Annotated in this window: 102 protein-coding genes, 1 tRNA gene and 3 pseudogenes (2 of these 106 cut by a window edge); 66 read left to right on the plus strand and 40 right to left on the minus strand. The window is 66.0% G+C overall.

Going from position 1 to position 115,343, the window contains the following annotated elements; all coding sequences use genetic code 11:
* Both FHU38_RS03950 and FHU38_RS03955 read left to right on the plus strand, forming a co-directional pair.
* Nucleotides 1-360: pseudogene (locus FHU38_RS03950) on the plus strand (response regulator transcription factor); it begins 347 nt to the left of the window's first position.
* Nucleotides 357-1,406, plus strand: coding sequence for a sensor histidine kinase (locus tag FHU38_RS03955; RefSeq protein ID WP_167166586.1), 1,050 nt, complete (start codon nucleotides 357-359; stop codon nucleotides 1,404-1,406). The pseudogene FHU38_RS03950 and the gene FHU38_RS03955 overlap by 4 nt, the downstream one beginning before the upstream one ends.
* A gap of 39 nt (nucleotides 1,407-1,445) precedes the next feature.
* Here the strand turns inward: FHU38_RS03955 and FHU38_RS03960 are convergent, their stop codons facing one another.
* Nucleotides 1,446-2,501 carry an NAD-dependent epimerase/dehydratase family protein gene (locus FHU38_RS03960; RefSeq protein ID WP_167166588.1) on the minus strand — a complete coding sequence of 352 codons (1,056 nt, stop codon included), beginning with the start codon at nucleotides 2,499-2,501 and terminating at the stop codon, nucleotides 1,446-1,448.
* A gap of 100 nt (nucleotides 2,502-2,601) precedes the next feature.
* Here FHU38_RS03960 and FHU38_RS03965 point away from each other — a divergent pair, with 100 nt between their 5' ends.
* Together FHU38_RS03965 and FHU38_RS03970 are read left to right on the plus strand one after the other, a co-directional pair.
* Complete coding sequence (locus FHU38_RS03965) at nucleotides 2,602-3,102, plus strand: MogA/MoaB family molybdenum cofactor biosynthesis protein (RefSeq protein WP_009156180.1); 501 nt, start codon at nucleotides 2,602-2,604, stop codon at nucleotides 3,100-3,102.
* 4 nt (nucleotides 3,103-3,106) lie between these two features.
* Nucleotides 3,107-3,289: a hypothetical protein gene (locus tag FHU38_RS03970; RefSeq protein WP_167166590.1), complete on the plus strand. Its 183-nt coding sequence runs from the start codon at nucleotides 3,107-3,109 to the stop codon at nucleotides 3,287-3,289.
* A gap of 145 nt (nucleotides 3,290-3,434) precedes the next feature.
* Here FHU38_RS03970 and FHU38_RS03975 read toward each other — a convergent pair whose 3' ends face one another.
* From FHU38_RS03975 to FHU38_RS03985, 3 genes are all read right to left on the minus strand, one after another.
* Nucleotides 3,435-4,115, minus strand: coding sequence for an RcpC/CpaB family pilus assembly protein (locus FHU38_RS03975; RefSeq protein ID WP_167166592.1), 681 nt, complete (start codon nucleotides 4,113-4,115; stop codon nucleotides 3,435-3,437).
* A gap of 137 nt (nucleotides 4,116-4,252) precedes the next feature.
* A complete protein-coding gene (locus FHU38_RS03980; protein WP_167166594.1) occupies nucleotides 4,253-4,603 on the minus strand; it encodes an FmdB family zinc ribbon protein in 351 nt (116 codons plus the stop codon).
* Nucleotides 4,604-4,693: 90 nt separating this feature from the next.
* Nucleotides 4,694-5,308: a 5-formyltetrahydrofolate cyclo-ligase gene (locus tag FHU38_RS03985; RefSeq protein WP_167166596.1), complete on the minus strand. Its 615-nt coding sequence runs from the start codon at nucleotides 5,306-5,308 to the stop codon at nucleotides 4,694-4,696.
* Nucleotides 5,309-5,332: 24 nt separating this feature from the next.
* Here FHU38_RS03985 and FHU38_RS03990 point away from each other — a divergent pair, with 24 nt between their 5' ends.
* From FHU38_RS03990 to FHU38_RS27145, 6 genes are all read left to right on the plus strand, one after another.
* Nucleotides 5,333-6,238 (plus strand): UTP--glucose-1-phosphate uridylyltransferase, encoded by a 906-nt coding sequence (locus FHU38_RS03990; protein WP_167166598.1) that lies wholly within the window; start codon nucleotides 5,333-5,335, stop codon nucleotides 6,236-6,238.
* Complete coding sequence (gene glp, locus FHU38_RS03995; protein WP_167166600.1) at nucleotides 6,235-7,506, plus strand: molybdotransferase-like divisome protein Glp; 1,272 nt, start codon at nucleotides 6,235-6,237, stop codon at nucleotides 7,504-7,506. The genes FHU38_RS03990 and glp overlap by 4 nt, the downstream gene beginning before the upstream one ends.
* A 6-nt stretch (nucleotides 7,507-7,512) precedes the next feature.
* A complete protein-coding gene (locus FHU38_RS04000) occupies nucleotides 7,513-8,193 on the plus strand; it encodes a GNAT family N-acetyltransferase (RefSeq protein WP_167166602.1) in 681 nt (226 codons plus the stop codon).
* A gap of 191 nt (nucleotides 8,194-8,384) precedes the next feature.
* On the plus strand, nucleotides 8,385-9,203 hold the full coding sequence (gene sepX, locus FHU38_RS04005; protein ID WP_167166604.1) for a divisome protein SepX/GlpR: 819 nt from the start codon (nucleotides 8,385-8,387) through the stop codon (nucleotides 9,201-9,203).
* Nucleotides 9,204-9,257: 54 nt separating this feature from the next.
* Nucleotides 9,258-9,333: transfer RNA gene (locus tag FHU38_RS04010), tRNA-Ala, on the plus strand.
* Nucleotides 9,334-9,406: 73 nt separating this feature from the next.
* On the plus strand, nucleotides 9,407-9,724 hold the full coding sequence (locus FHU38_RS27145) for a hypothetical protein (protein ID WP_243852191.1): 318 nt from the start codon (nucleotides 9,407-9,409) through the stop codon (nucleotides 9,722-9,724).
* A gap of 210 nt (nucleotides 9,725-9,934) precedes the next feature.
* Here the strand turns inward: FHU38_RS27145 and FHU38_RS27150 are convergent.
* The 6 genes and pseudogenes from FHU38_RS27150 to FHU38_RS04040 form a co-directional block, all read right to left on the minus strand.
* Nucleotides 9,935-10,903 (minus strand): annotated as a pseudogene (locus tag FHU38_RS27150) (recombinase family protein); the annotation flags it as partial.
* 194 nt (nucleotides 10,904-11,097) lie between these two features.
* Nucleotides 11,098-11,391, minus strand: coding sequence for a hypothetical protein (locus tag FHU38_RS04020; protein WP_208415546.1), 294 nt, complete (start codon nucleotides 11,389-11,391; stop codon nucleotides 11,098-11,100).
* Between the two features lie 27 nt (nucleotides 11,392-11,418).
* A complete protein-coding gene (locus FHU38_RS04025; RefSeq protein ID WP_167166608.1) occupies nucleotides 11,419-12,144 on the minus strand; it encodes a 5-formyltetrahydrofolate cyclo-ligase in 726 nt (241 codons plus the stop codon).
* Nucleotides 12,145-12,153: 9 nt separating this feature from the next.
* Entirely contained in the window at nucleotides 12,154-13,554 is a 1,401-nt protein-coding gene (locus FHU38_RS04030) for a helix-turn-helix transcriptional regulator (RefSeq protein ID WP_167166610.1), read from the minus strand.
* 250 nt (nucleotides 13,555-13,804) lie between these two features.
* Nucleotides 13,805-14,305, minus strand: a complete 501-nt coding sequence (locus FHU38_RS04035; RefSeq protein WP_208415547.1) for a GNAT family N-acetyltransferase — start codon at nucleotides 14,303-14,305, stop codon at nucleotides 13,805-13,807.
* Nucleotides 14,306-14,312: 7 nt separating this feature from the next.
* The gene (locus FHU38_RS04040) at nucleotides 14,313-15,956 is read right to left on the minus strand and encodes a helix-turn-helix domain-containing protein (RefSeq protein ID WP_167166612.1); all 1,644 of its coding nucleotides are present in this window, start codon (nucleotides 15,954-15,956) and stop codon (nucleotides 14,313-14,315) included.
* Between the two features lie 345 nt (nucleotides 15,957-16,301).
* Between FHU38_RS04040 and FHU38_RS04045 the strand changes: the two genes are divergently transcribed.
* From FHU38_RS04045 to FHU38_RS04085, 9 genes are all read left to right on the plus strand, one after another.
* Nucleotides 16,302-17,423 carry a hypothetical protein gene (locus tag FHU38_RS04045; RefSeq protein WP_167166614.1) on the plus strand — a complete coding sequence of 374 codons (1,122 nt, stop codon included), beginning with the start codon at nucleotides 16,302-16,304 and terminating at the stop codon, nucleotides 17,421-17,423.
* A gap of 8 nt (nucleotides 17,424-17,431) precedes the next feature.
* Nucleotides 17,432-17,995, plus strand: a complete 564-nt coding sequence (locus tag FHU38_RS04050; protein ID WP_167166616.1) for a hypothetical protein — start codon at nucleotides 17,432-17,434, stop codon at nucleotides 17,993-17,995.
* Complete coding sequence (locus FHU38_RS04055; protein WP_167166618.1) at nucleotides 17,992-18,795, plus strand: hypothetical protein; 804 nt, start codon at nucleotides 17,992-17,994, stop codon at nucleotides 18,793-18,795. Before FHU38_RS04050 ends, FHU38_RS04055 begins: the two co-directional genes overlap by 4 nt.
* Nucleotides 18,792-19,919 carry a hypothetical protein gene (locus tag FHU38_RS04060; protein WP_167166620.1) on the plus strand — a complete coding sequence of 376 codons (1,128 nt, stop codon included), beginning with the start codon at nucleotides 18,792-18,794 and terminating at the stop codon, nucleotides 19,917-19,919. The genes FHU38_RS04055 and FHU38_RS04060 overlap by 4 nt, the downstream gene beginning before the upstream one ends.
* Nucleotides 19,916-20,710 (plus strand): sugar phosphate nucleotidyltransferase, encoded by a 795-nt coding sequence (locus tag FHU38_RS04065; RefSeq protein WP_167166622.1) that lies wholly within the window; start codon nucleotides 19,916-19,918, stop codon nucleotides 20,708-20,710. Before FHU38_RS04060 ends, FHU38_RS04065 begins: the two co-directional genes overlap by 4 nt.
* Before the next feature lie 13 nt (nucleotides 20,711-20,723).
* Nucleotides 20,724-21,374 carry an NUDIX hydrolase gene (locus tag FHU38_RS04070; RefSeq protein ID WP_167166624.1) on the plus strand — a complete coding sequence of 217 codons (651 nt, stop codon included), beginning with the start codon at nucleotides 20,724-20,726 and terminating at the stop codon, nucleotides 21,372-21,374.
* A gap of 18 nt (nucleotides 21,375-21,392) precedes the next feature.
* Entirely contained in the window at nucleotides 21,393-22,487 is a 1,095-nt protein-coding gene (wecB, locus tag FHU38_RS04075) for a non-hydrolyzing UDP-N-acetylglucosamine 2-epimerase (protein WP_167166626.1), read from the plus strand.
* A 286-nt stretch (nucleotides 22,488-22,773) separates the two neighbouring features.
* A complete protein-coding gene (locus FHU38_RS04080; RefSeq protein WP_243852192.1) occupies nucleotides 22,774-23,415 on the plus strand; it encodes a bifunctional DNA primase/polymerase in 642 nt (213 codons plus the stop codon).
* Nucleotides 23,416-23,673: 258 nt separating this feature from the next.
* Entirely contained in the window at nucleotides 23,674-24,273 is a 600-nt protein-coding gene (locus FHU38_RS04085; protein ID WP_243852193.1) for a DUF4254 domain-containing protein, read from the plus strand.
* A 953-nt stretch (nucleotides 24,274-25,226) separates the two neighbouring features.
* Here the strand turns inward: FHU38_RS04085 and FHU38_RS04090 are convergent.
* Genes FHU38_RS04090 through FHU38_RS04100 form a run of 3 tightly spaced genes read right to left on the minus strand, consistent with a single transcriptional unit; the run spans nucleotide 25,227 to nucleotide 34,191 of the window.
* The gene (locus tag FHU38_RS04090; protein ID WP_167166628.1) at nucleotides 25,227-28,079 is read right to left on the minus strand and encodes an ATP-binding protein; all 2,853 of its coding nucleotides are present in this window, start codon (nucleotides 28,077-28,079) and stop codon (nucleotides 25,227-25,229) included.
* A 23-nt stretch (nucleotides 28,080-28,102) separates the two neighbouring features.
* Nucleotides 28,103-30,793, minus strand: a complete 2,691-nt coding sequence (locus FHU38_RS04095) for a DUF1156 domain-containing protein (protein ID WP_167166630.1) — start codon at nucleotides 30,791-30,793, stop codon at nucleotides 28,103-28,105.
* The gene (locus FHU38_RS04100) at nucleotides 30,790-34,191 is read right to left on the minus strand and encodes a helicase-related protein (RefSeq protein ID WP_167166632.1); all 3,402 of its coding nucleotides are present in this window, start codon (nucleotides 34,189-34,191) and stop codon (nucleotides 30,790-30,792) included. Before FHU38_RS04100 ends, FHU38_RS04095 begins: the two co-directional genes overlap by 4 nt.
* A gap of 971 nt (nucleotides 34,192-35,162) precedes the next feature.
* On the opposite strand from FHU38_RS04100, the gene FHU38_RS04105 reads away from it, so the two are divergent.
* The 5 genes from FHU38_RS04105 to FHU38_RS04125 are packed head-to-tail and all read left to right on the plus strand — an operon-like array spanning nucleotide 35,163 to nucleotide 41,181.
* Nucleotides 35,163-36,254, plus strand: a complete 1,092-nt coding sequence (locus FHU38_RS04105; protein ID WP_167166634.1) for an asparagine synthase-related protein — start codon at nucleotides 35,163-35,165, stop codon at nucleotides 36,252-36,254.
* A 32-nt stretch (nucleotides 36,255-36,286) separates the two neighbouring features.
* Nucleotides 36,287-37,780 carry a radical SAM protein gene (locus tag FHU38_RS04110; protein ID WP_167166636.1) on the plus strand — a complete coding sequence of 498 codons (1,494 nt, stop codon included), beginning with the start codon at nucleotides 36,287-36,289 and terminating at the stop codon, nucleotides 37,778-37,780.
* Nucleotides 37,781-37,817: 37 nt separating this feature from the next.
* Nucleotides 37,818-39,092, plus strand: coding sequence for a radical SAM protein (locus FHU38_RS04115; protein WP_167166638.1), 1,275 nt, complete (start codon nucleotides 37,818-37,820; stop codon nucleotides 39,090-39,092).
* A 53-nt stretch (nucleotides 39,093-39,145) separates the two neighbouring features.
* Nucleotides 39,146-40,315, plus strand: a complete 1,170-nt coding sequence (locus FHU38_RS04120) for a M20 metallopeptidase family protein (RefSeq protein ID WP_279590210.1) — start codon at nucleotides 39,146-39,148, stop codon at nucleotides 40,313-40,315.
* Nucleotides 40,312-41,181, plus strand: coding sequence for a TauD/TfdA family dioxygenase (locus FHU38_RS04125; RefSeq protein ID WP_167166642.1), 870 nt, complete (start codon nucleotides 40,312-40,314; stop codon nucleotides 41,179-41,181). Before FHU38_RS04120 ends, FHU38_RS04125 begins: the two co-directional genes overlap by 4 nt.
* Here FHU38_RS04125 and FHU38_RS04130 read toward each other — a convergent pair.
* The 3 genes from FHU38_RS04130 to FHU38_RS04140 all read right to left on the minus strand — a co-directional run bounded on the left by FHU38_RS04130 (nucleotide 41,151) and on the right by FHU38_RS04140 (nucleotide 44,515).
* Entirely contained in the window at nucleotides 41,151-42,158 is a 1,008-nt protein-coding gene (locus FHU38_RS04130) for an aldo/keto reductase (protein ID WP_167166644.1), read from the minus strand. The two genes, FHU38_RS04125 and FHU38_RS04130, sit on opposite strands and share 31 nt — an antisense overlap.
* Nucleotides 42,159-42,160: 2 nt before the next feature.
* Entirely contained in the window at nucleotides 42,161-43,450 is a 1,290-nt protein-coding gene (gene serS, locus FHU38_RS04135) for a serine--tRNA ligase (protein ID WP_167166646.1), read from the minus strand.
* 528 nt (nucleotides 43,451-43,978) lie between these two features.
* Nucleotides 43,979-44,515 carry a prepilin peptidase gene (locus FHU38_RS04140; protein WP_167166648.1) on the minus strand — a complete coding sequence of 179 codons (537 nt, stop codon included), beginning with the start codon at nucleotides 44,513-44,515 and terminating at the stop codon, nucleotides 43,979-43,981.
* Between the two features lie 357 nt (nucleotides 44,516-44,872).
* Here FHU38_RS04140 and FHU38_RS27155 point away from each other — a divergent pair, with 357 nt between their 5' ends.
* The gene (locus tag FHU38_RS27155; protein WP_243852194.1) at nucleotides 44,873-45,472 is read left to right on the plus strand and encodes a hypothetical protein; all 600 of its coding nucleotides are present in this window, start codon (nucleotides 44,873-44,875) and stop codon (nucleotides 45,470-45,472) included.
* A gap of 643 nt (nucleotides 45,473-46,115) precedes the next feature.
* Here FHU38_RS27155 and FHU38_RS04150 read toward each other — a convergent pair.
* On the minus strand, nucleotides 46,116-46,301 hold the full coding sequence (locus FHU38_RS04150) for a hypothetical protein (RefSeq protein ID WP_167166651.1): 186 nt from the start codon (nucleotides 46,299-46,301) through the stop codon (nucleotides 46,116-46,118).
* A gap of 401 nt (nucleotides 46,302-46,702) precedes the next feature.
* Between FHU38_RS04150 and FHU38_RS04155 the strand changes: the two genes are divergently transcribed.
* From FHU38_RS04155 to FHU38_RS04185, 7 genes are all read left to right on the plus strand, one after another.
* Complete coding sequence (locus tag FHU38_RS04155) at nucleotides 46,703-47,281, plus strand: hypothetical protein (protein ID WP_167166653.1); 579 nt, start codon at nucleotides 46,703-46,705, stop codon at nucleotides 47,279-47,281.
* The gene (locus FHU38_RS04160; RefSeq protein ID WP_167166655.1) at nucleotides 47,281-48,099 is read left to right on the plus strand and encodes a chromosome partitioning protein; all 819 of its coding nucleotides are present in this window, start codon (nucleotides 47,281-47,283) and stop codon (nucleotides 48,097-48,099) included. The genes FHU38_RS04155 and FHU38_RS04160 overlap by 1 nt, the downstream gene beginning before the upstream one ends.
* A 74-nt stretch (nucleotides 48,100-48,173) precedes the next feature.
* Entirely contained in the window at nucleotides 48,174-49,532 is a 1,359-nt protein-coding gene (locus FHU38_RS04165; RefSeq protein WP_167166657.1) for a CpaF family protein, read from the plus strand.
* Nucleotides 49,529-50,422, plus strand: a complete 894-nt coding sequence (locus FHU38_RS04170; RefSeq protein WP_167166659.1) for a type II secretion system F family protein — start codon at nucleotides 49,529-49,531, stop codon at nucleotides 50,420-50,422. Before FHU38_RS04165 ends, FHU38_RS04170 begins: the two co-directional genes overlap by 4 nt.
* Nucleotides 50,419-51,318, plus strand: coding sequence for a type II secretion system F family protein (locus FHU38_RS04175; RefSeq protein WP_208415549.1), 900 nt, complete (start codon nucleotides 50,419-50,421; stop codon nucleotides 51,316-51,318). Before FHU38_RS04170 ends, FHU38_RS04175 begins: the two co-directional genes overlap by 4 nt.
* A gap of 18 nt (nucleotides 51,319-51,336) precedes the next feature.
* Complete coding sequence (locus FHU38_RS04180) at nucleotides 51,337-51,528, plus strand: hypothetical protein (protein ID WP_167166661.1); 192 nt, start codon at nucleotides 51,337-51,339, stop codon at nucleotides 51,526-51,528.
* Between the two features lie 81 nt (nucleotides 51,529-51,609).
* Nucleotides 51,610-52,029 carry a TadE/TadG family type IV pilus assembly protein gene (locus tag FHU38_RS04185; protein ID WP_313886662.1) on the plus strand — a complete coding sequence of 140 codons (420 nt, stop codon included), beginning with the start codon at nucleotides 51,610-51,612 and terminating at the stop codon, nucleotides 52,027-52,029.
* A gap of 77 nt (nucleotides 52,030-52,106) precedes the next feature.
* On the opposite strand, the gene FHU38_RS04190 is transcribed toward FHU38_RS04185, so the two are convergent.
* On the minus strand, nucleotides 52,107-52,670 hold the full coding sequence (locus tag FHU38_RS04190) for a GNAT family N-acetyltransferase (RefSeq protein WP_167166665.1): 564 nt from the start codon (nucleotides 52,668-52,670) through the stop codon (nucleotides 52,107-52,109).
* 119 nt (nucleotides 52,671-52,789) lie between these two features.
* Between FHU38_RS04190 and FHU38_RS04195 the strand changes: the two genes are divergently transcribed.
* The 3 genes from FHU38_RS04195 to FHU38_RS04205 are packed head-to-tail and all read left to right on the plus strand — an operon-like array spanning nucleotide 52,790 to nucleotide 56,417.
* Complete coding sequence (locus FHU38_RS04195; protein WP_243852195.1) at nucleotides 52,790-53,212, plus strand: TadE/TadG family type IV pilus assembly protein; 423 nt, start codon at nucleotides 52,790-52,792, stop codon at nucleotides 53,210-53,212.
* On the plus strand, nucleotides 53,209-53,640 hold the full coding sequence (locus FHU38_RS04200) for a pilus assembly protein TadG-related protein (protein WP_167166669.1): 432 nt from the start codon (nucleotides 53,209-53,211) through the stop codon (nucleotides 53,638-53,640). The genes FHU38_RS04195 and FHU38_RS04200 overlap by 4 nt, the downstream gene beginning before the upstream one ends.
* Nucleotides 53,637-56,417, plus strand: a complete 2,781-nt coding sequence (locus tag FHU38_RS04205) for a hypothetical protein (protein WP_167166671.1) — start codon at nucleotides 53,637-53,639, stop codon at nucleotides 56,415-56,417. The genes FHU38_RS04200 and FHU38_RS04205 overlap by 4 nt, the downstream gene beginning before the upstream one ends.
* Before the next feature lie 8 nt (nucleotides 56,418-56,425).
* Here the strand turns inward: FHU38_RS04205 and FHU38_RS04210 are convergent, their stop codons facing one another.
* Entirely contained in the window at nucleotides 56,426-56,845 is a 420-nt protein-coding gene (locus FHU38_RS04210; protein ID WP_167166673.1) for a winged helix-turn-helix transcriptional regulator, read from the minus strand.
* A gap of 389 nt (nucleotides 56,846-57,234) precedes the next feature.
* Between FHU38_RS04210 and FHU38_RS26915 the strand changes: the two genes are divergently transcribed.
* From FHU38_RS26915 to FHU38_RS04230, 5 genes are read left to right on the plus strand one after another with little or no spacing between them, the layout of a single operon-like run.
* Nucleotides 57,235-57,759 carry a DUF2397 family protein gene (locus tag FHU38_RS26915; RefSeq protein WP_208415550.1) on the plus strand — a complete coding sequence of 175 codons (525 nt, stop codon included), beginning with the start codon at nucleotides 57,235-57,237 and terminating at the stop codon, nucleotides 57,757-57,759.
* On the plus strand, nucleotides 57,672-58,769 hold the full coding sequence (locus FHU38_RS04215) for a DUF2397 family protein (RefSeq protein WP_208415551.1): 1,098 nt from the start codon (nucleotides 57,672-57,674) through the stop codon (nucleotides 58,767-58,769). The genes FHU38_RS26915 and FHU38_RS04215 overlap by 88 nt, the downstream gene beginning before the upstream one ends.
* A complete protein-coding gene (locus tag FHU38_RS04220) occupies nucleotides 58,766-60,130 on the plus strand; it encodes a DUF2398 family protein (RefSeq protein ID WP_208415552.1) in 1,365 nt (454 codons plus the stop codon). Before FHU38_RS04215 ends, FHU38_RS04220 begins: the two co-directional genes overlap by 4 nt.
* Complete coding sequence (locus FHU38_RS04225) at nucleotides 60,127-65,157, plus strand: SbcC/MukB-like Walker B domain-containing protein (RefSeq protein ID WP_167166675.1); 5,031 nt, start codon at nucleotides 60,127-60,129, stop codon at nucleotides 65,155-65,157. The genes FHU38_RS04220 and FHU38_RS04225 overlap by 4 nt, the downstream gene beginning before the upstream one ends.
* Nucleotides 65,154-66,377, plus strand: a complete 1,224-nt coding sequence (locus FHU38_RS04230; RefSeq protein ID WP_167166677.1) for a TIGR02679 domain-containing protein — start codon at nucleotides 65,154-65,156, stop codon at nucleotides 66,375-66,377. The genes FHU38_RS04225 and FHU38_RS04230 overlap by 4 nt, the downstream gene beginning before the upstream one ends.
* On the opposite strand, the gene FHU38_RS04235 is transcribed toward FHU38_RS04230, so the two are convergent.
* Nucleotides 66,357-67,178, minus strand: a complete 822-nt coding sequence (locus FHU38_RS04235; protein ID WP_208415553.1) for a hypothetical protein — start codon at nucleotides 67,176-67,178, stop codon at nucleotides 66,357-66,359. The two genes, FHU38_RS04230 and FHU38_RS04235, sit on opposite strands and share 21 nt — an antisense overlap.
* Before the next feature lie 815 nt (nucleotides 67,179-67,993).
* On the opposite strand from FHU38_RS04235, the gene FHU38_RS04240 reads away from it, so the two are divergent.
* The 12 genes from FHU38_RS04240 to FHU38_RS04295 all read left to right on the plus strand — a co-directional run bounded on the left by FHU38_RS04240 (nucleotide 67,994) and on the right by FHU38_RS04295 (nucleotide 77,118).
* Entirely contained in the window at nucleotides 67,994-68,380 is a 387-nt protein-coding gene (locus FHU38_RS04240; RefSeq protein ID WP_167166681.1) for a hypothetical protein, read from the plus strand.
* 399 nt (nucleotides 68,381-68,779) lie between these two features.
* Nucleotides 68,780-69,790, plus strand: a complete 1,011-nt coding sequence (locus FHU38_RS04245; protein WP_167166683.1) for a hypothetical protein — start codon at nucleotides 68,780-68,782, stop codon at nucleotides 69,788-69,790.
* An 85-nt stretch (nucleotides 69,791-69,875) separates the two neighbouring features.
* Nucleotides 69,876-70,427, plus strand: coding sequence for a hypothetical protein (locus tag FHU38_RS04250; protein WP_167166685.1), 552 nt, complete (start codon nucleotides 69,876-69,878; stop codon nucleotides 70,425-70,427).
* 57 nt (nucleotides 70,428-70,484) lie between these two features.
* The gene (locus tag FHU38_RS04255; RefSeq protein ID WP_167166687.1) at nucleotides 70,485-71,003 is read left to right on the plus strand and encodes a hypothetical protein; all 519 of its coding nucleotides are present in this window, start codon (nucleotides 70,485-70,487) and stop codon (nucleotides 71,001-71,003) included.
* A gap of 36 nt (nucleotides 71,004-71,039) precedes the next feature.
* Nucleotides 71,040-72,023 carry a hypothetical protein gene (locus tag FHU38_RS04260; RefSeq protein ID WP_167166689.1) on the plus strand — a complete coding sequence of 328 codons (984 nt, stop codon included), beginning with the start codon at nucleotides 71,040-71,042 and terminating at the stop codon, nucleotides 72,021-72,023.
* Between the two features lie 228 nt (nucleotides 72,024-72,251).
* Nucleotides 72,252-72,485 (plus strand): hypothetical protein, encoded by a 234-nt coding sequence (locus FHU38_RS04265; protein ID WP_167166691.1) that lies wholly within the window; start codon nucleotides 72,252-72,254, stop codon nucleotides 72,483-72,485.
* Between the two features lie 50 nt (nucleotides 72,486-72,535).
* Nucleotides 72,536-73,270, plus strand: coding sequence for a hypothetical protein (locus FHU38_RS04270; protein ID WP_167166693.1), 735 nt, complete (start codon nucleotides 72,536-72,538; stop codon nucleotides 73,268-73,270).
* A complete protein-coding gene (locus FHU38_RS04275; RefSeq protein ID WP_167166696.1) occupies nucleotides 73,267-73,836 on the plus strand; it encodes a hypothetical protein in 570 nt (189 codons plus the stop codon). The genes FHU38_RS04270 and FHU38_RS04275 overlap by 4 nt, the downstream gene beginning before the upstream one ends.
* A gap of 15 nt (nucleotides 73,837-73,851) precedes the next feature.
* Nucleotides 73,852-74,304: a hypothetical protein gene (locus FHU38_RS04280; protein WP_167166698.1), complete on the plus strand. Its 453-nt coding sequence runs from the start codon at nucleotides 73,852-73,854 to the stop codon at nucleotides 74,302-74,304.
* A gap of 14 nt (nucleotides 74,305-74,318) precedes the next feature.
* Nucleotides 74,319-75,104, plus strand: coding sequence for a hypothetical protein (locus tag FHU38_RS04285; RefSeq protein WP_167166700.1), 786 nt, complete (start codon nucleotides 74,319-74,321; stop codon nucleotides 75,102-75,104).
* A gap of 121 nt (nucleotides 75,105-75,225) precedes the next feature.
* Entirely contained in the window at nucleotides 75,226-76,203 is a 978-nt protein-coding gene (locus FHU38_RS04290) for a DUF4192 domain-containing protein (RefSeq protein ID WP_167166702.1), read from the plus strand.
* 3 nt (nucleotides 76,204-76,206) lie between these two features.
* The gene (locus tag FHU38_RS04295) at nucleotides 76,207-77,118 is read left to right on the plus strand and encodes an N-6 DNA methylase (RefSeq protein ID WP_167166704.1); all 912 of its coding nucleotides are present in this window, start codon (nucleotides 76,207-76,209) and stop codon (nucleotides 77,116-77,118) included.
* Nucleotides 77,119-77,212: 94 nt separating this feature from the next.
* On the opposite strand, the gene FHU38_RS04300 is transcribed toward FHU38_RS04295, so the two are convergent.
* The 9 genes from FHU38_RS04300 to FHU38_RS04340 form a co-directional block, all read right to left on the minus strand.
* Complete coding sequence (locus FHU38_RS04300) at nucleotides 77,213-78,406, minus strand: 3'-5' exonuclease (RefSeq protein ID WP_167166706.1); 1,194 nt, start codon at nucleotides 78,404-78,406, stop codon at nucleotides 77,213-77,215.
* Between the two features lie 167 nt (nucleotides 78,407-78,573).
* The gene (locus FHU38_RS04305) at nucleotides 78,574-79,554 is read right to left on the minus strand and encodes a C40 family peptidase (protein WP_167166708.1); all 981 of its coding nucleotides are present in this window, start codon (nucleotides 79,552-79,554) and stop codon (nucleotides 78,574-78,576) included.
* 7 nt (nucleotides 79,555-79,561) lie between these two features.
* Complete coding sequence (locus FHU38_RS04310; protein WP_167166710.1) at nucleotides 79,562-80,596, minus strand: replication-relaxation family protein; 1,035 nt, start codon at nucleotides 80,594-80,596, stop codon at nucleotides 79,562-79,564.
* Nucleotides 80,597-80,675: 79 nt separating this feature from the next.
* Nucleotides 80,676-83,168, minus strand: coding sequence for a type IV secretory system conjugative DNA transfer family protein (locus tag FHU38_RS04315; protein WP_167166712.1), 2,493 nt, complete (start codon nucleotides 83,166-83,168; stop codon nucleotides 80,676-80,678).
* Between the two features lie 39 nt (nucleotides 83,169-83,207).
* On the minus strand, nucleotides 83,208-85,055 hold the full coding sequence (locus FHU38_RS04320; protein ID WP_167166714.1) for a VirB4 family type IV secretion system protein: 1,848 nt from the start codon (nucleotides 85,053-85,055) through the stop codon (nucleotides 83,208-83,210).
* 7 nt (nucleotides 85,056-85,062) lie between these two features.
* Nucleotides 85,063-86,109: a PrgI family protein gene (locus FHU38_RS04325; RefSeq protein WP_167166716.1), complete on the minus strand. Its 1,047-nt coding sequence runs from the start codon at nucleotides 86,107-86,109 to the stop codon at nucleotides 85,063-85,065.
* Nucleotides 86,110-86,115: 6 nt separating this feature from the next.
* Nucleotides 86,116-87,822 carry a hypothetical protein gene (locus FHU38_RS27160; protein WP_313886663.1) on the minus strand — a complete coding sequence of 569 codons (1,707 nt, stop codon included), beginning with the start codon at nucleotides 87,820-87,822 and terminating at the stop codon, nucleotides 86,116-86,118.
* A gap of 289 nt (nucleotides 87,823-88,111) precedes the next feature.
* Nucleotides 88,112-88,453, minus strand: a complete 342-nt coding sequence (locus FHU38_RS04335; protein WP_243852196.1) for a pilin — start codon at nucleotides 88,451-88,453, stop codon at nucleotides 88,112-88,114.
* A gap of 132 nt (nucleotides 88,454-88,585) precedes the next feature.
* Nucleotides 88,586-89,479 carry a hypothetical protein gene (locus FHU38_RS04340; protein WP_167166718.1) on the minus strand — a complete coding sequence of 298 codons (894 nt, stop codon included), beginning with the start codon at nucleotides 89,477-89,479 and terminating at the stop codon, nucleotides 88,586-88,588.
* Nucleotides 89,480-89,989: 510 nt separating this feature from the next.
* On the opposite strand from FHU38_RS04340, the gene FHU38_RS04345 reads away from it, so the two are divergent.
* The 4 genes from FHU38_RS04345 (at nucleotide 89,990) to FHU38_RS04360 (ending at nucleotide 93,413) form a co-directional block, all read left to right on the plus strand.
* Nucleotides 89,990-90,826 (plus strand): hypothetical protein, encoded by an 837-nt coding sequence (locus FHU38_RS04345; protein WP_167166720.1) that lies wholly within the window; start codon nucleotides 89,990-89,992, stop codon nucleotides 90,824-90,826.
* The gene (locus tag FHU38_RS04350; RefSeq protein WP_167166722.1) at nucleotides 90,823-91,617 is read left to right on the plus strand and encodes a DNA modification methylase; all 795 of its coding nucleotides are present in this window, start codon (nucleotides 90,823-90,825) and stop codon (nucleotides 91,615-91,617) included. The genes FHU38_RS04345 and FHU38_RS04350 overlap by 4 nt, the downstream gene beginning before the upstream one ends.
* Nucleotides 91,614-92,687: a DNA-methyltransferase gene (locus FHU38_RS04355; RefSeq protein WP_167166724.1), complete on the plus strand. Its 1,074-nt coding sequence runs from the start codon at nucleotides 91,614-91,616 to the stop codon at nucleotides 92,685-92,687. Before FHU38_RS04350 ends, FHU38_RS04355 begins: the two co-directional genes overlap by 4 nt.
* Before the next feature lie 72 nt (nucleotides 92,688-92,759).
* Complete coding sequence (locus FHU38_RS04360; RefSeq protein WP_167166726.1) at nucleotides 92,760-93,413, plus strand: recombinase family protein; 654 nt, start codon at nucleotides 92,760-92,762, stop codon at nucleotides 93,411-93,413.
* Between the two features lie 81 nt (nucleotides 93,414-93,494).
* Here the strand turns inward: FHU38_RS04360 and FHU38_RS04365 are convergent, their stop codons facing one another.
* Both FHU38_RS04365 and FHU38_RS04370 read right to left on the minus strand, forming a co-directional pair.
* Nucleotides 93,495-94,082: a hypothetical protein gene (locus tag FHU38_RS04365; protein ID WP_167166728.1), complete on the minus strand. Its 588-nt coding sequence runs from the start codon at nucleotides 94,080-94,082 to the stop codon at nucleotides 93,495-93,497.
* Between the two features lie 965 nt (nucleotides 94,083-95,047).
* Nucleotides 95,048-96,625 (minus strand): alkaline phosphatase D family protein, encoded by a 1,578-nt coding sequence (locus FHU38_RS04370; RefSeq protein ID WP_167166730.1) that lies wholly within the window; start codon nucleotides 96,623-96,625, stop codon nucleotides 95,048-95,050.
* A 477-nt stretch (nucleotides 96,626-97,102) separates the two neighbouring features.
* Between FHU38_RS04370 and FHU38_RS04375 the strand changes: the two genes are divergently transcribed.
* Complete coding sequence (locus tag FHU38_RS04375; protein WP_167166732.1) at nucleotides 97,103-98,254, plus strand: alkaline phosphatase PhoX; 1,152 nt, start codon at nucleotides 97,103-97,105, stop codon at nucleotides 98,252-98,254.
* Between the two features lie 127 nt (nucleotides 98,255-98,381).
* Here FHU38_RS04375 and FHU38_RS04380 read toward each other — a convergent pair whose 3' ends face one another.
* The 7 genes and pseudogenes from FHU38_RS04380 to FHU38_RS04400 form a co-directional block, all read right to left on the minus strand.
* Nucleotides 98,382-98,948: a HupE/UreJ family protein gene (locus tag FHU38_RS04380; RefSeq protein WP_167166734.1), complete on the minus strand. Its 567-nt coding sequence runs from the start codon at nucleotides 98,946-98,948 to the stop codon at nucleotides 98,382-98,384.
* Nucleotides 98,945-99,610, minus strand: a complete 666-nt coding sequence (locus FHU38_RS04385) for a hypothetical protein (RefSeq protein WP_167166736.1) — start codon at nucleotides 99,608-99,610, stop codon at nucleotides 98,945-98,947. The genes FHU38_RS04380 and FHU38_RS04385 overlap by 4 nt, the downstream gene beginning before the upstream one ends.
* 96 nt (nucleotides 99,611-99,706) lie before the next feature.
* On the minus strand, nucleotides 99,707-101,686 hold the full coding sequence (locus FHU38_RS04390) for a calcineurin-like phosphoesterase C-terminal domain-containing protein (protein WP_208415554.1): 1,980 nt from the start codon (nucleotides 101,684-101,686) through the stop codon (nucleotides 99,707-99,709).
* Nucleotides 101,687-102,024: 338 nt separating this feature from the next.
* Entirely contained in the window at nucleotides 102,025-102,159 is a 135-nt protein-coding gene (locus tag FHU38_RS27660; RefSeq protein ID WP_279590170.1) for a hypothetical protein, read from the minus strand.
* Nucleotides 102,156-102,440, minus strand: a complete 285-nt coding sequence (locus FHU38_RS28105) for an alkaline phosphatase D family protein (protein WP_390623228.1) — start codon at nucleotides 102,438-102,440, stop codon at nucleotides 102,156-102,158. The genes FHU38_RS27660 and FHU38_RS28105 overlap by 4 nt, the downstream gene beginning before the upstream one ends.
* A 34-nt stretch (nucleotides 102,441-102,474) precedes the next feature.
* Nucleotides 102,475-102,846 (minus strand): annotated as a pseudogene (locus FHU38_RS28110) (hypothetical protein); the annotation flags it as partial.
* Between the two features lie 179 nt (nucleotides 102,847-103,025).
* On the minus strand, nucleotides 103,026-104,288 hold the full coding sequence (locus tag FHU38_RS04400) for an MFS transporter (RefSeq protein ID WP_167166740.1): 1,263 nt from the start codon (nucleotides 104,286-104,288) through the stop codon (nucleotides 103,026-103,028).
* A 227-nt stretch (nucleotides 104,289-104,515) separates the two neighbouring features.
* Here FHU38_RS04400 and FHU38_RS04405 point away from each other — a divergent pair, with 227 nt between their 5' ends.
* From FHU38_RS04405 to FHU38_RS04420, 4 genes are all read left to right on the plus strand, one after another.
* Complete coding sequence (locus FHU38_RS04405) at nucleotides 104,516-105,538, plus strand: FecCD family ABC transporter permease (protein ID WP_167166742.1); 1,023 nt, start codon at nucleotides 104,516-104,518, stop codon at nucleotides 105,536-105,538.
* Nucleotides 105,535-106,656 carry a FecCD family ABC transporter permease gene (locus FHU38_RS04410; RefSeq protein ID WP_167166743.1) on the plus strand — a complete coding sequence of 374 codons (1,122 nt, stop codon included), beginning with the start codon at nucleotides 105,535-105,537 and terminating at the stop codon, nucleotides 106,654-106,656. The genes FHU38_RS04405 and FHU38_RS04410 overlap by 4 nt, the downstream gene beginning before the upstream one ends.
* Complete coding sequence (locus tag FHU38_RS04415; RefSeq protein WP_167166745.1) at nucleotides 106,653-107,489, plus strand: ABC transporter ATP-binding protein; 837 nt, start codon at nucleotides 106,653-106,655, stop codon at nucleotides 107,487-107,489. The genes FHU38_RS04410 and FHU38_RS04415 overlap by 4 nt, the downstream gene beginning before the upstream one ends.
* Before the next feature lie 82 nt (nucleotides 107,490-107,571).
* Nucleotides 107,572-108,558, plus strand: a complete 987-nt coding sequence (locus FHU38_RS04420; protein ID WP_167166747.1) for an ABC transporter substrate-binding protein — start codon at nucleotides 107,572-107,574, stop codon at nucleotides 108,556-108,558.
* A gap of 134 nt (nucleotides 108,559-108,692) precedes the next feature.
* On the opposite strand, the gene FHU38_RS04425 is transcribed toward FHU38_RS04420, so the two are convergent.
* Nucleotides 108,693-109,148, minus strand: coding sequence for an Hsp20/alpha crystallin family protein (locus FHU38_RS04425; RefSeq protein WP_167166749.1), 456 nt, complete (start codon nucleotides 109,146-109,148; stop codon nucleotides 108,693-108,695).
* A 304-nt stretch (nucleotides 109,149-109,452) separates the two neighbouring features.
* Here FHU38_RS04425 and FHU38_RS04430 point away from each other — a divergent pair, with 304 nt between their 5' ends.
* The 4 genes from FHU38_RS04430 (at nucleotide 109,453) to FHU38_RS04445 (ending at nucleotide 113,977) form a co-directional block, all read left to right on the plus strand.
* The gene (locus FHU38_RS04430) at nucleotides 109,453-110,739 is read left to right on the plus strand and encodes an MFS transporter (protein ID WP_167166751.1); all 1,287 of its coding nucleotides are present in this window, start codon (nucleotides 109,453-109,455) and stop codon (nucleotides 110,737-110,739) included.
* An 18-nt stretch (nucleotides 110,740-110,757) separates the two neighbouring features.
* Nucleotides 110,758-111,423 carry an ArsR/SmtB family transcription factor gene (locus FHU38_RS04435; protein WP_167166753.1) on the plus strand — a complete coding sequence of 222 codons (666 nt, stop codon included), beginning with the start codon at nucleotides 110,758-110,760 and terminating at the stop codon, nucleotides 111,421-111,423.
* Nucleotides 111,424-111,628: 205 nt separating this feature from the next.
* Nucleotides 111,629-113,089, plus strand: coding sequence for a cytochrome P450 (locus FHU38_RS04440; protein WP_167166755.1), 1,461 nt, complete (start codon nucleotides 111,629-111,631; stop codon nucleotides 113,087-113,089).
* Nucleotides 113,090-113,794: 705 nt separating this feature from the next.
* The gene (locus FHU38_RS04445; RefSeq protein ID WP_167166757.1) at nucleotides 113,795-113,977 is read left to right on the plus strand and encodes a hypothetical protein; all 183 of its coding nucleotides are present in this window, start codon (nucleotides 113,795-113,797) and stop codon (nucleotides 113,975-113,977) included.
* A gap of 120 nt (nucleotides 113,978-114,097) precedes the next feature.
* Here the strand turns inward: FHU38_RS04445 and FHU38_RS04450 are convergent, their stop codons facing one another.
* Entirely contained in the window at nucleotides 114,098-115,123 is a 1,026-nt protein-coding gene (locus FHU38_RS04450; RefSeq protein ID WP_167166759.1) for a tryptophan--tRNA ligase, read from the minus strand.
* 101 nt (nucleotides 115,124-115,224) lie between these two features.
* Between FHU38_RS04450 and FHU38_RS04455 the strand changes: the two genes are divergently transcribed.
* Nucleotides 115,225-115,343, plus strand: the start of a protein-coding gene (locus FHU38_RS04455) for an aminotransferase class I/II-fold pyridoxal phosphate-dependent enzyme (protein WP_167175520.1). Its footprint extends 1,309 nt past the window's final position; only the first 119 of its 1,428 coding nucleotides appear in the window; its start codon is at nucleotides 115,225-115,227; its stop codon lies off the right edge, out of view.

A 115,343-nucleotide genomic window follows, 5' to 3' on the forward strand; every position in this document is an offset into this window, starting at 1 on the left:
GCGGGTCTCGTCGGTGCTGCGCAGGTCGCGTGGACCGGCGCCAGGGGCGAGTGCGCCGGACCTCGTCGACGACGACCTGCGCCTGGTGCGCTCGGCGCGGCAGGCCACGCTCGCGGGTGTGCCGCTCGCGCTGACGGTCGGGAGTTCGACCTGCTGGCGTTTTTCCTCACCCATCCCGGCACCGCCTACTCCAGGACCGACTTACTGGACAAGGTGTGGGGCTGGCAGTTCGGCGACCAGTCCACGGTTACCGTCCACGTCCGGCGGCTGCGGGAGAAGATCGAAACCGATCCCGCCAACCCCAGCCGCGTGGTCACGGTTTGGGGCGTCGGCTACCGCTACGACCCGCGACGATCATGATCGAGCCCGGCGAGTCGCTCGCCGACCTGCTCGAGCACGCCTGGCATATCCTGCCTGTCGCGCTCGCGTTCGCGATGCCCGTCGTCGCCGTCGGTGCTCTGCTGCTGTACCTGCTGCGCAGGGGTTCCTTGGCCAGCACCCTCACGGTGCTCGTACTGATCCCCATCGTCGCGACGCTGACCGGGGTGCTCGGCGTCAGCGGGTTCATGTTCAGCACGGCGTTGACCACGATGTTGCTGGTCTGCCTGCTTGTGGCGGTGGTGACCGTACCGGCGGCCATCATGCTCGGCAGGGTCATCGCCAGGCGCAGCGTGTGGGAGCGGGAAGCCAGGGATAGGGAGCGAGCCGCGGAAGCCTCGCGCCGCGAGTTGGTCGCGTGGATCAGCCACGACCTGCGCAGCCCGCTGTCGGGTATCAGGGCGATGGCCGAGGCGCTCGCCGATGGTGTCGTCGGTGAGCCCGACGAGGTCGCCAAGTACGCCCAGCGCATCAACGTCGAGGCCACCCGCCTGACAGTGATGGTCGACGACCTTTTCGAACTGTCCCGGATCACGGCGGGGGCACTTCGGCTGGAACTGACCGCCGTGCCGCTCGGTGACGTGGTCAGCGACGCACTGTCCGCGCAGGCACCTGTCGCCCGGCGTAACCGGGTGAAAGTGCGGGCGAGCGCACAGGCCTGGCCGGTGGTGGCCGGTAGCGATCCGGAGCTCGCCCGTATCGTGCGCAACCTCGTCGCCAACGCCATTCGCCACACCCCGCCCGACGGCACGGTGGCCGTCGGCATCGGTATCGACGGCCAGGAGGCACTGCTCGCCGTCGACGATGCGTGCGGCGGCATCCCGGAGGACGAGCTCGGCCGGGTGTTCGACGTCGCATTCCGGGGCACGCAGGCGCGCACACCCGAGACCGGGAGGACCACGGGTGGTGGCGGGCTGGGACTGGCGATCGTGAAAGGTCTCGTGGAGGCCCACAAGGGTCGGGTCGAGGTGCACAACCACGGGCAAGGCTGCCGATTCGAGGTACGGCTGCCGCTGGCGGCGCGGTGAACAAGGGCGGCCGGCACCCGTCGTGTGCGCACTGTGCCGCTACCTGGCCCCGCGAAGCTCAGCCGTCGCGAAATCGTCGATACCTTCGGCGAACCCGATCGTCGCGGTGAAGCCCAGCAGCCGCCGCGCCCGCTCCGGGTCCGCGACGACGTGGCGAACATCGGCGGGACGGGCGCCCCCGACCACGCGTGGCAGCGGACCACCGTGTGCCCTCGCCAGTTCGGTGGCCAGCTCTCCTATCGTGTGCGGCTCGCCGGAACAGATGTTGACGGCGGTCAACTCACCTTCGTCCGCGGGCGTGCGTAGCGCGAGCACGTTGGCTCTGGCCACATCGTGGACATGAATGAAATCCCGGCGTTGCCTTCCGTCCTCCAGCACGGTCGGGCCCTCACCCCTTTCGAGGGCGGAGCGAAACAGCGACGCCACGCCGGCGTAAGGCGTATCGCGCGGCATCCGGGGGCCGTAGACGTTGTGGTAGCGCAACGCCCACACGGTGCCACCGGTCTGCCGCGCCCACGCACCTGCGAGCTGTTCCTGGGCGAGTTTGGTGGCCGCATAGGTGCTTCGCGGCCGAAGCGGAGCGTCTTCGCCAACCAGCAACGGTTCCAGCGTGGCACCGCATTGGGTGCACGTCGGATCGAACCGGTCGGCGTCCACATCGCATTGGCGGCGAGGTGCGGGTATCACCACTCCGTGCCGCGGGCAGGAGTACCTCCCCTCGCCGTACACGACCATCGAGGACGCGAGCACCAATCGGTGCACCCCCGTTTCGTACATCGCCGCGAGCAGCACCGCTGTGGCGTGGTCGTTGTGCAGCGTGTAGGACGGCGCGTCGGAGGGATCGACACCGTGCCCCACCACGGCCGCCTGATGGCAGACGGCGTCGACCTCGGTGAGCAGTTCCCGCACCAGCGTCGCGTCGCCCACGTCGCCGCGAACGAACCGGTGTCGTGTGGTGTGCCCGGGCGGGTTGCCACCGTGGTGCGCGGTGGGCAGCAGTCCGTCGAGCAGCACCGGTTCGAAGCCCGATTCGGCGAGCAGGTCGGCGATATGGGAGCCGATGAACCCGGCTCCGCCGGTGACGAGCACACGCACGCCGAGGACGCTATGCCGTTCACGACCAGCCCGCAGCCCCAACGGACCGTCCGTAAGCCTTCGGTCACATCTGTCGCGAGGCCCCACTACGGTAGGGCACATGGAACGCAGTGCACAGCGGCTGGGCCGCGCTCTCGTGGTGGTTGTGGACGACCGGACGGCTCAGGGAGAGATCGAGGACTCCATCGGGCCGCTCGTGACCGAGCTGCTGGAGGAAGCCGGGTTCATAGTGGACGGTTCCGTTGTGGTTCGCGCCGACACGGTGGAGATCCGCAACGCGCTCAATACCGCGGTGATCGGCGGCGTTGACCTTGTCATCACGGTTGGCGCTACCGGAGTCTCACCGCGAGACGTCACCCCGGATGCCACGGCCGGTGTGCTCGACAGGCCCATTCCGGGCATCGGGGAGGCGTTGCGTTCCTCCGGCCTGGCCGCCGGTGCCATCGATGCGGGCATCTCCAGGGGGCTTGTCGGAGTCTCGGGCAGCACGCTCGTGGTGAACCTGGCAGGCTCTCGCGCCGCCGTCCGTGACGGCATGGCGACATTGTCGTCGCTGGTTCCCCACGTCATCGACGAGCTGTCCGGCCTTGACGAAAGCTGACGCCATGGCCACGGACCGCGATCGGCCTGCCGACGAACCTGCCAAGGCTCCTCGGCGGCGGCGCATCGAGGAGATCTTCGGCGAGGTGGTTCCCGAGACCACTTCCGACGAGAAGGACCCCGGCGTAGAGCGCGGCCGATCCGACGAGTGGTACCTGGAGAACCGCCCGCCTCACCACGATGGCTGAGCCCCACCGCTGAGCCCCACCGCCCGTGGGTTCCGGCTACGTGTGGGCTCGGGCAGGCTCCCAACCCTTCCACGAGCACCTGGGGGCCGCGATAGCCTGGATCGCCACTCCCGGTCGGTTTCCTGCGACGGCATCCCGGCACCATCTAACGCAGCGTTACCGTGATCGGCTGCCCGAGTGAAACAGCGGCAAGGCGAGTCGCAGTGTCGGCAGGAGCCGAGAGCAACACCAGCGCCCCCTGGTTGTCCGCCGCCGGCCCGTCGCGAGCGGCTGCGCCTTCGTCAGGTACCGCGACCACGGTGACCCCGCTGGCCACGACCTGTTTCAGATCTCCGCTCTCGTCACTGTCGTCGCCATCCGCCCGGCCAGGCGAGACGACGTCCACCCGAGTGCCTGGACGGAGCAACTCCGCGATCCGGGCGTCAGCGAGTCGGATCGGAACTGTCGCCGTGCCAGGCGGGCTACGACGCCGCTCGGCGAGCCTGGTATCGGTCAGCGGCTCACCCGCGCGAGCGGCGCCGATGAGGTGGCGGCCGATAGCGTCCGATGTCTCGCCCAGCGCGCCGTCGGGCCCCATCCCGGCCGGAACGGCCGCGACCTTGACATCATCTGCTGTCAGTTCCGTTCCGGACGGAACTTCCCTGGCAGTGACGACAACGTTGACCAGCGCTTCACCACCGACGCCGGTGCCAGGGATGGCCGCCAGCGCCACCGCCAGCAGGAACAAGACCGTGGCGAGCGAACGCCGCACCAGCGCGGCGGGATGAGCGCGGACTCGGCTGCGTAACCACTGTCGCCAGCGTTGTTCACGGGTCTTGACCTGCATCGTTGCCCCTCGAATCGGATCGGGAGGGCGGTGTTTCGCCCTCGACCGGAACCGACGTTAGGGGCGCCGTGCGCAAAGCCGGGACCCTCGAAGCGGCAGCCTGTGGACAACTAGGTCGTTGTGGACAACTCCGGACCTCACGAGGCCTTCGGGGTCGCCGCCGTGGTACTCGTTGAACTCGTGGAGCCGCCGCCGTTGTTCGAGCCGGAGCCGGCGTCGGACTTGGCGGAACTCCCGGAACCGTTGGAAGAAACGTTGGAGGAGCTGTTGGACGAACTCGAAGCACCTGAGGTGCTGGACGACTTCGAGTCGGACCGAGAGTCGGTGCGGTAGAACCCACTGCCCTTGAAGATGACACCGACCGAACCGAACAACTTGCGCAGCGCACCCTGGCACTGCGGGCAGTCGGTCAGGCTCGCGTCATTGAACGACTGGACCACCTCGAACTGGTGGCCGCACTCCTTGCAGGCGTACTGGTAGGTCGGCACGGGGACTCCTTCTGGCGCTGGCACTCCCTTCCAGAGAGTGCTAACTCAATTTTGCTGCATGGCATTCCCCGAGCGCAATCGAGGGCCCTCTCACAGTGAGGGCTCTATCGAAGGTAACCGACGCAGCCCGCTGCTCGGAGTCAGAACCGCCGTCATGCGCACGTCATGGGGCTCGGCGGGCAACTGGTCGACGAATTCGGTGTCGCGAATCACAGCGACCAGCTCGGCGGTCGGTGAGGCGAGCGACAGCGACCGGTCGTAGTAGCCCGCACCCCTGCCGAGTCGGACACCTGAACGGTCCACTGCCAGGGCGGGAACGAGCACGACGTCGGCCTCGCCTATTGCCTTCGGTCCGAGTCGGGGCCCTTGCGGCTCAAGTACCGGACGGAGGTTGCCCTTTGCCAGCGCCGATGTGCCCGTGTACTCGGCCCAGTCGAGCGGGGCGGGCTCCGCAGGAACCACAGGAAGGAGGACACGTGTACCGCGTTCCCGAAGGATGTCCAGCAACGCGATCGAACCGGGTTCGGACCCGAACGGGACATAACAGCACATGGTGGTCGCCGCTGTCCCGGCTACCGCCTCCGTCAGTGCGGCGGCCTCGAGCACCCGCTGTTGTGCTGAGATCGCTGCTCGGCCCGCCTTCATACGCGCCCGCCACCGTGCCTTTACCCCCGCAGGGGGGTTGTCGTTGTCGGTCTCGTTCACGTGACCAGGCTAGGCTTTGCGCCCATGACGGGCGCCACGAGTCAAAACACCTTCCGGACCGCCATCGTGCCTGCCGCGGGACTCGGCACGAGATTTCTGCCGACGACCAAGGCCGTGCCCAAGGAACTGTTGCCGGTCGTAGACACGCCGGGCATCGAACTCGTCGCCGCCGAAGCGGCCGAAGCCGGGGCCACGCGCATGGTGATCGTCACATCCCCCGGCAAGGAGGCTGTTGTCCAGTACTTCCGGCCGATGGAGGAGCTGGAGGAAGCGCTCCGGCGCAAGGGCAAGACCGAGCAGCTGGCCAAGATTCGCAGGGCACACGGGCTGCTCGAGGTGGACGTCGCCATCCAGGAGGAGGCTCATGGGCTCGGTCATGCCGTAGCGCAGGCCGAGGCGAATCTCACCGAGGAGGACCGGGCGGTAGCCGTCCTGCTCCCCGACGACCTCGTGCTGCCCTCGGGAGTGCTGAACCGGATGGCGGAGGTGCGGGCGCAGTATGGCGGCAGCGTGCTGTGCGCCTTCGACATCCCGAAGGAACAGATCTCGCCCTATGGTGTGTTCGACGTGTCCGACACCGGCGACGAGGACGTCAAGCAGGTGCACGGCATGGTGGAAAAGCCCTCGCCGGAGGCTGCGCCGTCAACCTACGCGGCGGCGGGACGCTACCTGCTGGACCGGGCGATATTCGACGCGCTCCGCAGGATCGAGCCGGGCTCGGGCGGGGAGTTGCAGCTCACGGACGCTGTCGCGCTGCTGATCAAGGAAGGGCACCCGGTGCACATCGTCGTTCACCGTGGTGGCAGGCACGACCTCGGCAACCCAGCAGGGTTCTTGAAGGCGGCCGTGGACTTCGCCCTGAACCATCCCGAGCACGGTCCCGAGCTGCGGGAGTGGTTGACGAACCGGATCGGCAACGAGGGCTCATGACCACACGCGAGTCCGCCACCGCCGACCCGTCGTCGCCCACCGAATTCAGGTCGGTCGACGCGCAGCTCTCTGTGCTCTTGGGTGCCGCCGTGCGGCCGCGCCCGGTGCGGGTCGCGATCTCCGAGGCGCAGGGACTGCTCTGCGCGGAGGAGGTGGTCGCCGAGCACGCGTTGCCCGGCTTCGACCAGGCAGCGGTGGACGGCTACGCGGTGCGCAGTGTCGATGTGCGGACGGCCAGCGAAGAAGCAGTGCAGATGCCGGTGGTCGGGGAGATTCCGGCCGGGTCGCGGCAGCCCCGGCGGTTGCAGCCTGGCCAGGCGGTTCGGGTCGCGACCGGCGCTCCGCTGCCGACGCTGGCCGATGCCGTCGTACCCACGGCGTTCACCGACGGGCACGAGGCAAACGTCACGGTGCAGCGTTCCGTTCCTTCCCACGGCTATGTCCGTAGGACCGGCGAGGACGTGCAGATCGGGGACGTCGCCGTGCGGCGGGGTGACACGATCGGCGCCGCGCAGGTCGGGCTGCTCGCGGCCGTCGGGCGGTCGAAGGTCCTCGTCTACCCCCGACCACGGGTGTCGATCATCTCGGTGGGTGACGAGCTGGTCGACGTGGACCGCACTCCTTCCGTGGGCCAGGTCTACGACGTCAACTCCTACGCGTTGGCGGCCGCGGCGCGGGACGCGGGTGCGGAGGTCAGCAGGGTCGGCATCGTGCCGCTGGACCCCAAGCGGTTGCGCGAGACCGTCGAGGGCAGGTTGCTGATGTCCGAGGTCGTCGTGGTGGCGGGCGGGGCAGGAGGCAGCATCGGCGAGGAGGTGCACGCCGCGCTGTCCGACCTCGGCAAGATCGACACAACGAGGGTCGCGATGCATCCGGGCTCGACACAGGCGTTCGGCAGGCTGGGCCCCGACTCGGTGCCCACCTTTCTGCTTCCGGCGAATCCGATGAGTGCGCTGGTCGTTTTCGAGGTCATGATCCGGCCGCTGATCCGTGCCGCACGCGGCACCCGGAACCCGCAACGCAGGGTTATCGAGGCGCGACTGCTCTCTCCCATCGTGTCGAGCAGGGGTCGTAGGGGCTTCCTGCGAGGGCAGTTGTTGCGCGACGAGAGCAACGGCGAGTACCTCGTGCAGCCACTCGGCACGTCAGGCTCTCACCTGCTCGCGTCGCTGGCCGAGGCCAACTGCCTGATCAACGTGGACGAGGACCTCACCGAGGTCGCGGCCGGCGAGCAGGTCAAGGTGGCCTTCCTGGCCCAGCGCACGTGACCGCCCATGACATCGCAGGGGTATGGCGCGCCGTATGCCGCCGAACCTCGCCACCCGGGTTGGCCCGCGAGGCTGGGTCCACTCACCGTGCGGGCGGGGACTGTGGCTTTGCGGCCGGTCCGGCTGCTCGACGGCGGTGAATGGAGCAGGATCCGCCTTCGCGACCGCGAGTACCTGGAGGAATGGGAGCCGACTCAGGCCGGGCACTGGCACGAACGCAACGCCCACTGGGCGTGGCCGCCACAGTGGGCCTCACTCCGCGGCCTGGCTCGACGTGGGCAATGCCTGCCGTTCGCGATCACCGTCGACGGTGCCTTCGCAGGACAGATCACCATCGGCAACATCATCAGAGCGTCGCTGCGGTCCGCGTGGGTCGGCTACTGGGTTTCCTCGCGGCTGGCAGGCGGTGGCGTAGCGACGGCGGCCGTCGCTCTGGTGACCGACCACGCCCTCGCCGTCGCGGGCCTGCACCGCCTGGAAGCTACCGTGCGCCCGGAGAACAGCGCGAGCCTGCGTGTACTGGCCAAGGTCGGTTACCGGCAGGAGGGTCTGTTTCTTCGATATCTGGACGTCGCAGGGGCATGGCGCGACCACTTGTGCTTCGCGATCACCGACGAGGACAGAGGCGAAGGGCTGGCCTCACGACTCGTTGCCAAGGGCCTCGCCACCCCCCCTGAGCAGCGTTAAGCCGCGGCAAATCTACACCGAACGAGTGATCGGTTTACGCCGAACTACCGGCGAGCCTCCGCCGATTCTGTTACTCCTGTGACTACCGTGACGACTGTCGGTGTGGGACAGGGAGTGGGCGCTGCTCAGGACGCCCCGGCCGCGCGGTTCCACGGTGGCACAGCAGTACTGGTCGGGGGAGGTGACGGGACTTGCCGAGCTCGTTGATCATCGTCGCGCTCGCCGCGGCTTGGCTCGCCGTCCTTGTTCCCATGATCGCGCGGAAGCGCCAGGAGATCACGCAGACCAACGACTCCGCGTTGGCTGCCCGGGTCGTGAGGAGCGGGAGCACACGAAGCGACTGGCGGAAGGAGTTCGCCATGACCGCAAACGCCGAGCCTGACGAGGACATCCGCTCCGATGACGTGGATGCCCCCAGGCACGATTACGAGGCTGACGCCGACGACGCGGACTTCGACGAGTACGACAGCTACGAGCCGGAGCCCGAGCCCGAACCTCGGTTGAGCGCGACGGAACAGCCTCCGGTTCGCCGCTACCGGCCGGGCCGAGGTGGCTTCGACCCGGAAGCCGCGGAACTGGCTGCCAGGGCCAAGTACGCCTTCCGCCAGCGGGTCGTGCTCATGTTGCTGCTCACGGCGATCGTGACCGGCGTGCTCGCGGGCGTCCTGCTGTCGGTGTTGTGGTGGGCGCACGGTGCGGCCGACGCCGTGCTGGTGGGCTACCTGGTCTACCTGCGCAGGCAGGTACGGATCGAGGAGGAGATCCGCCAGCGCAGGCTCGCGCGGCTACACAGCACGGCCCAGCGGACCCCCAGGCGCCCGAACCCGCTCGCCGACATCGAGGTGTTGAAGTCGCAGGCTCCCGAGCCGCCTGGAGCCGAGCGCAACCCCGTGCCGACGTCGCGCGTTCGCAGGCAGGCCGTGGTGGTGGACCTCGAGGACGAGGACCCCGCCTTCCACGAACTCGACGACCCTGGTCAACTGCCGTATCGGCGCGCTGCCGGCGAGTAGGCACCCCCTGCTCGATGGGCATGGCGACTTGCTATGCTCATCGAGCAACTCCAAGGGGCTGTAGCGCAGTTGGTAGCGCGTCTCGTTCGCATCGAGAAGGTCAGGGGTTCGATTCCCCTCAGCTCCACCAAGTTACCCATTGTGCGAACTCCTTCCATGGGGGCTGTGACCTGCGGTTTTGCCGGGGTCGCAGCCTTTTCGCTGTGTTCTGGGTCACTTTCTGCGCGTGGTCGGGGGATGCGGAACACCGGGATAACCCGGTTGGCTCCGGTGATCTTGATTTCGGCGATGAGGGTCTCGACGAGTGCCTTGCGCATCGTGTCGGTGCCGAAGGTGATGATCTCCGTGATGTGGTCGGCGACCTCCGCAAGCGTCGCTGGGGGGAGCTCGGTAGGCACGTCGGTGAGTTGCTCGGTGAGCTCGTCTCGGCGTGTCCGGAGCTGCTTGGACTTGGCGTTGAGAGCGGACAGCCGGCCAGCAAGCATCTCCTCATCGAGCGTGCCGTTCTCGAACGCACTTAGGTAGCGGTCGATGGCCTGGTTGGTCTTGGTCAGCTCAGCCTCCACGACCGCCAGTTCCGAGCGCTGTCCGTCCTGGCCCGCGTCGTACTGCTTTCTCGCTTCGGCCACCGCGTCGGTGATCAGGCCGTGGTGGTGGCGGTAGAAGGCGGCCAACCCGTCCAGGATGGCCGGTTCGAGAGCATCGGCGTTGAGCCGGTCGGCGTCGCAGGCGTCGGTGCTGTACCGGGCCCGGGTGAAGCAGGTGTAGTACCGGTAGGTCTTGGTCTTGCCCGTGGCGCGGGTACCGATCATGGCCTTGCCGCACTTCGGGCAGCGCAGCAAGCCGGTGAGGGTGAAGTCCGAGCCGTTGGCGGCACGGCGGGAGTAGTCCTCTCCGCGCTCGGCGAGGATGCGCGCGGCCTCGGCGAACACGGTCGGATCGACCAGGGGCTCGTGGCAGTCGGTGACAGTGATGCCGCGGAAGGACAGCTCCCCGATGTAGATCCGGTTCGCCAGCACGCGCAGGACTTGGCGTCCGGACCACAGCCCACCGGTGGTGGTGCGGTGTCCTCGGTCGTTGAGGACCGAGGCGATGACCTTGCTGCCCAGCCGATCGCTGGTGTACAGGTCGAAGATCAGCCGCACGATGGGCTCCTCGCCCCGGTGCGGCCGGAGCCTGTGAGTGTCCTTGTCGACGGTGTAGCCGAAGGGACGGTGCCCGCCCTTCCACAGGCCCTTGGCGGCTTTGCGCTCCATGCCACCGATCACGCGGTCGATGATGGTGTCGCGTTCGAACTGCGCGAACATGCCCAGCATCTGCACCAGCATCCGCCCCATCGGAGTGGAGGTGTCGAACGGCTCGGTGGCCGAGCGGAACACCACCCCGGCTTGGTCCAGATCGTCGAGCAGCGTTACGAGATCGCGCAGGTTTCGCGAGAAGCGGTCCACGCGGTAGACCAACAGAACGTCGATCAGTCCCGCTCGGGCGGCCATGATTGCCTGCTTGAGCCCGGGCCGGTCCGCGGTGGCTCCCGAGGCGTCGTCCGGGAAACGCTTGACCAGCCGCCACCCCGGTTGGGATTCGATGTAGGCCGTCAGTCGGTTGTCTTGGGCCTCGATCGAGTAGGGCTGGTGCTCGTCGTCGGTGGAGCGCCGGACGTAGATGCCGACACGCACATCGTCGGACAGGGCGGGGGCCATCGCGGCTTTCTTCGCGGTCTTGGGTCGCCCCAATTGCCTGCCTCCTTCCAGGAGAGAGCTCGGGCGCGCCGGTCTGACGCGCCCAAGAAGTGACTAAGAGTTGACTAACGCCGCAGGTCAGCGACCTTGATCGCGCACGGCGCGCCGGCCAGTGTCACGCCGGCGGAGCGAGAAACAAAACGATCAAGGCACCTTTATGCTGCTGCGTCACCAGAATCTGACTGGCTGTAGCGGTCCTGCTGCCAGCGCTCGATCAGCCCGGCCAGCGTGGCGACCGCGCTGCTGTATTGCTCCGCGGTCATCTCGGTCGTCTCGACCCGCTCGATGAGCACGCCGTCAGTCGCCCGTCGATAGGGGCGGCGGCGGGGATGGCGCTGGCGTGGTGCCGACTCGTGGCGGGGCTGTGAAGTGTCGAGGTCGTCGTGGTCCTCGTCGTACTTGCTCGTCATGTCCCTGAAGTCCGGCGCAAGCCCCGCGATCAGACACACGTTTGCCGCTTTACATCCGCCGGTGAGTCACTTCGGTGCTCGGGCGGCGAGGACGGGGATGGCGGCGATCTTGTCCGGGCTCAGGTGCTCCCAGATAAGTCCAGTGGGGCGCTTCGGCGGGCCGCAAGGGATGACCTCGTCGGGAGTGACGATGAGATCGACGCGAAAGTCGTGCTCGGTCTCCGGCAACTCGTCATCCACGACCTGCAGGGAGTGAACCGTGGTGACGATCGGGGTCTCCGGGCCGATGAGCCCGGACTCGTGGAGCAGCGCGACTTCGATGTCGGAGTAGCCGGCGCCCTTGCCGAGTCGGGCGCCGTGACGGTTGACTGCCACGCTGCCGCAGACGATGAGATCGATGGGTTCCACCTCGTCGAGGCCGACGTTCCGGGCGACCGTTGCAGCCGTGCGGCTAGAGGCGGCTTCCTCAGGCGGGACAGCGAGGCCGGCAGGATCGAGCAGGTAGAACGGATGCTGCTGGGCGAGCTTCGGCACCGCCATGTAGACGGTTTTGCCCTCGCGCAACGCTCTCGCGCGAGCGGGAAGTTGAGCCTTGTCCGGTACGGCCTTGATTGCTCGTGCGGCCTTCCAAGCAGGGAGATCACTGAGCCGGACCGCGGCGGCATCCGCGCCGACGAAGTCTGGGATGTGCCCGTGCGCGCTACCGCCGACCACCAGACCCTCACGGTCGAGCAGGTCCCAGATGCGACGGCGAGCGGCGTTCTTGAGCTCGTCCACTTCGTGGTTCGGCACGGGCGCTCCTTATGCTGTGCTCATCAGGGAGAGCAGCCGGTCGTAGACATCGTGCACGACGGGTTCGGTACGCCAACGGCGTAGCTCCCGCCCGGCGTCGAAGACGATGTTCAACCCACCGCCGCCGCGGGTCGCTTCGACCACGTCGATGGCTTCGTGGAGCGCGGCAGACGCGAGGTCGAGTTGGCCTTGACGAAGGTGGGACAGGCTCAAGTTTCCGAGCACGATAGCCCCGGACTTGTTCTGCTGACGCAGTGCCCGCGCGGCCTCTTCCAACCTCTGCTGCGCGCGACGATGCTCGCCGAGGAACAGGTAGCAGGAGCCCGCCAGCCGATCGAACTGGTTCGGGGAAAACAGGTGACCAGCGGCATCGGCCGGATCGATCTTTCCGAACTCGGTGTCCGCGCGACCCAGGGCTGATTCGCACGCCCGTGAGTCGCCAAGCATCGCGTGTGCTTCAGCCGCATGCAGCAGCGCCAACCCGGTCAGAACATGGCTGGTTTTCCGCGTCGTCTCGGCGGCTTGCTCGGTGAGCGCCAGACCGGCGGTCGGATCTCGCTCACCGTACAAAGCGACGTAGCTCTTGCGCAGTAGCGCGTGACCTTCCGCGGATCGGTCGCCGATCTCCTGAGCTGCGTGGATGGCCTGGTCGAAGTACGCCCGCGCGGTGCGATGGTCCTGGCGCTGGGATGCGTCCCAGACCAGTTGCCCCATCAGTGTCGCCGAGGCCATCTCCACGGCCTGGAGTTCCCTGAGTGTCCGCCCCGTGGGTGCTCGGTCGGCCAGGAACGCGACCTGGCCGAGGGCTTGCCCGGTCTCGGCCATGAGCGAGGTGGACGGCACGTGATCGTAGAGCTCGTCCAGCGCTTGTACGCGGTCGCGAAGCTCCGCGACAGCGGCGAGATCGATGCCGCTCTGGCGCGACATCGCGTGGTCCAGCCGCGTCACGGAACCTGACGCCGTGGAGGAGTTGGCCTGGAGCAGAACGTCGGTCGCCACGGGCAGGGTGAGGTGTTGCCCGTTGATCTGGAGGGGCACCAGCACGGTGTCGGGAAGGCTGTCCGTCACCTCCGGCGCGAGGCCACTGGTGGCCGGCTGATCGTTGGCGTCAGCACGCGAGCTCGGATCGCCGCCGGTCTGCCGAGCGTGTGGCAGCTTGAACCACAACAACTCTTCGGGGATGCGGAGGGTGTAGGCCCACTGGGTCAGCTTGTCCAGATCCTTGAGCGGAGTGCCCTTTTCGATGCGGCTGAGCTGGGTCTGAGTGATCCCCATCCAGCCCGCTACGACGTCCTGTGGAAGCTGCCTGGCGTGGTAAGGGTGCGTTCGGTATGCGTGGATGACCCGGCCCATGTGCCAGCTGGCCAGAGCTTTCCGCATCACGTCGGTGCGCCAGAACGAGATGGGCACCGGTGGAGGTCCGGCGTACAGATCACGTGCTCGGCTGGCGCATGCTCCGCATAACCCAGTCGTGTTGTCGCGCGCCAGACGGGTGCCACATCGGCATTCCCGAGTTCCTTGATCAGCGTCCATACCTTCGCCTCGATGCGTACCTCACGGCAGGCACCAGCTCACCATACCGGGCCGTTGATCAGATCTGGTTGACTTCACGCTCAGGACATCGATCGAGGACGGAGACCGCGATTGACGTGATCGGCTTCTACTCTGCCGACTCGACCGAGCCTCCAGCGGCCCGGAGGAGATCCTCGCCTTCCAACCGGTAGAAGATCTTGGATGGGTCTCGGCGAAGCCCGATGACGTCATAGAACTCTTGCGCATTGGCGTTGTACGCGTCGGTTGTCCACTCGACACGGCTGCAATGGTTTTTGGTGGCAATGGCGAAGAGGCTATGCATGAGTAGCTTGCCGACGCCGCTACGGCGAGATGCTTGGGCGACGTAGAGCTCTTTGAGGAAGAGCGAGCGCGTGAGCCCGACGGCGGGCCAGAGGAACGAATAGGAGGCAAGACCAACAAGTTGGTCATTTTGCCAGGCGGTCAGAGCGTGAGCGGCTGGCGGACTGCTAAAGAGCGCCTCGTTGATCTGGCGTGTGCGGAGTTCGAGAGGTTCTACTTCCGTGGCACCGTAGAACCGGTCCAGCTCCTCGAAGAGCTCGGCCATCGCGCCGACATCGTCTGGCTTGGCGTCTCGTACCGAAACCACGTCCGCTCTACTCCTTCGTGTCGGTGTCGGAGGGTGTCATCAACAGTTCATGCAGTTCACGGGCGGGCGGCAGCGCTTGTTGACGTTTGGGGAGTGAGTCCACTATTTCCTGTGCTCGGACGGCAATAATCCCTTGTCGCTGCTGAGCATCGAGACTGACCAGTGTGTCCGTTGCGTAGGAGACCGCAGCGCTCGCGTCGCCGTCATGGAGGAGACAACTCGCGCGGTCGAGGCGAGTGAGCGTCTGGTCCATGTAGTCGCCAGGTGGGCAGATTTCGAGTGCTCGTTCCTGCGCTTTCCACGCCGACCGCGTGTCATGGAGATGTGTGAAGGCGTTGCCTTCGTGAAAGCGGAGCTGTGCCTCGTTGTAGCCGAATGCGGAGGTATTGATCGAGTCCGGGCGCAGCTTTTCCAGGATGGTTTCGGCGTGTTGGAGTGCAGTTCGGGTTTCGTCGGGACGTCCCAGACCGGCGTGCGCGCGTGCTTCCAGCGCGGCGGCGAGCACGGCCCCGACGGTCAACTCGGCGCCGGGGACGTCCTGCGCGTGACGCGCAACGTGCGTGGCCTCAGTGAGATCGCCGCTGTAATAGTGCCCGTATGCCTCTTGCGCCAGCACCCAGGAATGCGTCGTCGGATCTCCTGCCTCATCGGCCGCGATACGAGCGGTATGTGCCCAGCCGCGGAATGCGGCGCGTTCGTCGAGTTTGATCAGCGTCAGGCACATGAGTCCGGACATTTGCGCGGTCAGCCGGGTCAGACGGCGCAACGCGGACGCAGATCGACAGCGGGACAGTGTCCGCTTCAGCCTGGCGAGATCGATCGTCAGGTCTGCGAGAAGTAGGCCCGCTGGACGATCGCGCGTGGCCTGTCCGTAGCGCAGCACGGTCTGTTCCCAGTCATCGAGGCTGGCTTCGGTGACCGCGTGCTCGCTGAGGGTGTCGGTGAGCTCGCGGCGCAGCAGTTCCGCTTGCTCGAGGCCGGCGGTTGTTGGTGTGGCGATGGCTGTGTTGTCGGATGCTGGCGTCCACAGCCGTGGCTGGGTCTCATCCTCGTGCGGAGCGGTCAACAGGGCTGCGGAGTTGGCTTCGACCAGCGTGTGGGTCGCGATGGGAAGAGTGACCTGTTGGCCGTTGATCTGGAGCGGAACCAGCAGGGTGTCGGGCAGGTGCGCGCCGAGGTCGCCTACCAGTCCGCCTCCCGCAGGCCGACCACCACCCTTGGCCCGCTCAACGGCCGAGCTGCCGGTGTCGTTGGAGTCTCGCGCATGCGGAAGCCTGAACCACAGGAGGTCTTCGGGAATCCGAAGCGTATAGGCCCACCGGATGAGTTTGCCCAGGTCTTGCATGGGCTCACCGTTCTCAATGCGGCTGAGCTGGGTTTGGGTGATGCCCATCCAGTCCGCGACGATGTCCTGCGCGAGCGGCTTCGCGTGATACGGGTGGGTCCGATACGCATGGATCACCCGGCCCATGTGCCAACTGGCCAGCGCTTCGCGCATTTCCTCGGCGTGCCAGAACGACCGGGGAACTACGGGTGGGCCGACGTAGAGGTCCCGGGCCTGATTCGTGCAGGCTCCGCACAGGCCGGTCGTGTTGTCGCGGGCCAGGCGCGTGCCGCAGCGGCACGCGCCTGGTGCTTGGTCGGCCGTCATTCACTGTCCCCACGTGCGCTTACGTCCTGCGCTGCGTAGCCACGATACGCGATGTGCACTGTTCGTGATCATGCGTCGTGCGCATACATGATCATGCATCGCGTGTCATGAACGCGTCGCGTCCACGAAACCACACTTTCCGCAGGTTGCTGGTCGTCGCTTCCCGCCTACCCCTTCCCCCCAGGGGGTGAGGCGACGACCGGCAGCCGTGAAGAGATCACTGGCCGTGGCGGGGTGGGTACCCCCGAGCTCATCCCGCCACGGCCGCCCCGAGGAAGGAAGTAGGGAGCACGGATGTCTAACCCGCTGAATGCGGCAGCGCCGCCGTCCTCCCAGGTTGCAAGGATGCGCACGAGGGCGCCGATCGTGGATCAGCACGCCACGTGGATCGCGGTCAATCCGGTTCAGGGATGCCCCAAGGCGTGCGCCTACTGCTTCTTGAATGAGCGCGGTCAGGTTGCCGTCCGCCCGGAACACCTGGCTACCCCGGAGGACACGGTCAGCGCGCTGGTGGCCTCGCCGTTCTATGCGCCGGACCGGCCGGTAGCCCTCTACACCTGGACCGATGTCATGGCGCTTCCTGCCTCCCGAGCACACCTGGCACGACTGCTGGAGGTGATCGCTGACGAGGAACTCCCCAACCCGGTCGTGCTGATCACCAAGTGCCACGTGCCGGACGAGACCCTGGCCGCGATCAACGCCGCTCGCAGGCGTGGCGTCGCGATGATCGTGTACCTGAGCTATTCCGGGCTGGGGCGCGACATCGAGCGCGGGATTCGGCATACCGCGATCACCGACAACTTTCCCCGCTTGGCTGCTGATGGCGTACCGGTGGTGCACTACTGGCGGCCGGCGTTCCCGGAGTCGGCGACCACCTCGACCATGGAGCACGTCCTGGACTGGGCCGCCCAGTACGCGCGGTGCACGGTGGCCGCCGGCCTGAAGGTGGAGCCCGGCGCGCTGCCGCGCCTGGCGGGGATCTGGCCGGAGCTGGCGGCCACAGAGGGTGTGACCGAAGCCGAAGGCGTGTATCCGCGGGCCTTCTGGGAATTCATCCACCACACCAGCAAGCGGCATCCGGACTATCCGCTGTTTCACACCAATTCCTGCGCCTTGGCCTACATCCTCGGCCGCGCGGATGCCTTCGGGGTCTACCGCAGCACCGTGTGCCGCGTGCGCAACCACTGCCCAGCCGGGCAGCGCCAACTGTGTCGCGATGCCGACAACTCTCGGCAGCCCCTGACCAGGGCACTCGTACGATCGGCGCTCGCTCAGCGTGACCTGGCCGACGCTCCGTTCCGTCTCGACGTGCAGGAACGAGAACTGGTGATTTCCGCGCCGGTCGAGACCAGCCGGGTCGCGGCACTGACTCAAGATCTCGGCATTCGAGTCCGAGTGGACAGGGCGGACACGGATTCCTACTGGAACAGCGGAACGGCAGGCGCCCTGCCGCTCATCATTGGATAAGGCACCTCATGCTGCCCGATCATCTGCATGCGATGCTCGACGAGGCTCGCCGCTTGCGCCAGCGCTTCGCCCGCACCGCGCCCCAACAGTGGACCGTCACCACCGCAGCCACCGAGCTGTCCGTCCAGGTAGGGCACCTCGCTCTGTGCATGCTTCGGGGACGCGGGCACGACGTCTCCGACATGGAAGATCCGGAACGGCCGATCACCAACCTCGGTGACGAACTGGCGGACGTCGTGCTCGCCGCCCTCAGCATCGCCGTCCTCGCGAACACCGTCCCGACACCGCTGGCCACGCCCGCGGCGACACCGCACGATGCCGACGACGCATTCCTTCGTCTGCTGGTCGCCGCGGGCGAACTCTCGGAAGCGGCGCTGGTCGAGCACGGCTACCGCCATCGACCGACCGGAACCCCACGCCCGTTGGCCGACGCCGTCACCAACGTGATCGCCGCCTGCGACACCCTCGCCACCCGGCTCGGGATCGATCTCGATGACGAGTTCGACGCCATGGTCGTCAGCGCGGACGCGTTTCTGGATGATCGCCTGCCAGGCGGTGACGGGGTGTCATGAGCCGCCCGGGGGAGTTCAGCACGCACCAGCGCGCCGGTGATCACGTCGTCAAGATGCTCGACGTCGACCACCGCACGGGGATGGGCATCGCCGTCGCGGCACACCGCGCCGGAGCGCGGGGACTCCGCACCTACGTCGACACGCTCGTCGACGCTGGCGTCGCGTTGCCACCGGGGTTGGAGATCGTGAGTGAGAACCCCCTGGCGGTCCGGCACCAGTGGGTATCCGGCCCAACCCTGGCCGACGCGGCAGCCGACGACGTGGACAGCTTCGTTGCGGCGGTTGCACGCATCGGCCAGTGGCTGCGGGCACTGGAGTCGACCGATGCCCGGATCGACACCAACCTCGCGAACTTCTGCCTACGCCGGGACCGTGTGGTGCTCGTCGATGTCCTCCCGCCGCTGGTTCCCAGCACACGGCCCGAGCCGCACGACTCCTTTGACGCCCTGTTCGGCGCTCTATGCTTCGACACCCCGATCACCCTCGATGCCCTGGTCGGCTACGCCGTTCGCGCATTGCTGAAGGCGAGCACCATCGAGGGTGCGCGGCGGTTTCTCCCCGTGGCGCGCGACCTGCTGGAGTCTCCGCACAGGCGAGCAGCGCACGGATTCCCCGAGAGCTGGTTCCGCGCCCGCGCCAGCGTGGCCATTCGCACGCTCGAAGACGACGAGTGGATCAGCGAACTCCACGAGTTCTTCGCGCTGACCTCGGTCTTGGTCTTCCGCGAGTTGGACGAACCGGCACGCATCCGCCGCATCCAGCAGGTCCACCGGCGCATCGAGGAACGGAACTTGCTATGACCAACCTCAGCACACGGCGCCACACGTGGACCGCCCATGCCGGTGACCTCGCCTTCACCATGAGCGCCCCCGCCCACTGGGCGACCGATCAACAGAGCTACCTCGCCGGGTACCTGCCCGGCCCACCCGGAGAACTCGACCTCGGTGCCTTCCGGCTGACCGTGCACCTCGACGACGTCGGAGTCCACCAGATCGTCTGGAAGGCCGCCCACCCGCCGACAACCCACCGCGTGGAACCCATCGACGGTGTCGTATTGCTGGAAAACCGCGAACCCACCGGACGCCGCTGCTACGCGATCGCGGCGGACAGCCTGGAGCACCAGGCCCGAGCCTATGCCGTGGCCGTCCATGACCGCGACATCGAGTTGTTCCTCCACCACACGGCCGCCCGACCGCACGTCTACCCACTGCGCTTGATACGCGAGGCCATGCTGCGGACCTACGAGAACGCCGGCGGCATCGTCTTCCACGCCGCAGGAGTCGATCTGGGCGGCGCCGGGGTGATGATCTGCGGCCCCCGCTCCGCAGGCAAGACCACCACGCTGGCGTGCCTGCTCCGCGCGGCCCACGGACAACTGCTGTCCAATGATCGGCTCATCCTGCACAACCCTGGGCAGCTCATCCCCGTACCGCTCCCGGTTCCGGTCGCACGAGGAACCCTTGAGGCCATCGACGAGCTCCAAGCCGCTGTCCCCAGGCTGTCGCGGCCACAACCCCGACCGGACACAATCCCCCATGCCTTCGGCGCAACAACCAAGGTCGCCTTCAGCGCCCGCGAATTCGCCGCCGCGCTCGGCTCATCGCTCTCGCGGGCCTCCTCGCTGCGGAGCGTGGTCGTGCCCCGCTTCACCGATACCGACGCCCCGTTACGCACCCGCCGCCTCGACCCGGCCGAAGCGCGTCAGGTGCTCGCCGCCAGCTGCTTCACCCCACACGACGAGTTCTGGATCAATCCATGGCTCGTTCCCCGCGTTCGCGCGGACACCGACCTCGCCACGTTTGCAGCGAAGATCGTGACCCACATCGCCGGAGCCGTGCCGTGCGTCGAAGTCACCTTCGGCGTGCGCAACTCCATGGAAGAGCTCGACAAGGCATTGCTCGACATCGTCAGGAACATCCCATGAACCACACACCAGGGTTTACCGCTGTAGTCACCGCCGCGGGCCACGCCACCCGATTCCGGCCGTTCAGCACGATCGTGCCCAAGGAAATGCTGCCGGTAGGCACCACACCAGCAGTCCAGCACGTCGTGACCGAATGCCTCGATGCCGGAGCGACACAGGTCATCGTCGTGACCCGGCCTGACGACACCGTGATCCCCGCACACCTCGCCACACTCACCGCCCGCGGTCTGCCCGTGGAGACCGTGCCCGAAGATACGTCCCATGGCTACGGAAACGGCGCACCCCTGCTCACCCTCCGCGATCGCCTGGCCGAGGAGGACAGCTTCGCCGTCGCGTTCGGCGACGATGTCCTTCTGGACAGCCCCACACCGGGCGCGGATCTGGCCACCATGCACCGCCTCGCCCACGAGGGTGCAGACGCCGTGATCGCTACCCAGCACGTCGACCCCGCCGAAACCGGCTCCTTCGGGATCATCGACGTCCATGAGGGCCAAGCGGACCGCGTCGCGGCCATCCGGCAACGGCCGCATCCGACCACCGTGAACCAGCCACTCGCAGTGGTATCCCGCCTGATCCTGCGCCCCTCCATCTTCGACCACCTCACCGCCACCGACCTCGCCCGCGGTGAGGTCGACCTCGGCATCGCGGTCGGCCAACTCGCCAGCCACGCCGACGTACGCCTGCACCGCATCACGAGTTGCTGGGTCACCGTCGGCGATCCCCACCACTACCTGCACGCCCTGCGCCTCCACGCGCTACTCGACGAGACCGATGAGACCGCATCCGTATGACAAAGGAACCCCTATGCCGTTGATCGACATCTTCACCGACCGCTACGACCACGTCGGCACGGAAGACAAGAAAGAAGCCCACCGCCAGGGGTTGTGGCACCGCACCTTTTCCGCCCTCGCCCTCAACCCCACGACCCGACGAGTGGTGCTGCAGAAAAAGGCCCCCAGGCGCTACACCTTCGAACGCCCCGACTACGCCGACATCACCGTCGGCGGCCACTACCACGCCGGAGAGAGCATCGAAGACGGTGTACGGGAAGTCCGCGAAGAACTCGGCCTTCCCACGACCTATGCCGACCTACACCCGATCGGCCTGCGCCAGACCGCCGTCACCCTCGCCGAGGACTACATCGAACGCGAATTCCAGCACTGGCACCTACTGCCACTGGACGTCGACCTGGACGACATCCCCTTGGCCGACGCCGAGGTCGCGGGCCTTGTCGACATCGATCTCGACGACGCCATCACCCTCGCTGACGGGGCCAGCCCGACGATCCCCGCCCGCTACGCCACCCGCACCGCAGACGGCCTGACCTACTCCGAAGCCACCCTCTCCCGCACCGAGCTCGTCCCGAATTACCTCGCACTCGACCAGCTCTACCTCCGGCTGTTCATCGCCGCCCGCCGCTACTGCGTCGGCGAACGACAGCACCTCTTCTGGTAACCCCAAAGGACCGTTCTGATGACAGTCGCCGTGGTCGTCGGCACCCGGCCAGAAGCCATCAAGCTCGCCCCGATAGTCGAACTTCTGGGATCTCGCGCGCTGGTGATCCATACCGGACAGCACTACAGCGCCAGTATGTCGGGGACGCTCACACCGCATCTCGGCCTGCCAGCTCCATCGCCCTGGTCAGCCGCGCGACCGGCCACACGCAGCGCTCAGCTTGGACATCTCACCGCGGCGCTCGGCCACGTCTTCACCAGCCGGCGACCTGCGGTCGTTGTTGTTCACGGCGACACCACCTCAGCACTGGCGGGCGCCCTCGCAGCCAACACAGCCGGGCTCCCGCTGGTCCATGTGGAAGCGGGCCTGCGCAGCTTCGACCGGACCATGCCGGAAGAACACCACCGCGTCCTCATCGACCACCTGGCCGACTTGTGCTGCGCTCCCACCCCAACGGCTCACGAGAACCTCTTGGCCGAACGGATACCGCCAGACCGTATCCAACTGACCGGAAACACCATCGTCGAAGCGCTCGAGGCCGCATTACCCTCAGCCGAACATCAAGCACGAACCCTGGCGCACTTCGGCCTGGTAAACGACGGCTACGTCCTGGCGACCTTCCACCGACCCGAGAACGTCGATCAGCCCGACAACCTCAGCACGATCCTCGCGCAACTGGACTCTCTTCCTAGCCCAGTCCTCCTTCCTGCACACCCCCGCACTCGGTCCCGTATCGACAACTACGGCCTGCACGAGCCGACAGGAGCGTTGCGTCTCGTCGAACCGCTCGACTACCCAGACTTTCTCGCCTTGGCCTGCCACGCAGCACTGATCATTTCTGACTCCGGGGGAATACAAGAGGAAGCCACCGTCCTCAAACGCCCCATCCTCGTCGTCCGCCGCAGCACCGAACGACCCGAGATCGAGGGAACCTTCGGACAACGCACAACACCGGGACCTCACCTTGCCTCGCTCGCCACACACTGGCTTTCCAACCGGCCCCGAAAGCTCGCCGAGCTGGCATCCCCCTACGGAGATGGCCGCGCAAGCCGACGCATCGCGCATTCGCTGGACGCGATGGCCAACGAGATAACCACGGCGAAAACGGCCTGACCGCTCAAATACTCCCGCGTCCAGCAACCGGAGGGCGCTCGTCGTGCCAAACAGTGCCAACTGCGCCGAGTTTTCATCTCGTCAACGCCGGTGCGATCGTGATCAGGTCAGTACGGATGTTGTTTGATGCCGCGTCGACTTCGGGCCTAGCCCGATTTAGCTCTGGTTGCCGGCTAATACGCCTAGCGCATTGTTGATCATGCGTCTGATGTGCCTTGCCGGACGCGCCCGCTTCGTACGGTCGATTCATCGCAAACCGAACATGTACCCGAGGTGGCGATAAGCGATGACCAACAACGACAAGGCGATGCGGATGTTGCCCGCCATCCCAGGGTTGAGTTGGACGGAGGCTCGGTCCACGGCGGTAATGCTCGCCGAGCACGGCTGGCCGATTCTCCCCGGAACGTATCAGCTCGCCGAGCACGCCGGCTGGCTGGGTAAACCCCGTGCGATGGGCTTGGAGCCAGCCGCCGATCTCTGGTGTACGGCGTCCACCCGTGATCCGGCTGTCGCCATGGAGTGGTGGACGCGACGGCCGTACTCAGTACTGCTCCTATGCGGCGCGGAAGTGGACGCGTTGGAGGTCCCCATCGACCACGCCAACCGCGCACTGCCAATGCTTCGCAGCCGAGGACAACTCAGCCCGATTGCCGTTACGCCGTTCCGTACATCGTTGATCTTCGTGCCTGCAGGCCACACGTTGCGCGAGGAATTCGACAAGAGTTCGCAAGTCCGGCTGCACTCAAGCGGTGCTTGGGTTCCACTCCCACCGACGTGCAGGGATGGTGCCCAGTACCGATGGGAGGTTCTCCCCGCCGACGTCGGGTGGCAGGTCGCGGAGTCTTCGGCAGTGCAACAAGCGCTTCTGGAGACCCTCGACGTGCGGTCCGCCGAAGCAGCCGCCACCGCGCGGAGTGTGAAGTCATGATGTGGTTCGGGACAGCAAAGGCCGAGCGCTCCCCGATCCTCTTCAACCTCCTGAAAAGAGCCAGCGGTCGCGCCCTCCTCCCGCGCGTACCTAGCTGGCGGCCGGGCGGCCGTGTAGCAGACGCGCAGACGGTGTAGAGCGCGTGGGCTCTCCGTCCTTCCAAGCGGCTCCACGGTCTCCCGGCTTGTCTCGCAAGACCGCGGTGGAGGCGGCCTGCTTCGCGCTCGTCGCCTCCACCGCATTCCAGATCATTCTCAATTGAATCCAGAGGACGCCAAGGAGCTGAGCATTATGGACAAATCAACGGCGACACGAGTCGACGGGACAGAGCTAAATACCCCCACGGAAATGTTGTTGCCACGATCCGCGTTGATCATTAAAGCATTCCGTAGTGGAGTACCGGCCGCTGTGAGCAATCATCCACTGCTGACCGTCGCAGCCAAGCTCGCCGCTCATCACCAGCAGCAGTGGATAGTGGAAGAGATCAGCCTGGATACAGAGGCCGGAGACCACTTTCTAACCGCGGCGAAACGGTCCATCGATTCCATTGGGTTGCAACGTTTGCGTTTGATCGAGGGCATCAATGCGTGGGCCGCGCGGCGGGTGCCCAGCCGGCCCGGGACATCGTTGCACACCGAAACGCTCGGATCGATCTTCGATCGGCTGGCCATAGCTTGGGTCCGGTCTAACCGCATGATCGACATCGCTACACCGGACGATCGCAAGCTGGCACAGCTTGCCTTGCAGCAGCTCGCCGGCCTGGCTGATGCCTATGACGACTTGGTTCGCGATGTCGTGGGAGGCAGGCGCCGATTGCCGAACTGGCGCGAGGTCCAGAGCCATGCCCACTCCCTATAACCGCGGCTGTCTCTGGCCGAGATCCGTGCCACCGAAAAGGAGCTCGCTGTGTCTATGCCGGTTGAGGAAGTCAACGCCGACACGAAATGTCCAAGCGTCCTAGGCGGGCGGATGCGGCACTATCCGCGCACGGTCTCCGGAACGCCGGTGACCATGCCGTACCTGGACTCATATCCGCTCGGCTTGAAGAAAATCGTAATGCCTTCGCTGTGCGGAAATGCGCACCTCGTACCGCCTCATGACACCGATGGCCAATTCCCGAGCCTGCTCCTCTGCACGTCGTGCGAGTCAGCACACTGGACAAACCCGGGCGGCGCCTCGGAGCTGACAGCCGCAAGCGAACGAGACGCAAGCGCTGCCGTCACGGCGGTCTGAGCAATCCGTGAATGATAGCGAGCCCCCGCCGTGGGACGGCATGAGCTCCGTGACGCTGCCGGGAACCCAGTTGTGGGCGAGGCCGCTGCGTTCGCCGGTGGAGGCGGTCGCCACAGCAGAAAGATCATGGAAGCGCCGACCGAGCGAATCCTCGCGGCAGCACTTGAGTGGATCACAACACCTGCCGCAGAGTTGCACTCGCTTGTGGACACCTAGCCGATCCCAGTCGTGGACGTCGAGGCCGAGAAGAAACATGCGGCTGACATCGCCTTTTCGCGACCGAAGCCCGGCACCGCTCCGAGCGAAGGGTCTGCAACCTGGAAGCCACCGCTGACCTACGAGGAGCTGGCGCGGGTGCTTCAGGGATTGCGACAGAAGTGGAAGATGTAAGGAAGTTTCCCATCGCCTCGAAAACAGTCGACGAAGGCAATCTACTGTGGGCCACCCGCTCCGCTTAGCTCACTCGTGATGCTCCGGGTCGTTCGGCTGGTCTCCGGTTCGACAGAGAACTGCTCCTCCAACATGGTGATGGTTGAACGTCGGCTCAAAGGGGAGTCCACCGGTTAGCGGCGTTGCCGTCACGCGTCCTGCTCGTCGATATGGAAGTCGGTCAGCCCGAGTTGCCGCAATGCCTCCTTCACGACCAGGTCAAGGGTCTGGCGCGGTATTCCTTGTGGCCCACCTGCCGCTGTGATGTGAAGATCCACAGACACCTCAGCCGCGCTTACCAGCGGAAGCACAGCCGACTTGACGACTTCCCGCATGCTCTCACCTGGAACCCCACGCACGGAGACCGTCACGGCACGGACATGATCGCTACGGTCGCGATCGCGACCGCCGCCATCGTCAGTTCGTCCTCCGGAGCCGGTAGGACGTGCGTATGGCGGTGGCGTCGATCCGCCCCGCACGACTGGCCCTGGAGCGCCGCTTGGCTCGCTCCGAGTCTCGTCGTCGCGTCCGCTTTCGGGTTGACGCCCAGCGAGCAGAGCTTGAGCAGCACTGGCACGCACGAGCCAAGTCCCGGGCTGGAAGACGATCTCGTCGGATGTTACGGCCTCCCGGAACCGGATCAGTGCATCGTCAGCATCCCAGGATGTACCGCTTGACAGTGCGAACTGACCGGACTCTGCACCGGCAGCCAGAGCGCGACTGAGCACTTTCTCGGACGCTAGCTTCGGAAGGCGCGGATACTGCGAAAAGTAAGAAAGCAGTCGGTCGAGTTCCACGGCGTCCTGTTCAGTAGGGAGAACAGCGAACCGCTGTGACAGGAGTGCTGCTGGCGCGAGCTGGTCGGTGATGAGTCGATCAGCGTCCTTGAGGTGCGCCGCGACCCGTTCGGTGATCGTGCTTCCCATTCGAGCTGGACCGAGGTCACTGCGGTCAACCTTGACTCCCTCGCCATTCGCATCGCGCAGCGCCAACAGGTGCCTGTATGCCATCACGATCTGCTGGGGAAGGCGTTCCTCCGAGTCAGAGGCGCGCTTACGCAGCCGCTCCTTTTGCTCGGCATTGAATCGACCGAGCCGGTGGCGGTCTTCGAGCAAGTCCTGCATGGCTACGAGGGTCCGAGCCGTCGAACGGGCTGCACTCATGAGATGTGCGTCGGCAGCAACCAGAACGACCGCGTTGAGGTTGGCGCGCCAGCCGGCGCCCTTTGTCTTGAGAATCTGCGAAGCTGTATCGAGTGCCTCACTGTCGGTGTCACCGCCGAGGCGTAGCTCCGGGTCGAGTATGCCGAGGGTCAGACGGCCGTCGTCGGGCAGAGCCGATGGTTCGGCAACGTTGTGGATGACGCGGAATCCGTGGCCGCTGGGCGATGCTTTGCGGATGGCGTCGTTGATGCGCTGGTCGACGTCGTACCCGTGGACGGCAGCTTCACGTTCAACGATGACCTTGTTCAGGTTGGGCTCTGTTGTAAACCGGTAGCGCCCACCCTCCAAGCGCATGTACCAGAGCGCCCCTTCGAGGGCGTCGCGAACGTCATCGAGCACGCCGCGCGATACTCCAGGCCGGGTCACGCCGATCATCATCTGCGCTGCTGATGCGCCGACAACCCTGTCGGCACTGAAGGAGTTGGCGAAGGCGGTAGTGGCCAAGGCCGTGGCCAGATGCATCTGTCCAGCTTGGCCACCGCGGCGCTTGTCCTCCTGCGGAGCCTTCGAATCAGGACGGATGATGTCGGCGTTTAACGCCGATTTGTAGCTCTCACCTGCGAACTTGAGTACCTCGCCCCGTACAGCATCGTCGTACAGGGGCAGGTCACCGAGGTGGATCAGTGGCGCGTCGTGGTCGGCACGTGAAAGGGCCTTGACCGTGTGGGCAAGGATGCGCAACGCACCCCGGGTGCGCTGGAACCCCGACAGAGATCCCCACCGGTGGGTACACAGGTCCACAAGCTCCGGGTGGAACGGGTAGGCACGGGCGATACGGTCGCGATAGTGGCGCTCCCGAAACGTTGACGGCAAGACGTCGCCAAGACTGTCGTAATGATCGCCATACGCGTCAGCTACAGCCCGCCGATGCTCGTCACTTCCAGTAGTTGCGAACAAGCGACGCTGGAGGATCGGGAAAATGTCGTCGCCCTCGACAGGTGTGACGATGTTCTCGCTGCGGCCTACGACCCGGCTCAGTCGCTCGTACATCTCCGTACCGCTGACGTCCGCGTAATCCTCCATGCGGCTGGACGTCAACGTCGCGAGCACGGCCACACCGGGTACTTGCGCTGCTGCTTGGGTCAAGTTCTTGATGACCGTCAGCGTTGTCCCAGCGAGGGAACCTTCATGCGTTTCGATCGAAAGTGCGTTGTTGAGGTAGACCAACATCTCGTCGAGGAGCACCAGACATGGGGCGTAGGCGCTGAGGAGCTCGGCGAGTTCATGCGTGGAAGCCCCAGCTCGTGCCCGATCCGACTCAGCGATCCGGTCATACGCTGCTGGACCGCCAAGCCGCCAGGCAAGATGTCCGACGAGGGTGTGTAGCCGGTGGTCGTTGTCCACCTGCTCGGGCGTCGCCGGCAGATCGCTGCCGTCGAGCACCGCCACCGTCGCTTTCGGTATGGCCTGGCCGCCAAGCTGTTCCGAGAGCCCCTTCGCCAGTGCCGTCCCAGCCACCTCGTCGGGCTGTCGGAACAAGTGGTAGGCAGCCAACAGAGTGTGCGTCTTACCGCCACCGAAATCGGTCTGAAGCCGATGCACGCTGGGCGCGGACTCGTCACCTGACAGCCGTCGGGACAGTCGCGTGAGCACGTCGGTCAGACTTGCGGTGAGGTACGTCTTCTCGCAGAACTGCACAGGGTTGACGTAGTCGGCCGGCCCACGTCCGCGTGCCACCGAACCTAGGTCGGCAGCGAACAACCCCTCGTCGAATGAGCCATCGGCGATGTCGGCATGCGGCTGGGCGATCTTTGTCCACGTCGTCAGTTCGGTGCTCACAGGTCCTTCCCCGCTTCTTTCCTTTAGTCGAACAAGCTCAGACGATCGCCCGGCAAGTCAAAGAGCCGCCCCGACGAAAAATCGATGGTCGAGTCCGTCGCTGCATTGGCCAGTGCCTCCTGATTGCCCGCCAAGCCCAACAGCATCGTTCGCTCCGCGTTCTTCTCCGGAAGCACCTGAGCAAGTGCGTTCGCAGTCGCCCAGAACGCAGGTTCATCGCTGTATCCAGCACGAGCCAGTAGCGTGGCGAGCTCGTTACGTCGACCGTCTTCCCACAAGCGCGCCGCGGCATGAAGCACGCCGACCGCGGTGTCCGGCATCTCATCGCCTCGCCTCGGCGCCCTGCGATCTTGCGGACCCAGTAGCCGAAAGGACGAACCGTTCTTCGTGACGAGCCCAACGCGCTCCAGCGCAGATAGATCCACGTCGAATGCGCGCTCCAGCATGTACGCCTCGTCGGCAGGCAGGTCCTCGACGCCATAGCCCCACCGCCAACTCAGGTAGAACAAGGTCTCGTTGTCGAGTGAGGTGAGGCGCTCGCCCCCGACGAGGCTGCGCATGGCATGGTGGGCGACGGTTTGACGCGCAAGGACCATCAACTCATCGACGCCGACCTCTTCGCCAGACAGTCGTAGCACTCGTCGGTAGCGGCCAAATACCTCAAACGCCGGTCCCACAGCGGAGACGAAGTAGTCGGCACCATGCAGGCCAAGTCCCTCGAATGTGCCCAATCGTTCGGCAATCCGCTCGCGCAACTCTGGGACAACGTCATCATAGAACCCGTCCGCTTCCAGATCGGAAGGGCGACAAATGAGTACTACGGACGAGTTGAGCACAGCGCTGATCTGGGCCGTAGAGCGATTGCTCATCTCCGATCGCATCGGCCAAGACGTGGTCACTAGCAGTCGGGCTGCGCGCAGAGCATTGAGGAGCCGTTCCCACGCAGATGGCTCGGTGTGGGCGAAGACCAATGCGACGTGCCCATCGTCACGTACCACGCGCCGCATCTCTTCCAATGCACGCTGGAGACGACGCTCATACTCGTCGTCCGTGATGTACTCAGGTGACTTTTTGTCTGCCCGAGTTTGGATGATCTCTCCCGCCTTCGGGGTGAGTGGGGTTGCGAACAGGTCCGGGTAGAGATGGCCAATGCTTCGCTTGAGCCAGACGTAAAAGAGATCAGAAAGGTCGCCGTACTGGAATGCATCGTAGTATGGTGGGTCAACGATTACTGCATCGAAATAATTGGTTTCCCAAGGCAGGCTCTGAGCATCCGCGCGAACAACGCTGGCGTTTTCTGCTGCTGCACTGAAACAGTGCCAAATAGCCTGCTCAATCCAGCGAACAGCACCATCCCAGTTGCCAGATACCTCGGCCAGTGGATTGATCTCTGTGAAATTCCACGCCATACGGATGGCTTGCTGTGGATATGTGTCCCGAACCTTCTCGCCTGTGACGTGCCACCCGCAAAACGAAGAGTTGTAGACAACAACGCGATCAACCGCGAGTCCAAGGTACGTCGTGAGTACCTTAGCCTGTTCGGGATTCATCCCAGCACTGAGCATTTCGTGGTGTGCGGCCCTGACTGCCGCACAAAACGTTGCGAGAACATAGAGTTGTCGGTTGTTGAACAGGCCAGCCCAGCTGTCGACTCCATAAACGAGATTTCGCAGAATGCGGAATTGTGACTTGACCATTCTTTCGTCTGGAATAGCGCTGGTGCCGTCAGGTGTCTCCTCAAGGTGATCCAGAAGACCCTCGGGGAGTTCTTCACCTGCCTTAAGCTCGGCGTCGCTCGGCTCACGGTAGACGCGCTCCCGGCCGTGGGTGTCGAGGACTCCGTAGAGACGCTTACCAAAGCCGTGCTGCTTCGCATAGATCCGCACATCTTTGGCGGGTACGACGCTGGAGCAGCGCGGGCAAGTGATGGAGCTCGACTTGACGGTGCCCTCGGATGGGTCCGCTTCGGTCGTCGGATTTCCATTGTGAATGGCAACATCCAAATGGCCATTGACTGGCCGGAGCTCTACCCAACACTTGCGGCGATTGCTGTTAGCCAGCCATCGGTCGCGCATCAGGGGAATTTCGATCCCGCAAGCGGGGTTCTGACATGGCATCGTGCGAGCCCAGAAGTATACGGCAGCCCGGCCGCCGCGGGGTCCTTCCGGGAAAACAGTATCGAGGTCGTTTGAGACGCGTTCCCGTACCCAACCAGCCCATTCGCGGAAGTCCTCGGCGAGGCTGCTCTGCCCGTCACGATCGAAGCGGCTGTAGCTTTGGGGATACTCAAGTATGCACCGTTGCAGAAGGTGAGCGACGGGGTTGATATCACTCGCAGTAACATCAGCGCCGAGCCGAAGTGCTTCCAAAGGGATTGCTGCACCGCCAGCGAAGCAGTCGAGTACGCGAGGTTTACGGTCCGGCCACGCCTTGGCAATTCGTTCGCGCAGGTGGCGCACTCCGGCACCGTTGCTCTGCTCGAAAGGCGCGGCCAGCGCGATGTCCTTCAGTATCTCGTCACGAGCGGCGTCGTCACCCGGGTCGGGCAGGAGTGTGCCGGCGACGACGGCGCGGCTCATAGCAAGGGGACGGCGTGCCCACCACAGGTGCATGGTGGAAATATGGCCGTGGCGCAGGCTCTTCTCGCGTCCGGATTGCTCGTTGACCTGGGCGAGTGGCAGGCCGTGTTCGATGAGGCGACGTTCGTTGATCATGCCGGGTTCTCCTCGGCGGCAGGGATGAAGTCGTCGGGAGCCACGGCGAACTTCACATCAAGGTTGGGTCGGAAGGCGCCGAGAAGTGCTTGTGCAGGGTTGTGGATGCGGTAGAGGCGCGGGTCAGCAGAGGCGCAGTCCAGGACCGCGTAGAGCCAGTAGTCGTCGCCGATCTCTTGGGCTTTGGCGAACTCGCTCCAGCTGAGTGCCACAGCGCCGTATCCCGCTCGCCCTTTGACTTCAATGCAGCGTCGCTCGTCCTTGGTGGTGGAAAGGAGGTCGAAGCCGATGTTGTCCTTCTCGTAGCTTTCGACCTTGGCTCCTCGACCTTCTTCGTAGTGCCACGCAACGTTGATCGCGATCTGCTCGATTTCCTCGGTTTCAGTCGCGCCGTCGTGGTAGTCGCTGGCCTCGACGGGCAGCGGCAGCACAAGTGCGCGCCCGATCAATCGGACGGGGCCGCGGCGAACATCGCGGTTCCGGCCGATCTCGGCGATCCGGTTGTTGCGGCGCTGGAGGTGCTGTTCCTTGTCCAGTTGGGCTTGCCGGAGGCGGCCTTCGGCGCCCTTGACTCCCTGTTCGACCTCGTCTTCGAGGTCCATCAGGGTGCGTTCGATGTCGGCGATGACTGAGCGGGCACTGGCCTCGACGAACCGTTGCTGGATGTCGGCTGCGTGCTGCCGTTCGGCGCGTACCCGCTGGTAGTCGTCCTCGAAGAGGTGTTCACGGCACCAGCGTTCGAGGTCATCTGCGGTGCCACTGTCGACGGCAGGTGGTTCCTCGGGGGCCGGCTGGTTGTCGTCCGGCACGACCAGGTCGAAGAGACTCGTGTGCGGAGCCTGTTCCATATGGCCGTCAGCGGTGACTCGGACGGCGTCGAAGCGGCGGTGTGCAATGTTGTTGTCGGAGTCGACCACGTCCCCGGTTACGAAGCACAGAACGTGCGGCTTGACCGTGTCCGGGTCGAACACGATCGCTCCACGTTCAAGATCGGAAGCGGTGTCGTGCAGCACTGCCTCCACAGCCGCGTCGAACAAGGGGTGCCCTGGCCCGCATAGTTCGGGTGGTGGTCCTCCTCCCGTTTCGTCACGGGAGGGCCGCTCGGCAACTTGCCGGTCAAATGTCAACTTCTTGTATGTCGGGAAGACTTGGCGGGTCGCACCTGCGGCTCGACTGGCAGCCACGAGCCGGTTCGGTGTGCTGATGTTGACCGTGTCGTCGAGTCGTTCCTCGACCTTGCCATCGAGCCACGTGACGGCATCGGCGAGGAAGCGCTGGAAATAGCCGGGCGGCAGTCGGCGCTCCTGTGCGCGTTGGTACTGCTCTCGTTCGCTTCGCCAGTCGACGTGCTGCTTGGCGAGGGCTTCCTGCATGAGATCCCGAGCGCGCTGGCGCACCTGCGGGTCCACGACATCGCCGCCGAGACGGTCGACGACGTCTTCCGCGGACATGTCACCCGAGATCAGAAACTCCATCAGCTCCTGGAGGCGGTATCCCGCGAAAGTGTCGCCGATGACATCAAACACGCCGTCGCCGAGCTCATGACGCATGGCGTTGATCTTGCGCAGCAGAGTAGCGAGGACCCGTCCTTCCCGTGTGTTGACCGCGACCATGTTGAAGATGTGCACGTCGCGGGTTTGACCGATCCGGTGAATGCGGCCCATGCGTTGTTCGAGCCGGTTGGGATTCCATGGGATGTCATAGTTGACCATCAGGTGGCAGAACTGGAGGTTGATGCCTTCCCCAGCCGCCTCCGTCGCCACCAGGATCTGGGCCTCTTCACGGAACCTGCGTTCCTGCTCGATCCGCTCGGCGAGCTTCATACCACCGTGGATCGTGGCTACGTCGAAGTCGGCCGAGAGCTTCTCGACGAGGTAGTCCAGGGTGTCGCGGTGCTCGGTAAAGATCACGAGCAGGCGGCTGCGGTCCTCCCACAGTCCCTCATCACGAACGACGTCGAGTAGCTCGTTGAGCTTCTTTTCTTGACCGGCAGTCTCCGCCGCTTCGGCTTGGTCGAGCAGCGGGAGTAGCGCCTCACGCTCCTGCCTCAGCTCTTCCACCGTGGCGGGCAGCGCCTCGTCGAGGGCCGCCTGTTCGAGCTGCCAGAGCGCTTCATCGTCGAGGTCGGCAAGCGTCTCGGGATCGCTCACGAGCTGCTGGCGGAAGTCCTTCCGGTTGCGCAGGTACGCAGCTGGATCGGCCAAGGCCCGGTCGATTCGTTCGATGCGTCGGGAGATGGTGCGCTTGATGGCCCTGACGCTGGACGCGAGCCGACGTTGCATCGTCGTGAGCGCGAATCCGGCAGTGCGTTGGTCCGCCTCACCACGGATCTCGCGGAGCCTCGTCTGCACGAATTCGGTGACCGCCTGGTACAGCTCTTTTTCTGCGCCCTCGAGGTCGAACTCGACGGTGGCGGTATTCCGCTCTCGGAAGAGCGGCGCCCCGTCCATGTCCGTCATTTTCTCTTTCGAGACCTTGCGGTAGTAGCCATCGGGGGCCGGGAGGCTACGGGGACACCGGTCGCCGAACGCATCCCGGTCCAACAAGCGCAGCAGCCCCCAGAAGCTCTCTGTCTTGCCAGAGTGCGGCGTGGCCGTCATCAACAGGAGCCGCTCGGATGCCGCAGCTACCTGCTCGGCAGCCTTGTAGCGCAGGCTCCGCTGCTTGATCGTCCCCTTCGTGTCGGTCTGGAGCGTGAACCCGTGGGCTTCGTCGATGACGGCCAGATCCCATGGCCGCCGAGCTGCGACGAACTGCTCAAGTCGTTCGGGGTTCTTCAGGAAGTCACGTGAGACGATGACGCGGTTGAACCGGTCCCATGGGTTGCCGCGGATGGTGTTGTCGATCTGTTGAGCGCTGACCTGGTCGAACTCGAAGCCGAAGCGTTCTTCCAGCTCGCGAGCCCACTGCGGTAGAAGGTTGGCGGGAGCCACGATGAGGACGCGGTCGGCGGACCGACGCAGCTCCAGCTCTTTCATGTAGAGGCCAGCCATGATGGTCTTGCCAGCGCCGGGGTCGTCCGCCAGCAAGAACCGCAGGCGAGGCTGGCGCAAGAACTCGCTGTAAACAGCCTCCAGCTGGTGTGGCAGCGGCTGGATGTTCGACACCGCGAGCGCCGCCATGTCGTGCGTGAAGGCAGTCTGGATGCGCTTCGCCTCGACACCGAGACGGAATGCGATTGGGTCAGAATCGAACCGTGCTCGATCACTCTCCGTGATGATCTCAAGCAGGGCAGCTTCTGCCTCCGACAGCGTGATCTCCCCAGGCCCTGCTTCGCCCCGATACACCAGGTGCCAGAACGCCCCTGGACGCACGTCAAGCAGCCGGACGACCTCGCCTGTATCGGGCAGTCGCACCCGTTGATCACGCACCAGGCGAGTGTCGCCCTCCGAGGTCACAGGCCCTCCTCTTACCGTGATTGGAGACAGGAACTAGTGGGCACCCTAGTCATCGAACGAGATGCCTTGGTCACTTTCGACGATGTGTTGGCCACTAGATCGCCGCCCGTGCCGAACATGGCCACGCCCTGGCGGTGCGCCACGGGCCAGCTGAGTTCATCCTTGTCTCCATCTCCTCCTCACCTGACCCTGTTAGATCATCCCAGCGTGAAGTCGAAGTCCACTGCGTGACCCCCGTATGGTCGCAAGCTCGTTCGATCCGTTACCGCGGGCCTGCATCTCGACCAGTCGTACGTGCAGGCCATCACGGACCGTGATCGTCACCTAGGCCCGTTCGGTGGCTGCTACAACTGACTGCGGTAGACAGCCCGCGAGCGAGGCGCACGTTGAGCACGCGGGGACCAGTCCCACGAGCCAAGCTCCGCATGCCGGACCAGATACGCCGCTCACCGGACTGCCCGCCGGCGACCCTGGGTGCACACAGTAATGGGGCTTGTCACCCACTTGCACCTGCATGAGCGCGGAGCGTCACGCTAGGCTCAAGACGATCTTTCATGCTTGGCCGTGCCAGTACGGGAGGAACACCATGACGGCTGCCGTTTCCCAATCGGCTACCACCGTTGAGGCCGACGAGTCGCTCTTCACTGTTGTGAGTGTTGCCAGCCGGCTCTCTTCCTTGGCGGACGTGATGGCCGAGATCGACAGCAAACGGGCAGCTGAGGTCATCCGGTTCCGGACGTGCTGCGCCGATCCACGAGCCAGCAAGTAAACCTGGAGGGGTCAGCCCGCGACAGCCCTTCCCACCTAGCAAACCACGTGGGAGCCAGAGCCAGGTGTTAAGCCTTCTCGACCGCCGCGGCGGACTTCACAGACTTCTCCACCACGACGGCGACTCCGTCGCGCAGGTACTATTGCGACATGGCATTCCGCCTACTTCCGTAGTTGTCTACCGGGACGCAGACCAAACGCCGGTGACCGACGACTCAGTGGTTTCCAGCGATACCGACTATACGGCTCGCCTGATCGAAGGCTACGACATCGAAGGCATACGTCGTCTTTACGACGGTGAACTATCGACTGCTGGTGGACAGCTATCGGCCTGTCAAGGTTTGCTGAAGCGTCGCCTAGCGGTCGCGCCCGATGGCAAGCTATCTATGGAGCGAGCCCATCTCGACAATTCAGCTGGTGCTCTTCATGTCGAAGAGACTGTTGTTGACACCGTCGAACGGTTCAGCCTTCTCCCGGAGGGAAGCACGGTAGTCCTCGGCCTCTCCGGCGGTGTGGATAGTGGCTCCTTGCTCATGCTGCTCAGCTCCTACCGCCGGCGCCACCCGTCGATGAACATCCGAATCCAGGCTGCAACGTTTGAGGATTTCGACAGCAGGTACTCGGAGACGTTCAGCTTCGCCTCTCGCCTGGCCAAGCGGTTCGACATCGAACACACCTTGGTCGAGGCCGACAAAGCCGAGCGCGTGTTCAATCTCACCCGCCCCGTCGAGCAGATCCTGCTGTTGTTGATGGAGTCGGATGATGCGCACCAAGCGATGTATGTCGATCATCACACGACACGTCGGGTCCTCGAGGTGTTTGCCGACGAGGTTGGCAGTGACACCGTTGCGCTCGGTCTGCACACCACCGATCTGCTTGCCGGGCTGTTGAACAGCTGGACAAGCGGCTACGACATCGGTCCGATCCCGGAACGGCAGATCGGCATCTACCGATACGTCCTGCCGCTGGCTTTCGTGCCGAAGCGGGAGCTACATCTCTACTACGCTGACCAACTTGGACACCTGCCCAAGCAGACCACCCCAAACCAGTGGGAGTTTAATCCCACCGATCGGAACTTCTATTACTATCTGGCGGACCACTTGCAATGGTTGTGGCCCGGCCTACAGCACTGGGCTTTTACCGCGCACAACGCGCAAGCCAGTGAAACAGTTACGTTCGAAACCTGCGAGAACTGCGGTGCTGCCGCTCGTGAGCAGCCAAATTCGCCCGCTTGGTCTGGTCTGTGCGACGTATGCACACTGTTCGACAAGCACGGCTGGTTGCGCATGTCTTGACCGCCACCACGAACAATGATCAGGGAGACACGATGACAACCGTGGGGCCGCAAGAGAATACCGAGCGCCGTCTGTTGCCGATTTTTCCAGCGGGAGAAATGGACGCGCTACAAGCCGGCCCCGTCGTGGACGGGCACCAAACCTACCAAGTGAACGACCACGAGACACTCTTCAGCAACGAGGAGCTGATTGAGCCGCTCCAACCCTATCCGGGCGCCGTACTGCCAAAGATTGCTGGACGCAAAGCTTACCCGATCCCGGACAGGGTCGGTAAGTATGGTACCTGGTCGGAGTTCAAAAAGGCTCCGAAGTTTATGGCGCAGTGGGTCCACTGGAAAACCCGTACTGACCTCATTCTTGAGGGCCGCTATCACGACGTGCCTCCAGCTCATTACGAAGGCATCTTTACGCTGGTGTGTAATTTTATGTGCCCACATTGCAGCCGGCGGGTTACTCGCACCAAGTGGGTTGAGGGCGGTACTTGGGACCACAACACACCCATCGAGAAGAAAAACACGATGCACCCAGACGGCCTACGCCGGGTCATCGATCAATTGGCCGCCAATATGGTCGACGATCAGATGGGGATCATCTGGGGCGGTGGAGACCCGACCGCCAACCCGTACACCTACACAGCGATGGCGTACGCCCGCGAGCGAGGCATCACGTCAAGCTTCCTCACCAACGGTGTGCACCTCGATGTCGACAACTGCCTCGCGACAGACCCTATTCTCGTCCGGATCAGCCTTAACTGCGGCACCGAAGAGGCATACCGGAAGTTCCACGGCTATCCGCGTGGGCGCGACGACTTCGACCGTGTACGGCAAAACATGCGTGACCTGGCGCGCCGGAAGCTAGAACTCGGTGCCAGGACGTTGGTGGGAATCTCGCTGATCGTCGACGAGCGCAACATGGACGACATCGTGGAGGCGGCCAAGGAAGTCCGGGCTGTCGTCGACGACGCCGGACCCGGCATCGACTATGTCATCGCCCGGCCGGTCATGAACTACAAGCACTTCGATCACGAGTGGGCGCGTCTTAAAGACGATACCAAACAACGCGGCATGGACCTCGTCAACGAAGGAGGTGAAGCCTGGCAGATCTTCCATGACCTGGGCATTCCGCTCGTGTTGATTAAGGACTCGTTCGACGAGCCACCGCCACCGGAGTCTTACGAGGGGTCCGAGTGTCTGGCTTATGGCCTCTATGGCGAGATCCGACACAACGGCGATGTGCAGCTGTGCTCTGATTCCTACGGAAACCCTAAGTACACCATAGGAAACCTGTTCGACAACGACTTGGACGAAATCTTGACCTCGGAACGCCGCCGGAAGGTGCTGGCCGAAATCAACGAGTCCAAGTGCTTCCAGACAACGTGCCCGCACAACTCCCGTGGCCATCACCACAATCGAATCTTCCACCAGATCGAGTCATTCCGCCGAGCCGGCCGGATGAATGAGGTACGCCAATGGGTCGACGACCTCCGCGAAGTGACCTATCCCCTCGGCCATTCCTTCTTCGTGTAGGGCCGGGTTGGTGTCGGTGACCCCAGCGGATCTGTCGATGTCCGAACGGTGGCCGCTGCCCGAGCAGGTCGGTCGCTGGGGCAGTGCTGCCGAGTTCAGCAGCCAGCGAGCAGAGGCGGGCCAATGGGTGTTCTGGCAGGATCGATTCGATCTGGTCTTGGCCGGCCGCTACCACGAGGTCGTTCCGCTGCACGTCGAGCTCAGCCCGACGTTCCTCTGCAACTTCGCCTGCCCATGGTGCAGCTGTCGCAGCGCTCGTGAAGAGTGGTCCGAGGACGACGTATTCCGGCATCCACGCTCGACCCCGCTCACCGTAATGCGAATGCCCCGGCTGGAGCGGGTCGTAGACCACCTTGCCGACCACGGTGTCGAGGTGATGTGGGTCGGTGGCGAGCCGACCATGAACCCGCTGCTCTACCCTGCGGCCGCGCGTGCTCACGAGCGCGGTGTTAACCAGTGCTTGTTCACCAACGGCAGCCTGTTCCGGCCTGATCAGGCCGCGTCCCTGTTTGATTCCGACTTGGTGTTCATCCGGGTCAGTCTCAACGCCGTCACGCCGGAGGTACACCAGCGGCACCACGATTACGACCCCCGCCGCCCGCACTGGCAGCGCGTGCTGGACAACCTGGCGCTTCTCGCCGAACTGCGCGCCGAGGAGCGATCCCGGACGCTGGTCGGCGTATCCATCGTGGTTGACCGCAACAACGCGGACGACATCCTGCCTACGGCACGCTTCCTCAGTGGCTTGTGTACAGGCGAACGGGACGGGCGCATCGACTACGTGATCATGAGACCTGCCTTCCCAATCGTCGGCGCACAAGTTGATGTCGACCGTGCAACCGTGGACGCGTTCCTGCGCGAGGCGGCCCCCGGCTCCGAGACCCGTCGGCTTCTTGCCGATGCGGGGATCGAGGTGGTCGTCCCAGATGCCTCGGTGGGCGTGGTCGACGCCATGCCGGATGACGACCTCGGTTGCCTGGCCGCGGGCTGGTTTGGCGAGGTCACTCCATCCGGCGACATGCTGCCATGTTCCGACCTGTACGGAGATCCCGGCTTCTACATCGGCAACATCGCCAACGACTCGCTGACCGACATCTGGGCAAGCGACAGGAGGCGCGCGGTGCTCGGAGAGGTACGCCGAGGGCGGTGCCCTTCCACCCGATGCCCGGAAAATGGCCGCGGGCACCATCTCAACCGGGCCTTCCGTCAAGTCGAGACCTTCCGCCGCAGTGACCGACTTAACGAGGTCGCGCGCTGGGCAGAGGACCTTCGGCGCGTCCTGCCTGTGCCCGAGCATTCGTTCTTCCTCTGAAACGGATCGTCATGACGGGAGAACGATCTGTGATGTCAGAACTTGAGCCGGCGATGAGTGATCTTGAGTTGCTCAGGTGGATACGCCGGACCATGCACCAATGGCCTGAGTTGGGTCATGAGGAACACCGAACGTCAGCCTTCCTAGAAGGTGTCCTCGGTGGGTTCGGCCTTCGATTCTCCCGGCCCGCACCGACCAGCCTGGCCGTCAGCCTCGGACCACGTGGCCGCCCAACCGTCGCATTCAGGGCTGACCTGGACGCCATCGCTCGTACCGAGGAGACAGAGCTGCCCTTTGCGTCAGAGCGACCCGGTGTCATGCATGCCTGCGGACACGACGGGCACACGGCGGCGTTAGTCGTTCTGGCTCGCCGACTGGCGCGCCGCCAGCCAATCGACCCAGTGCTCCTGATCTTCCAACAGGCCGAGGAAGTCCATCCCAGCGGTGCCCGCCGGGTGATCGAGGGGCTTGGACCAGGCACCTGGCCAGCCGATCAGATGTATGGCCTGCACCTGTGGCCCGAACTCCCGGAAGACACTATCGGCCTTAGGACGGGTGCTCTCATGCCTGGCATCTCGGGCGTCACGGCTACCTTCCGAGCTGTCCAAGGCCGCTCGCACGGGACGCGGGTCGATGCTGGGGCAGGCGATGCGCTGAACGCGGTGAACCGCTTCTGCAGCATGGTCGAGCGAGTGGTACCTGCCGGACGATGTCCGACCTCCGAGCGGCCAGTCGTGGTCCATGTCGGTATGGCGCAGGCTGGCGAGGCGCCCAACCAGCCGGCTTCCAGCGGATCGGTGAGGGCGACAATGAGATGGCTCGATCACGACGCTCGCGTCCGTTGCGAGAAAGACCTGCGTCAGATTGCGGAGGATGTCACCGCCGAAACCGGCGTCGCGGTAAACGTCTGTGTCGAGAACGACGTCCGCCCCCTGGTCCCCAATGCGGCATCGGCGGTGAACAATGTGGCCAGCGCGTGCGAGAAGGTGGGGCTCAATGTGGCAGCCAACTACCCGCAAGCGCCGCTCGGCGTCAGCGACGACTTCGGCTGCTATTTGGAACATGTGCCAGGCGCGCTGTTTCTGGTCGGCTGCGGGACGGGTAATGATCAAGCCGACCTCCACGACCCGAAGTTCGACTTCCGTGAGGAGGCACTGCTGCCGGTGGTGGATGTCCTGGAACTGCTTGCACGGCAGGATTTCGGCTCGGTGGTCAACCCATGACTGGCGACCAGTCGAACACTCTGGTCATCTCCGCTGAGGCCGTCGAGGCCATCGAGAAGATCTGGACAGATCAACGGATCGACGACGCCCAACTCCGCGAGCCGGATATCCAGGAGGGGCTGCGTCAGCGGTGGGCCACCCATCTCGGAACCACCTGGTCAGAGCTAGTGAAGAACATTCGCGGCACCATACGTGCGCAGCTGTGGGTCGTTGTCCGCTCACCTATCGGCCGCCCGAGCCCAGCATTGTTGGCGGCGCTCGGAACTGCCGTTGGCTGGTTGGCCGATCCCTACCGCGCTTCCTGGTCACGTGTGTTGCAGGAGATCCCCCACAAGCCCGAGTGGACGCCAGATCTGGAGTGGCATACCGACAGCACCGGCTGGCCTCAGCCCAACGACGTCACGGCGTTGACTTGTCTGAAGCCCGCAGTGACCGGCGGCGCAACCGATCTCCTGACGCTCGACACCGTCCAGCGCACGGCGATCGACGAGGCCACCCTGACCACCTTGGCGGGTGCGGACTTCGCGTGGCCGCTCGACGCCGAGCTCGGTGGCGGCCACGCGAGCGACGTGATTATCACCCCGCAGCGAATCCGATTCATGCGTGCGGCGCTGCTGAACGCCACGGACGACCGCATTCGAGAATCTGCGCGTCGGTTCGCGGATCTCATCGACCGACTGGCACCGGACCAGTCCGCCGTTCTCGATCCTGGCGACAGCCTGCTGTTCGACAACGCTCGTTGCCTACATCGACGAGGCGAGCTTTCCGACCCCGATCGCCGGCGTCTCCTGCTCAGGACGAAGATTTTCTGGCAGCTACCAGACAGGCTGGACGGTCAGGCACGCCACCGCGCCATCACGTCGTAAGTCTTGCCGGCTTTCGCCGGGTCGCGGTCAACAATGTCACCAAGAGTCTCGTCGATCTTGCGCATCACTTCGAGGTCAAGCACAACCTCGGCAGCCGCGGCAGTCTCCCGGAGCTGGCTGGAGTTTGACGCACCGACAACGGCTGCTGCGACTCCAGGCTGTTGGAGGACCCATGCCACGCCCAGTTGCGCCAGGGTCACGCCAAGCGAGTCGGCGATCGGTCGAAGTCGCTGTACCCGCTCTAGTACGTCGTTGGACAGGCACCGGGTAATCGAGGAGGCACGAACTGCCGTGGCGCGAGACCGCTCGGGCCATGGCACCCGAGGCAAGTACTTGCCCGTGAGCACACCTTGGGCAAGCGGTGAGAAAGCGACCTGCGTCATTCCGAGCTCTGTACTCGCCGGTATCACCGCTGGCTCAATAACTCTCCACAACATGGAATATTGCGCCTGATTGGACACCAGGCCGATCCCCAAGCTCTCGGCAATCGCCTGGCCCGCGCGCAACTGGCTGGCCGTCCACTCTGAGACACCGACATGCCGGACGTCTCCTCGCCGGACAAGCTCCGCCAATGCTCCAATCGTCTCCTCTAACGGCGTCTCGTCGTCGAAGCGGTGCGCCTGGTACAGATCGATGTAGTCGGTGCGCAGGCGTCGCAGGGAGCGATGGCAGCTCGTAAGCACGTGCTGGCGCGAGAGATCCTTGTCATGACCTGGCCGACCGGGACGAAGCCCCACCTTGGTCGAGACGACCACGGAATCGCGACGAACAGCGGACAGTGCCGTGCCGAGAATCTCCTCGGCACGGCCGTCCGCATAGATATCGGCCGTGTCGAACATGGTGATGCCGACATCGAGCGCCGTTGCGATGCATTCCGCAGCAGTCGAGGCATCGGCGTAACCCCCATGGGTTAGCCAGTTGCCGTAAGCAATGGCGCTGACCCTCAGGTCGTGGATGCCGACCGAGCGGTACTGCACTGTTACGAGCGGGGCGCCCGCTCGTCGCGTGTCAGTGTGTCCTTACCGACGTAGGGCACAAGCACGTCAGGTACGCGCACGGTGCCGTCTGGTTGCAGCCCGTGCTCCAGGATCGCCGACCACACCCGTGGCGTGGCTATAGCGGAGCCGTTCAGCGTGTTCACCGGCGCAGTCCCACCTTCGGGCCGCCGGTAGCGGATGCCGCCACGGCGAGCCTGGAAGTCCGTGAAGTTGCCGACGGACGAGCACTCCAGCCACTTGTCCAGCCCCGGCGCGTATACCTCAAGGTCATAGATCCGGGCCGAGGAGAAGGTCAAGTCACCGGTGCACAGGTCCACCACCCTGTACGGCAGCTCCAACAACTGGAGCGCGCGCTCGCAGTCCGCCAGCAACTCGAAGAACTGGTCCTCCACCTCGTCCGGGTGACACAGCTGCACCAACTCCACCTTGTGGAACTCGTGCAACCGCTGCATCCCTCGAGTGTCCTTGCCGGCACTGCCCGCCTCGCGCCGGAAGCATGCGGTGTAGGTCATGTACCGCTTAGGGAGGTCCTCCACGCTAAGGATCTCGTCCCGATGCAGCCCGGTCAGCGGCAACTCGCCGGTCGGCACCGCCCAGAGGTCATCCAGCGTCGTGTTGTACATATCGTCGGCGAACTTCGGCAGGTGCCCGGTGGCCATCGGCGTTTCCCGCCGCACGAAATGCGGCACGACGAGCTCCAGGTACCGGTCGCGGTGCAGGTCCAACGCGAACTGCACCAGCGCGCGCAGCAGTCGTGACCCGTCCCCGTACAGTACTGGGAACCCTGACCCGCTCAGCTTGGCCGCGCGCTTGAGATCAAGCAGCCCCAGCTCGTCGGCGATCTCCCAATGCGGTCGGGTATCCGTGCGCTGGCTGGCCTCTGGACCCTCGTACCGGAGGATGACGTTGTCTTCTTCCTCCAGCCCGACCGGCACGGCCGGATGAGGCAGGTTGGGCAACTGGTACAGCAGCTCGTCAGCCGTCTCGATGGCTTTGCGAAGTTGCTCCTCTAGGTCCGCGATGTCCGTCTTGAGCTCGGCGAGCGCTGCCCGCTCCTCGTCGACGTTCGCGGCATTCTGGGCCATCAGACGACCGAAGTCCTTAGAGCGCCGATTCATCTCGGCACGCTTCGTGTCCAGCTTCGCGTTGATCGCTCGCCGGTCAAGCACCGCGTCACGAGCACTCAGCACCAGAGATCGATCAACCTTCTTGCCAGCAAGACGCTCAGCGACCGAATCCGTGTGGTTCAGCAGCAAGTCTAGGTCGATCAAGATCTCCTCCTGCGTAAGTGCCGGAGCTCCGGCTGCGGGTACTGATGATCCCCGCCCAACCCATGAAACAGCCATCACCCTGCGTGACAACCTGCCGCCGGGAAGTCACCAGGCTATGCTTCGTATCACTTTAGATTTTGCCATGTGCCCGCACGGGGCTCCTGGCGGGATACCTGTTCAGCCGGTTCACCGCAGGACATGGGCCTGCACGTCGGTTGATCGAGGGATGACGGTCGGCATTACTGGCCAAGATGGGACCATGGCGTCCTGGCTCGTGGGCTTTGAAACGCGGCTGCGCACCCCACGGGTGCGCGTCGGCCTACTGGGGCCCCTGATGACGCTGACCAGGCAAAACAGGCAGCAGCGAGACTGAAGACCTCGCCTCAGAATGCCTCCCGCGAGCACGCGGGCCTCACTCCTGATCATGGATATGGGACTCCGAGCCGGAAGCATTGCACTGCACTGGTTGCGCGTCGTGTCCAACCATCGTGGAACGGGTCATGGGCGGTTGAAGGTTACTGGTTGTAGCTACACGATGGTACCGGTGAGCAGAGCTACGAAGGCTCCTGCGATCAGAAATGGGCCGACCCGCAGCGACGTATCGCGCGGGAGTCGGCCGGCAGCGCGCAGGATCAGCTGGGCAACCGCGGCGAGGCCCCACCCGAACAGCGTTCCGGTGAGCAACGTGCTCCAGCCAGCCGAGCACAACGCGAACCCCAGCAGGCCGCCCAACTTGACGTCTCCACCACCGAGCTGACCTGGGAAGAGAGCGTAGAGCGTGCCGTAGAACGCCAGAATGATCAGCATGCCAGTGAGTGCGCGTACCACCATCGCAGGGGTTTGATTGACAAACGTGCTCACCACGGCGGTGCTGGCAACGCCGATATAGGCAGTGAGCATGAGCCAGTTCGGGAGCTTGCCTGTGCGAGCATCGATAACTGCCAGTGGAACAGCCGTGACCGTGAGTGCGCTCACAACGAAGAGTTCTGGTTGCCCATCCCATCGCAACGCGAGCAGCGGAAACAAGCTGGTCGTAAGAGCGAGTTGGGTGATCGTTTGCCACATCGGTAGGCACGACTCGTTACGCCACGTAGCCAGCCAGGTGAGCGCGCTCGCGAGCGCGCCGACTATCGCCCATGTGGCGGGTGCGGAGATTGCTGTAATGATGATCTCCCCCGAACGGCGTAGTTGGTCCGACACGTCTCGTAGCGAGTCCGTTTGCGTGTCCAAACGCTAGGGGCGGCTGGTCCACCAGGGCCACTTGGCCGTCTGTCGCTAGGCCAAACGGGTGAATTTCTGGTGCCGAAACGCTCCAGTTGTGGATTTGTGCCCAGGTCTCGTTGATGTGACCTGGGGGACCAGAGGTACACGTGGTCAGGTGCTTCGATCAAGTGACGAGAGGAACACCTGACTGGGGGTCGCATGCATGCGCTGATGAGCCCAGCAAATCTACGGCGCTGGGGCGCTCTGTCTGGTCTGGTAATCGTTTGCCTTGCGGGGACGCTGGCGTGCGAGTCGGGGGACTCGGGTGCGCCGGCCTCGAAGGCCAGCAATGCGCCGAGCGCTGACGCTTCACCGCCGGCACCGTCGCCGACGAAGTCACCTGCCGAAGTGGCAGGCCAGCAGGCGACCGAGGCATACGTCGGCATGTGGCAGGCGATGGCCCGTGCGGGCGAGACATCGAACTGGCAGGCGCCTGAGCTAGCGCAGTATGCGACCGGTAACGCTCTGACCACGATCACGCGCAGCTTGTACGCCGATCACTTCAACCATGTGGTGAGTCGAGGCAGGCCCAAGAACAACCCCACGGTGTCCGCGGTAGATCCGCCGAATAACCCGAGCACAGTCCGGATCAATGACTGCGGGGACTCGACGAACTGGTTGCAGTACAAGGAAGGAACGAACGAGCCCGTTGATAACTCGCCTGGCGGGCGACGTTCCATCGTGGCGGAGGTGAAGAAGCAGGCGGACGGGAGCTGGAAGGTTGATCGGTTCGCGGTGGAAGGACTCGGGTCATGCTGAGGCGAACGATCATCACAACCGGTGCGGTGTCCACCATGCTTCTCCTCGGTGCAACCCCAGCGTTCGCGGGTGATCCGTGGGGCGGTGTCGATTGTGATCAGGTGCCCTACGCTGGATGCGATTTGGGCGCCGGACAAGGTCGCCAACCTGGGCAGCCTTCGCGACCGCAGCAACCGGGCTCTGGCCAGGAAGACGACGGCGATCCCTCGACCCCGAGGCCGCAGGGCGACCAGATTGTGGGGGACCCGAACCTGGCCAACTGCGGCTATGTACGAAGCGACTACCGGCCACCGAGCCAGGGCACAGTGACAATTGGCTACCACCCGCCTCGCAGCGGCGGCGCGGTCACGGTGACGCCCGCTCTCTACCGGGCGACTACGGCGCCGGCGATAGCGCGACCCGTGCAGCAGCAGCCACCGCCTGGGCAGCCGGGGGCTTGGTACGTGTATCAGTGTTCCGGTGAGGGGTGGCGGGATGCGCTTTACCGACCGCCGATCTGGATTCCTGACGGGCAGGCTGCGGCTCCCTCGCCGGAGCAGTTGGCGCAGCAGGCGTACAACCAGTTGCGACTACCGTCGCCTCAGATTCGTGCGAACCCCGTGGGGACGCAGTTGGTCAACCTTCCGACCTGGCTATGGCTGGATCAGTCCAGTTGGGGCCCGCGGTCGGCCACCGCGTCAGTTCCGGGGGTGTCGGTGACTGCCACGGCAACGCCCCAGTCGGTGACCTGGTCGATGGGTGACGGTTCCACCGTGACGTGCCCCGGGGCGGGAACTCCGTTCCCGACGGGTGGCAATCCGTCGGCGGCCTCGCCCGATTGCGGCCACACCTACACGCGCTCCTCGCAAGGCCAACCCAATAACCAGTTTCCAGTCTCGGCCACAATCCACTGGACGGTGACTTGGGCCGGAGCCGGCCAGGGCGGGACGTTCCCGAGCCTGACCACGACGTCGAGCGCGTCGTTCGCAGTAGCGGAATCGCAGGCAGTGAACACGAACTAAGCCCGATTCCCGTGCTGTAGAGCCAAAAAACGAATTCGATCAAGCGAGCGCCCCGCATTTCCAAGCGAGAGTGGGGTGCGAGGTACTCCCTTGCCTGGAGGTCGCTGCCATGCCCACACCAGTGTCCACTCAGGAGCCTGCCCAGGGGCCGCCGACGCCGTCGCGGTCGTGGGCGGGGCGTAAGCCCGGTGCGCCTACGCGGTTCACCGGCAGCGGACGTCGCCGGCGTGTGCCATATCTCGTGATCGGGTTGCTGCTGGTCGTCATGTGCGCGGCGGGCGCGGTCCTGACCGTGATGCAAGTGGGCAACCGTGAGCCGATGCTTGCACTGACACGTCCGGTCAGCGTGGGGCACATTCTCACCGCGCAGGACCTTCGGCAGGTCCCACTGTCGGCCGATTCCGGCGCGGACGTCATTCCCGCTAGCCAAGCCCAAGCGGTGCTCGGGCAGCCTGTGGCGTACTCCCTTCCCAGCGGCGCGCTGCTGTCGCGCTCGGCGCTGGGCCAGCCCCAGGTTCCTCCCGCTGGGCAGGGTGTGGTCGCGGTCGGAGTGAAACCGGGTCAATTCCCACCCGAGATTGCCCCTGGAACCACAGTGTCGGTGATCGTGGTGCCCAACAGCAGCACCGGCGCCGGTCAAACGGCATCGGGCGGTCCGTGGTCGGCAGTGGTGACCAGTGTGTCCGCGCAGGCCAACGATCAGTCCACTGTGGTCTCCCTCCAATTGCCGACCACCAGCGCGCGTCAAGTCGCGGCGATCCCACCTGGCCAGCTTTCGCTGGTGGCTGTCCCCGCGGGAGGCCAGTAATGCTCGTAGGACTCTGCTCGGTGAAGGGTTCCCCTGGCGTCACCACCACGGCGCTGGCCCTCGCCGCACGGTGGCCTGACGGCGACCCCGTTCTGATCGAAGCTGATCCGTCCGGAGGCGACCTCGCAGCACGTTTCCGCCTGTCCGCCAGTCCTGGCCTGGTCTCGCTGGCTGCCGCATCCCGGCGCGACCCGCATCGCAGCTTGGTGCATGAGCACTGCCAGATGCTGCCGGGAGGGCTGCCTGTCGTGGTCGGACCTGTGGCGGCCGACCAAGCGCGGGCCGCGCTGGGCGTGCTGGCTGCTCGCGGAGCTCAGGCGGTGCGCTCCGCAGCGCAGGGACCGGCGACTGCCGTGCTCGTTGATGCTGGCCGGTTGGACGCCTCGTCCCCGGCATTGCCGGTGGTGCGCGGTGCGGATGCGTTGCTGGTGCTGGCCCGGCCGCGAGCCGAAGAACTGTCCCATGTGGCGACGCTGCTCGGCGCGGTGCCGACCTGGACGCGGATGCCGGGGCTGGTACTGGTCGGTTCCGGGTACGGCAAGGCCGAAGTCGAGCGCGAACTCCAGGTTCCGGTCATGGCCACGCTGCCCGACGATCCTCGGGGCGCGGATGTCCTGTGTGGACGCTCATCAGGACGGGGGCCGGATCGCTCCGTCCTTGGCCGCGCTGCAGAGCGGCTTGCTCGCGCAGTGACCCACCAGGCAAGTCGAGGTGAGGCCAGTTCAGGTCGGAATGGCCAATCCGCGTTGACGTCGCAGCCACAGCTGACTGTCGCGAGCTCTGGACAACTTACCGGAGATGGGGTGGTGCCACCGTGACCTCACAACCACACAGCCGAAACGGGGCTTTTCCTGACTTTGGTGGCAACACGTCGCCGGATACGCGACTTGGTATGTCGGAAAACGGACATGCCCAGCCGCAGGTGGAGCACCCCGGCGCCGAGGCATTGCGGGCTCGGCTGCGCCAGGCGGTATCGGCTGGGCTGGCCGAACGCATCCGGGCGGACGAGCAAGCCGGTCGCCCACCCCTGGACCACGTGGGTCGCCGCAACCTGGCAGAGAAACTGGCCACCGACGAAGCAGACGCCTACGCGGCCGAACAGCTGGCGAACCCCAGTACGTCCACCCTCGTCCCTGACGGAGTGGAACAGCGAGTCATCGCCTCGGTCCTGGATGACGTCTTCGGCATGGCCGGCCTGCAACCGCTCCTGGCGGACCCGAACATCGAGAACATCAACGTCAACGGCTGCGACCGTGTGTTCGTGCGCTATGCCAACGGGGAGCGCGCCCAGATGCCGCCCGTGGCCGCCTCAGACGACGAACTGATCGACCTGGTGCGCTCTCTGGCGACACGGAGCGGGGTCGAGGAGCGGCGATTCGACCGCGGCTCGCCCAGTGTCAGTGTCGAACTGCCGGACGGCTCGCGGATGTTCGCGGTCATGGCCGTCACCGAACGCCCATCAGTATCGATCCGCCGACACCGCTTTCAACGCGTCACCTTGGCCAGGCTCCGAGAGCTCGGCACCATCGACGCCGGTCTGGAAGCGCTGCTCGCCGCGATGGTGCGCGCCCGACTCAACGTGCTGGTCTGCGGCGGGACCGCGATTGGCAAGACAACCATGCTCCGTGGCTTGGCGTCGACGATCCCGCCCCAGGAACGGTTGATCACCATCGAGGACAACTTCGAACTCGGCCTCGACCGCGATCCACAGCATCCCGACGTGAAGGCCATGCAGGCTCGCGAAGCCAACGTGGAGGGAGAAGGCGCGATCTCGCAGGCCGAACTCGTCCGCTGGGCACTGCGCATGAGCCCTGATCGCGTCATCGTCGGCGAGGTCCGCGGCCCTGAAGTGGTGCCGATGTGCAATGCGATGTCGCAGGGCAATGACGGCAGCATGGCCACTCTGCACGCCTCCACCTCGCGAGGTGCGTTCACGAAGCTCGCCTCCTACGCCGCCCAAGGCGCCGAGCGGCTTCCCCTCGAGGCGACCAACCTCCTGGTGGCCTCAGCGCTGCACTTCGTCGTGCACCTAGCCGAGGCGCGCGACGACAAAACCCGCGTGGTCAGCTCCGTCAGGGAAGTCATTGACGCCGATGACAAACAGGTCATCTCCAACGAGGTCTACCGGCCCGGCCCAGACGGACGCGCCATCCCCGGGGTGCCCCTGCGCGCCGACACGGTGGAACGACTGGTCGAAGCCGGATTCGACCCCGAGTTGTTCGAACGCTCCGACGGATGGTGGCGACCATGAGCATCACCACGCTTCTCGCCGGACTCCTCGGCACCGGTTTCGCGGCCGGCCTGATCCTCATCGCAGTCGGAATACGTGGCCGCGAACCCGCTGCCCCTGGCCCCGCGAACCGGTGGATGTCGTGGTGGCAGCGGTACCGGGAACGGACCTCGGCACGCTGGTTGGCCGCAAGCGTTGTCGCTGGCCTGCTCGCCGGGTTGGTCACCGGCTGGGTCGCGGGAGGCATCCTGGTCGCGCTCGCCGCATGGGCGCTGCCCCGGGTGCTGGGCGGCAACCGAGAACATGAGTACCGGGTTCAACGGATCGAGGCCATCGCCGCCTGGACCGAGATGCTGCGCGACACGCTCGCAGCAGCCGCGGGACTGGAACAAGCGATTCTGGCCACCGTCGACACCACGCCCGAGGCGATCCGCGATGACGTGCGCGAGCTCGCCGTGCGGATCGAGCGCGGCGACAGGCTGGCCGACGCGCTCAAGGACATGGCGGACGACCTCAACGATCCCACCGCCGACCTGGTGATCTCGGCACTGGTTCTCGCCTCCCAGCACCAAGCCCGCCAGCTCGCGGATCTCCTGGGAGAACTGGCCATCGAGGCACGCGAGCAAGTCTCCATGCGGCTGCGCGTGGAAGCCGGCCGAGCCCGCACGCGCACCAGCGTGCGCGTCATCGTCACCACGACCCTGGTGTTCGCCACCGGTCTCGTCGCCCTCAACCGCGGCTACCTCGCGCCCTACGACGGCGTTTTCGGGCAACTCATGCTGCTGGTCGTCGGCGGACTCTTCGGACTGGCGTTCGTGTGGCTGGACAAGATCAGCCGGCTGGCCGTGCCGGAGCGCTTCTTGACCAACCTCACCGTCTCCGATGTCGCACGCCAGGAGGTGGGCGGATGATCACCACAGCGCTCCTGCTCGGCGCAGGAACCGGACTGGGTCTGTGGGTCCTGCTGGTCTGGCTCCTTCCCCCGCGGCCATCGCTGGCCAGCGCGCTGGCTGCCGCAGGAGCCACCCCGAAACCCAAACCGGTCATCACCACCCCTGATGCCGGTGGCTGGGCCGCACGAGTGGGACGCCCCGCGGTCCGCCCGCTCGCCGCGCTCGGCCTGCCAGGGCAGAAGCGACGGCGCGACCTGATGGTGCTGGAGCGCTCCCCGGACGCGCTCCTGGCCGAGAAGGCAGTACTCGCTGTCGCCGGCCTGCTGCTGCCCACCGCGCTCCAGCTCGTCTTGCTGGCTGCGGGACTTGCGCTGCCGTGGGAATTTCCTTTCGTCGCTGGCCTGGCCTGCGCAGTGGGTGGGTTTCTGTTGCCAGACTTGGATGTCCGCCAACAAGCAGAGCGCAGACGCACGTCGTTTCGTCATGCCCTCTCGGCGTACCTCAATCTCGTCCGCGTCTCCCTGGCCGGAGGCGCTGGGGTGGATGGAGCGCTGACCGATGCGGCCAGCACCGGCCAAGGCTGGGCGTTCGCCCAGATCCGGCGAGCACTGACCACCGCACGCCTGACCCGGACGACGCCGTGGGCCACGTTGCGCCAGCTCGGCGAGGAACTCGACGTTCGCGAACTCGTCGAGCTCGCGTCGTCGGTGTCCCTTGCCGGAACCGAGGGCGCCAAGGTGCGTGCCAGCCTCGCGGCCAAGGCTGGCGCGATGCGCACACACGAGCTCACCGAAGCCGAAGGCGAAGCACAGGCCGCCACCGAGCGCATGTCGTTGCCGGTCATCTGCCTCTTCGCCGGCTTCTTGGTGTTCATCGGATACCCGGCGATCGCCACCGTCCTCGGCAGCTTGTGAGACAAGGAGAACCCGCTGATGCTGACCTATTTCATCGCCATCATCGGCCTTTGCCGTGCCCGGCTTGACGAACTTCGCTCGGACGAGCGCGGCTACTCCACCGAAGCCGTACTGGTGACCGCGCTCCTGGTCGCCGCTGCGATCGCCGTGATCGCGATCATCGTGGCCGCGGTGACTCGAAAGGCCGGAGAGATCAACGACAAGATGTGAGACGTCACCATGTCTGCTCGGATCGACCGACGACGAGGACACGCGCGTTGGCGGAGACTGACCAAAGACGAGCGCGGGGCGGTGTCAGCTGAACTCGTCCTCGCGATCCCCGCCCTGCTGCTGCTCATCCTGCTAATCGCGCAATTTGCGATCTGGGCACACGCGACGCACATTGCTCAAGCCGCTGCCTCTCAAGCACTGTCCGCCGCACGGGTGCAGGGAGGCAGCAGTGCGGACGGCCAGGCCGAAGCAGACGATGTCCTGGCGCAGCTTGGCAGTGGACCACTACGCAATCCCCGGGCGACGGTGAATCGAGGGCCACAAGAGTCCACTGTAGATATCGGTGGCGAGGCAGCGAGCGTCGTTCCGTTCCTTCATCTGCCGGTCAAAGCACGCGCAGTCGGGCCGAGCGAGCGGTTCGTCCCGCCAGCACTTGGGTTCGCGAATCCTGAAGCGCCCGCGGATGGCAACCCCACCACCGGAGGCAAGGGATGGCACTAGCCGTCGGCGTGCATTCGATGAGGGATGGCTTGGTTCGGAAGCCGCAGCCGGTGACGAGCTCGCTGCGGGGATGGCGACTACACGTCTGGGAGGGGGTAGCGCTCCGTGAACTCGGCGATGGTCACTCCCATTATGACCACGTCGTGGTGGCGCCCCGCGAAGTACTCGTGATCGCGCAACCGCCCTTCGACCTGGAAGCCGAGTTTCTCATGAAGATTGATCGATGCCTCGTTGAATGCGTAGATGCCGACACCGCACTTGTGAAAGCGCCGTTCGCCGAACATGTACCGCAAGAGCACAACAATCGCGTCACTCGCAAATCCCCGGCGTTGATAGTCGCGGCCAATGCCGATGCCGTAGCTGAATCGGCCAGCACGCTGGTCGATGTTCGTCGTGGACAGCGCACCGACAACGATCTGCTCGGACAGCGACTCGATGGCGAGCTGGAACTCATCATCCGATGCCGGCTGCGTGGCGCGGTCAGTAGCCCACCGGCGGTAGCCGGCAGCCGAACGCGGCGGATGGATGAGATCGACACTGCGCATATCCGCCGAGAACTGATCGAATCGCATGAAGGCTTGCCAATCTTCGGGTTCGATCCCGCGCAGCCGAACTTTGGTCCCATCCCAGATCGACGTCATGCCCCGGATTCAAGCAGTGCGGTCCTCGGACGACGAAACGGTTTTTCGGCGTGGCGGGTCAGCGAACGTGCCATGGTTCAAACGCCAGGGGCAACAGGATGAGACGACTACGCTGCCTGTTGCGGGACGAGCGTGGCTCGGCGGCCACCGAGCTTACCCTGTTGGTCCCCGCGTTGATCCTGCTGATGCTGTTCGTGGTGTTCTGCGGGCGACTGGCCGACGCGCGCCTGCGGGTCGACGACGCCGCCCACCAAGCCGTCCGCGCCGCCACCCTCGCGCGGAGCGGCAGCCAAGCGAACACCGACGCACGTTCCATCGCGGAGGCCGCATTGGCGCAAGCCGGGATCACTTGCCAAAGCCTTACTGTCGATGCCCAACTCGGCAATCTGCAACCTGGCAGCACCGTCACCGTGACTCTCACATGCCACATTGGACTGTCCGATTTGGCAATGCTTGGGATACCGGGCACCACCACGGCTGAAGGCACCGCGTCCTCCGTGGTGGACCGGTGGCGCGGCACCTCTCCTGGAGCGGTCCCATGAACCGAGGCTGGCGCCAGCTCGCAGACGACGAGAACGGACGGGTGACCGCGTTCGTCGTCCTGATCACCACGGCCTGCCTGCTGTTCGCCGGGCTCGTCTTGGACGGCGGCCTGGCCCTGTCGGCGAAGACCCGAGCGATCGGACAGGCCGAGGAAGCCGCCCGTGCCGGGGCGCAGGAGCTCGACCTCGCCGCTTACCGCAGCGGTGGCGCGGCCCGGCTCCAACCAACAGCCGCGATCTCTGCCGCGCAGCGCTACCTCAACTCCGTCGGCGCGAGCGGGACCGTCACCGTCGCCGGAAACACCGTGAACGTCAGCGTGACCGCCCACCAGCCGACCCAATTGCTTGGGCTGATCGGCATCACCGACATCACCGTTTCCGGCGACGGCCATGCCCAACCAGACCAAGGTGACTTCGGAGGGCCATGATGAGCATCGTCCTTCGCATTCTGCGCCGTGTGGCTCACCTGCTCGGCGCGCTGCTCGCCCTGGCCGCGCTCGCCGCGTTGCTCATCGGCGTGCCCTGGGGATTATGGCACTACATCGGCTGGCCCCTGCCCGATCACATCCCCAGCCGCGACGAGGTCGAAGCGCTTCTGCTCAACCCGTTGTCGGTCACGCTGCTGCTCGACATCCTTGCCTGCATCGCCTGGCCGACCTGGCTCGTGTTCGCCCTGGACGTCGCGCGTTGCGTGCCCGACGCCCTGCGCGGCGTCCGGCCACCACCGACCGGGCCGATCCACGCGGTGGCCGGTGTCCTGGTGGCCGCGGTGCTACTCGGCCTCGTCGGGCAACGAAGCACCGCACCGCCGGCGACATCGCTGACGACCGACGTGATCGCATCGCCTGCGCCCGTGTCCACCCGGACCGTCGAACACTCGACGATAGAGCAGATTGCGTTCGCCCCACCTGCGTCGAGTCACGCGGCAAACACCGAAGCTAAGCCCGGCACCGCGATCGTCCAGCCGCCCCGAGCCGGCGTGCATGACAGCCTGTGGCGCATCGCGGAACGAGAACTCGGCGACGGCGCACGCTGGCCCGAGCTGTTCCACGCCAACCAGGACCGCGTCCAAGCTGACGGTCGAGCTCTCCATGACCCAAACCTCGTTTACCCCGGCTGGGTTCTGGTTCTTCCCGAGCCGCCGGAGGTATCAACCCCACCTGCGCCACCGCCCGCTCCGCAACCTCCTCCGCCGCCTCAACCACCATCGGATCACCCGAGCCCAGCGCCCGAGCCCGAGCACCATCCCGCGCCAGTTCCCCAGAACAACCCCGTGTCAACGACATCGACCACCGGGATCGTGCTGGTCACCGGCGGATTCGTCGCAGCCGGCCTAGCCAGCGCAGTCGCAGCCGCCATGATCGTCCGCCGTCGTCGTCGAATGCGTGCCTACCAACCCGGCAGCGGCGACCGGGAGCAACCACCGCCGCCTGCCCCGGCCGTGCGCGCCCTGCGCATCACCTACGACGAACAGCAGCTCGGCCTCGACGAGGAGACGGACGACTCCGACGACCCGATCGTGCTCACCGACGCCGAGCCGGACCAGGTCGACTCACCAGCGACGGAGCCCAGTCCGCTCGCTGAGCACGCTGTGGAGATCGGCACCCGCGACGAACGCGCCCAAGCGGTCGATCTCGCCGCCTTGCACGGTTTGGGTATCACGGGGGCCGGAGCCGAAGCGACCGCCCGCGCGCTGCTCGTACACCTGCTCGGCACCACGACCGCCACCGTCGTCGTGCCCGAACCCGATGCCGTGGGTCTCCTCGGCGCCGAACCACCAGCCTCGTCACGTCTGCGGATCACCCCCGATCTCGACGCCGCGATCGAGGAACTCGGAAGTCGTTTGCACCCTGCCGACACCGAGAACGTCACGGCGACGGTGTTGGTGGCCAGCATCCGCGGCCCGCACGCGCGCCTGCAATCCCTGCTCGACAACGGCGGAGACTGCGGAATCGTCGGCATCCTGCTCGGTCACTGGCCTGCCGGCGGCACCGTGCGCGTGCGGGCGGACGGCATCGTCACTGCCGCCAGCCCCGAGCTCGATCAACAGCTCCGCGGAGCTCGGCTTTTCCACGTCGGCGCCACAGACACACGCGATCTCATCGAGCTGTTCGCAGCTGCCACACCAACGACGGTCACCGACCCGCCACCGGCCCAGGCACCAGACGAGGCCGCCGGAGAGGGGGTAACACAACCCCCGCTCGTCCGCGGACATGCCGAGATCGGCGACGTCATCGACGAGACCGACCACAACAAGCTCGTCGAAGCAGACGGCAACGAGACGCTTCCTGAGCAGGACGAGGCCACGCCCCCGCCAGCCGAAGACCAACTGATCAACGTCCAATCCTCGACCATGCAACCCTCGCCAGATTCTCCCCCGGATGACGAAGCGGAGACCGACGCAGAGCCAGCCGACGACGATTGTCACGCCCAACGACCGTTCAGCTTGACGACCTTCGGACCGTTGGCACTTCTGTGGAATTCCTCGAGCGGGCAGCAGGATCTGACTGAGCGGTTCGCTCCCAAACACAAGGCGCTCCTGGCCTTTCTCGCTCTGTACCCAGAAGGCACAACCCGCGAGACCGTACGGTCGGCCCTGTGGCCGGACGCCACAGGGCAACGCCCGTACAACGCCTTCTACGCGACTCTCTCGCAAGTCCGCAAGATCCTCACCCAGGCCACCGACGAGCAGGCCGGCGACCTCATCGACCAGCACGCCGATCACGTTGCACTCAACCCAGACCTCGTCGAAGTGGACTACTGGCACCTCTATGACGCCGAGCACGACCGGCGAACCGCCACCACCGACGATCAACGCCTCGACGCCTGGTCCCGAATCGCCGCGATCTATACCGGCGAGGTCGCAGAAGGCATGTCAGCCCTGTGGCTCGATGGACCCCGCGAAGCAGCACACCGCACCGCGATCGACGCCCTCGCAGGCATGGCCGCCTACTACCGCAGCAGCGACCCCCAACGTCAGCTGCAACTGCTGGAACACGCCCGCCTGCTCAACCCCGGAAACGAGGACATCTACCGCGACATCATGCGAGCGCAGGCGGAACTCGGGCTCACCGACGCCATCAGCCGCACACTGCACCTACTCACCACGGCGTTGGCCAACATCGGCGACCGCCCTGACCCCAGCACCCTCACGCTCGCTCGTGCATTGCAAGCCCGAGAACATCGCCGCGCGGCTGCCAGTTGATCAAACGATCAGGCTGACGCTTCGTCCTCCTGGCCGGGCTCCTGCCGACGCTGACGGACCCGGTCGATCAACTCGCGATGCGTCGCGACCCACTCGACCGCGGCGCGGGTGTGACCTGCCAAGAACTCCTGGACCACCGGAGACAGCTCGTAGTACACGGCTCTCGGGTTCCGGGAGTTGTCTTCACAGCGCAACACCAGCTCGTCCCGCTCCATCGCATGCAAGGTCCGCATGAAGCTCTGCTTGGACACCGGAGCGTCCCCGGTGGACCAGCGGTGCTCTATGTTCCGCTCGCGGACCTCGTTGAACAGATCGTTGGAACGCATGGGCCCCTCGGATAAGACAATGATGATGTCGGGCACCCACTTACCCTGATGCCACCGCACCAGGTCGAACCAACTCAACACCTCCTCGGCGTCGACAGCCATCACGCATCCTTCCCCTCCACGACTCCCGGCATGTTCAGGGCCAGGTAGTCCCGCTGTGATCGCGTACCCAGGCGGTGGAGGCAGCAACCCCACCGACCTCCACCGTTATCGGAACGCCACTAACCAGGCTGCGGGAGAACTTGTCGAGAGGCCAAGAGTGTGGACAAGACCACTCGAACAGAGCAGCTTGATCACTGAATGTGACGAGCGTGATCGGCCATGTGGGTATCGACAGAAGTCGAGTGCTTCACCGAGTTGATCTATCGGCCCTGGTCAGGAAGCTGCTTCGTCGATTTTTGTCGTACCTGCCTGCCACACTGCTGTTGCGCTGCGCGAGAGCCGAGCGTTTGTACGAGTGCAGGGCGTCACATGAGCGATGGAGCGAGCCTATGAGCCAGCCGCGGTTGTGGTGGCAAGACGTTGTCCCCAGCGACTGGACTGCGTTCGCGCTTCCCGAGGATCTGGTGCGGGAGCGGTACACCGCACTCCTGGCTGCGCTTGAAGAGCTCTCTACCCGCGGCCCGATGTCCACCCCGGAGGAGATCGCGGCGCAGGTGCGGGCCGTCGGATATCACGATCCGCTTACCGACCTGGACCTGCGCAATGCTCTCGACCAGTTGGCGAAGTGGGGCTTTGCCGAGCCGTTCCGCGACTACGCCGCCCCAGTGCGCGACTACCAGGGAATGATCGTGCGCCAGGAGTCATGGGCACTGACTCGGAAGGGCCGCGGCATCGTCGCCGCGGTGCGCATGGCGGTTGTCGACGCCCGCCGCGCGCTGCAGTTGCCCAGCAGGTTGCTCGACAGCGTCAGCGCACCGTGCGGGACATGCTTGATCACTTCGAGCATGACCACGGACTCCTGCCTGCCAACATGGATGACGTCCGCACCCGTATCGACGAGCTGCAGCGCGTGACCGCCGACTTCTACGCAGCCTTGGCGCAGATGGTGCAGTCCGACGTCACGAACGACGACCTGTTCGGCGATAACCGAGACCGCGTCATCGAGGCGCTGCGGCAGTTCCCCCGCGAGTATGGGCGTGCGCTGCGCCGTGTCGAAGCAGCACTGGCTGACCTGCGAGCGGTTGGCCACCGACACATCGTGGAAGCGGCCGTTCCGCACGCTGGCCTCATCGACATCAGAGACCAGCAGCACTGGGTGGACGAACGGGTGCGCCGATTGTCCGACCTCGAGGCATGGTTTCAGCCGGACGGGACCGTTCAGCGCCTCATCGCCTCGGCCACCGGCGCCGTCTACACGCTGCTGGTGGCCATCGACCGCCGCTACACCGCGCGGCGAAGGGGTTCGGATCTCGGCGTCGACTACCGGACACTCGCCTACAGTCTGCACAGCCAAGCCACCGACGCCGATGCCCGCTGCGTCTACGCTGCGGCGTTTGGCGATTGGCCTGCCTGGCACGCCGTCCTCGGCCCGAACGAGGAGGACGTAGCGCACGGCACCGTCGCTGCCGCTGGTGTCAGCCGGCACCTGGTCGAGGTGACCTTGCGCGAGCACGAGCGGCAGGGACCGACCAGCGGACGCCCCCGCAAGGTGCCCGACACGGGTTCCGACCGTGCCGCCGCGCTGGCCGAAGCCAGGGCCGAAGCAGAGCGGCGCCGCCGCTTCACCGCACTGCTGCTCACCAAGGGAGAGGTAGGGCTGGAACACTTCGGAGGTCTGGACCTGGATGCTGCGGCGATCCTGTTGCAGGCCATCGAAGTCGCTCTCGGACAGTTGGACCCGGCGACAGGGTGGGGACAAGGCCAGGCTGATGGGGCGAGCGTTCTTGTGCGGGTCCGCGCCGGCGATCCGGACCGAACTGTCTCAGTAGCCCTCGCGGAAGGCGTCCTCACCGGACCTGATCTGCGGATACAGGTAACTCCCACCGAGAACGTCACCGCGCAACGGGCCTGGAGCGTGGCATGAGCGGGGCAGACATGCTCGACCCCGAGCTACGCGAAGCTGCTCGCCACCTCATCGCAACCGGTCGCATTCGCGCGGAGACAGATCCCGAGAGATATCGGACTGCGGTCAAGGGCCGCCAGGACCTCGCCGAGTTCTTCCGTTCCGAGCTCGGCTGGACGTTAGAGGTCCTTGAGGTCGCCGAACTGGTCCGGCTGCACAAGCGGCGCGCCGATGTCCCGGCCGACCGCGGGCCGCGGCTGCAACGCGAGGGCCGGGACGGGCCATTGGCTCCGGCGAAGGTCCTCGTGCTCGCCGCGCTGGTATGCGAGCAGTTATGGCGTCGTCCCCGGATGAGCCTTCGGGAGCTGCTGCAGGCCATCGCTCAGGTATGCGCGGCCGAGGCTGCCTCGGGGCGGCTGCCCCACTTTCGCATCGTCGCTGCCGACGGCATGGCGAAGAAGGAAGCGCACCAGAATCGTCAGCACCTGGTCGACGCGCTCAAGCTCCTCGTTGCCGAAGGCTCGATCGTCGTCGACGCCGACCTCGACCGGGCTGTGACCGACGAGGAAAGCGACCTGGTCGTCAAAGCCTCCCGCGACCGGCTCGCCGCCAAGTTCTCGTCCTTGTCTCCCTCGCTGCTGGCTCTGGACGACCTGTCGCCCGACCTGCACGCCGCTGCCTTGTCGGCCGAGTCTCTGCTCGACCACTCCACAGCAACGGAGGAGGAGCTAGCGGCCCCGACCCTGGAAACACGGAGGTTGAAGGCGATACGGCGGCTCGTCGACGACCCCGCGACCGATCCCTTGGACGACGCCTCCGCGAGTACCCCCTATTTGCACACGCTCACCGGCCGCGAGCGTGGCCTCACGGTCGCGACCTCGCTGGGACTGGCCACCACCGTGCGGCGGGATTGGTGGGAGATCACCGATCCCACTGGTCTCGGCACGGGCATCGACTTCCCGAACGGGCGGCGGAGCGAGCGGCAGGCCGCCCTCGCGCTGCTGGAGGCACTGGCTCGTCGCGATGACCTGTCCGCCCCACTACTGATCACCGAAGTGATCGCCCAGTTCGAGGAGATCCGCGAGGACCTGCCTCGCTGGGCCGCAGCCTACGAACGGCGCCTACCAGCTTTGGCACGCGCCGCAGCCGCCGAGCTCGTGGCCGCCGGGCTACTCACTATTGACCCCGAGCACCCCGACCAGTGGCTGCCGACGCCCGGGGTGCGCTTGTGGCGGGTCCGCGTACGCCAAGCATCCACGGAATCCACCTCAGCCGAACGCCCAGCGGAGCGATCAACCGCCGTACAGACCGCGTTGCCCCTCACCGACCAACCCACCAACGACCACGAGCCCGCCGACGAGCAGCCAAGGACCGAGCGATGAGCGTCACCGAACATCCCGCCCAGCACCTCTCAGCAGTTGCGGCCGTCGAAACCGTCGGTCTGCCGGGCGCGGCGGGACGCTGGCAGCCCACCCGCGCCGGAGTAGTCAACTCCTGGGCGTGGGGTGAGGAGAACCTGCTGTTCGCCGACGGCTGGCTCGCCTTGACCGGACCTAACGGCTCCGGCAAGTCGCTGACGGCATCTATGCTGGTCACCCTGCTGCTCGACGCCGACAGCTCACAGACCGCCCTGTCGGTGTCAGGCAAGGCCGCCGGCACCCTGACCAGCCGACATACCGACTGGAACGACAAGGAGGACCGCACCGGCGCCTGGTGGCTTGAGTACGGGCTCCGGGACGAACAGGCCGGACACACCGTCTACCTGACCACCGGACTGTGGCTCAGAGCCACCAGCGGGACGCTGCATCGCGCGTTTTTCATCGCTCCAGGACGCGTGGGCACTGAACTGACGCTGCAGCGCGAGCGCGACCCGGTCCGCATCGAAGACCTTGCCGAGCAGTTGGCCACCTGCGACGGGGAACTGTTCACCTCCTCCGCCAAACTGCGCGCCAAGTCGCTCGGACAGCTGCGCGCCGTCGAAGATGAGCGTGGCTACCGGCAGGCGATCCGCTCCCGCTTGTTCTCCCCTCTGGATGAAGTGCAGTTTGACGCCTTGGTCGGTGTGTTACGCAGTTTGCGCAACCTGCGCACGGCGGAGGCGATCTCCCCAAAGCAGATGCGCGAGGTGCTGACCGACGCCTTGCCGGCGCTGGACCCCGAACGGCTCACGGTCATCGCCGAGGCGATGGAACGCATCGCCGAGCTGGAGGCCCAGTTACAGCGCAATCGCGAGGAAACCAAGCTCCTGGAGGGCACCGACAAGCTGTATCGCCGTTATGTCGGCACCGTGACACAGGTCGAGGCAGCCGAGCTGACCGCGGCCAACACTGAGTTCAAAGCCCAAGCCGACCGCACCCGCGAGGAGACGGCGCGTTTGCAGGCCGCCCAGGCCGAGCAAGCCGAAGCAAAAGAACAGCACGCGACCACCCGCACCCAGATCTCCGAACTCGAAGGCCGCCGAGACGCCGCTGACACAGCCCTGCGCGACCACGCGGGAGCCGAGCTGCCGCACATGGAGCAGCGGGCCGCTGACCTGGCCAAGGCCGCCGATGAGGCAGACGAGCGCGCCGAGCAAGCCGAACGCGATGCCAACACCGCCCTCCAGCAAGCCAGCGAGTCAGCCGACAGCGCCACCCAGAACCAGCAGCATCTGATCCGATTGTCCGATGACCTGCGAGGACCCTCGACCAGCGTCGGCGCCGACGCCGCGTTGGAGCACCTGTTCGCCGCCACACGGCAGTTGGCGTCAGCCGAGCCAGGAACTACGCCGATGGTCGAGGTCGGGCAAGTGTGCGCCACGCCATTGGCCTGGACCGAAGCCCGCATAACACAGGTGGGACAGGTGGGCGAAGCCTTGCGCGGCCATGAACTGGCTCAACAGGCGGAACACTCAGCTGTCGAAACCGTGCGCAGCGCCGAGGATGAAGAGGACAACCGGCGCGGCCTCGCCGAGGACGCCACCGCCCAACGCCGAGACATCGAAGCCGCGCTCGTCGAAAAGATCGCCACGTGGGCATCCGGTGCGCGCTATTTTGGCCTGGTCCCGGAGGAGCTCACGGCCCCCATCGACAACGTTCCTGCCGGTGACCGCTTGGAGCCGGATCGACTGGCCGCATGGTTGGAATCATCGGCCAGCGCAGTCCGTGCGCGCATCGACTTGCCGGGACATCAACAGGCCGCTGCCACTGACGCCGCTCTCGCCACAACCGCGGCGGATGCCGCCGAGCGGGCACGAACTGAGCACGGCGAAGCGCAAACGAAGGCATCCGAGGCTGCGAATGCCTTCGATGTTGTCCAGGAACGGGCGGCCGCCGAGATGCAGGCCGCCGAGCATGAACGCGCCCAAGCCCACGCCACATACCAAGAATCTGTTGCGACCGCGCAGGCTACCCTCGCTGATTCCAAACAACGCCTGACCGATAGCGTTGCCTCAGCCGCCCAGGCCGCCGACCACTGGCTCGGGCAAGTACGCCAGTGGCGCAGCACCCTCACGCACCTGGCGGCAGACGCCGTGCCCGTGCCCCACCTTGGCGAGATCGATAGCGCGGCGGTCGAAAATGCCGTGGCCGAGCTGGACAGAATTGACCCCGCGGCCATCCGGCTTGCCGCTGAGCGAGCGCATAGCGCCGCAACCACGCGCCTGGAACGCCGAGTTAGCGCTGCTGAGCAGCAGGTTGAGCGTGCCGCCGACGCGGTCGCCGCAATCGAAGCCAAGCTAGTCGAAGCCCGCCACGCCGCACCAGTACCAACCGCCCCACCCTGGCGCAACCGACAGCCCTCGGACGGCATGCCCCTGTGGGCGCTGGTCGACTTCGCCGAGCACCTGTCAGCCGCCGACGCCAACCGCCTCGAAGGCGCCTTGCTCGTCGCCGGCCTACTCGACGCACTCGTCACTCCTGACGGAAGTGTCTACGCAGGCGACCTCACGATCACCGGTACCGAACCTGCCGCCGGACGCACCCTGGCCGACATGCTTCGGGTCGAGCAGGACCCAGGCATCGACGCCACGCGCATCACACAACTGCTCCGTGCCATTCCCGTCGACGCACCGGGCAGCGATCTCGCCCTCGGCCAGCTCACCACTGGTGTGCTCACCGCCGCCGCCCCAGAGGGCTACGAGGCTGCGTTCATCGGCCGCACGGCCCGCGAGCGAGCCCGCCTCCAGCGGGTCGCGACCCTCGAACAAGAACTGCAAGCAGCTCAAGACCAGCTCCATCAATTTGAACAGGAAGTGAGCAACTACCGCGACGACCTACGTGCTGCGGACGCCGAACGACAAACATTCCCGACAGACGAGGCCATACGCCGCGCACGCGAGCACGTGACCACGCTGTGGCGCGACCTCGAAGCCGTCGAGCGGGAAACCACCGAACGCATCGGACAAGCCGATCTGGCACTACACCAAGCCCTCGCTGACCTGGAGACCGCCGCGGCGGCACGCAAGGCACGGCTAGACACCGTTGAACAAGAGCTCCGCCACGCCGAGCGCATCGCAGAAGACCTGAAGAGCAAGGCCGAGGACGCCGAGCGAACCGCAGCACAGCGGAAGGAGACCGCGCAACGCAGCGAGGCAGCGCGCGCCCAGGCCGCCACGGCGCAGGAGCAGGCCGACGCCGAACGGGCAGCGTTCCCTGACCTCGCCCCCATCCGCGCCGCGCATATGGCAGAAGATCGTGCCGCGGATGACCTTAACCGGGCTCGCAGCGCGCTGATCGAAGCCACCGAGAAGCACCGACAGGCCAGCAACACGGTCAAGGACGCGCTACGCGAACTGAACCAGGCAGCCAAACTGCCCGACGGGTCGCTGTTGCCTACCGACCAAGAGACGTTGAACGAGCACGGAAAGACACTCAACCAACTAACGCACAAGATCGAAGGCTGGAGACACGCCGCGCAGCGAGCCCTCGATCTGCTTCGACGGGCAAGTCACGACGCGGAAGCAGCCACAGGCTGGGCGAACCGGTCATCCAGGGCGAAAGACGAGGCGGAGAAAACCCGACTGGCCGCCACCCGCGAAGCCGCAGCCGTGGCCGAGAGACGTCGCCTGTACGGCGCGGAATACGAGCAGCTACGCCGCACCCGCCAAGCGATCGGCGAAGAGTTGCGCAAGGCCAACGAGCGAGCCGAGGAACTGGTTGCGCAACAGCAGGCAGCCAGCAACGAGGCGGCTGCCGCCCAGTCCACGCTTGACGGGATCGCTCCACAGCGCGAGGCCGCTGAGCAGCGACGCGAAGAATGCCTGCGTCAGCTTTGCCGTCTCGTTGACGAAGGCTTGGCCACCGTGCCCGAAGACGTGGCGACGGAGCCGTCAGGCAGGCCAGCCAACCTCACCGCCGGACTGGCATGGGCCAAGCACCTTCTCGCAGACCGACCTGCAGGAGCCGACCGGGTCGGCATGCTCACGCAGGCCCGTAGCCGGGCGCTGACCGCACTGGAGAACAGCGCCCGCACCGTCAGTACCAAGCTCGCCCGCTTCGGTAAGCAGGTCACCCTCAACAGCATCGAGGCCACCGAGTGGCGTCGCGCCGTCGTCGCCGAACCGGATGCCATCCGAGGCGACGACCTCCACCTCGCGGTCCAAGCCCTGCACACCACGGCCGCACAGCTGGAGGAAGACCTCCGCGACGACGTCAAACGAACCTTGAAGACCAGCATGTTCACCCAACTGCGCCGCGACATCCAAGTACGTCGCGAGGCAGCCCAGGAACTGGTCCGGCAGATCCGCGCCACCCTCGACGCGGTACGCACAGGTGTGGCGAACGTCGGGGTTCAGGTCGAGTGGACGGTTCGCGAGGATGAGGACGCCCAGCGCATGGTCGAACTGATTTCCCAACCACCGTCGGACGAAACGTTCGAGCAAATGTATTCGGTGCTGCGCCAGCGGATGGACGAGACAGCCGGCGAAGCGTGGGCCGAGCGCGTCGCGCACACCTTCGACTACCGCGCCTGGCACGAGTGGCACATCTCGGTCACCCATTCCTCCTTCGGCGACGGCAGCGGGGAGAAGTTCCGCACAGTCACCTCCCGCTCCAACCCGCTGGAATCCCTGTCGACCGGAGAACGGCGACTCGCGACCATGCTTCCCCTTCTGGCCGCTGCATGGTCGATGTACTCCGGGGAGGGCTACAGGGGTCCGCGGTTGCTGTCGATCGACGAGATCGACGCGGCATTCGACGAGCCGAATCTGCGCCAAGTGCTGGCCCTGCTCCGAGCCTGGGAGTTCGACGTGCTCGCGACCGCTCCATTCATGACGCCGATGATCAAGAAAGAGTCGCAGCGAGTCATGGTGCACCAAGTCGTCAAAGCAGGGCGGTACCGCGTGAGCGTTCCGTGGCTCTGGGACGGGCAAGGCGAGCCCCAGCCACTCACCCTCGAGCTGGCGTCCGAACAGACCGCGGAGGAGCGATGAGTGTCGACCTCTCCCTGATTGCCGATGACCCTGAACTAGCACCATTGTGGACAGCGATCTACGAGCGCCTGTGCTCTGGCCAAGATCCGGAGGCGATCGCGACCGTCGAAGCACCAAAACTGTCCGCTGCAGGCGTGGCCACCCTGCGTTCGTGGCTGGACACAACCACGCGACGCCGACGTGGCCGATCCGCCATCACCGTCAGCCAGACCGGCGCGACCGTACCGGTGCGGGAACTGCTCAAAGTCCTTGGCCTCTCCGCCGCCGACCTTCAGCCACTCGTGGAACGCGCCAAGGGGCGAACGGTTGTGAACCGGGCGGCAGCGCGACAGGAAGCGTCGACGCAGCGGCAAGAGCTCTGGTCGTACGCCGCCGACAAACTGCCGCCGCTGCCAGGACTCCGTGCCAAGATGCGCACTGCGGGCATCGGTGACGATGAACAGGCGGTACGTCGTCTCATCGATGCGCTCGCCAAAGCAATGGCCAAGATCCCTGCCCACCCGCCAGTTAGCTTGCCAAAACTGGCCCACGACTGCGCCGGCGACCCGCACTACTTCGACCTCGACACGCTTGCCGGAGCACGACTGGTCGCCGCCGTCGCCGAGTTCACGAACCAGCTGGAACCGAGCCGCCCAGACCGGGTGCGTGGTCTGCTCGCCGAGGTTGGTGTCCTTGCCGACCGGCTGTGGGCCACCGTGCTGCTGTATCAGGTGCACGTGACCGGAGACGGCCCTATCGACCGACGACTGCGGGAAGCCACAGCCCCGGTAGCGCTCACTTTGCTCGACCTGACGCAGAATCCGCCGAGCTTGGCTCCCCAAGTACTGACCGTCGTGGAAAATCCGTCGGTCCTCGAAGCTGCGATGACCCGCAAGAGTCGACAGGCGCTGGCGTGCACCAGCGGTCAATTGCGCGGCGTCGACCACACCCTTCTACAACTCGCCAGCGACCAAGGGGTCCAACTTCAGTACGCGGGTGACCTCGACGAGCACGGCCTGCAGATCGCCAACTATGTGGCCACCACCTACGGTGCGCACCTGGTTGCCATGGACGCGGCAACCGTGCAGGACGCGGGCACAGAGCCTTCCGCGGTTCCCCTCGGCTCGCTATCACAGACATGTGACTCGGAGCTTGCCGAGGCACTGCGTGGGGGTGGTGGACGCGTCGTGTTCCAGGAACATGACGTCGTACTGCGCCGGCTACTTGAGCCCGGCCTCTGAAGGAGTACGAGAACCACGCCGAATTGGTGGAGCAGCATAGATAGCTCCTCGCACCACGAACTGACCGTGCTTGATGATGATCGGCTCGACCGCAACGTCGTGATCCGACACCTCGACGAGTGCGAACCCTTGCTGACAGCTGTGCCGCGAGCCTTCTTCCATGCATCGAGCGGCCTTGCCGATCATGAGATGGCCGACTTCTACCCCCGTCAGCGTGCTGACGATTCTTCCCTCGTATCCGCGCGATTCGGTTCCCTTGCCCAGACGACGAGTCCTTCCCAGGATGATCGAACGCCCTATGCGTTTCGCAGTGTTGAGCGCCGTGTTCCCGGCGATCTTGCTGATACGGACACAGTCGGACTGCCCGTGGCTCATCACCCATCCGGGCACGACGTCGTACCAGTCCGGACACCACGTGATATCCGGTACCCCCAGGTCAATCGCGCTGTGCTCCGGATCAAGAACGACCAACCGTCCGTCGAAACTCTTCCGCAGAGGCTCGACGACACCACGTGCCAGGTGCGCGGTGCTGTCGGCGTCCAACCGCGCCGCCTCCACGTCCATGAGTCCACCGAGAATCACCACCGCATCAGGCTCGGAATCAGACACAAAGCGTGTTACCGCTTGAATCGCCCGCCCGTCTTCGTGCGGTACACGAATCTCGGACAGGACGACGTACCTTCTGCCCACCGCATGCCTTCCGATTGAGGATGATGCAGAAGATCTTCGCCGTAGCCGACTCAGGCTGCCGTCCGAATAGCTCCATGGAGTGACCGCGGTCGCGAAGGCAGCGTCGACCATGCGTACTCATCAATGGTGGCCTCTTCCGGTAAAGTCGCGACCAAACCGCTCAGCTTCGGCGCTGCAAAGACGACCGGAAATTTGTCAACCCGGGTTGGATACCGTCGTCAGTGGCAATGACGAGGCCGCTCGCCGTCCGGCCGGCCACCTACGACAGACGACTGGCCTCTTCTCGATACAAACGTACCGGGCCGTGTGTCCAACGGCTCTATGTACCACCACGAAACATGCCCGTCACCACCGACTCCTCTTCTTGCACTCCTGCCGGTTCGTTTAGTCCATCGCCTTCCTCATAAACGAGAAGCCCCACGAGACCGCATTGTCGCACGTCGCGTCTTCATTGTCCCTTCCTCAGCCCTCCCAGCCTCGGTACCCCGCGGGAACCTGTTGACGACTGGGGGTGAGTGATGGGGGATGGTGCGGCGATGAGGGATTGAGTGGCTAGGTGGTGAATGTATTTGGGCAGTTATTCCGTGACTTCTTGTGCGAGTTGATTCGGCATGTTTGCTATTTTTCGCAACGTTCGTTGATTGCCCTCTTTTCATTTTCGGTCGCGCACTCTCCAGTGTTTGATGTCATCGCCCGTGTTTCATCCTGTTCTTTCGCTGGTATATCCGGTTGGTCAGGCTTGAAAATTGGCGAAAAAGGTTGCCGATGATGTTGTGTCGACGGTTGCGCCGGCGTTAGGCTGGAATCAATCGGAACACAGGGAAGCCCCCGAGATTCCGAGAACAGATTGAATATCGCGGGCAGGGATTGGCACCCCGATACTCCCGCAACCGAAAGCGATATCGAAAGGCGTTCTCATGACTTCTGTGAGCGTGGTCGATGCTGCGCGAATTACCGCGATGGCTGACGCGTTGTCGGTTCCCGATGGCGGTTTCTCCGTCAATCCGCAAGACGGTTCCGACGTCAGTTCCGGTTACGCGGTATCGGTGCACCCGGAGCACGAGCGTGTCTTTGACCGTCCGGTAACGAGTGATGATCTCCGCGCCTACATCGCGGACACGGCAAATGCGCTTGCGTTGCCGGGCCGTGTCCTGGGTGGCTGGCACGACCCGAACACGGGTCGCGTGTATCTGGACGTGTCCGTCGTGACTGCGGATCTTTCCGACGCTGTGCGCCTGGCTCAAGACGCGGGCCAGATCGCTGTTTTCGACTTTTCCGCCATGTCGTCGATCCCTGTCGCTGCTGCTGCGTGATGTGGCTACCCCGTGGCGCCTGCCACGGGGTGAGACAGCCGAGATCAGCGCGGACACTCGATCAGAAAGCGAGCGTGACATGTCTATTAACCCGTTCACCTATGCCATGCCGGAAACCGAGCAAGAAACGATCTCGTTCGCAAACGCGTGTGCCTATGAGTGGTCCTATTTGGACACGATGCGGCTCGTCGGGCGTACTCCTGAGCGGGTTCCCGATGGTTGGGCGTTTGCGTGGCTGGAATACGCGCGACGCAACGCTAGCCGCATGGCCATTCGAGAGGCATTCCGATACTGGCAGCAGCATTCGACGCTTCCCGGTCTGTCCTAGTCGTTTCGGTGCGGCACGCGTCGCGTGCCGTTTCCGTGACCGCTAGGAGGTTTCGGGGAAAGGACAGCACCATGGCATCTCACAGGGACATTGCGGCACGGTTCGCACAAGAGGCAGGCAAACTGAACGCGCAACTGTTGCGGGCACGGTCGGGAAACGTGCTGGTCTCACCGTTCGATGACCGTGACCTGTGCAGCTACGGCACGCATTTCGTGCTCGCGCGGATCATGCTGGATGAGCACGGTCACCGCTCGTGGTGGCTGCTCAATGGCGACACCTACTCGGTGAGCACCAGCGGACATCAGCGCCTGGTGCGGGAGGAGTGCGGGAAGACCGTGCTGCCCGTGCTGATCGTGCCGTTTTCCTGCTTGCGGGAGGCGCGCATTGACCGCGACACGATCACTCCGATTGACATTCAGGACGAGAGTTTCGAGACGGTCACCCACTACGCGCACGAGTGGGACAGCGTGCCCGAGCATGCCCACTACTCCGCGCGGCTGCTCCCTGATGGGCGCTACGAGTGGCACACCTACCGGCACTGGCTGGGCGCCTCCCTGTTCCGTGCCGCGTACACGGTGCGCGAGGCCGGCGAGTACCGCACGCGGACGGCCTACTTCCTGTCCGCGTTCGATGAGCAGGAAACCCGCCCGCACTACTTCCTGTGCGAGCTTCCCCACGGTGCGGCGCCTGCGTCGGTGGGTGAGGCGTTCGAGGCGCTGAAACCTCCGGAGGTCAAGCGAGCGGAAACCGACGGGTTGACCTGCACGCGCCAAGGTGACGTGTTCGCGGTGCCGACCACTCTCACGACGCGTCAGGTGAGCCGGCTTGCCCACAAGCGCCAGCGTGGCGTTCACGTCCTGCATCTGAGCCACACAGCCACCGAGGTGGCCGTCACCGACGACGGCACCACCTACGCGCGAGGCATCTTGCGCCACGCCCCACCCGGGCACGGGCGCCAACCGGAGCACAAGCGCCAACCCATGGGCGACCGCAAAACCTGGCATCGGCTGGTGAAAAACACCGTCCCGCTCGACGAACGCGGAGACAGCCGCGCCTGGTCGCGCGGCGGCAACGTCGACTGATCGCCCCGCCACGGGCAACCGCGCGGCGGTTGCCCGTGGCCATCCCGACCAGAACATCCACGCTTTCGGCGAGAGGAGCGCAGCAATGGCTCTGTATTACGTCCACGCGCGACGCATCGACGACCGACCCGACGATCAGGGCTACTACTCCAGCGGCCACGACCTGCCCACGTTCTACGTCGACGCGGCCAGTCCCGATCACGCGCTGCGGCTGGCGCACGACGTGGCCGGCAACCAGGTGGCGAACATGACACGCACGCTGGTGACCACCTACCAGGTCGACGACGAGACGCAAACGCTGCACGAGTCGACCCGCTACGCCCCAGGGTGGAACGCCGAACGCGTCGACGCCGGGACCGTCGAAGTCCAGTACCGGTACTCCCAGGACGGCTGGATCATCGACGGTTCGCCCACCGCCGAACAGGATGCCGATGCCGTAACTGTCTTCGACGCACACGCGGGTGTCGTCGCCGCACTGACGCGCACCCCGCGCGGACGGTGGCGCATCGAAACCAGCGACTACGCACACCTCAAGCGCAGTCACCACGATGCGCGCTTCAGCACGCCCGAGGACGCCGCCCACTTCGTGGCCAAGATCCTCTCTGTCCGGCTGGTCCCCGTCACGACGTGGGACTGATCACCTCCTCTCGGGGCGTTTCTCCACCCTGCATCCGAGGCAGAAAGGCGAGATTCCATGCGCAACACGACAAAACCTGAGCTGGCGTTCGCGCTTCAGGTCGAATCGTCGTACGGCACAACGGAAATCGTTGCGTCCGTGGTCTACCTCGGCGACGACAGCAGGTTGCGCAACCCGTTGTGGCCCGACTACCGCCATCCCGAGATCGCGAGGTATGCCGATTTCCGGGTGCATGCCTACCTGGACCGCGACAACCCGCACGCGTGGGGATGGGGCCACTCGTACACGCCCCACAAGATCAGCGACATCGACCACGCCCAGACGATCCTCCGCATGCTCCGCAAGATCGACAAGGGGCTGAACGCCACCAACAGCGAGCAGGGCTACGTCGACCACTTCGCCGCCTACCTGTTTCGCATCGCCGCGATCCTCCGCATCCGGACCTACTACGTCAGGAACTTCGACAAAACCATGGAGATCACCGGCCAACGGTTCGGACGCCGGGACGCCATGGGCGTCCAGCGATGGATCACCGAACACGAAAAACAACGATGCAAGCAACCCGCCGAAACCTAACCGTCGCGCCGTTTCGACTGCACTGGAGTGTCTACAATGGATCAGTTTGTTCTTCTCATCACCGACCACACGTCCCTGCGTAGCGAGATCGCCTGCCACACGCACGGCATCTCCCTGGTCACGCGGACTCCCGAACATCTTGCTCGCGCTGACTGGGACGCCGCCGCGCTGGTGCTGATCGACATGCAAGCCGCGCCGATCCTGCGAGCTCGCCCCCACCCACTGCCGCACCGCGACGCAGCAACCATGCTTGCCGCCTCCGAGGACCGCGCGGAACCGGACCTCTATCGGCACGCAGTCGCACTCGGCGCCTCGCACGTGATCACACTGCCCGACGGCGCCGGAGCCTTGCGAAAGCAAATTGCCATGCTGGTGGCAAGCCTCCCGATGGTCGTCGCGGTGCTCGACCCAGCCACCGACGGTGAAGTCGGCGCGGTGACCGCCGCGAACCTCGCTCTGGCTGGGGTGGCCACCGGGCGTCATGTCGGTCTGATCCACGCCCGGACCAGCAGCGTCGACGTGAATCACGCGCTGCAGGCCACCGAACTGAACCCGCCCGCCATGGGACGGGGCACACTGCACGCGCTGTATGCCAACTGCGAGCAGGCGCCCCCGCGCCAGGCGCTACGGCAGGCCATGAGCGACATGGCCACGCGGCGCGCAGTGATCGTGGCCCATCTCGATCCCCATCGGCCGGATACCTGGGCCGTGCTCTACGGGATCGACCTGGTCATCGTTCCGGTACCCGCCCCGCTGGTCACCGACCAGGCCACGCGGGACGTGGTGGCCGCTGCGCGCAACTACACCCCGCACGTCCACGTGCACGCCACCGGAACCGACCTGGACACCGACGTGACCACGGCGGTCGCCGCTGGTATGGGCGCCGACTACCCAAGCATGACCGGCATCGCGATCACCGGAGCACCCGGCAGCGCGGACCAGCTCTCCGACCACGGTCACCGTGCCCATCTGTGGGCGGCCGTCGCCCGGCACCGACCAACCGCCGAGACCACGACCTAACGGGCCTTCTGCCGACAACTGCACAGCGAGCGATCCGGGACGCCTGCCGAACCAGTGAGCTACCCTAGGCTCTGCCTCCCTTCGGGGATGGCGCCCTTTCGATAGGGCTTTCGGTAGGCCGGCGGACCGTGCCAACACCCTTCGGGGTGGGTCCGTCGGCCCCTTTTCTTCTCTCGGGCTCCCTTTGTCGCTCGCCTGCCCTCGTCGCAGCGACGAACAGGAGCAGCCATGAACATCACCGAAATCCACAATTCCGCCGCCATCGGGTGGCGCTGGAACAACCGCCACGGCGCGACTTACGAAATCGTCTGGATTCGCGGCGCCACCCGACTGCGGTTCGGCGTGAAACCCGCGAAAACCGGCGAGTGGGTCACGGTCGTCATGGACGAAACACGCTGGTCCTGCGACGGAACCGAGCACGGAGCCCGCGCTCGCGCACATGAATTCATCTCCACCTGCTGATTCCCATAACCACATCAACCCTCTTCCGCAATTTCGTTAGGAGGTTCGTCATGTCTCGAAACATGGGCTACGCCGAGTTGCTCGGCCGACTGTTGACCGTGGTCAACGGCAGAGAGGCCACGACGTATCGGTCACCGACGCGCACGGGCGCGTGCCTGTACTTCGCAGACGGAGCGCCGAGCTGCTTACACGGTCACGTCTTCGCCGGACTCGGCCACGATGAGGAATCCCTCGCGATGGACAACGGCGAGACCGCCGCAACCGCCTACGCCGCGCTGGGCTACGAACTCACACCACGTGCCGAAACTCTGGCGACGGTGACCCAGGAAAGCCAAGACGACGGCGTTGCGTGGGGTCGATGCGTGCAGTCCGGCATGGCATCCGCGTTGCTGATCGAGGACTCCGAAGCCGACCGCAGGGTCGGAGACCTCACGGTCATCGCCACGATCGAACACCTGGGGCGACGTTACAGACCGCAGACACGCACGTGGCCCGAGGCGCCGACCTTCGCGCCACCGAGCCTGTCTGTCGACTGTGAACCCGCGTCGCTGTTGGGCCAGGCGTTCCGCCTCTGGGGCACTACACCCGAACAGGTACGCCGCACCGACAACGCTCGGGCGGTCGACGCGCTCACGGCGCTGGGCTGGCAGCTCTCCGCGCGGGCCTGGTCGCTGATCGTCTCCGCACAGGAAGCCGAAAACGCTGGTCACCCATGGGACGAGATCGCCCACCTCGTCGCCACGCTCAACGTCGACATCGAGCCGGGCACGGAGGTGGACCGATGAAAACCACCACCGAACGCCCCTACCGCACCATGATGAGCATCGCGGCCACCTTGACCCAGCTTCCTGCCGACACCTCCGCGCGACACGTGCGAGCGCTGGCCACGGAGCTCGCCGCTGCCGTCCGCGATCTCGACGCACGAATACGCGCTGGCCTCGCACCACCCCACACGTGGCACCTGCGCCCGCAGCACATCACGGGACCGCCCGAAAGCTGGGGACCGTGGATCTTGCCGGAACAACCCGCGCCGGGCACAGTCGTCGCTCCCGCGCGACCCACCGACACCACCCGCGGGCGGTCCTGGCGCCGCGTCGCAGACGGCGAGCAGAGAACCGGATGGCTGCCGCAGCACGAACCAGAGGTAGGCACGCAGTCGTGGCCTGCAGTGCTGCGCCACTGCGGCGGCGCGGTCCGCATCACCCATCCCGCCACCGTGCCCGCCCGCGTGCTGGCCTGGCGGCACCGCGAGGAAGCCCCCTCAACGGCAGCCACACCTGACGATTCGCGCATTGACCGATCAGACCACTGTGGACATCCGGATTCTCCACAACCCCAACGACAACCCTGATGGAGGAGGTTAGTCATGCAACACAGCAACAGCCTTGCCGATCGCGCAGCCCGTGCCGTCCAACGCGCCCGCGTCAGCAGCGACGACCTTGCCCGGAGCACACCCACACGGCGCCACCGCCACCGCGGCCGACTCACCCGGCTCGCCGCGTGCCTGCTCGGTGTCGACCCGGCTGATGTCGTGGTGATCGATGACCCGAATCGCAGCTACGGCGGATACGCCGGCTTCGTGATCACCGTGCACGACGGGGACAACGTCTACCGCTTCACGCCGGACCTCGGTGACGACAGCACGCTGCACCTGCTCCGGCCCTGTCGGCGCTGCGGCCACCAGGTCACCACGGCCGTGATCACCTCCCTGATCGATCTTGGCCGCGTCTTGGACGGCACCGGCGAGCAATCGCTGTCCAGCGATCAGTTCACCGACGACCCGGCACACGCCGACGACTGCCCATCCCTGCGGACCTAAAGGAGGGACACACCATGGCTCACCCTGCGATCAACCACACCCTGTTCGCGCTCGGCCACGGCGACCTGGCCGAAGCGCTGGGCGGGTTTGCCGAGTTCGTCGGGCCAGATGACCTCCTGAAGCTGCCTGTGGGGCGCGCGATGCTGGCCGCCCCCAACGTCGAGGAAGCTCGGGAGTCCTTCATGCGGTTCGCAACCGCGTGGGACAGCGGCGGATTCGATACCTTCCTGCCCCCGACGGCCGAGAAGAGTCAGTTCCCTGTGCGCGGACCTGACGCTCCGCACCATCCAGTCGGCTGGGTGCCCTACGAACAGCGTCAGGACATCTACCTCTACCACGCTGGACGCTGGTTCCTCTGGCTGGCTGACGACCACCCGCAATGGCACGAACTCACCCTCACCGACGGCGGAGTGCGACGCCACCCGGTCACCCGCATCTATGGCACCTCGTACGAGACCACATGCCGTCTCGACCTGGGACAGCTCGCGGTGTGGATCATGGCCGAAGCCAGCGTCCGTGTGCACTGGCGGGGGTTCGGATTCTCCGCACACGTGCACCCCGGCGGCACCTTTCACGAACCGAGTATCGAGATCACCGTCCACGGTGTTCCCGAAGCAGAGGCCGCCAGCGTTGCGATCGAACTCGACGTGATCGCAGAGGGACACAACTGGTCCAATCCGTGCGACCCCGACGATCACCGGTTTCGTTTCACCTCACGCATGGTGCCATCCGGCGCTGATGACAGGCGTTCTCCGCGACCCGGTCAGATCACGATCGCCGACGACGATGACGACGAATGATCACATCGCCCGCTGAATAGAGGCTAGCTCTCCTTTTCGCGCGACGAATTCCCTGTATTCGGGATTTCGCCGAACGGGAGACGTGTGCCCAAAACCGATATGTTACAAGGAGGAATGCCTGATGCCTGCGGTCTCCGTGAATGGTCCCGCTGAATTCGTGTCGACGATTCCCATCCTGTTGGGATTTCATCCGCACCGCTGCCTGGTCCTGGGCAGCTTGCACGGCAAATCCGATGTCGGCGAGCTCCTGCACGTCGACATCGAAGAGGCCGCCCGGCCGACGGCGGCCGACCAGCTCGTCGCGGCGCTGAAGCGTCACGAGCCCGATCGGCTCTTGATTGCCGTCATCGACGACCGCGTCTTCGACCCCGCCGAACCGACACGACACCAGCAGCTCGTCGATGCCCTCACCGCCGGCGCCCGCGCGGCGGGCATCACAGTCCAGCGCGTCGTGTGGGCCAGCGGCACCACCGACGAGGCGATCTGGTGCACCCGCGACGACCACGGCACCGTGCCAGACCCGCGCAGCAGCAACCTCGCGGCGTCGTTGGCCGTCGCCGGCCACGTCACCTACCCCAGCCGCGAGGCACTCGCCGCGTCCCTGGAACCTGACGATCCCGAGGCGGCAGCCAGCCGTGTACCGCAACTGGATAAGCCTGACTCTCACCTCGACAGGCGTCAGGCCGTCGACGCCGTTTGCGACGCGATCACACGCGCTACCCAAGGGCATCTGCCCGAGACTGACAACGACTTCGTCGCTCTCGGCCGTGGCCTGGAGCACGACGTCGGCCGCGACACCGCGCTGGTGCTCACCGTCGAAAACCCACAGGCCACGCGAGAACTCTGGGTCAGCCTGACCCGCGCACTGCCCGCGCCATGGCGGGCACGCGCCGCCGTGCTGGCCGCCGTCGCCGCCTACCTCACCGGATTGGGTGCACTCGCTGACGTCGCCCTCGAGGCGGCCGACCGCGCCCTCCCGGAATACCGGCTCGCACGCCTGCTGCGCCAGGCATTCAACAACGCCATCCACCCCGACGAGCTCCGCCGCGCCATAGACGGCGCCAAGCGGTGGGCCACCGACGAGGACGAGGAGCGCTGAACCATGGCCAACAGCAAGAAGAATCAGCGCAGCATCACCCGAAACCCCGAACAGCACGCTTTCGCCATAGCCCAAGCCGTCGACACCGCCTGGCAGAAGGCCAACAACAGCGGACGACGGGACGTGCCCCTGTCGGTGGCGGCCACCCTCGCCCTCGTCGGGCAACGTGACCCGAACGGTCCCGACCTCGGCGACCAGTTCCGCGCCCTGACCGCCGACGAGTTCGCCGAGATCTCCCGGCAGATCTGGACCCAACTGGTCAACGCCCGCCCGGACCTGACACACCTCGTGTATCCGCTCATGCAGTGGCTATTCACCGACCCAGAACCAGCGCTCCGCCAGGCGGCACGTAGCACCGCGGAGGCCGCTCTGGACGCCGGGCAACTCCAGCTCACCGGCACCGACGCCCGCTACGATGCCGACCTCCTCGGCATCGTGCTCACCCTGCTGAAATCTCGTACCGCGGTCGGAGCGAACGCCCAGGTCTACACGCCGAACTCCATCGCCAGCATCCTGGCCCACCTCAACACACCCGAGGAACACACCTCCGTCCAGGACCCCGCCGTCGGCAGCGGAGGACTGTTCCGCGCAGCAGCAGAAGCCATGCGCGAAAAGGGCCGCGACCCGACCACCGTGACCTGGGCCGGCTGCGACATCGACGAGCTCGCCATCGCCGCCTGCGCGGTCAACAGCATCCTGTGGGGGCTCGGCACTCGCATGTTGCTCTACGTCGGCGACACCCTCGCCGAAGGCGACTGGACCACACGCGCCCACCAGCAACGAGCCGAAATCCTCCGTGTCGCCGAGGCGGTACGCAGGGACAAGCAGATGATCGCCGCCGTACGCATGGCTCAGCACCTCACCGAGCTGGTCACCGACGACATGCCTGAGCAGGAACGCCCCGCTCCTGAATGAGGAGGTGTACCGTCCAAGTGGTTCCGTGCTCCCGGTGACCCCCAGGCCGGTCGAGCACGGAACCGCTGACGCCAGCAGCGCCCACAACAGCCCTTCAGAACGGTGGAGGCTCGGGTGTCGAAGGCTGGTACAAGCCAAGTCGACTGCGGATCGCCCCCTCGTTGCGGCCAAACTCCTGTACCAGTTCGGCGATGCTTGCTCCTTCGCTGTGCCTGGCTGCCAGCCGTTGTTCCTCTTCCTCGGTCCAGCGCTTGTGCGAATTTGGGTGGACCTTGCGCAATTCAGCGAACGTGTACGCCGGTGGTGACTTTGGTTTCCGCTGACCTGGCGCGGGAACCTCGTCCATTGGGAACGGACCCAGACCCAGCTTGTGCAGCCGAAACTTGACCGCCTTCTCCGAACGACCGAGGCTGCGGGCCATTTCGTCCGTAGCCACACCAGCCGTAGTGAACTGGTGCAACGCACTGTCTTCTTCGTCGCTCCAGCCGCCGACCTTGCGGCCGTTCGATGTCTCTTCCGATGATGCTTGCGACGGAGCCAACGGTTGTGGGTCTGGATTGACCGCCATCTCCTGAAGTAGCTGGATGACTGTGACGCAGTCACCCAGGGCTCTATGGCCGCCGTGGAGGGGGTGCCGGCGCCAGTCGCCGCGCTGTTCGTCCCACTCACCGGCCCAGGCCGCATGGTGCAGCATCGCGTCTTCCCACTGCGCCTGCACCCAAGCGATTTGTCCTGCGGTGCTGTAGTGCGGAAGTAGTCGGTTGGCCTCTGCGGTCAGGCACTTCTGGTCGTAGTTGACGTTCCAGCCCACGATACGCTTGCCGGACAACAGTTCTCGAAGCTCATCGATCAGGTCTCCAAAACGTGGCAGTACTTGGGCGGACAAAACGTCCTCGGTGATGCCGTGCACTTCGGCTGCAGCGGGCGCGATGGGCTCGCCGTCGGGGTCGATCAGCGTGTCCAGCAGTACCTCGCCCGCCATTCCTACGACAGCGATCTCGATGACTCGCCCGTGCAGGTCGGTACATTCGACGTCTAATACGAGTGCGTTCGGGTCTTCCAGGACGTTTGCCGCCCACTGCGACGCGTGCAGCCGTTCACTGTGGCGGCGAGCCAAGGTCGGCACCGGTTCCAGCGCGACGGCAGTACGGCTGTCGAACAACGCAACCTCCAGCACACCGTCCGGCTGCTCGGGATCAGGTGGGCGTTGCCCCAGTTCACGCAGCTGGGCGAGTGTCTTCAGGTGCGCTGGCACGTCCCCACCGCGGTACCTGGGCAGCGCTTCCATCAGGCGTTCCTCCCTCTCTCGATGCCTGAGATCTCGTATAGCGACGTGCACCGACATTTCTGGGTCCCGATCACAGGCACGAGGCAGCAGTTCACCTGGATGGATTACTGGGCTCGACGAGGTCGGAACTACGCTTGCCGGACAAGTGGTGATATCCGCAGCGAGGGTCAACTCCGCGCCGAAGCGGCGTTTGAGGCAGCGGCAGCGGCTGGAACTGGGCGAGTAGCTCCGGCGTACTGGTCGCCCTTCCATCGGAGATCGCCGATCTGCACAGGTTTGCCGAAGTCCGGCGCGTGGAGGATCTTGCCTGCTCCGATGTAGAGACCCACGTGGTGGATGTTGTTCGAGGTGCCGTAGAAGACAAGATCTCCGGGGGCGAGGGGTGCGCCGGGTGGGAGCCGTGGTCCGGCGGCGTATTGCCATTGTGCCTTGCGGGGCAGGGTGATTCCGGCTGATTCGTATGCTGCGGTGGTGAGTCCGGAGCAGTCGAAGCCGCCGTCCTCGGGTCCGTTTCCGCCCCAGACGTAGGGAAGCCCGAGTTGCCCCTGGGCGTAGTTGACCGCTTGTTGTGCTTGCGGTGACGGTGCTTGGTCTCCGCTTGCGGTGTCTGCGGCCTTGTACTGCGCGGCTTGGTTGAGGACTTGGGAGACGTAGGGATCGGAGTTGTTGTATGTGAACACAGCGCCGTAGAGGTCGCGGTTGTCACGAGCGCCAGACTCGCAGAGATACGCAGCAGCGGCGTAGATCGCGTCGTGCACGTTGTAGCGCGACGGAGGGTTGGCGCCACCGGGTGGAATGGGGTGGCGGGCTACAACGCCGTCGAAGGTTTCTTGCAGGAACTGCATAGGGCCGGCCGCGTGAGCTTCATTCTCTCCACTGTGGACACCTGGCAGTGTGGAGCGGCCGTGATCGGTTTCGATCTTGCCAACAGCGGCGAGGACGGACCAGTCGAGACCGGGGCAGGTGGTCGCGGCCTGTCGGTACAGGGCGAGGTAGTTGCCGGGGATGTCGGCGAGCGCGGCCTGGCTGGGCTGGCTCGCGGACGCGCCTCCGCCGAAGATCGCGGAGGCGACTCCGCTGACGCCGGCGGCGACCAGGACGATCAGGCCCGCGATCGCGGCGATCGCTCCGGTGGCGAGTTTGAGCATGGGGTGATCACCCCGTTTCTCTCCAGGTGAGGTCGTGATCGGTCCACGGCGGCATGGGCGCCGGCGGGGTGAGCCGCGGCGGCGTCGGGACGTCGGCGGGCTCCGGAGTGGCCTCGCTGGCGGCCGTGGGGGGAACCTGGGGCCAACAGCGGCGCAGGTTGATCAGGCGGGCGCGTCCGGCGTCGGTGTGGCCCAGTGGGAGCCAGATGGCCTCGGCCGCGGTGGCGCCGCTGTGGAGGTGTTCGGCGTTAGTGGTGGCGATGGGGAGGTCACCGGGGCGCGGCAAACCGCGGACGTGCTCAGCCAGCCACCGGCGAGCGTGGGCTTCCCGGCGTGCGGTGGCGAAGCAGGCCAGTAGCGGCGTGATGATGCGGGTGGTGGTGGCGAGCTTGGCGTAGCCGGGGAGCTTGGCGGTGAACCGGGCGAGCTGGTAGCTGCCGGTGTCCCATTCCAGGAACCACTCGATTTCACGGTCTCCCTCGCGCCAGCGGCCGTAGGCGTCCGGGCGGACGATGTCGCCGAAGTGCCTGCCGCAGCGGGCTTCGGACCACCACGCGGTCACGGCGAGCTGTGCGTGCGCCCTGGCGTGGGCGATCAGTGGAGTGAAGAAGCTGTTGACCCCGTGCAGGTGCGCGAGCCGGTGTGCGTAGGCGATGCCGATGGAGCGGTCGGGGCGGAACTTCAGCTCGGCGGGGTCGATGCCGTCCTCGTGCGCGAGGGCGTGGGCGCCGGTGATGTCGAGGACGTAGAACATCGGCGCGCGCCCTTTGCCGATGTAGGGCTGGAAGCGGTCGACGACCCGCCATTGGTAGAGCCGCTGCAGCCGAAGGTTGGCCGCCCGTCGGGATGGGAAGGCGAGGGCGACGATCTGGGTGGAGGTCAGGGTGCGGTGCTCGGCGAGCATCCGCGCCAGCCACAGGTCGCGGACAGTGAGGTGGCCGGCGATCGCGGCGTGGTGTTCCGACGAGCTCGCGACGCGCAGGGTGGGGCGTTCGGGGACGGGTGCGCGTAGATCGCGCTGCGGGGTTGTGGAATTGAGCATGGACGGTCTTCCTTTCGTGAGCACACAGAAATGCGCCGACCTCGCGGGGCGAGGCCGGCGCTGAAGACTGGGCGGTGGGTCAGGCGGCGCGGCGTGGATCGAATGCGGGATCAGCTCGCCGCCGGCCATCAGGCGTGGCCTGGTCGGCGCGCGTGTTCAGCGGCTTGGTATGCCGTGCCGCGGCGGTGCGGATGGCCTTGGCGCGTCCGCGGATGGCTGGTGGGAGGGCTTCGGTGGCGACGGTGAACGGCTGGGTTTCCTCACCACCCACGACCAGCCGGACGGCGGCGTGGAAGACGCCGAGATGCGCCAGGTCGTGATCGGAGATGCGCGGCGCGGTGTGGCGCGCGAGCTCGCGGGCATCCTCGGGTGAGGCGGAGAAGAAGATCTTCGACCGGGCGTTGGTCGAGATCCCTTCCTTGAGATCCTTCCCGAGCTGTCCCAGGTGCTGGTGGGCCAGCGTCATGGACAGCCGATAGCCGCGTGCTTCGGCGAGCATGTCTTCCATCGCGTACGGCAAATTCAGGAAATTGTGCGCCTCGTCGACGTACAGCGCGGCGTCGTGGCGTTGCCGCTGCGGGATGGCCGCGCGGGCGGTAGTGGCCTGCCAGACACGGGCGACCACCAGAGAACCGAGCAACCGCGCGCTGTCCTCACCCAAGCTGCCCTTGGGGATGCGCACGAGGCACAGCCCGCCGTCGAGCACTCGACTCATGTCTACTGTGGAGGGACCGGCTGCGAGTGCTTTGACCACGAAGGGCCGCAGGAGCAGTGCCCGGAGCTTGTTGAGCAAGGGCGCGACCACGCGGGCCCGTTCGGGGTCGCTGAGTTGCTCGTACCAGTCCCAGAAACCGTGGAGGACCGGGTCACGCCGTACGGCGTCGCGGTGCCGCTGCCGGGTGGCGGGATCGGTGAGCAGGCCGGGCAGCTCGGCCAGCGTCGGAGCCTCGGACGTTGCGCGCAGGGTCAGGCAGGAGGCGCGGAGGATGTCCTCGGTGCGTGGTCCCCAGGCGGATGCGAACACACGGCTGAACACGGCCACGAGGTTGTCCACTGCCGCGTCCTTCGCCCCTTCCAGCGGGTTGAGGCACGGCGTCGGTCCGCGGGAGTCGGCGTCGAAGAGCACCACCTTGTCCGCAGCATGTTCCGGCAGACGTTGGAGCACGTCGGTGATCAGGTCGCCTTTCGGGTCGATCACCACCGCGCCGCGACCGTGCTCGGCGTCGGCGAGGATCATCCGCGCCAGCGCAGTCGATTTCCCACTGCCCGTCGCGCCGAGGACATGCAGGTGGTGGCGGGCGTCGGAAACCTGCAGGCCCACCGGTCGGGCGTGGCCGGTGTCCGAGATCCCGATCGGCCGGATCAGCGCTCCCTGCGTCGGGGTGTTGGGTGGGGGTGGTACGGCCCGCGCCCCGGCTCGCTGCAAGCCGGGGATGGCCTCGTCGGTGGGCAGGTGCGCGATCGCGGCGAGTTCGGGGATCGAGAGCAGGTTGCCGCGCCGGAACCGCCGCTGTGCCATCGCCTCGAGCGGGTGGCGCAGCCGGGTGCGGCGGTAGTGGTTGTGCTCGGTGAACCCACTGAACGCGCTGGCGATGGCGTGGGCTCGGCCGCGGAGTTGGTCCCGTACCCGGCCGACTTGGGAATCGGGTGTTTCGGCCGGCACGGTAGTGGTGACGGCGTAGCGGATGAGGGTGTCCCACTGGCTGCCGCGGTGCTTGGCCACGATCGCCCGGTTTTGGGCGTTGTACTCCAGCGAGGTTTGCGGATCGAGACTCGGCTTACTGCGGGAGGTCGGGGTCGGACCTGGGGTGAGCATGTCGAGCAGGCGGCCGATGAGGTGGGTGGAGCGCCCGGCGTCTAGGTGCCGTGCGGCGCGGCGGGCCTGCTTGACTCGACGGCCGGTGACCGGCCGCGCAAGCACCTGCACGCACGCCTGGTCGTGCACGCCGAGGCCGACCGGGGCGCCCAGCAGTGCGCGGATCGGGTCGGTGGAGAAGTCCGAGCGGATCGGCAGGGCTTCCGAGCGCGCCAGTCGCAGTGTGCCGCCGGTGACCAGCCGACGCCGATTCTCACCCTCGTCTGAGGGCAGAGGTGGGGTGGCGTCCTCGGTGCTGGTGTGTGCTCCTGGCCAGGCGGCCTCGATCGCGCGTTCGGCCATGCCGGGCGGCACGGTGCCGGGCACCCATACGCGGATCTGTACGCCGTCGTGGCCGAAGACGTACTCGAAGCTCAGGTGCGGCTGGCCGGTGACCACGCGTTTCCACGCGGGGCGTAGCAGTCCGACGAGGTTGGACCACACGGCCTGCGCGCCGTCGGGGTCGACGGTTGGGGGCGCGAGGATCGTCACCACGCGGGCGTTCGTGTGCAGGGCGGCTTGGCAGCGCAGAAACCACCAGCGACGCACTATCAGCAGCGCGGTCAGGCCGACGACCAGCATGGGGACCGCGATCGGCGCCCAGACGACGAGCCAGGACCAGACCGTGGTGACCATCGCGTTGATCGCGCCCCACGGGTCGGTCAAGAACCGTCCCAACGGGCTGTCCACGATGGGCGGTGAGGATGAAATAGGCATAGGTCACCTCCAGGAAGTGAGAAGGGCGAGAGGAGGACGTCAGGCGGCGTCGAGGTCGATGTCGGTGGTCTCGCTGTCGTCGAGCTCCACCACGGAGTTCACGAATTCCGACGAGCCATCGGACATCGCGAACAGCTCAGATGGATCAGTGGTGATCAACCGATGCTCGGCGTCGGAGGCGATCGCTTGCAGGGCAACGCGCTGCGTGCCCGTGGACAGCAGCCCTTGACCCTTGTCGGCCGAGAGCAGGAACTGTCGCTCGCCTTCCGACAGGGCGAAGGTGCGAACAATCTCGTCGATGGCTTGCGGGGCCTGCCGCAGCAGGATCTGCGTGGTGGCGTTGGCGATGACCGCTTTGCCCAGCTCAGAGCCGAGCACGTCACCGACATCCTGAGTCGCGACCGTGAGCCCTGCCCAGTGTTTCCGGCTGGCCTTGGCCATGCGGAACAGGAACTCCGCGCCGGCTTTCTCCTGCATGAGCAGCCACGCTTCATCCACCACGCACAACCGGGGACGGCGCGTGGCCGGGTTACTGATGCGACGCCACACCGCATCCAACGTCAGCAGGGTTCCCGTGGGTTTGAGCTCGTCAGCGAGGTGGCGCAGGGAGAACACCAGCAGGTGCCCCTCGGGCTGGGTGGTCGTCGGGCCGTTGAACAGCCCGGAGAACGCGCCGTCGACGAACGGGTGCAACCGATTGGCCAGCTCCCGGCCAACGTCGTCACCGAACTGGGCCAGGGTGTCGCGGAGATCAGCGAGCAAGGGCGCCTGGCGGGTCCAGGTCCGGGCGTCCTCAGTGATGCCCGCGTGCCGGTAGGTGGCGGTGATGGCCTGATCGAGCACGGCCCGCTCTTCCGCGCTCAACGGTTGTCCGAACAGGACAGACAGCAGCGTGTGGAGAAACAGGCTGCGCCGGGTGAGAGCGTCGGCCGGGGCGGACCGGCGTCCATCAGGACGGAGGTGGATGGGCAGGTCCAATGGGTTGAGGCGCACGTCCTCGGTGCCCAACGCAATGTAGGTGCCGCCAACCGCGCGGGCCAGACGGGCGTACTCGTCCTCCGGGTCGATGATCGCGATCTCCACGCCCCGATACAGCGACCGGAGTGCTTCGAGCTTGACCAGGTACGACTTGCCCGCGCCCGAACGGCCGAGGATGACGGCGTTGTGGTTGTCCAGCGCGAACCGATCCCAATGCACGAGCCCTTGGGACCCGAGGTTGTAGCCGTAGAGCACCCCGGAGGGCGCGGCGAACGAAGTCGGATCGGGTGGTGGCAGATCCGGGCTGGTGAACGGGAACGCTGCGGACAGTGCCGAGGTGTCGAACGTGCGGGTCATGCGAATGAGGTCAAGCCCCATCGGCAGGGACGTCACCCAGCCCTGCAGGGACCGGTAGGTGGTGGGCTTGGCATCGAGCAACAGGCTCGCGGCCAGCGACCGCAGCGCGCTGATCTCGTCAACGAGTTCGTGTTCGCTGCTAGCGTGCACAGTGATGTACAGGCCGAGCCGGAATAACCGGCCTTCGCCCCGGGCAACTCTGGCCGACAGGTCGTAGGCATCCTCCGTGGCGGCCTCCGTCTGGGGGTCGAGTAGGCGGCCGTGCTCGGCGGTGTGCCGCCGGCTGGACTCCATCTTGGCCAGCTGCTTTTTCAACCGGTCCGCGGCGGTGGCCGGATCGATCGGCTCGACATGCAGCGAGACGTCCACGCGTCCGGGGTAGGAGAGCAGCGGTTGCAGCCACCCGGCGCTGACTTCCCGCGGGTAGCCGGTGACCGCGAAGCTGGCGACCCACTCGGTGCCGATCTGCACATGCCGGGCACCGATCTCGACCGCGTCCGGGGCGAATGCGCTGGATGCCGCGGAGGGTGTGTGGGACTTCCTTCGTCGCATGCTCAGATCAGCTCCCCTCGAAGTTGTCGGTGTCCCAGTCGTGGTCGGCGGGAGTGGTGATGACCTCGTCGGCGCCCGCCATCTCGGCCGAGGGCGGGATGGCGCTATCCGGGTTGCAGGCGGTGGTCAGCACGGTAGTGGCTTGCCGGGCGTCCAGCGGGGTCACGGTGATCCCGGCAGGCGCGAGAAGCTCCGTCGCCTCGTTCACACGGCGCACCAAACGCGAGGTCGCGGCGCGGCGAGCGGGTTCGGCAACCTCGTCGGCGTCGGTGTGCTGAGCCCGCTGGAAGAGTCGGCGGGAGGAGGTCAGCGTGTCCTGCGGTGCCGTGCGCAACGGCTCGCGCACGACGAGGAGGATCTGTCGGCGTAGCAGCTCGGTCTGTTCGTCGAGCTGGTCGAGGTAGTCAGCGTGGTCCAAGGCCGCGGCCTCGAGGGCGGGGTGGGGCAGGCTGGCGGCGCGCTCGCGGAGCTCGGCGATCTGGCCGGAGAGGTCCAGCCGCTCGGCGCGGATGACGATCTGCACCGGTGCGGTCAGGCTGTGCAGGTAGCGGCCGAAGGTGGACACCAGGGCGTCCTGCTCCGCCGGGGTGCGTAGCGCGAAGTTCACCGTGGACGCGACCGCTACCAGCGCTACCCCCTCCCGCCCCAGGTCCACCACACCAGCCTCGGTGACGCCCTGGGCGGGCAGATCCAATCCCGAGGTCGAGACCTCCTCGGTGTCGTCGGCGAACTCGGCCAACCAATCCGGAACTGCGGGAGCATCGGTGGCTGCGATGCGACGTCGCGGGTTCATCCGTTGCTTGATGGCGGCCAGCAGCAGCCGGTCGAGCGTGAGCCCGTCCCGCTGCACGATCACCAACACCGCCACCGCTACACCGACGGGTATGGCGACGATCAGGTAGGCGATCACCGGCAGAAACGCCCGGGTGGCGACCCAGCCGCCGTAGAGGAGCAGCCCGGTCACCGCGAGCACCGCGACCTGGCGGGCGGTGAAACCCGCGAGAATCCGGTCCTCCCGATCGACGTCGGCGGGAATGCGGACGCTTTGTGTCATCGACTGTCACCTCCCTTGGCCGGTGCTGGGACCAGGTGGGCGGATCTTGGGAAGGTCCAGCGGCAGTGGCAACTGCTTGCCGCGCGGCTGCCGTTTCGGTGGCTGCTGTGCGGGCGGTGGCGTCGGCTTGCGGGTTCGCTGCACGTTCAGCGGCAGCCGGTACTGCCCGTCGCGCCCGAGCCGCGGCCGGTTCTCTGGCCACTGACCATCGGCAGGCAGCTTCGTCTGCCGACTCGCCGGTGGACGGGCGCGGGGACCCGGACTCGGCTGCGGCGAGGAACGCGGTACGCGCTGGACCTCGAAAGGCAGCCTGTACTGGCCGTCGCGCTGCAGGCGTGGCTTGTTCTCCGGCCACTCGCCATCGGCGGGCAACCGCAACTGCTGGTCGCGCGGTTGCGGCTTACTCGGGGGCGGTGGTGGCGACGCTGGCTTCGGCTGCCGCTGAACGTCCAGTGGCAGGCGATACTGCCCATCGCGCCCGAGTCGTGGCTTGTTTTCCGGCCACTCACCATCCAGCGGCAGCTTCAGTTGGGTGCCCGCTGGCTTCGCGGTCGCCGTTCGAGCAGCGTTCGCTGCGTGGCGGTGAGGCCCGGTGCGGGAGGCACGGCCGCGCTTGAGTCCTTCCAATGGCAGCATGTACTGGCCATCCGACGTCGTCCGCGACTTCGTGTACGGGTCCAGTGGCGCGGCGGCCTTCTTGCCGCCACTGCTGGCGGCAGCGCTGGCGGCCGTGCCGCCTCCTCCCTTCAGCAGTCCAAACGTTTTGTAGGCGATGAATCCGCGGATGAGGCTGCCGAGGAACGAGCGACGGCCACCGCCGCGGAGGGAGCCAAGAATCCAGAATGGGATCTTGAACAAGATGTACATCAAGGCCAGGGCGACGAGCAGATTCACCACTCCGTTGGTGGTCGGCCCGAAGAAAGTGAACCCGCCCGGCGCCAAGAACACTCGCATGGCGGTGATCAGGCTCAACGACTGGACCAGTTGAATCGCCAGGCAACCGCCGAAGGCTTTCCACCACCAGAAGGCAATGCCTTCCGTTTGCGGGAGTGCGTGGAACATCAATGCCAGTGGAGCTCCGGCGATAAGAATGATGGTGAGCGCCACCCGCACGATGTAGGTCAGCAAGAGCGCGACCAGCATTCCGGCGAGAAACAAGCCGATGAAGATGATGAAAAATCCGCCGTTGAGCGAGCCCAGCACCAACGGTTTCAGCGTATCGGCGGCCGACCGCTCATCGACGCCGCCGGACATAATGGCCCGTGCTAACGCATTCGCAAGCGCGACCGCTTGGGTACTCGCCCACAGAGACAGCGCTCCGGCGAGGAACCCGATGATGACCCGCGGCAGAATCTCTTTGATCGAAGTCCGGGTCTGCAAGGTGTGAAACGCCATGACCAGGATGCCCGCGATGAGGATGAGCATCGCATAGCAGGCCAGCATGATCTGCCAAGAGGAATCCCACAGCTCACCGAGCCGAGGCAGTTGATCCGGCGGTGGCGTCGTCAGCAAGGTGTTCGCCAGCAGATCCAGCAAGTCATTCAACGCCGGGGTGACCAGATCCCGGAAGAACGAATCGATAGCGTCGTTGACGCAGGCGGGAATGTCGGTAATGCCGCACGACGATTCCTGCTCAGGACTCTGCCCGTTATTGGGCTGCCCGGGATTGCCCGGCGGTGGAGCCGGTGTCGTGGGTTGCGGGATGCAGCCCACCCCCTCGCACGGCGCTGGTGGCCGTGGTGGTGGGTTCTGCTGGGGCAGCTGGTTGCAGGCTGGGAGAGGGGACCCCGGCGAGCAGTCCTCCACCGGGGGCAACGGCAGCGGGGGCGGCTGCGCCGGTGACGGAGCTGGCGGGGGCGTCGGTGCGGGCTGCGCCGCCGCTGTGGTGGAGGCCGCGAGGACCGCGCCCAGCGCGAGGACGACGAGCACGGCCACCGCTGCGCACGCGCGGCCGGCCCGGCGACCGAGCCCGGCAGTGATCGAGACGGTGGCCGGCATGCGATCACGCCCCGACGATGCCGCGGAGGATCTCGACCACCAGCGGAGCCAGCGCGGCCAGCGCGTAGCCGAAGCCCGAGTTCTTGAACGCCTGCTTGGCCTTCTCGACCTCACTCGGGTCGCCGTTGGCCAGCACGTAGCGCGTCCCACCGATGGTCAAGAACACGGTGGCCAGCAGCGCCAAGATCCCCATGATCCAGTTGCGGATGTTGGTCAGGACCGCGTCGATCGTGGGTGCCAAGGCGAGTACTTGAGTAGTCTCGGCGGGCGCGGACGCGGCGGTGGCCACCAGGGCGACGGCGACCAGCTCGCCGACGAGCAGCAGGCGCGGCAACCAGAACGCCAACCGCCGACGCCGAGGGCGGACAGCAGGCGTGGCGGCACGCGCGGTTGGGGCTGTGGACAAACCTGTGGATGGAGCGGAACGAGGCATCGTGAACCTCCGGATTGATCAGCGGACAGGGACGGCGGGTAGGGATCACCCGCAGCCCTGAAGTCCGGAATCCGGAGGCTGAGCAGACAGCCCCGACTCACGATTTTTCGCTACCCTGCGTGACCGACTCGGCGAGTCCGGACGCGCAGTCAGACCCAGCCGGGCGGTGGCGGCACCGGTGGTCGGATCGGCCTCGTCGACCGGCTCGGCGGTCTCCGACAGCCAGATCGCGAGTCGCTGTTCGGCCCGATGCCGGGCGCGTTGGACTTGCGCGTAGGTCACGTTGTGAGCGGCGGCCCACTCCGAGAGCGTGACCTCGTCCAGCCGGGTGTCGCCGATCAGCGCGGCTTCGGTCTGGGTCAGAACTCCGACCGCGACCGCCCGCGCCAGGACCAGATCCGGATGTCCGGACGGCGGCTTCGGCTCGGACGATCGAAACCCCGGCGCCTTGGGCGTGGGCCCGTCGAGCGCGGCGATCAGTGCGCGGTGCCCGGCGCGGTAGGCCGCCCACCGCAGGCGGATCATGATCCGCCCTTGATCGAGATCCACGGTGTCGAGTGCGTCCAGGAACCCGCGGAGCACTTCTGCGTGGATGTCGGTCGGGTCGCCGACGTAGTGCGCGGTCAGCCGCGCTGCGATCGGGATCAACGTGGGCAGCGCCAGGCCGACCGCGACGATCGTCCACGTGGCTCCTTGCAGGCGGGACTTGAGGATCACGTGCGCCCAGACCTCATCCCACGTCGTGCGCGGGCAGTCGGGACGCAAGAGCAAGTCCCGCAACTCGTCGACCGGGACGTCACGGTCGGGCAGGTGATCGAACAGACGGCCGTCGACGACCACCGGATGCGGCCCGACGGTCAGCCAGCGGAACGACTCGCGAGCAGTGTCGAGCGGGTTGCCCTGCCACTGTTCGTGACCGCCATCAGCTGTGTAGTCCATCGGTTGCCTCCTTCCAGACGGCGAATGCGGACGCCGTCGAGGAGGCCATGCGATGAACAACACACCGCACGGTTCGTGCACGCCAAATGCTTAAAACGATCTCCTTGTTCGTGACCAAGAAGATCAACAGCGCCAAGCCTTCTAGATCATCAGGCAGGCGCACGACATGGGCTCTGAGCTGCGACGTTAGTCAGCTCTTGTTCCTGTCTTGTCAGCGGCGAGCAGGTTCGGAAGCGGAACAACAAAAAAGATCTCGACGAATTCTGACGATCATGGAAGTCCGCGCGAGTGGATCACTATCCGCCCAGTTTCACCGCTGAAAGACGATCACATGTGGCCTCGCTCTGACACCGAGCCACTGGCCTGGCGAACCACGAGGGTCACCAGGCGTAGCTGCACCGCCGGTCGACAGCGTCGAGGAAATCAGTTCCAAGTCGGCTGTCTGCTCAATGCCCTCGCGGCGGACTTCAGGGGCGTCCTTGACACCTACGACCGATCGAGGAGCCCCTGATGGCATCCACACCCACCTCGACAGGCGCACCCGCTCGCGCCAGCCGAGGCGACCCCCATCCACCGAACGCTCAACCCGCCACCGACCCAGGTGGCCCGCACACCGACACGGCACGGTCCAGCCGGGGAAGGCCGTTCGCCACCGTCTGGGTCTGCCCGGTAGACCCACCGTTCCGGATCAACGATGTCGTCGCCGCGGCGATCCGCACACTCGTCACCAGCTACACCCAGCCCGGCGATCGCGTCCTACTCGCCATCCCGTCTCGCCCCGGCCCCCGGCATCGACAGGACCGACTCGTGGAGATGGTTCTCCGCCTCGGCCGCGGGGCCACGATCCCTGCCACCCCGCACCCCCGAGACGATCACTCCACCACCGAGGCCGGGCTATGCCGGCCCCCGAAGTCCGAGGCCGGCCCCGGACCCACCGACCCGGACACGACGGTCTCGATCCCGGCCGAGACGATCACTGGAGTCGACCGCGCGAGGCCGCCGAAGGACCGCTTTGCGTTGATCATCACCACCCAGCCCGCGCGGCACGAGGACGCGGACTCGATCATCGACTGGGCTGACCATCTCACCGACTCGGGCACCCTCATCGCGGTTACGCACAGTGGCCAACACGGGAGTCTGTCGACCACTGCCTCGCCCTCGGTTGTCCGTTCCGCGGCCCTGGCCGGACTCGCCCTGACTGATCGCCTGGTCCTGCTGCACCAGGAACCGACTGCCACGCCTCCGGCCACCGACCGGGATCGGCGACGCCTCGCCCTCGGCGCCCACCGCCGCATCCACACCGACGCCCTCGTGTTCACCACCAGCCGCCCCGGAGGTGCCGCATGAACCAGCACAACACCCGGCCCGCCAGCGTGTGGGACACCGGCCGCACCAGCACCCGCCAGCAGCTCAAGGACCGCTACATCGGCGCCACCCGCAGCGACGGCGCGCTCACCCCGGTCATCGCCCGGCACATCATCGCCACCTACACCGGTGCTGATGACACCGTCTGCGACCCCAACCCCGGCGCCGGGATCGTGCTCAGCGAAGCAGTTCGTACCGGACGGCACGCCGTTGGTATCCAGCCCCAGCGCCGGTGGCAGTCGGCCTGCGAGGCCAACCTCGACCTCGCCCGGCTGGCCGGTCCCACCGGAACCGCCACCATGCTCGACGGCGTCGACGACCCGCGCGCCGCCGACCTGCCCGGGGCGATCGACCTCGTCCTCACCGGGCTACGGCACACCCCCACAGCGGACCCGACCAGAGTGCTCGTCCGGCTCTACGACACCCTCAATGCCGTCGCCGACTGGGTCTGGCCCGGCGGGCACGTCATCGTCACCTGCCGCCCCTGGCGACGCCACGGACGCCTGATCGACCTCCCCGGCCAGATCAGCGACGCCGCGGACGCCATCGGTCTCGTCCCTGCCGATCACTGCATCGCCCTGACCGCTCCCATCCGCGGCAATCAAGTACGGCCCCGCGTAGTCACCCGGGCGGTAGGCACCAACGACGACACCGACGAGCACGGCCAACCGCTCGCCCGAGCGGCCCACGTCGACGTGCTCGTCTTCCGGGTTCCCCACACGCCGGCCGACGCGATCGCGGCGGCTTGCGAAGTGAGGAGGGCCGCCGCGTGACGACCTCCTCCGGCCTCTACTACCGCGACCCCCACATCCAACTCCACGTGGGCGACGCCACCACCGTCCTGGCCACGCTGCCTGACGGCTCGGTGGACTGCGTGGTGACCTCCCCGCCCTACTGGGGACTCCGCGACTACGGCACCGCGACGTGGATCGGCGGTAACCCCCGCTGCCAGCACACGCTCGGCACCACTCCCCATCAGCGGCGATCGCCGAAAGCGACCTACCCCGCCGAAGCGACCAGAAACGGTGAGAAACGATGCCGCCGCTGCGGCGCCGTCTGCCAGGACTTGCAATACGGCCATGAACCCACGCCAGAGAAATATGTCGAGCAATTACGACGAGCATTGTCCGAGGTCTGGCGAATTCTCGCCCCCGAGGGCACGGTCTGGCTCAATCTCGGGGACAGTTACAGCTCCAACAGTGACGGATATGTATGTGCTCGCCGCGGTAATCCACGCCAACCGTCCTATCGCCCGGCCGCGGTCGTTTCCCACAAGAGTCTTGTCGGCATGCCCTGGCGAGTCGCCTTCGCACTCCAAAACGACGGCTGGATCATTCGCAACGCCATCGTCTGGCACAAACCCAACGGGATGCCAGAATCAGTTCAAGACCGATTGTCCTGTCGTTACGAAATGCTGTTCCTTCTAGTGAAGCAACAGCACTACTTCTTCAACCTCGACGCCATTCGGGAACCGTACACGGCCGATCGTCCGCTTCGCCGGAAAACACACTACGGCGGCAACAAAGACAACACGATCAAAATGTACTGGACCCCACAAGCAAAGGGAAAGAACCCGGGCGACGTCTGGTCGATGTCCACCAGGCCCCTCCGGGAAGCACACTGCGCACCCTTTCCGATTGACATGCCCCTGCGCTGCATTGCTGCCGGATGCCCCGAAGACGGACTCGTCCTCGATCCATTTTCCGGAGCAGGCACGACCGGGCTAGCGGCACGCCAACTGAACCGGCAATTCTGCGGTATCGATCTCCGCCCCGATTACCACGACATCTTTTTGAATCGTCTCGCCGATCAGAATGGCGAGATCTGCAACACCGCAGCGTGAGACAGGTCGTGCGCACGTTCGAAAGCGGCGTGTGCGCGCCCGTATCACGATCTGTCAGAAAAGGGAGGAAGGATGAGAAACACACAAAAAGACGAGCCTGGTCGTCCGAGCTGGTTGGAACGTCTCCGGCACAAGCTCGACGAGGCCGACATCGCCGACATGCAGATGCGTCTGGACCAGCCGCCCCGGCAGGTGCGCACGTATCACCAGGCATTGGCTCGCCGATCCCAACTCGTTCTCGTGCAGCGAGTCCGCGAAGGCCAGTGGCTCGGTGCCGCACCGTACGGCTATCGCCGCGTCTCGCAGACGGCTGGGGACGACTCGGCCGGGCGGGAACAGCGATACCGGCTGGTCGTCGACCACAGTCGCGCCGACGCCGTGCCGGTGATCTTCGACTGGTACGTGGGCCAACGGATAGGAATCAGCGCGATTGCCGCTCGACTGGCCGGTGACGTGGACCGGTATCCAGCACCGCTCGACCAGCGAACCGGCCGACAGCGATACTGGACCGTGTACACGGTCAGGACGATCCTGACGAATCCGGCCTATCTCGGCTACGCCGTGTGGCGCCGCCGTTGGCACGGCCGAGTCCAGCCGCGAGAGCACTGGATCTGGTCGGACGGACCAAGCCACCCAGCCTTGGTGGACCCGGACCTGTTCTGGACCGCGTACGACCTGGCCTCCAGGCCACCGTGGCTCACCGCAGCGCTGGCCAGGACACGGTGATCGCACGAGATCCAGCCGGCGAGCGACGGTGGCCGAACCGGTGGGGCCTCAACAGCTCGATGTTGAGGCACCACCGCCATCTCAAGCCGCCGCTGTCACCGCAGTCGACCAACTACCGCGCCTGCGACCATCGGTGACTTGGCCGGCCACCGGGTACTCGTCGCGAACACGCCCCACCAGCGCACGAGCGCGCGTCGAGCTGACCCCCAACTTCTCCCGCAACTTGGCCGCAGGAATCGGCCGACGATGCGCCGTCCAATACTGCGCATCCGCACGCCGCGCGGCCTCCATCAGATCAGGCTCCTGCATGTCCCCGGACACACCAACTGCCGACGACTCGCCAACATCGGCATCCGCCACCTGGTCCTCGTGCAGCGCGGCCACAGTCGAGCTCTGCGCCTGGAATCCTTCGCGAATGCGAATTCGATGGATTGCCTCCAGCAACCGCGGTGCGGTCTCTGACCAGCCCATCAACAACAGCGGCCCCACGCTGTCGAATGCCGCCTTCCCGTACTGGCCAGCCATGATCGGCTCGGCAGTGTTCAGCGCGAGCGTCACCACGCACGACGCGATCAACAGCCGCTGGATCGGTGCCATCTCCGCAGCCGATGCACCGTGCACCGCGAGGAACCGCCGTGCGAGCAACAGCCCCACGACGGACAGGTCCACTGCCGGGCCAACCAACGGCGCGATCCACGGCGGGACCCCGAGCCGAAGCCCAAGCCCCCAGCAATTCCCGAACCCGAAAAGGAACGTCAACCCGGCGATCAACGCGACGGTGATCGTGATCGCTCGGACCGTGGCTTCCGCCTCAGCCGAGGACGTGACCGGATGCCCAGAGGACGAACGAGCCACAGCCGAAGTCGTCATCGCCGACCACCCGCCATCGGCCGACGTGGCTGGCGTTGGAGCGGCTTGATCGTGATCTCAGGGCCTTCGGCCAGCACCAAAGAGTTCGAATTGTGCGACGTTAGGTCCACCACAGGGTTGTTACTACAACCCCGACCTATATCGATGCCCAGAGCAGGAGGGCAACCCCTGAGGTTGGATCGTCACTCGCTGCGCGGGTGGCGCTCTTCTGCGTTCAGAGGGCGCTTGTCGCGATCGTCCTCGCGGGCGCCGGAACGTGCCCGCGTTGTAGGGGTAGAAGATCGCTTTGGTTGAGTAGGCGCCGTTGCAGCACCGGTAGAGCTGGTAGGCGGTAGCCGGGAGTCTGACGGCGGGCTTGCCTGGATGAGCCGGGCGCTGTGGTGAGGTCGGTGCCGGCCATGTCGAGTGGCTGGGTGAGGTGCCGTCGTTCGCGTTCTGATGTCGCGGAGTTCGGCTTTGACTCTCGTTACGGGAGCCTGCAGCTGGTGGATACGGGGCCTGGCGGAGGATGGCTCGGATCCGCACCTCAGCGGTGACGCCATCTTGGTTGCGCGCGCGGCGCATCCCGGGTGGTCAGTTCGGGTGTGCCGGCCTGGGAGGTTGGGAACGTGATTGGCCGCCGGGTGCGCGGCGTGGTCGCGGAGCACTGTTGTCCTGATCCACACCGAACCCGGCGGCCTGCCTCAGACCAAGCTCGTCCGTTCGGGTTTGCGACGTTCACAACCCGTGTCTTAACGGACAGCCTCGGTTGCCGCGCTTGCGACTCAGACTCGCTCGGCGCCGGGGTGGCCGTCGCTGATGCGGAAGGTCGCGCGGTTGCGGATCGGCGCGCCGCGCTTGGTGACGTGGTCGACGATGCGGTAGTCGGCGATCCACTCGGTGGGTGTGAGGGTGTTGCGCACGTATCCGCGCCGGCGGTTGATGAACTTGATGTGCGGATTCTCGGACAGTTGAACGGCATCGCTGTCGCGTTGGTCCACGCCGTCGCCGCCGCTGGAGATCGAGGTCCCGACCAGTTCGGTAGCCACGGTGGCGGATGCCGGGTCGTTGAAGTCGGCTTTGACGTCACAGACGTAGCTGGCGTGCACGTCGCCGGTGATAACGACGGGGTTGCTGGTGCCGGACGCGGCGAGGTGGTCGCGGACCGCGTCGCGCTCGACCCGGTAACCGTCCCAGGCGTCGTTGCTGAAGTTGGTGCCCGAGCCCGCGACGAAGTCGCGCTGTGAGAAGAACACCTGCTGGGCGAGTACGTTCCAGCGGGCGGTCGGTCCCCCGGTCTGCTCGAACAGCCACGCCTTCTGCTCGGCGCCGAGGATCGTACGACTGGGGTCGTGGCGCTCCGCGTCACCTACCTGGTCGCTGCGATACTGCCGGGTGTCGAGCAGGTAGATGTCGGCCAGATCGCCGAAGGTGAGCCTGCGGTACATGTGCACGTCAGGGCCGATTGGGCGTTGTGCGCGTCGCATCGGCATGTGCTCGTAGTAGGCCTGGAACGCCCTCGCGCGTCGTCGCCGGAACACTTCTGGGTCGGCGTCGGGTTCGTTGTCCGGCTGCGAGATGTCGCTTGCCCAGTTGTTTTCGACCTCGTGGTCGTCGAACACCATCGCCCACGGGAACGCCGCGTGCGCCGCCTGCAGGTCGGCATCGGAGCGGTACTGCGCGTGCCGCACCCGGTAGTCGGCGAGTGACCAGATCTCGGCGTTGGGCACGTGACCGCGGCCCAGATCGCCCTGCGCGTCGCCTTCGTAGATGTAGTCACCGAGGAAGGCGACCAGGTCGAGGTCCTCTTCCGCCATGTGCGCGTAGGCGTTGTAGAAGCCTACCGGGTAGTTCTGGCAGCTGGCGAACGCGAACGCGAACCGGTCGAGCCGGGTTCCGGGTGCGGGAGCCGTCTTGGTTCGGCCGACGGGGCTGATGGTCCTCTCGGCGCGGAACCGGTAGAAGTACTCTCTTCCCGGCTGGAGCCCGGATAGTTCGATGTGGACGGAGTGGCCCGCTTCCGGCTGTGCCAGCGACTGGCCCGCCGCCGCGATCCGGCGGAACTTTTCGTCCGTGGCGACCTGGTACTCCACCGAGATGGGCCGGTCCGGCATGCCGCCCCGGCCGTCCGCCGCGAGCGGGTCCGAGGCCAGCCGAGTCCACAGCACGACGCCGTCAGGCCACGGGTCGCCGGAGGCCACTCCGAGCGTGAACGGTGCCTGTGCGATCGACTGGGCACTCGACGTGCGCGCGAAAACCGACATCGATCCGAGCATCGAAGCACCAAGTGCGGCGGTTCCGGCAAGGACTCGGCGACGCGACGCGGACAGTGACGACAGGAATGTTCCGTCGTGATCGGGCATGCGATGCCTCCTGAGTCAAGTGCGCCACTCGGGTAGTCCGAGCGGTGCCAGTGGTCGCCACCATCAGCTCACGCGGAGTGAAACCGGACCACCATCAGCAGGTGAACACTCATGGGACAGAAGGGGGACGCGAAAAGGTGTCACGACACGGATCGTCAACTGCTTGCCGCGAAAGGGTCAGTCGGCGACCGGTTGACCGGTGTAGTCGGACTCGATGAACTGGTTGAGCAGGCCAACGAGCTGGGCGAGGAGGAGGGGCATCGAGGTCGACTGGGGGACCACGGCCCGTCGCCGGTTTGGTTCTTACGGCGGTACCGCGCCCGCACGAATTCGTTCCGTGAATGGTTGCGTCGATTCGGAAAACCATTTACCGAAGTGATGGCGCGCGTTCATTCTTGGTCTGCGGCGCTCGTCAGATGGTGCCCGTACGTTTCGGTGTCGTTCCCTTGTCTCTGCTCGAATATCTGGAGGAACGTCATGGATCGTCGTCATTTCCTGCGTGCCGCCGTCGCCGGCGCCGGCACCGTGGCCTTCGGTTTCAGCGTGACGCCCACCGCGATCGCGTATCCCGCCCGGACCGGCCCGAGCCCGTACGGCGAGCTGCGGGCCGCCGATGCCAACGGCATCATGCTGCCGTCCGGTTTCACCAGCCGGGTGATCGCGCGCTCCGGGCACGCCGTCGCCGGCACCGGCTACCCCTGGCACAGCGCGCCCGACGGCGGTGCGTGCTTCGCCGATGGCACGGGTTGGATCTACGTATCGAACTCCGAGGCCGGCAGCGGCGCGGGTGGAGTGAGCGCGGTCCGCTTCGACTCCGCCGCCACGATCACCGACGCGTACCAGATCCTGTCCGGCACCACCCGCAATTGCGCGGGTGGGCCGACGCCATGGAACACCTGGATCTCGTGCGAGGAGCACGACGGCGGCTACTGCTGGGAGACCGACCCGTGGGGCGCCAAGGCCGCGGTGCGCCGCGACGCGATGGGCCGGTTCACCCACGAAGCCGCGGCATGCGACCTGGTCCGCGAGGTCGTCTATCTCACCGAGGACAAGCCCGACGGCGGCTTCTACCGGTTCGTTCCCGCCACGTGGGGTGACCTTTCCAGCGGCACACTCGAAGTACTCACCGACGAGCTCACCTGGGTAACGATCTCGGACCCGGAGGGCAGGCCCCGTGCTACCCGCAGGCAGGTGCCGAACATGAAGGTCTTCAACGGTGGCGAGGGTGCCTTCTACCGCAACGATGTCTGCTATTTCACCACCAAGGGCGACAACAAGGTGTGGGCATACAACGCCGCGTCGAACACCCTCGACGTCGTCTACGACGACAACCTCACTTCGAACCCACCGCTGTCCGGTGTGGACAACATCACCGCCGACAGCCACGTCGGTGATCTCTACGTCGCCGAGGACGGCGGGAACATGGAAATCTGCGTCATCACACCCGACGACGTCGTCGCGCCGTTCCTGCGGGTCACCAACCAGAACTCCTCCGAACTGTGCGGAGTGGCATTCAACCCGGCCGGCGACCGGATGTACTTCTCCTCGCAGCGTGGCACCGCCGGTTCGTCCAGCGATGGCATCACCTACGAGATCAACGGCCCGTTCCGCACCTCGCTGACCGGTTGACACCCCAGCTGATCGACACGAGTGGCCGGTGTCGCTGCTGACGCATCGGCCATTCACGTCAGTGAGCCGACGCGGACAGTCGGCCCGGCCTGCCGTATCTCCACGGCAACCGCTGGCAGTCAGCGGATCACGCGGCGCCTCCGACGCTGCTGAGAAGCCGCTCCACGAACCAGAACAGCCCGAAGGTCGCGGCCATGCCCGCGGCCACAGGTTGTGCGTGTTTCGACCAGTCTCTCCTGCGAATGAGCAGCAGCAGCGGGAAGACGACGGTGATGATTAGCAGTTGTCCCGCTTCGATGCCGAGGTTGAACCCGAGCAGGCCGCCCGCGAGCGCTCCGCCGGTCTCACCGCCGAGGCTCAGGTTGGTCGCGAAACCCAGGCCGTGCACCAGTCCGAAGCCGAACACGAGGTACGGCTGGTGCCGTGGTTCCCTGGCGAGCGCCGTCTCGGCAGCGGCGTACACAATAGACAGCGCGATGAGCGGTTCGATGATCGCGTCGGGGACGTGGACCCAGCCGAAGACAGCCATGGCGAGGGTGGCGCTGTGCGCGACAGTGAAGCAGGTGACCAGTATCATCACCGCCCGCCACGTTGTCGCGCCCAACAGCAGCACAACAACGAACAGCAGGTGGTCGAACCCGCCGAGGATGTGCTCGATCCCAACGGGGGCGTTCTCGACCAACGCAGAGATCATGCTTCCCCGCCCTTTTCTGTACCCGCAGCGCGTGCGCGCAGCAGCCAGCCGATTCTGCCGACCACCCCGGCCGCCGCGACGGCGATGATGAGCGGCACCCAGCCGCTCCAAGGTTTGGTCGCGGTTGTGCCGAAGTCCCAGCGGTGGGTGTCGTTCGACTTGGTGTAGATGACTTCCCCTGGCTCGGCCTCGGCAATGGCTTTCGTCCGGTAGCGCTCGTCGACGTCCGTGAGCGCGGTGATCTGGACGTCCACCGCTGCCACCTCGGCCGGGCAGGTGAAGGTGAGTGGCATGCCCTTGCCCAGGAACGTCTCCGCGTCGTCTGGGACGGAGCCCACCTCGCCGGTACACCGTGTCCCGGCCTGGGTGACGCTGATGTGTGCGAGCAGGTAGTCGCGGACCGCGGGTGAGCGGCGGATCGCCTGGAAGGCGGTGATCGTGCCCGGTGGGGTGGGCAGCGCGCCGACGGTGTGCCCCAGCGAGACCCAATCGTCCTCTGAGGCGATCCAGGACACCGTCACGGTGTCGCCGTCGGCCGCGAGTTGGGCGCCGAGCGGTGATCCGAGCGGGTGGGCGTCCGCGGCAACTGGGCTGGTGATCACCGCGAGTGGTACCAGCGCACAAAGGGCCTGCCACCGCCACCGCGTGAGTATGGAGGACACTCGAGGTCCTTTGCTGTCCTTGGCTTGCCTGGTGGTTGCGGAGTCGCCGCACGCGAGCCACGGTTGTCGTGGCTCGCGTGCGGCGAGCGGTGGTGCTCAGCCGGTTGGCTGCGCGAACTTCTCCGTGCGGAACTGCATCGGCGGGCGTTCGTCAACGACCTCGAACTGGATGCTGCTGACGAACTCGCGACCGTCCGCGTCGGTTGCCCTCACGGTGGCGGTATGGCCACCCACCTCAAGATCGGCGGGCAGGGGCAACCGCCACAGGTGGCTGGACCGGTCGGCCCACAACCAGCGGGGCAGCGGCTGTGCCGGGCCGGGGCCGAACTTGTCGCCGCGGAAGACCTCCCAGCCTTGGGCGCGCGCGTCACCGGAGGTGCTCGCGAGCCCGTAGCGGGTCACCTGCACTTGCCGCATGACGGCGTACGGGTCGGTGTACTCCGCACCGGCGCGCTGCCCCTCGCCCGTCGCATTCTGGGTGGGGGTGGCCCGCACCGGTTCTCGGTCGTCGATCCGCACGGTGACTTCGGAGCTGGTGGTGCCGTTCCAGACGTTGGCCACCAGCCAGCTACCCCCGTCGGCCAGGTCCGCAGTCGTCAGCAGGTTGGGGTCGCCGAGGTCGTTGATGTTCACCGGCGGTGGCGTCGCCGAGGTCGGTGGGTTCTGCGCACTCCACTCGTCGATGGCGCGGTACCACTCACGGAAGAACGGCGACGACAGCGACAGCGACATCTGCTCGTCGGCGGGGCGCCCGGTGGCGCGGTAGGTGTCGACGTACTCGTTGCCGTCCACCTTGAGGTTCACGTAGCCGGGTGGCGCGCCGCCGCGTTGCAGGGTTTCGGGCAGGCCGTCGACGCCGAGGTCGCCGGTCCACCACGAGCCGGATGCCGCGCCCACCACGATGTGCTGAAACGGCACCGCGTTGACGCCGACGTTGTCCTTCCAACCCGCGTAGCTGTCGCCCCGCTCGAAGTTCTCCAGGGCTTGCGTGTGGCCGGACACCGAGAGCGCGGGTCGGCCGTCGAGCAGTCGGTACAGCTCGGTGACGTCGTCGGTCTGGTGCTTGGTGGTGTTCATGTCGCGGTAGCCCACCAGCGGGATGTGCGTGGCGATGACGACAAGCTTGTCCTTCGGCACGGTGGCCAGGTCGTTGGCCACCCACGCCAGCTGCTCCTCGCCGATCACCCCGTTGTAGGTCGGGTGGTTCGTGGGGTCGTCGCAGAAGGCGTGTTTGCCGTCGGCGTTGTCGTCCGGGGTGCACGGGTAGCGCACGTTGTCCAGCCCGATGAAGTGCATGTCACCGACGTCGTAGGAGTAGTACGACGGTCCGATCTCGCGCCGATAAGTGTCGAACGAGTTCTTGTCGTCGGTGGCGTCGAAGTCGATGTCGTGGTTTCCGGGCACCGCTCGCACCGGAACGTCGGACAGGCCCATCACCTGCTTGATGCGCGGGTACAGGCCGAGGTCATCACCGGTTACGTCGCCGACGATGAGTGCGCCACACGCGTCGAGGTCGTCACGCTGAGCCAGGTCGGCGACGACGCCGTCACGCAGGTATCCGATCTCCCGGTTGCTGTAGGTCTGCGTGTCACCGATGACGGCGCAGTCCATCTCGCCCCGCTCGGGGGAGCGCAGCAGTGGGAAGTTGATCGCCTTGGGCAGCGGACCGGTCGGGGGCAGGCCGTCGAACCGCAGGTCGGGCGAGCCGTCCGGGAGGTGGTGATAGAAGAACTGCGGGAACCCGTCGGAGTCCACCGGCGTCAGGTACCCCGATGGTTTGGTCACGAACACGGTCATGCCGTCATACACCGGCAGCTCGTAGCTGCCGTCGCGGCCGGTGCGCACCACGTCCCTCCCGTTCGAGACGGCGACACCCGCGACCCCTCGCTCACGGTTCCCGTCGTGACGGCTGTCCCGATCGACGTCGTGGAACACGACGCCTCGTGCTGTCTTCGGTGGCTCGGCGGCGGAGTCACGCACCACCTCGACCGAGCCCACGTAGTCGGTCGGCTTGATCGCGGACTGGTCACCTGCTGAGGACGCCGAGACCGTTGCCGTCGCGACGGCCAGCGTCACCGCAACGACGCTGCCTCGTCGAAACCACGATCTTCTTCGTAATAGCTTCGTCATGACACCTCGTTCTGCAGTCGCAACATTCGGAGGAACTGGACATTCGGCCCGACGTGACCCTCACTCACTGCGCTGACGAACGCCGCATCTCGTCCGTGAAGCACGAATGGCGATCGCGTTAATTTCAGTCATAAAGCGACCACGCTGCTGCCCACGGAAAGCGCCGGGCCTATCGGTGCAGGCGGCTGCCTTCGAACGGGCTGTTCGCCGCCTTCCTCGTCGCCCCGACGAAGAAGGCGGCGGCGGGTGCGTACTGCGCACCGGCTGGCCACGTGGGTCCGGGTTCAGTCTCGCGGAGGGATCTCGGTCGTGTGCGGTACCGCGCCGTTGATGTCGCGAAACCGCACGGTCATCACTTCGGTGGCCGCCTCGATGGTGACCTCGCCGAAGAACTGATGGCCGAACACCGGGTTGTTCATTTCGGTCGACGGTGCGAGCTTCTCGAAGACCACCCGCAGGCCGAAGGTGACGTGTTACCGTGCCCGGCCACCTGCACGGCCGCGTTCAGCGGACCGGACACGAACTCCCAGAACGGGTCGAAGTCGGTGAAGGACGCCAGGGAGGGGTCGTAGTGGTGCGCCGAGGTGAAATGCACGTCCGCGGTCAGCCACACCATGTTGCGGATCTTGTTGCGCTTGGCGAACGAGAGCAGTTCGGCGATCCCCAGCTCCCGGCCGAGCAAGGTGCCGTAGCGGCGCACCCGGTAGATGCGGCCGTCCCCGGCACGTTGCGGTGTGATCGGTCGACGGTGTGAGCAGCGGGCCCCGGATCTGCCGTGTCACACGGAAGTCATCGAACGGGCTCACCTCGATCCGCATGCGTACGGCACGGTCGGCGAGGGCCCACACGATGGCGTCTTTCGCGCTGACGTCGCCCGCCTGTATGCCGTGAGTGATCAGGGACTTCCTGAGCGGGCAAGGGCAGGAGCTACCTGTGTGGGTGCGAGTGCGGACGCGACGACCGCGCCGCCGGTGAGCAGCAGCGAGCGGCGGGACAGCAGGGAGTCGGTTCGGGAGCGTTTCTGGCCATGGCTGGCTCCAAGTGGTCGACGTAGCGTGTGCCGCCCGGGACGGTCGCTGCCAGTCTTCGACACCATGCCGGAGCATCGACCCGCTCCACGCCAGCTGTCCGACGGGTGAACTGTCGGTGCCCGCAGCGCGAACACGGCGACTCCTGGCTACCTGTGCCGCACTGGAGATCGAGGAGGCGTCCGGTGGCGAGCTGCTACGCCGCCCGACCGGGGCGTGTCACGGCCGGACGAGGAGGGTGGCCGTGCGTGTGGCGTTCAACGGTTCACCTCGATCAGGAGCGGGGCCGCGAGGGCGGTCTGGTCCTTTGCGCTCGGGTGCCGCCGGGTGCCCGACAGGGCCAGAGCGGCCGCCGCGGTCAGCAGGATTGCGGCGACGGGGAAGGCGCCAGGAACGGACAGCAGGCTGACGGCGAGCGCGCCGAGCACGGGCCCGCCGACCTGTCCCAGATCAAGCAGCCCGCTCACCATGCCCACCGCGGTGCCGCGCGCTTCGGCGGGTATCACCGCGGCTGCCACGTTGAGCACGGACTGGACGAGTGCGGCGAAGCAGAATCCCTGGGCCAATCGCAACGGCAGCAACATCTCCGGTGCGGTGGGCAGCGCCTGCAGGCCGACGGCGACACCGCAGCACGCGGTCGCGATCGCGAAGCCGGCGTGTACCGAGCGCCGGTCGTTGCGCCTGCCCCACCACAGCCCACCCGGCAGCGACGCCGCCCACGTGACCGCCTGCAGTGTCCCTACCCACACCGTCGCGGACGCCATTGAACTGGTGATCTGCTCTACTCGCGGGGCGAAAACCACTACCAGCGCGTAGATGGCCGCCTGTGCGAGGAGACCGGCCAGCAGGATCGAGCGGCTGTACCGGTTGCCCAGCAGCCGAATCGCCACCTCCCGCAGTGCCCATCTCGATTCGCCGCCGCCATGTCCGGGTGCGCCGTCATGTGCGCGAGGCAGCACGACGAGCGCCAGGCAGGCGGAGGCCAGCAGCAGCGCCGCGACGCAGCCGAACAGCGCCTCGAAGCCGAACTGTCCGGCGAGCACGCTGCCGACCAGAGGTCCGAGCAACGAGCCTGCCGCGGTGGCGCCGAACAACCCGCCCAGCGCACGGCCTCGCCTGCCGGGTGCGGACAGCGAACTGACGTAGGTGGCCGTCGCACTCGCCACCCCGCCGAATGCGCCCTGCAGGAGGCGATAGGTGAGGAACTCGCCGGGACCGTCAGCCAGCGACAGCAACCCGACCGCGAGTGCCAGTCCCGCGTGCGCGCGCACCACCATGGCCTTGTGGCCGTACCGGTCACCAACCATCCCCCACAGCGGTGCGGTGATCAGCTGGGTCACCGCGGGCGCGGCCAGCGCGACCGCGGTCCACCACGGCACGGCCGCGGCCGTGACTCCGAGGTCCGAAAGGTAGAACGGGAGCAGCGGGACCACGACGGTGAGCCCGGCTACGGCGGCGAACTGGCCGAACCACAGCACTGGGACGGCGCGGTTGCGCGGCAGGCTGAGCGGAGCGTCCATCACGGCACCGCCGTTCTCGCTGGCCAGCCGTCGTCGTAGCCAAGATCCGGGTAGGCGGCTGCCACAGCGGTCTCGCCCCTCACGGTGCTCCCTCGGCTCGGTGCCTCGATCTGATGTTAGGCAAGGCTAAGCTAATCGACACTGGTCTAGTCAATGCGCCGAGAGTCACAGCGAGAGCGGTCGGCGACCTGTTCCGTGGAAGTTAGGTATGCCTTACATTAGTCCGCATGTCATGGGCGGGGGCGCGATCACTCGGCAGACCGGCCATCGGCCTGCTTGTCGCACTGCTGCTACTCACGGCCGCGGTGCTGTTCGGCCTGGCCTTCGGTAGCCGTGCTCTGCCACTGCCCGACGTACTGCACGTTTTGGTCAGGCGTGACGAGAGCGACGCGGCGATCATCGTGTGGGAGCAGCGCATTCCGCGAACACTGCTGGGGGTGCTGGTCGGCGCCGCGCTGGGCGTCAGCGGAGTGCTCGCCCAGGCCATCACCCGCAACCCGCTGGCTGATCCGGCGCTGCTCGGTGTGTCGGCCGGTGCGGCGCTGGCGATCGTCGTCGGGACCTTCGCGTTCGGCATCACGACCTTGGCGACACAGATCGTGGCCGCCAGCGTAGGCGCGGCGGTGGTTGGTGGGGCTGTGCTGTCGCTGGCAGGCTACGGTCGCGCCGGTATGGCACCGTCGTCGCTCGCCCTGGTGGGGTTGTCGGTGTCCGCGATGATCGTGGCGGTCATCTCCGTCCTGGTCCTGCTCGACGCCAAGACCCTCGACGAGTACCGGTTCTGGCTGGTGGGTGCGTTCGCGGGTCGGGGGACCCCTACCCTCACCACCGTCACGCCGGTGCTGCTCGCCGGATTGGCGCTCACCGGCGTGGCCGTGCGCGGGCTGGATGCGCTGGCGCTCGGCGACGACGTGGCGCGTGGCATCGGCATCCGGGTCAGCCGAACCCGACTCGTCGCCGGACTCGGTGTCATCCTGCTGACGTCGACCGCTGTCGCGGCGGTCGGGCCGATCGGCTTTGTCGGGCTGGTTGTACCGCATGCCGCCCGCGCGCTCACCGGACCGAGGCACGGTTGGCTGCTGCCCTACGCGGCGGTGCTCGGTGCGACGCTGCTGGTCGCGGCCGATGTGGTCGGACGGGTAGTCGTGCGGCCGGGGGAACTGCAGGTCGGCGTGGTCACGGCGGTCGTCGGCGCTCCGGTCGTGCTGCTGCTGGTGCGGCGGGCCAAGCTCGCAGGAGCGGTGCTGTGAGTAACACCCCGATGTCCATCGCCCGCTCGGGCCCCGCACTGGTCGGCCGGTCGCGCAACGGAGCCCTCAGTGTGCTCATCCGTCCGCGCGGCTGGGTACTCGGTTCGGCGATGTTCGGGCTGCTGCTTTTCCTTTGTGTGCTGGCCATCGCCGTGGGTACCCGGACGATCCCGCTCGACCAGGTGCTCAGCGGGCTCGTCGGACAGGCCGATCGCGCGACCACGTTGACAGTCCAGCGCTTCCGCCTGCCTCGCGTCGCGGTGGCTGTTCTGGTCGGCGCCGCGCTCGGCCTCTCTGGTGCGATCGTGCAGTCGGTGACGCGTAACCCGATCGCGGCCCCCGACGTGATCGGAGTGACCGCGGGTGCCAGTTTCGGTGCCGTGATCGTGCTGTTGGCCTTCGGCGGTGGCACGGTCGGCTACGGGGGTGCGGCCGCCGAACTGTCCCGGATCGGATTGCCTGTCGGGGCGGTCATCGGTGCGTTCTTCGCCGCGGTCGTCGTCCTGGGCGTCGCAAGCTCGCGCGGGCGCGGTGGCGCGGGCGGGACGTTCAGCACGCAGCGGGTCGTGCTCGTGGGCATCGTGTGCCACGCCGCCTTCATCGCGCTGGTGCACTGGAGTTTGACGATTGGCGACGTCGATCAGGCCGCGAAGGCGGCCGTATGGCTGGTCGGAAGCCTGCATGGCGGCGGCTGGGAACACGTTGCCGGGGTGGGACTCGCGCTCACCGTGTTGCTGCCGAGCGCACTGCTGCTCGGCAGGCGGCTGAGCGTGCTCGCGCTCGGTGAACCGACCGCGGCCACGCTGGGCGTTGCCGTCGCGCGGACCCAGGTCGCCTCGTTCGCCGTCGCTTTCGCCTTGGCCGGTACCGCTGTGGCCGCCGCGGGGCCGGTGAACTTCGTGGCGCTGCTCGCACCACAGCTCGCTCGCCGGATCGTTGGCACATCCGCAATCCCGCTGGTGGTGTCCGCGCTGGTGGGCGCGGTCGTGCTGCTCGCGGCGGACCTCGTGGCCCGGCTGCTCGTCCCCGGCACCGAGCTTCCCGCGGGCGCGGTGACGGCCCTGGTCGGCGCGCCTTACCTGCTGTGGTTGGTGGTTCGTACCGGAGGTGGTCGATGACCAGGATCTCGCACGATCTCGATCAGCAGCTTTCCGGGGTCGACGCGTCGAGTTTGCGAGCCGAACGGCTGCGGGTCGGCTATGGCGCCGACAGGGCGGTGATCGAGCAGCTTGACCTCGAACTGCCCCCCGGTGCGGTGACAGCGATCATTGGCGCCAACGGCTCCGGCAAGTCGACCCTGCTGCGCACGCTGGCGCGGTTGCTCCGGCCGTCCCGTGGACAGGTGCTTTTGGACGGTCGTGATATCCATCGCATGCGTACCCGGGATGTCGCAAGGAGGATGGGCCTGCTGCCGCAGGCGCCGACCACGCCGGAAAGTATCACGGTGCGAGACCTTGTCCGTCGCGGTCGCACGCCGCACACCTCGGTGTGGCGACAATGGTCCGAAGCGGACGAAAAAGCCCTGCTCGCGGCCCTGGCTTCGACCGATCTCACCGAACTGGCCGACGAACCCGTCGACACGCTGTCCGGTGGGCAGCGGCAGCGCGCCTGGCTGGCGCTCGTCATCGCCCAGAACACGCCTTGGCTGCTGCTCGACGAGCCCACCACCTTCCTCGACATCGCCCACCAGATCGACGTGCTGGAACTTGTGCGGCGACTCAACCGAGAGGGCGGTCGAACGGTGGTGATGGTGCTGCACGATCTCAATCAGGCCTGCCGATATGCGGATCACCTTGTCGCGCTGCGCTCCGGTGCCGTCGTCGCCGCGGCTGCGCCCGTCGACATCGTTACCGAAGAACTGGTCGCGAGGGTGTTCGACGTGCGAGCGCGGATCGTGCCCGATCCGGTGGCCGGTACTCCGCTTGTCGTTCCGGTCGGTCGGGCCACGTGACGATCACCTCTTCCGTATGACGTTCCGACTCGGCTAACTTTGAGCAAAGTAAGGCTTGCCTAAGTAAACTGCTGGAGGACTTGTGCAACCATGCACGCGAGGAGTCGGGGCGAAGATCGTTGCCGCGCTCGCCGGCCTGGTACTGACCGCCGGCCTGACCGCCTGCGGTGGCGGTGAGGCGCGCGAGAGCGCCAACCAGGGTGGTACCGCGCAGGCCGGGTTTCCGCGAACGGTGCAGCACGACAAAGGATCGACCAGGATCGAGACGAAGCCGGAGCGCATCGCAGCGCTCGACCCGAGCCTGGTGGAGGCCGTCCTCGCGCTGGATCGGCCGCTCGTCGGTGGTATCGGCAGTTACGGCGACAACAGGGACTTCCCTTCGTACCTCGGCGATGCCGTTGGCGGCACCGAGGAGGTCGGTCCACTGGAAGCGCCGAACCTGGAGGCGGTCGCCGCCCTCGAGCCGGACCTGATCGTTTCGGCCACCGTGCGCCACGACGCGCTGTACGACGAGCTTTCCGCCATCGCGCCGACCGTGTTCGTCGAGACCACAGGTCCGATGTGGAAGGACAACATCACCAAGCTCGGCGAGGCGCTCGGGGCGGAAACGAAGGCCGATGAGGCGCTGGCCGCCTACGAGCAGCGCGCCGCCGCACTGGGCAAGGCGATCAACGAGAAGGCGAGCAACCCCACGATCTCGGCCATCCGGTTCATGGGGGGCCCAACCCGCTTGCTGGGCAACGAATCATTCACCGGCATCGTTCTCGACGACATGGGCCTGGCGCGGCCGAAAGCGCAGGACGTCGACGAGTTCGCGGTGGAGATCGGCGAGGAGCAGATCCGCAAGGCCGACGGCGACCACGTTTTCGTCTCCACGTACGAAGGCGGCGACCAGTCCAGGGAGCGCTTCCTGCGCAACCCCCTGTGGCGCCAGCTCAACGCGGTAAAGGCAGGCAATGTCCACGAGGTGAACGACGCCACCTGGATGCTCTCGGTTAGCCTGCAGGGCGCGAACTTCATGATGGACGACATGGCGCAGATCTTCGAGGTCGACCCGATGCGCCGGTAGTGGCCTGCTGACGTGGGGTCCCACCGGTTCCCGGTGGGTGGCGTGGCAGCCGAACCACTTCGTGACCGCTGGGAATCGAGGATCGCGACGCGGGCGAGCGCGGCACACCGGTCGCGCTCGCCCGGGCGCGGCCCTCAGCCGCCGGAAACGGTAATCCGCCGCGGCTTGGCCGAGGCGCTCTTGGGAGCGCGGACCGTCAGCACACCGTCCGCCAGGCTCGCGTCGATCTTGTCCGCTTCCACGTCCTGCGGCAGCGTGACGCTGTAGTGGAACCGGCCGATCCGGCGGGTGCGGTGCCGAAACCAGCCCTCGCGCTGCTTCTGCTTGCGCTCACCGTTGATCCGCAACTCCCGGCCGGTGAGGTCAACCGTGAGGTCCTCCCGCTTCACGCCGGGCACCTCTACCTCCACCAGGTAGGCGTCCTCGGTCTCCGAGAGGTCGGCCATGGGCGACCAGCCGCGCCACGCCGGCTCGGCGACGTTCATGGCGGAGTACAGCATGCGGCTCAGTTGGTTGGAGAGGTCCTCGAACTCGAAGAGCGGACTCCACCGATCCACCGGACTGGAGGACCGGACAGCTGGCAGTGCCATCACTCATCACCTCCACGACACAGTGCACATCAGCTGCACATCGTGACGACTTCGCGGCTCGCTGTGAGCCTCGCATCGGCTCCAACACCGTTGAGCGCTGCCGTGTTCCCAAAATTGAGTCGCTGGCACTCAATCAGCGCCAACCGGTTGGCGACGGGAATACATTCCATTGATTCATGGAATGACGTACTATCGGCCTGGGTTGCCGAACCTGGGATGGAGTTGGTCGCGCCATGAACGTCGAGTCGCGCAAGCAGTCACCGGCGGTGTCGTCCACCGCGGGCAGGGCGCTGGAGGTCAGCCGGTGAAACCGCCCACCTCGTCGACGTCGGGCCGCCGGATAGAACTCGGCCTGCGGGCCAACGCCGCGCAGTTCACCCTCCTCGTCGCCGTCAACGCCCTGGTCGGCTGCATGTTAGGGCAGGAGCGAACGGTGCTGCCGCTGCTCGGCGAGCGCGAGTTCGAGCTGACCGCCTACACCGCCGGACTGACGTTCATCCTCGTCTTTGGCATCGCCAAGGCCGCCACCAACTACTTCGCGGGCACGTGGTCGGATCGGTTCGGCCGCAAGCCTGTCCTGGTGGCAGGCTGGTTGGTGGCCGTCCCGGTGCCGCTGCTGTTGATCTGGGCACCGTCGTGGGGCTGGGTCATCTTCGCCAACGTGCTACTCGGTGTCAGCCAGGGACTCACCTGGTCCACCACCGTGGTGATGAAGATCGACCTTGTCGGTCCGGCTCGCCGTGGTCTCGCGATGGGGTTCAACGAAGCGGCGGGCTACGCGGCCGTGGCCGTCACCGCTTTGGCCACCGGCTACCTCGCCGAGGCCTACGGGCTTCGTCCGGCTCCGTTCCTGCTCGGGCTTGCCTTCGCCGCGCTCGGCCTCGGCCTTTCCGCCCTCGTGGTGCGTGAAACCCGTGACCACGCAAGGTTCGAGGCGGCAAACCACGTCGCCCGCGCGGATGGAAGGCACGACCACCTGCACAGCGAGTTGCGCGACCGCGACGTGTTCCGCCAAACCAGCTTCTCCGAACCCGCGCTGTCCTCGGCCAGCCAGGCCGGGCTGGTCAACAACCTCAACGACGGCCTCGCATGGGGACTGTTCCCGATCCTGTTCGCCGCGGCGGGCCTTTCGGTCGGCAAGATCGGCATTCTTGCCGCGCTGTACCCGGCGGTCTGGGGTGTCGGGCAGTTGTTCACCGGTGCGCTTTCGGACCGCTGGGGTCGCAAGTGGATGATCGTCTCCGGGATGTGGCTACAGGCGTTCGCGCTGGCTCTGATCGCCCTCGTCGACCATTTCGGTGGCTGGGCGGTGGCCGCGGTCCTGCTGGGCGCGGGCACCGCACTGGTGTATCCCACCTTGCTCGCCTCCATCGGCGACGTGGCACATCCCGCGTGGCGAGCACGGTCGGTCGGCGTCTATCGGCTGTGGCGAGACGGCGGGTTCGCCGCGGGCGCGTTGCTCGCGGGTGTCGTAGCCGACCTGATGGGTGTGCGGGCCGCAGTGTGGACCGTCGCCGCGTTGACCGCGTTGTCGGGGCTGATCGTCGCTGTGAGGATGTACGAGACCCTGCATCGTCCGGCCAGATCGTAAGGACCAAGGAGGTAGGCGATGGGTGAGCGTGCCGCGAAGGATGCCCTCTACGCCGAGTTCGCGGCCGTCGGCAAGGTGCTCGGTCACCCGAAACGCCTTGAACTGCTCGACCTGCTGGCTCAGGGGCCACGCAGCGTCGAAGACCTCGCCACCGCCGCGAGCCTTGGAATGAGCAGCTGTTCGGCACACCTGCAGACACTGCGCGAGGCGGGACTGCTGCGTACTCGCCGTGACGGCAAGCGTGTCTACTACTCGCTGGCCGATGACGACGTCGCGCGCCTGTGGGAATACCTGCGTCGCGTCGCGCAGCATCATCGGCCGCACACCGAGCTGGCGCGACGTGACTACCTCGGTCCCGACGACACGGAGGCGGTCGGCTCCGAGGAACTGCTGCGTCGCTTGCGCGGCGGTGACGCGCTCGTCATCGACGTACGTCCCGGTCCGGAGTACGAGGGGGGTCATTTGCCGGGTGCCGTCCACATCCCACTTGAGGAGTTGGCCGACCGGCTCGCCGAACTGCCTCGTGACAAGGAGATCGTCGCCTACTGCCGTGGCGAGTACTGCGTGCTGGCCCACGATGCCGTTCGGTTGCTGTCCGCAAACGGGTTGACGGCACGGCGTGCGGCGCAGGGAGTGCTCGAATGGCGGCTGGCAGGCCACCCCATCGAGGTCGGAGCGGCCTGACCCGGATCGCTACCCCCGCAACATCTTGACATGGGATCCTGTCAAATTGCATTCTGACTGAGCTGCCTGTCAAAAATGTCGCGAGGAGGCGCCGGAGATGGCCGATCATCAGGCTGAGTGCCCGCGCCACCCAGGTCGCGGTGTTGACAAGACCGACGGGCCGCTGTCCATCTCCCCGGAGTTCGCGCACTGACAAGGAGTCGCGATGGTTTCCCTCGTCGAACGCACTACCCACGCGGCCCGACAACGGCTGTCCACCGTGCTCGCCGTGCCTGCGCCGAACCGGGTGGACGACGCGCTACTGCGGTTCAGCAGGCGCTGGCCCGCCACCGACCTCGCTCCGGTGCCGCGGGGCAGTGGCCTTCGGCCCGTTCCGGGTGACTACGGCCCACCGCTGGTCGGGCACCTGCTCGACTACATCCGGTTCGGCAACGACCTGCTGCGCGACCGCTACGAGCGCTACGGTCCGGTGTCGTGGATGGGAGCGTTCGGTACCCGCGTGGTGACCGTCGCCGGTCCGGAAGCGACGCAGTTGGTGCTCACCAACAAGGACAAGGTCTACTCGCAGGACGGCTGGACCTTCCTGATCGACCAGTTCTTCCGTCGCGGCCTGATGTTGCTCGACTTTGACGAGCACAGAACCCACCGCCGGATCATGCAGGACGCGTTCACCCGCGACCGGCTGACCGCGTATGTACGGCAACTGGCGCCGAGGGTTCGCGACAGCGTTCCGGAATGGAACAGCACCAGGCCCGTGCGCCTGTACTGGCTGTTGAAGGATCTGACGCTGGACGTCGCCAACGACGTGTTCATGGGCGGCCGTGGCGGTGGGGCGGATCACCAGCGGATCAACCAAGCCTTCGTGGCCACCGTCCGTGCCGCGAGTTCGTTGGTGCGTTATCCCCTTCCTGGCACCCGGTGGCGGGCAGGCGTGCGCGGCCGCGAGGTGCTGGAGGACTACTTCGCGCGGCATCTTCCCGCGGCTCGCGCGAGCAACGGCGACGACCTGTTCTCCGCGCTGTGTCAGGCGACCACGCCCGAAGGTGAGCGCTTCAGTGACGACGACGTCATCAATCACATGATCTTCTTGATGATGGCGGCGCACGACACCTCGACCATCACCACCACCGCGGCCGCGTACTACCTGGCAAAACACCCCGAATGGCAGGAGAAGGCACGGCAGGAGTCGCTTGCACTCGGCGACGCGCCCGTCGACATCGACGTGCTGGAGGGGTTGGAGGCGCTCGACCTGATCATCAAGGAGACGCTGCGGCTGCTGGCTCCGGTTCCGATGCTGATGCGCAGGACCGTGGCCGACACCGAGCTGCTCGGCCACCACCTTCCGAACGGCACTCTCGTCGCGGTCGCACCGGGGGTCAACCATTTCGTCCCGGAGTGCTGGAGTGACCCGGACGCGTTCGATCCACAGCGGTTCGTTCCGCATCGCCGTGAGGACTCCAGTCACCGGTTCGCGTGGCTGCCCTTTGGCGGTGGCGTGCACAAGTGCATCGGCCTGCACTTCGGCACGCTGGAGGTCAAGGCGATCCTGCACGAGATGTTGCGGACCTATACCTGGTCGGTTCCGCAGCGCTACGAGGCGCGCTGGGACAACACCTCGCTGCCGGTCCCTGCCGACGGCATGCCGGTACGGCTCACCCGTCGTTGAATCGCCGTTGCGCACGGCCGGCGAAACGCGAGAGTGAACCCGAGGGACCGTCATTTGTGAAACAATAGTTTGTCGACGCGGGAATCGTTGGTGGAATGCAGGAGTTCGCAGGAATCCTGTGGCTTGGCGGTCACTCCACTGAGGTCACACTGTCGTAGTGCGCGATCGTTTGCGTTGTTACTTTCCGGACGGTGTGGACGGTTGAGCAGCTTCTTTCGGGTGAGTAATGAATGTGCCGCCCTTACTCTCGGCATATTGACCGGGTCAAAACGGTTGCCCGGCGGGTCAGGGCGATGCGGTATTGCCGTCGGCGTCTGATAAAACAAGATCACGCGCGAGGGCATTCGGCGACAGGCGCATTCCGTTCATGGGATGCGCGATCCGCTTTGTCGACGTGGCCCCCTGTGTGGCGACAGGGGGCCACGTAATCGTCCTACGCAACCCGGAACGAAGTTAAGGAGTACGTAGCACGTGTCGACTGTACAACCCCGGTCATGTAGCGCGCTAGCTGGCTGCGCTGGATGCACGGAAAGGGGGACGCGAAGGCGTAAGCCCAGGCACCGGGCCGCCGACCGCAGTTACGACAGTATCGAGGAGTTGGTGATCGCGGCCGCGTTGACGTCCGCGGGTCGGTCGGGTCGCAGGTACACGGGCAGGCACAGGGCGCAGAGTCCGCCCCCGTGGCAGGTGTTGCGGAGTCCCGTCATGTCCGAACGCGGAATTGGCACGGTGCGGCTCGCGGCACTGATCATCGCGACGCTGCTGGCGCTGTTCGTGATACTCCTGCTCGGTCTACCCGCCTGGCAGCCGGTGCTGTTCTTCCTGGTGGGGATGGCAATGCTGGGGCATGTCGCCGGCCATCGTCGGCGCACGGCGATTTCCGCCTGACAGCGGTTACGGCGCACGTGGTCGTGTCGCGAGTTTGGGCGGCACGACCGCGGGCTCGGACCCGGGGCCGTGAGCGGGAACGCAGAACTCGCGGGCGGGAGCGGGGGACTCGCGGGCGAGTCAGCCGACGCCGATCGCCTTGCGAACGGACGACAGTACCCTGCCTGCCCGCTCCCGTGCCTTCCGCGCTCCGTCGGCGAGCGCCTCGTCGAGTTCGCTACCCGGTTCGAGTAACGCCTCGTACCGCGAACGCATCGGGGCCAGCTCGGTGTTGAGCACCTCGAACAGCACGTTCTTCAGCTCACCCCAGCCCATTCCACCCGCTTCCAGCCGCTTGCGCGTGTCGGCGACGACATCGGCTGCCGACGGCGGGGCGACCTGCTCCAGAATCTGGAACACCGCCGAGCTGTCCGGGTCCTTCGGGTCCTCCACCGGCGTGCTGTCGGTCGGAATCCTGCGAACCAGCTTCTTCAACTGGTTCTCCGGGAGGAAGAGCGGAATGGTGTTGTCGTAGGACTTGCTCATCTTCCGCCCGTCAAGGCCGGGCAGCGTCTGCCCGCTGCCGGTCTCCGGAACGATGGCCTGCGGGATCTTGAACGAGTAGGACTTCCCGTAGATGTGGTTGAAACTGCCCGCGATGTCGGCGGCGTACTCCACGTGTTGGACCTGGTCCTTACCCACCGGCACCACGTCGGACTCCATGATGAGGATGTCCACGGCCATCAGGATCGGGTAGTTGTACAGCCCCATGTTCACGCCCGCGTCGGGGTCCTCGCCCGCCTCCAGGTTGCGGTCACGGGCCGCCTTGTAGGCGTGGGCGCGGTTCATCAGTCCCTTGCCGGTGACGCAGGACAGGATCCAGTTCAGCTCGAAGATCTCAGGCACGTCGGACTGGACGTAGAAGATGGTCCGTTGCGGGTCGAGGCCCGCGGCCAGCCACGCGGCCGCGACCGAGCGCGAGTACTGCCGGAGCAGCTTCGGGTCGCGGATGGTGGTGAGCGCGTGGTAGTCGGCGATGAAGTAGACGGAGTCGTACTGCTCGGCCAACCGCAGCGCCGGACGGATCGCACCGATCAGGTTGCCCAGGTGTGGCTCACCGGTCGGCTTGATGCCGGTCAACGAGACCTTGGCTACGGGCTGTGACATGCGGCCATCCTACTGACCTGGTGCCATCGGGCGAGGCCAGGCCGCCTCCGGCACCGATTCCCGCAACCGGCCGCGGGTAGCCTGGCCAGATGTCGGAGCACATGACCCCGGAGGAGTTTCGCGAGCACGGCAAGCAGGTCGTTGACTGGATCGCCGACTACCTCGCCACCATCGAGGACTATCCGGTGCGTTCCCGGGCCCGACCCGGTGAGATCCGCGC

The sequence above is a fragment of the Saccharomonospora amisosensis genome (assembly GCF_011761185.1).
GTDB classification, from domain to species: Bacteria; Actinomycetota; Actinomycetes; order Mycobacteriales; family Pseudonocardiaceae; genus Saccharomonospora_A; species Saccharomonospora_A amisosensis.

Coding starts and splice junctions, on each gene's coding strand:
- FHU38_RS03955 (WP_167166586.1), top strand. CDS start 357: ATGATCGAGCCCGGCGAGTCGCTCGCCGACCTGCTCGAGCACGCCTGG.
- FHU38_RS03965 (WP_009156180.1), top strand. CDS start 2,602: ATGGAACGCAGTGCACAGCGGCTGGGCCGCGCTCTCGTGGTGGTTGTG.
- FHU38_RS03970 (WP_167166590.1), top strand. CDS start 3,107: ATGGCCACGGACCGCGATCGGCCTGCCGACGAACCTGCCAAGGCTCCT.
- FHU38_RS03975 (WP_167166592.1), bottom strand. CDS start 4,115: ATGCAGGTCAAGACCCGTGAACAACGCTGGCGACAGTGGTTACGCAGC.
- FHU38_RS03990 (WP_167166598.1), top strand. CDS start 5,333: ATGACGGGCGCCACGAGTCAAAACACCTTCCGGACCGCCATCGTGCCT.
- glp (WP_167166600.1), top strand. CDS start 6,235: ATGACCACACGCGAGTCCGCCACCGCCGACCCGTCGTCGCCCACCGAA.
- FHU38_RS04000 (WP_167166602.1), top strand. CDS start 7,513: ATGACATCGCAGGGGTATGGCGCGCCGTATGCCGCCGAACCTCGCCAC.
- FHU38_RS04040 (WP_167166612.1), bottom strand. CDS start 15,956: ATGACGGCCGACCAAGCACCAGGCGCGTGCCGCTGCGGCACGCGCCTG.
- FHU38_RS04045 (WP_167166614.1), top strand. CDS start 16,302: ATGCGCACGAGGGCGCCGATCGTGGATCAGCACGCCACGTGGATCGCG.
- FHU38_RS04050 (WP_167166616.1), top strand. CDS start 17,432: ATGCTGCCCGATCATCTGCATGCGATGCTCGACGAGGCTCGCCGCTTG.
- FHU38_RS04055 (WP_167166618.1), top strand. CDS start 17,992: ATGAGCCGCCCGGGGGAGTTCAGCACGCACCAGCGCGCCGGTGATCAC.
- FHU38_RS04060 (WP_167166620.1), top strand. CDS start 18,792: ATGACCAACCTCAGCACACGGCGCCACACGTGGACCGCCCATGCCGGT.
- FHU38_RS04065 (WP_167166622.1), top strand. CDS start 19,916: ATGAACCACACACCAGGGTTTACCGCTGTAGTCACCGCCGCGGGCCAC.
- FHU38_RS04070 (WP_167166624.1), top strand. CDS start 20,724: ATGCCGTTGATCGACATCTTCACCGACCGCTACGACCACGTCGGCACG.
- wecB (WP_167166626.1), top strand. CDS start 21,393: ATGACAGTCGCCGTGGTCGTCGGCACCCGGCCAGAAGCCATCAAGCTC.
- FHU38_RS04080 (WP_243852192.1), top strand. CDS start 22,774: ATGACCAACAACGACAAGGCGATGCGGATGTTGCCCGCCATCCCAGGG.
- FHU38_RS04095 (WP_167166630.1), bottom strand. CDS start 30,793: ATGATCAACGAACGTCGCCTCATCGAACACGGCCTGCCACTCGCCCAG.
- FHU38_RS04110 (WP_167166636.1), top strand. CDS start 36,287: ATGACAACCGTGGGGCCGCAAGAGAATACCGAGCGCCGTCTGTTGCCG.
- FHU38_RS04115 (WP_167166638.1), top strand. CDS start 37,818: ATGTCCGAACGGTGGCCGCTGCCCGAGCAGGTCGGTCGCTGGGGCAGT.
- FHU38_RS04120 (WP_279590210.1), top strand. CDS start 39,146: ATGAGTGATCTTGAGTTGCTCAGGTGGATACGCCGGACCATGCACCAA.
- FHU38_RS04125 (WP_167166642.1), top strand. CDS start 40,312: ATGACTGGCGACCAGTCGAACACTCTGGTCATCTCCGCTGAGGCCGTC.
- FHU38_RS04140 (WP_167166648.1), bottom strand. CDS start 44,515: ATGTGGCAAACGATCACCCAACTCGCTCTTACGACCAGCTTGTTTCCG.
- FHU38_RS27155 (WP_243852194.1), top strand. CDS start 44,873: ATGCATGCGCTGATGAGCCCAGCAAATCTACGGCGCTGGGGCGCTCTG.
- FHU38_RS04160 (WP_167166655.1), top strand. CDS start 47,281: ATGCTCGTAGGACTCTGCTCGGTGAAGGGTTCCCCTGGCGTCACCACC.
- FHU38_RS04165 (WP_167166657.1), top strand. CDS start 48,174: ATGTCGGAAAACGGACATGCCCAGCCGCAGGTGGAGCACCCCGGCGCC.
- FHU38_RS04170 (WP_167166659.1), top strand. CDS start 49,529: ATGAGCATCACCACGCTTCTCGCCGGACTCCTCGGCACCGGTTTCGCG.
- FHU38_RS04175 (WP_208415549.1), top strand. CDS start 50,419: ATGATCACCACAGCGCTCCTGCTCGGCGCAGGAACCGGACTGGGTCTG.
- FHU38_RS04180 (WP_167166661.1), top strand. CDS start 51,337: ATGCTGACCTATTTCATCGCCATCATCGGCCTTTGCCGTGCCCGGCTT.
- FHU38_RS04190 (WP_167166665.1), bottom strand. CDS start 52,670: ATGACGTCGATCTGGGATGGGACCAAAGTTCGGCTGCGCGGGATCGAA.
- FHU38_RS04200 (WP_167166669.1), top strand. CDS start 53,209: ATGAACCGAGGCTGGCGCCAGCTCGCAGACGACGAGAACGGACGGGTG.
- FHU38_RS04205 (WP_167166671.1), top strand. CDS start 53,637: ATGATGAGCATCGTCCTTCGCATTCTGCGCCGTGTGGCTCACCTGCTC.
- FHU38_RS04210 (WP_167166673.1), bottom strand. CDS start 56,845: ATGGCTGTCGACGCCGAGGAGGTGTTGAGTTGGTTCGACCTGGTGCGG.
- FHU38_RS26915 (WP_208415550.1), top strand. CDS start 57,235: ATGAGCCAGCCGCGGTTGTGGTGGCAAGACGTTGTCCCCAGCGACTGG.
- FHU38_RS04215 (WP_208415551.1), top strand. CDS start 57,672: ATGCTTGATCACTTCGAGCATGACCACGGACTCCTGCCTGCCAACATG.
- FHU38_RS04220 (WP_208415552.1), top strand. CDS start 58,766: ATGAGCGGGGCAGACATGCTCGACCCCGAGCTACGCGAAGCTGCTCGC.
- FHU38_RS04225 (WP_167166675.1), top strand. CDS start 60,127: ATGAGCGTCACCGAACATCCCGCCCAGCACCTCTCAGCAGTTGCGGCC.
- FHU38_RS04230 (WP_167166677.1), top strand. CDS start 65,154: ATGAGTGTCGACCTCTCCCTGATTGCCGATGACCCTGAACTAGCACCA.
- FHU38_RS04235 (WP_208415553.1), bottom strand. CDS start 67,178: ATGGTCGACGCTGCCTTCGCGACCGCGGTCACTCCATGGAGCTATTCG.
- FHU38_RS04245 (WP_167166683.1), top strand. CDS start 68,780: ATGGCATCTCACAGGGACATTGCGGCACGGTTCGCACAAGAGGCAGGC.
- FHU38_RS04250 (WP_167166685.1), top strand. CDS start 69,876: ATGGCTCTGTATTACGTCCACGCGCGACGCATCGACGACCGACCCGAC.
- FHU38_RS04255 (WP_167166687.1), top strand. CDS start 70,485: ATGCGCAACACGACAAAACCTGAGCTGGCGTTCGCGCTTCAGGTCGAA.
- FHU38_RS04260 (WP_167166689.1), top strand. CDS start 71,040: ATGGATCAGTTTGTTCTTCTCATCACCGACCACACGTCCCTGCGTAGC.
- FHU38_RS04265 (WP_167166691.1), top strand. CDS start 72,252: ATGAACATCACCGAAATCCACAATTCCGCCGCCATCGGGTGGCGCTGG.
- FHU38_RS04270 (WP_167166693.1), top strand. CDS start 72,536: ATGTCTCGAAACATGGGCTACGCCGAGTTGCTCGGCCGACTGTTGACC.
- FHU38_RS04275 (WP_167166696.1), top strand. CDS start 73,267: ATGAAAACCACCACCGAACGCCCCTACCGCACCATGATGAGCATCGCG.
- FHU38_RS04280 (WP_167166698.1), top strand. CDS start 73,852: ATGCAACACAGCAACAGCCTTGCCGATCGCGCAGCCCGTGCCGTCCAA.
- FHU38_RS04285 (WP_167166700.1), top strand. CDS start 74,319: ATGGCTCACCCTGCGATCAACCACACCCTGTTCGCGCTCGGCCACGGC.
- FHU38_RS04290 (WP_167166702.1), top strand. CDS start 75,226: ATGCCTGCGGTCTCCGTGAATGGTCCCGCTGAATTCGTGTCGACGATT.
- FHU38_RS04295 (WP_167166704.1), top strand. CDS start 76,207: ATGGCCAACAGCAAGAAGAATCAGCGCAGCATCACCCGAAACCCCGAA.
- FHU38_RS04300 (WP_167166706.1), bottom strand. CDS start 78,406: ATGGAAGCGCTGCCCAGGTACCGCGGTGGGGACGTGCCAGCGCACCTG.
- FHU38_RS04305 (WP_167166708.1), bottom strand. CDS start 79,554: ATGCTCAAACTCGCCACCGGAGCGATCGCCGCGATCGCGGGCCTGATC.
- FHU38_RS04310 (WP_167166710.1), bottom strand. CDS start 80,596: ATGCTCAATTCCACAACCCCGCAGCGCGATCTACGCGCACCCGTCCCC.
- FHU38_RS04315 (WP_167166712.1), bottom strand. CDS start 83,168: ATGCCTATTTCATCCTCACCGCCCATCGTGGACAGCCCGTTGGGACGG.
- FHU38_RS04320 (WP_167166714.1), bottom strand. CDS start 85,055: ATGCGACGAAGGAAGTCCCACACACCCTCCGCGGCATCCAGCGCATTC.
- FHU38_RS04325 (WP_167166716.1), bottom strand. CDS start 86,109: ATGACACAAAGCGTCCGCATTCCCGCCGACGTCGATCGGGAGGACCGG.
- FHU38_RS04340 (WP_167166718.1), bottom strand. CDS start 89,479: ATGGACTACACAGCTGATGGCGGTCACGAACAGTGGCAGGGCAACCCG.
- FHU38_RS04345 (WP_167166720.1), top strand. CDS start 89,990: ATGGCATCCACACCCACCTCGACAGGCGCACCCGCTCGCGCCAGCCGA.
- FHU38_RS04350 (WP_167166722.1), top strand. CDS start 90,823: ATGAACCAGCACAACACCCGGCCCGCCAGCGTGTGGGACACCGGCCGC.
- FHU38_RS04360 (WP_167166726.1), top strand. CDS start 92,760: ATGAGAAACACACAAAAAGACGAGCCTGGTCGTCCGAGCTGGTTGGAA.
- FHU38_RS04370 (WP_167166730.1), bottom strand. CDS start 96,625: ATGCCCGATCACGACGGAACATTCCTGTCGTCACTGTCCGCGTCGCGT.
- FHU38_RS04375 (WP_167166732.1), top strand. CDS start 97,103: ATGGATCGTCGTCATTTCCTGCGTGCCGCCGTCGCCGGCGCCGGCACC.
- FHU38_RS04380 (WP_167166734.1), bottom strand. CDS start 98,948: ATGATCTCTGCGTTGGTCGAGAACGCCCCCGTTGGGATCGAGCACATC.
- FHU38_RS27660 (WP_279590170.1), bottom strand. CDS start 102,159: ATGAACAACCCGGTGTTCGGCCATCAGTTCTTCGGCGAGGTCACCATC.
- FHU38_RS04400 (WP_167166740.1), bottom strand. CDS start 104,288: ATGGACGCTCCGCTCAGCCTGCCGCGCAACCGCGCCGTCCCAGTGCTG.
- FHU38_RS04405 (WP_167166742.1), top strand. CDS start 104,516: ATGTCATGGGCGGGGGCGCGATCACTCGGCAGACCGGCCATCGGCCTG.
- FHU38_RS04415 (WP_167166745.1), top strand. CDS start 106,653: ATGACCAGGATCTCGCACGATCTCGATCAGCAGCTTTCCGGGGTCGAC.
- FHU38_RS04425 (WP_167166749.1), bottom strand. CDS start 109,148: ATGGCACTGCCAGCTGTCCGGTCCTCCAGTCCGGTGGATCGGTGGAGT.
- FHU38_RS04435 (WP_167166753.1), top strand. CDS start 110,758: ATGGGTGAGCGTGCCGCGAAGGATGCCCTCTACGCCGAGTTCGCGGCC.
- FHU38_RS04440 (WP_167166755.1), top strand. CDS start 111,629: ATGGTTTCCCTCGTCGAACGCACTACCCACGCGGCCCGACAACGGCTG.
- FHU38_RS04445 (WP_167166757.1), top strand. CDS start 113,795: ATGTCCGAACGCGGAATTGGCACGGTGCGGCTCGCGGCACTGATCATC.
- FHU38_RS04450 (WP_167166759.1), bottom strand. CDS start 115,123: ATGTCACAGCCCGTAGCCAAGGTCTCGTTGACCGGCATCAAGCCGACC.